Consider the following 115,343-nt stretch of genomic DNA (forward strand, 5'->3'; position numbering starts at 1 on the left):
TGAGCGCGGCGATCGGAACGATCGTCTGGAGCGGGAACCCGAGAAAGCCGAGCACCTCGGCCGCGGTCGCGTCGCCGTCGACGTACCAAATCGCCGTGTACCCGATGATGACGATTCCGACGAGCAGGCCGATCAGCGCCCAGAGCAGTTTCGAACGGCCGGCATCCTCGAACTCCTTGCGGGCGACGGTGGGAATGTGCGACGTCATTCGACCACCTCCGTTCCTGTGGCCTCAGCGGCCGCACTCGCACCAGCGGCTTCCGTTTCGCGCTCGCCCCCGCCGTTCGTCAGCGTCGTGAACAGCGACTCGAGGGAGACGTCTTCGATCCGCATATCCTGAATCGTCGCTCCGGCGTCGTCGAGCGCGGTCACGACGCTCGCCTTCGCCGCCGAATCGGTGACCGTGCACTCGAGGGTGCGTCCGGACGCGGTGACGTCGGCGATCCCGGCGATCGAGGCGACGGTGGAACGGCGTTCGGCGGCGGACTCGGCGAGCGTGAGTTCCATCGTCCCGCCGCCGCCGATCGACTCCCGGAGCCCCTCGATCGTGTCGACGGCGACGAGTTCGCCCTCGTTCAACACGCCGACGCGGTCACAGACGGCCTCGACGTGCTCGAGGATGTGACTCGAGAAGAAGACGGTCGTTCCCCGTTCGGCCTCCGCGCGAACGATCTCCTGCATCTCGCGGATACCGTGGGGGTCGAGCCCGGAGGAGGGCTCGTCCATGATGAGGAGGTCCGGATCGCCGACCAGCGCCATGCCGGTCGCGAGTCGCTGGCGCATCCCCTTCGAGTAATCGCCGGCCGGCCGGCTGGCGTCGTCGGCCGAGAGTCCGACGCGCTCGAGGATCCTGTCGGGGTCGTCGGCGGCGGCTTTGGTCTCGATCGCGAACTCGACGTGGCGACGGCCCGAGAGGCGCGGGTAGATGTCGAACCCCTCCGGTAGCATGCCGACGCGGGGACTGATCTCGTCGATCTCGTCCTGAGCGTCGTAGCCGAGAACCGTCGCCGATCCCGCGGTCGGCCGGGTGAAATCGAGCAACATGTTGATCGTCGTCGACTTGCCGGCACCGTTCGGGCCTAAAAACCCGAACACCTCCCCCTCCTCGATCGTGAGGTCGAGGGTATCGACGGCGGTAAGCTCACCGTACCGCTTCGTCAATCCCGCTGTGGTAATCGCAGCCATCACCTTGGCAATCACACAGGAAGACCATATAACCAAGTGACGTCCTCCCGGCGTGAGCGCGAGGCGGACGATTCCGGGGATCGATGGGTGCCGCCAAGTCACCGACTCTGGGTTCGGTTCTGACTCCGATCCGTGCCTCCCAAAGATGTTTGGACATATCGATATATCGAGCGGCGAAAAACACGGCGATGGCAGGGTCGCGATAGTGGACACCGCCATGCCCCTGCTGAGGCACTCACCCACCATCCGCCGTCCCCCGCTCCTGCTCGAGAACCGAGCACCGTCGTTGATCGAGACAGCCCCCGGATCGGCGTCCGAGCGCTGGTGAAGCGGCAGAATTGCCGTCGGACCGAAGGAGTGTTTTGTCTGGGACGCCTCCTAGCCGCCAATGAGTCAACAGAACCTCGAGCCGCTCGATGTGGGGGCGATCCGCGACGAGTTCCCGATTCTCGAGCGCGAGTTCGACGGCCAGCAGGTCGTCTACCTCGACAACGCGGCGACGACCCAGACCCCGGATCCGGTCGTCGACGCGATGAGCGACTACTACCGCGAGTCCAACGCGAACATCCACCGCGGAATTCACCACCTCAGCCAGGAGGCGTCGATCGCCTACGAGGAGGCTCACGACCGCGTCGCCGACTTTATCGGTGCCGACGGCCGCGAGGAGGTCGTTTTCACCAAGAACACGACCGAGAGCGAGAATCTGGTCGCCTACTCGTGGGGCCTCCACGAACTCGAACCCGGCGACGAGATCGTCCTCACGGAGATGGAACACCACGCCTCGCTGGTCACGTGGCAACAGATCGGCAAGCGAACGGGTGCCGACGTGAAGTACATCCGTATCGACGAGGACGGTCGCCTCGACATGGACCACGCCCGCGAACTCATCACCGACGACACCGAGATGGTCTCGGCGGTGCACGTCTCGAACACGCTGGGGACGGTCAACCCCGTTTCCGAACTGACCGACCTCGCGCACGAACACGATGCGCACTCCTTCATCGACGGCGCCCAGGCCGTTCCCAACCGGCCCGTCGACGTCGAAGCCATCGACGCCGACTTCTACGCATTTTCGGGGCACAAGATGGCCGGCCCCACCGGCATCGGCGTTCTGTACGGCAAGCGAGAGCTACTCGAGGAGATGCAGCCCTACCTCTACGGCGGCGGCATGATCCGGAAGGTCACCTTCGAGGAGTCGACGTGGGGCGACCTTCCCTGGAAGTTCGAACCGGGGACGCCGCCCATCGCCGAAGCCGTCGGCCTCGAGGCCGCCATCGACTGGCTCGAGGAGATCGGTATGGAGCGCATCCGGGCCCACGAGGAGGAGATCGCACGCTACGCCTACGAGCAACTCGCGGCCGAAGGCGACGTGGAGATCTACGGCCCCGAACCGGGACCCGACCGCGCCGGCCTCGTCAGCTTCAACATCGACGGCGTCCACGCCCACGATCTGGCCTCGATCATGAACGATCACACGGTCGCCGTTCGCGCCGGCGATCACTGTACCCAGCCGCTCCACGATAAGCTGGGCGTGGCGGCGTCGGCTCGAGCGTCCTTCTACGTGTACAACACGCGAGAGGAAGTCGACAAGCTGATCGCCGCCCTCGACGACGCGCGTCAGCTATTTAGCTGACGCGCGAGGGTCGTCTCGCCGAACGAACTATACCGTTATATCGCAGCGAGGGTGAGAGTTCACCGTGGACAAATCGGCTCTCGCTGACATCTATCACGGCACGAACGAGCGGGCGATCGCCATCCGGGGGCTGTTGTTCGCCATCGTACTGACACCCGTCTTACTACTACGAGAGGAGGTCTCGAACCGAATGAAACTGAGATTGTAATAGCCACATATATATTGAGCTGCTGGAGTGGATACGTGCATGCACCGCGCGTGGAGTATGCTGGTCGTGTCGATCGTGATCGTCGGAGCGTTCGCTCCGATCACCGCCGTCGGAGCCACGGCGGGGAACGGCGTCGTCTCCGCCGAACCGTCGAGTGAGGGTGACTGTCAGTACCCGGTAACCGAAACCGACGGCACCGGAACGGAGGTAACGCTCGAGGAAGCGCCCGAAACGGTCGTGACGCTCAATCCGAGCCTCGCCCAGACGATGTGGGAGATCGGTGCCGAGGAGCGGGTGACCGGTCTCACGAGCCACGCCGAGAACCTCGAGGGAGCGGAGAACCGGACGAGCGTCTCGACCGACGACGCGACGATCGATCCCGAGATCGTCGTCGATCTCGATGCCGATCTCGTCCTCGCGACGAGTTCGCAGTACGTCACCGAGGAGATGATCGAGACGCTGCGAGAGTCCGGACAGACCGTCTACTACTTCCCGGCGGCGGAGTCGATCGACGACGTTCGCGAGCGGACCCGTCTCCTCGGCTCGCTGGTCGACGAATGTGCGGGCGCTACCGAGACCGTCGACTGGATGGACGAGGAACTCGAGGTCGTCAGCGAGGCGATCGACGGCGAGGACCGGCCCGACGTCCTCTACACGTTCTTCGGGTTCACCGCCGGGGAGGGGACGTTTATCGACGAACTGATCGAGGCCGGCGGCGGCACGAACGTCGCGGCCGAGGCCGGAATCGACGGCTACCAGGAGCCCGACGCCGAAACCGTCGTCGACGCGAATCCCGAGTGGCTCGTCCTCAACACCAACTCGCCCGACGTGCCGGAGACGCCGGCCTACGAGGCGACGGCTGCGGTGCAGAACGATCGGACGCTGATCGTCGACATCAATCACCTGAACCGACCGGGGCCGCGGATCGTTCACGCGATCACGGCGTTCGCGGAAGCGTTCCACCCCGACGCCTACGCCGAGGCCACCGCCGAGGCCGGCGTCTCCGACGACTCCTCGCAGTCAGCGGACGGGTCGGAGAGGTCGGAGACGACGGACGAAGTGCCGGGGTTCGGGTTCGGCCTGACGACGGTCGCCGTTTCGCTCGTCGTCCTCTCGCTCGCGACGCTGAGCAGGATCCGGCACGGTCATGATCGTTCCTAAACGAGTATCCGTATGAACGTCATTTCCACCTCGCCGTCGTCAACGGAGATCCTGTACGCACTCGGCGTCGAACCGGTCGCAGTCTCTCACGCCTGTGATTACCCGCCCGAAGCCGCCGAGTTGCCCGCGATCGACGTTTCGAAGGTCGACGCCCGCGCCAGCGCCGACCGTCACGAACAGGTCCGCGCCGCGACCGCGAACGGCCACCTCTATCGGATGGACGCCGACCGGATCGGCGATCTCGAACCCGATCTCATCGTCACGCAGGGCGTCTGCGGCGTCTGTGCGGTCGACGACGTGCTCGTCGACGAGACGCTCGCCGACCTCGAGGTCGACCCGGACGTCCTCGCGCTCCGGGCGAATCGGCTCGAGGACGTCCTCAAGTGCGTCCGCGAGGTCGGCGAGGCGGTCGGGAAGGAAGACCGAGCGGCGACCCTGGTCGCGGCGCTCCGCGACCGGATCGCCGCCGTCGAGGAACGGGTTCCGGACGGCGACCGGCCGCGGACGGCCGTCCTCGAGTGGATGGACCCCGTTCGACCCGCCGGAAGCTGGGTCGCCGACGTCGTCACCGCCGCGGGTGGCGAGTACGGGCTCGGCGATCCGGGCGAGCGCTCCGAACCGATCGAGTGGGACGCGTTTCTCGAGTACGATCCCGAGGTGATCGTCGTCGCCCCCTGCGGGTTCGACGCCGAGCGAACCTGCGAGCAGTTCGACGAACTCGCCGGTCGTGCGGGATGGGACGACATCACCGCCGTCCGCGAGGACCGCGTGTTCGTTCTCGACGGCGGCGCGTACCTGACCCGGTGGACGCCGCGACTCGTCGACGCCGTCGAGCGACTCGCGACGCTGTGTCACCCGGAGACCGTCGGCACACCGGCGGACGATATCGTTCGCCCGTGAGGTGTTGCTTCGCCGGTCGCGGATCGCGCCGCGATCGATCCGATGCGACGACGGGCAGCCGCCGCTCAGCCGCTGACCGTGGATTTATTACTCGTTCCGGATCAGCAACGGACATGCTCGAGGCAGTTCGGACCCGCGCCCGCCCGTACTTCGAGGCAGCGTCGCCGGCCCACGACTGGCACCACGTCGAGCGGGTGGAAACGCTCGCGGAGACGCTGGTCGACCGCCACCCGAAATCGGCGTCGGTCGACGACCGCGTCGTGATCCTCGCCGTCCTCCTCCACGATATCGGCCGCCAGCGAGAAGATCGAGGCGAGATCGACGACCACGCGACCTGGGGAGCGGCGGAAGCGGGTCGAATTCTCGACGATGTCGGCGCGAATGCGGAGACGATCGAGCGCGTCCGGCACTGCGTTCGCGCCCACCGGTACTCGAACGCGATCGAACCCGAGACGCTCGAGGCGAAACTCGTCAGCGACGCGGACAACCTCGACGCCCTCGGCGCGGTCGGCATCGGTCGCGTCTTCGCCTACGGCGGCGAACTCGGCCAGCCGATTTACGATCCCGACGTTCCCGTCGTCGACGACGAGTCCGCGGCCGGGCAAGCCCAGTACAACCACCTCCACAAGAAGATCCTCGACCTCCCCGAGCGCATGTACACCGACGCCGGGAGGGTGCTGGCTGACGATCGAGTGGGGTTCGTTCGCGAGTACATAGAGCGGTTCGAGAGGGAGATTACGGGCGAGCAGTAGCGGCCGTGGAAATTCCGGACGCCCGCGCTCTCGAGCCCTCCGAGGATCGACGGGAAACACGGAGGATTTTTTGTCGATCGCGCGTACTAGCCTAGTACCGAGGTGAGAACGATATATGAGCGATCGCTCGACCGACCCAGACGAGATCCGTTTGACGCCCTGGTTGACGTTCTCGCCGCGGTGACCCGGTACGATCTCCTCCTCGGGATCGTTCCGATTGCGTTCGCGGTCGCGCTGGTCGCGGCGAGCGTCCCGAGCGTTTCGACGGGACAGGCGATGTTCGGTGCAGCGCTCGTCGGCGTGTTCGTCGTCGTCGATGCCTGCTACCGGAACCCGCCCGTCGATCGGGAGTCGCGATAGCGGTTCCGGCCAGCATCCGTTCGATGGACGCCGGTGATTCGCGAGCAGGTCCGCTCGCGATACCGGCGGACAATCACCCCCGGAACCCTTTTACAATTCTCCGGCCTATTCGATGGTACCAATGGGACTGGGTTCGGATATGTACAGACAGCAGATCCTCGACCACTACAAGAACCCCCGTAACTACGGGCAACTCGAGGATCCGACGTTCACACACGTCGGCGAGAACCCGATGTGTGGCGACGAGATTCGCATGGACGTCAGACTCGATGACGACGAAGAGACGATCGAACGGGTGGCCTTCTCCGGCGACGGCTGTGCGATCAGTCAGGCCTCCGCGAGCATGCTCTCGAAAGAACTTCAGGGAAAGACGGTCCCGGAACTGCTCGAGATGGACCGCGACGACGTCGTCGACATGCTGGGCGTCGACATTTCGCCGATGCGGATCAAGTGCGCGGTGCTGGCCGAGAAGGTCGCCCAGGACGGCGCGGAGATCTACCAGGGCGAACTCGATAAGGAGAAGACGACGACCGAGGACTGAGCTGATTTTCGACGGCCACCTACACGAGCGGACCGACGATTCCGAGTGCGATTCCCGCTGAGACGACGAACAGCACGTCGAACCGCCGGACACCCGAATCGCCGAACCGGAGTTCGCGGCTGCGATCGTCGTGCAGCGAGCGGGAGAACCCGCACGTCGCTGCCGGTGCTGTCGCGTCGCGATTCCGCCGCCTAACCGGCAGCCCGCGCGGGATTCACCGGGAGGTCGTCATCTCGGACTCGACCTCGTACAGCGGGTTCCGAACGATGCCGTGATCGACGGCGTGGGGCCGCTCGGGGCGGTCACCGTAGCCGATATCGACCATCCGGTTGCGGTTCAGGGTCAGCTTCGGGAACGTGGGATCGAGGAGGTCGAACAGTTCGAATCGCTCCTCGAGGTCGGGGAACCGCGCCTGATAGTCGTCGATCGCGGCCCGCACCTGCGTCCAGAACCGGTCCTCCGAGTAGCCGTGATGGCGAGCCAGCAGATCCGCGAGGTAGCGGTAGACGCCGACGAACAGGCCGTAGACGACGAACAGCCGCAGCTCGCTCGGCGGCACGGACAGGAGGACGTCCTCGAGGTCGTCGGGAAGGTCCTGCAGTTCCTCGATCGGGTACTCACAGACGTTGACGTCGTCGACGAAGTCCTTGACGGCGAGTCGGGACGGTCGGTTGTCCTCGAGGACGAGGATGGTGTTCTCCCCGTGGGGCGAGAAAGCCGTCCCGTACCGGTAGAGGTAGTGTAGCAGCGGCGGGAGCATCGTAGCGAACAGCTCGTCGAGCCACGCCGACAGCGTGAGCCCGGAGCGCTCGGCGAGCTTCGAGACCACCGGCTCGCCGTCTTCAACGTGCAGCAGCGACGAGAGCGTCATCGCGCGCTCGTCGTCGTCGATCAGCCCCGTCACGCTCTCGCGCCAGACGCAGCCGAACAGCTCGTTGAACTGGTACGGCGGGGCCTCGAGAGCGTCGAACGTCGGATGGTCGACGTTCACGCCGGCGATTTCGCCGGGGAGGACGACTCGGCACTCGTCGCGCAGGAACGGGTCCGAGTCCCGGACGTCCTTGACGTACTCCGTAACGAGCGGCGCGGCCTCGGTGCGCTCGCCGGGGAGCCCGCGCCAGACGAGCGTGTTGCTGATCATCATCGGGAGCTTCACGTTGTGTTTCCCGGGTTCGTCGGCGTTGACGAACGTCCGGATCGACTGCATGGGCAGGTACTCGTCCGGTCCCTGACCCAGCGGAACGATGTCGTCGCTCGCGAGTTGCTGTCCGAACAGCGGGACGATCGCGTGTTCCCACTGCCAGTCGTGGATCGGTACGAAGACGTAGTCGTCCGGCTCGAGCCCGCGGCCCGCGAGTTCGTCGCGGAACCGGTCGTAGTGCTCGCCGAGTTCCGAGCGCAGCAGCGGCTCGTACTCGAGACCGTCGACGCTCACGAAGGCGGCCGCCTCGCGCGAGACGGCACACCACGAGAGTCGAATCGACTCGGCGCGCTCGGGCGCGTACCGCCGGTAGTCGTCGTACCCCCAGCCGACGCGGCCCTTGTTGAACGTGAGCCACGGGTGGCCGGTCATCTCGCCCTCGATCTCGCCGTAGGACATGTCGAGCACCGATCGTTCGGCCCCGTCGGCGTCGATGTGGGCGTCCGCGAGCAGCGAGTTGGTGTACTCGCGCACGAGGTGGCCGGCCGTGAGCGAGTCCATCTCGATCGTCGGCTCGAGGTCGACGACGAACTGCAGCGGGTCGTCCGCCGGCTCGAAGCCGTCGCCGTCGCCCGCGTCGCGTTCGATCGAGTCGGCGCGAACGCCGACGCTGTCCCAGTAGCGCTCGACGGCGTCGAAGCGGTAGCGCGTTCCCTCGAGGTCGATCTCGTAGCGGCTCCAGTCGGTCGAGTCCGACGCCGGTTCCGCCTCGAGCGCCGACGATCGGTCCGATCCCTCGTCGACCGGATCGGGATCGATCAGCCCCTCGTAGGTGAACTCGCGCAGCATCTTCGCGAGCAGTTCCCGCCCGGCGTCGTTCCAGCGGGCTTCGGTCAGCGCGTCGTCCAGCGTCTCGATTCCGTCGAGTCCGTACTCCTGATCGTGATTCTGTCGTGTATTTTGCATGAATTACTCCGTTTCGAGTGGGTTCGATCGCACACCGTCGGTGCAAACCGGCGCGTGATCGGCGAACTGGTCGACGTCGAAATCCTGAAAGACGGTGTTCCGGTCGATTGGGTATACCTCGCCGCCGGCGAGCCGTGCGATGATCACCGAATTTCGGTAACAGCCCAGGCCGAGGTCCGGCGCGCCAACGCCGTGCGTGTGGACCTCGGCGTTCTGGACGAAGATTCGGCCCCCGGCAGCGCTGGTGCCGTCGGCGGCGTCGGGGTGATCCGCCCCGCTGTCGTCGCTCCCGAACTCGCCCTCGAGACGGTACGCCTCGCCGATACGGAACCGTCCCCGCTCGTCGAAGGCGATTCGGTCGGCGATCGGCTCGAGGAACGTCGGCGTCGGGCGATGGTAGCCCGTTCCGAAGATCACGGCGTCCGTCTCGAGGGCGAACGCCCGCTCCTGGTGGCGCTGCTCGCACTCGAGCCAGTAGCTGCCGTCGGCGCGCTCGACGTTCGCGACCTCGGTCGTCGCGAGCATGCCGAAGTCGGGCTCGCCATCGCCGATCGAGCGCTCGTAGAGGGTGTCGTAGATCCGCTCGCTGGTCTCGACGTCGATCCCCTTGTAGAGCAGATCCTGGTCGGTCAGCAGGTCGTCCTTTCGCGACTGGGGCAGGTCGTAAAAGTACCGCGCGTACTCGGGCGTGAAGTGCTGGAGTCCGAGCTTCGAGTACTCCATCGGGAAGAAGCCCTCCGAGCGGGTGAGCCAGTCGAGCCGGAAGTCGTGTGCGGACTGGCGCTCGAGCAGGTCGAGGACGACCTCGGCGGCGCTCTGGCCCGAACCGACGACGGTGATCGAGTCCGCCTCGAGCGCGGCGTCGCGACGCTCGAGGTAGCTCGCGGTGTGGAACACCCGCTCGTCCGCATCCTCGCCGCCGTCTCCGCCCACGGTGGGATCGGCGTACTCGCGGGCGAACTCCGGCACGGCGGGACGCGAACCGACGCCCATCACGAGGTCGTCGGCGCGGTAGCGGTACCGCCGACCCGTCTCGGGGTCGACGGCCTCGACGACGAACGCGCCGGTGTCCGCCGCGTCCGCGGTATTCGAATCGGCAACCGCCTCGACGTAGTCGACGCTCGTCACCTCCCGACCGAACTGTGTCGCGGAGACGCGCTCGGCGACCCAGCGCAGGTAGTCGTCGTACTCCTGACGAGGGATCTGGAACGTCTCGTAGAAGTAAAACTCGTAGATTCGGTCGCGCTCGCGGAGGTAGTTGAGGAAGCTGTAGCGACTGGTGGGATCGGCCATCGTCACCAGGTCCGCGAGGAAGGGAACCTCGAGCGTTGCCCCCTCGATCAACATCCCCTCGTGCCAGGCGAACTCGGGTTCGCGCTCCAAGAAGACCGCGTCGAGGTCGAGACCGTCGCCGTCGAGCAGCGCTGCCAGTCCGAGGTTGAACGGGCCGAGGCCGACGCCGAGGACGTCGTAGTGACCCCGGTCGACGACGTCCTCGGCGTCGTCGCCGTCGATGACGGCGGCCGCGGCGGCTGTAGCGTCGCTACCGTCCTCAGTCATCGTCGCTCACCTCGGCCGGCCGTGCGTCGGTCTGCTCATCGGCGTCGCCGCCTCCGCTCGCGGTCGGCGACCAGATCTCGGCTTCGAATCGCTCGCGCGGGCAGACGACGAGTCGAGCCGTCTTCTCCGCTTCCTCGAACTCGAACTCGTGGCGGAGGTCGCACCCGCACCGCTCGGCAACGGCGAACACCGCGTCGTTGCGGGCGTCGGGTTCCAGGACGACCCTGTCGGTCTCGGCGTGGCGGAACTGGAAGGCGACCATCGCTCGAAACAGCGCGGTCCCGTATCCCCGTCCGACGTACTCCTCGGGGCCGATCAGGAGGTGGACTCCCCTGTCGGCCGGCTCGACGTCGTAGTACGACGCCAGGTCGTCGTCCGCGGGCCGGTAGGCCTCCCAGTAGCTCATCGGCACGTGATCCAGGCAACCGACGTACGGTGTCAGGTGATCGTCGGCGAGCTTCTCCCGCATCGCCTCGCGGAACTCGGGCAGCGGCCGGTCGAGGTCCCAGTAGGGCTTGACGTGATCCGAGCCCAGCCACGCGTGCAGCCGGCCGAGGTCCCGCTCGAGCGAGACCGGCCGAAACCCGATGTGCCGGTCGATCGTCTCGTCGTAGTGCTCGAAGTCGTACTCGGAGCTGACCGTCGCGTGCGGACCGCGAGCGGGTTCCGGTGCCGTCATCGACTCACCTCCGACTGCGTCGCGTTTGGTGAATCGGACGAGTCGAGCGGATTGCCCGCGCCGACCGTCTCGACGAGCGGATTCGGGACGTCGGCGTAGACCGACTGCTCGTCGAGCGAGGGTGCCTCGAGTTCGTCCAGTCCGCGGAACCGGGTCAGGAGGTTCGCCTTGCACGGCACGGTCGCGGACTCGAGCAAGGGGTCCAGAATCGACGTCGTAGGTCGGTCGAACGCCCGGAGCGACTCGAGTTGCTCGCGGAGCGCGTCGAGCAGTCGGTTCTCGTCGACGAGCCCCGCGGTACCGAAGGCGTTGATCACGCCGAAGGCGTTGTTGAGGATGACATAGTAGCGGATCCGCTCGTCGGCGACAGCATCGGGACAGATCGTGCCCGCCCGCTCGCCGACGCCGGGGAGGAGCGGCTCGATCCGGTCGTAGGCACCTTCAGGGAGGTAGTAGCCCTGGTTATCGCGATAGCGGAACTCGGCGGGGTAGCCCGCCTCGTCCAGCGTCAGGACGCTGTTTTGCTGGTGGGCCTCGAGGCCGAGCCCTCGCTCGAGGTAGAGCCACAGCAGCGGTCGGACGGAGATCTCGAGGTAGCGGCGGAACCACTCCTCGCTGACGGCGGCGGTGTCGCGGTCCTCGCGCTCGGCGATCGACTCGACGACGCGTCCGAGGCGGGACTGCCCGTCGCCGATCGCGTCCTGACAGAGCCCGACGACGGGTGTCGCCTGCCGGGCGTCGTCGCCCCGGAACGGGTTCTCTCGAAGAACGACCTCGAAGCCCGACTCCGATCCGTCGAGACCCAGCGCGTTCGGATCGATCGTCAGGTACGCCGGATCCCGGATCACGTCGAACGCGGGGAATCGCTCGGCGAGTTCGTCGCCGAGGTCCGTCGCCAGCAGGTCCGAGATCGCGACGCCGCGCTCGAGTTCCGGGCGCTTGTTCGTGCGCAGCGAGTTGGTGATCTCGACCGCGAGCGACCCCTTGACCATGAATGGCGATTCGGGCGCGTACAGCGTTCGAACGGACGTCGTCGGGTGGAACTCCCGGCCCAGCGGGCCCAGCGACTCGAGTTTCCCCGCCGAGACGAGTTCCCGGACGGCGGATCGATCGAACAGTCGCTCGGCCTGCCACGGGTGGACCGGCAGGAGGACGTCGTCGTCAGCGAGACGATCCTCGAGGAACGAGTCGGCGACGGTCGGATCGTCGCGTAGCGCCTCGCGGACCCACTCCGCGGCGGATTCGTCACGAGCGGACCCGCTCGCGACGATGTCGGGATCGGCGCGGACGTAGTGCAGCGGGAACGAGCCCTCGAGTTCGGGCGCGTACGTCCCCGCGTCGCGTTCCATCCCCCGCCGGCTCTTCGGCGTCGGGTGCCGGAGGTGACCGAAGACGAGCGACTGCTCGGCCTCGCGGAAGGTGAACTCCGTCCCGTACAGGGCGGCCTCGTCATCCGCGCGAGCGCCGACGTATCGCTCGATATTTCGACACGAGCGGATGACGCGCTCGAGGAGGTCGTCCCGGGTCCCGTCGCCACCGCGCTCGAGTTCGAGTTCCTTCGTCGCGAGCGTCGCGAGCGTGGCGTAGTCCAGTTCGACCGGTTCGCCGTCGGCGCCGGTCCGGTAGTACGCCGGCAGATCGAACAGGTGACGGCCGGTGGGGGACCGATAGCGCACGGGGGCCAAGAGATCGACGTCCTGGTTCGGCAACGAACACCGCAGGACGAGTCCGCTCGCCGGCGCGCGCTCGAGGGGGACGTCCGCAGCCGCGACGAACTCGCCGGCTCCGGTCTCGTGGCAGTAGCAGTTCAGGAAGCTGTGCACCGTCGCGTCGCGTGCGAGTCGGCTCGCAGTCGCGCGACGCTCGTCCGTCGCCGTCGTCGGTGTGGGTGATTGTGGTGGAGTCATGCGGAAGTACTCAGTTCGCGTTCGAGCGTCTCGCCCCGGTCGACGACCGCCTCGAGGATTCCTCGAAGGTCCGCGATCGTCGTCCGCGGGTTCAACAGGGTGAACTTCAGGGCGGGAGTGCCGTCGACCGAAGTGCGCGCTAGCAGGGCCTCGCCGTCGGCCAACAGCTCGTCGCGGATCGCGCGGTTGATTCGGCCGGTGGCGTCGGCCGATCGATACCGAAAGACGACCGCGCTCAGTTCGGGGTCACAACACAGCTCGAGAGCGGGGTCGGCGCGTATCTCGTCGGCGGCCGCGTCAGCGAGGGCGCAGACGTACTCGACGCAGTCGGCCATCCCGGTCCGACCCAACGCGTTGAACGTCACGAACGGCTTCAGCGCGTCGAACCGGCGCGTCGTCCGGAGGGACTTCGAGACGAGGTTCGGGACCCCCGCCGCGTCGTCGCGTTCTGGATTGAGATAGGCCGCGTTGCGCTCGAGCAGCCGGTAGTGGTCGGCGTCGCGGAGCAAGAACGCCCCGCAGCTGATCGGCTGGTAGAACAGCTTGTGGAAGTCGACGGCGATCGAGTCGGCGCGGTCGATCCCCGCCAGCTTCGGGCGGAGGCGATCGCTGATCGCACACGCCCCGCCGTAGGCGGCGTCGACGTGAAGCCACAGGTCGCGGTCGGCGGCGCGATCCGCGAGCGGGGAAAGCGGGTCGATGCTACCGAAATCCGTCGTGCCGGCGGTAGCGACGATCGCGAACGGATGTCGGCCCTCGGCTTCGAGTCGGTCGAGGGTGTCGTCCAGCGCCCGGAGATTGATCCGGCGATCGCCGTCGGTCGCGACCGTGACGACCGCGTCTTCTCCGAGACCGAGATGGTGCGCGGCCTGCTCGGCCGTGAAGTGGGCGGCGTCCGAACAGATCAGCCGGAGATCCGCTCCTTGGGGTGGCAGTCCACCGGTCTGGACGGTCCGATCGAACCGCGTTTTGCAGTACCAATCGCGAGCGAGCAACAGTCCGAGGAGGTTCGACTCGGTGCCGCCACCGGTGAAGACGCCGTCCGCGCCCGTCGGATACCCGAACAGGTCGCAACAGGCGTCGACAACGCGCTCTTCCAGCACGGACGCCGCGGGAGCCTGATCGAACGAGTCCAGCGACTGGTTCGTCGCCGAGAGCAACACCTCCGCGGCCAGCGCCGGGATCGCCGGCGGACAGTGGAGGTGGGCGACGCAGCTGGGATCGTGAACCCGAACGGAATCCGCGAGCACCTCCTCGGCGACCGTCTCGAGGGTCTCCTCGAGGGAGGTTCCCTCGTCGGGGAAGACCGAGCAGGTATCGAGTCGCTCGCGAAGCGTTTCGTGGTCGGTTCCCGCGTACGGTTCTTCGGCCGTCGCAAACGACTCGACGAGGTGCTGGCGCGCCCGGTCGATCGCGTCCTCGTAGGCGGCGATCCCGTCGGCGTCGCCGAGGAAGGCGCTCGCCGCTGCGGGTGGCGTTAGCTCGTCGTCGCTCGAGCGGAACCGCCCCGTCAGTTCGTTGCCCGTCACGCCGGTGCCTCCGTGCGGCCGCGGGTGCGGTCGACGACCGCGCGCACGCTCTCGTGGACGATCTCGCCGATCTCGTCGATCCGCGACGCCGAAATCGACAGCGGCGGGAGGAATCGGACGACGCTCCCGTGTCGACCGCCGGTCTCGACGACGAGTCCGCGGTCGAACGCCGCCGACTGGACGGCCGACGCGAGGTCGCCGTCCGCGGGGGCGTGTCCGAGCGAGTCGGGTTCCCCGTCGGTATCGACGAGTTCCATCCCGAGTAGTAGCCCGCGGCCGCGGACGTCGCCGGCCGCCTCGAACGTCGCGGCCGTCTCCTCGAGGTGGCCTCGCAGGCGGTCGCCCATCTCGGCGGCGTGGTCCTCCAGGTGGTTCTCGAGGACGTACTCGATGGTCGCGGTGCCGGCGGCCATTCCGAGCTGATTGCCGCGGAACGTACCCGCGTGCGCGCCGGGTTCCCAGACGTCGAGAGAGTCGTCGTAAACGACGACCGATAACGGAAGACCGCCGCCGACGGCCTTCGAGAGCGTCATCACGTCCGGGACGACGTCGGCGTGCTCGACGGCGTACAGTTCGCCGGTGCGGCCGAGCCCGGTCTGAATCTCGTCGACGATCAACGGGATGTCGTGCTCGCGGGTCACGCGACGCATCTCCCGAAGCCACTCGGCGGGTGCTGGCACCGCGCCGCCCTCTCCCTGTACGGGCTCGACGATCATCCCTGCAGGATCGACGATACCACTATCGGGATTCGAGAGCGTCCGGTCGACGTACTCGGCGCTCGTCCTCCAGCAGTCCTCGCCGCCGAGTCCGAACGGGCAGCGGTAGGCGTGGGGGTACGGAAGGTGGTGGACGTCCGGCATGAGACCCGGAATCGGCTCTTTCGGCTCCGTATCGCCCATCAGGCCGAGCGCGCCGTGGGTCATCCCGTGGTAGCCGCCCTGGAACGCCAGCATCGATCGGTTGCCCGTGGCCGTCTTGACGAGTTTCAACGCGGCCTCGACGGCGTCCGTGCCGGCGGGACTGCAAAACTGCACCCGCGCGTTGTCGGCGAACTCGTCGGGAAGGCTCTCGAGCAACCGATCGACGAACCGCTCTTTGACCGGCGTCGTGAGATCGAGCGTGTGAACGGCCCGACCGCGCTCGAGTAGTTCCTCCATCCGTTCGACGACCGCGGGGTGGTTGTGCCCGAGCGCGAGCGTTCCCGCGCCCGCCAGACAGTCGACGTACTCGTTCCCGTCGACGTCCTCGAGGATCGCACCGTCGGCGCGTTCGATCGCGAGCGGCAGCGACCGCGGATAGGTCCGCGCGTTCGACTCTCGACGCCTCTGCTGGGCGAGAAGTTCGCCGGCCGACGAATCGTCGTCGGTCACGGCTTCTCACCGCCCCTCGAGAATTGATTAGTGAACTGATTTGTTAGTGTTTGTTCGTCCATCGTCGAGTTTTAGGCCAACCTAAACTAATAAAAGTGTGTCGGTTTTTAGGCTAACCTAAAACATATATCGGAGGACGTGAGATGGTAGAGATACGGAAGTAGACGGGCTAAGAAGCGGCGTACATCGCGAAGGCGGTGCATCCGGACGTCCTCGTAGATTCGCTCGTTCGGAACGACGTCGCGATCGATCGAAACGAGTTCGCGTCGACACTGGACGGATACTCACGCTCCGATCGCTTCCGTCACGAGGCGAGAGACGAAGGCAGCATCGGCGAGTCGAGCGAGAGACGAAGGCAGCATCGGCGAGTCGAGCGAGAGGGCGGTCGTTATCTCGCTCGAGAGAGCGCCACGAAAAGAGAGCGCTAACTGGGAGTTATTCCGGCTTCAGGCCCGCACCCTGGACGCGCATGACGCCCTCGCCGTCGGCGAGGTTCGGTGCGTCGACCAGCCGAACGATCCGCTTGTCGCCTTTGGACTTGCGGAGGTAGATACGGAACGTGGACTTGTGGCCAAGAATGTTCCCGCCGATGGGCTGAGTCGGGTCGCCGAAGTACGAGTCGGGGTTCGAAGCGACCTGATTCGTCACGATGACGGCGGCGTTGTAGAGATTGCCGACCTTGTCGAGATCGTGCAGGTGCTTGTTGAGCTTCTGCTGTCGATCCGCGAGCTGGCCACGGCCGACGTACTCCGCGCGGAAGTGAGCGGTCAGGGAGTCGACCGCCAGCAGGCGAACGGGGTACTCCGAATCCTCGTGTTCGCCGGCCAGTTCCTTCGCCTTCTCGGCCAGCAGCATCTGGTGGTTCGAGTTGAACGCCTTTGCGACGTGGATCTTATCGAGGATGTCGTCGACGAGTTCGGTGACCGCGTCCTCGTCGGCCGCCGAGCCCTCGATCTCGCGGTCCTCGAGCGTCGCGTCGATGACGTCGTCCGGCAGTCCGCGGACCATGTCGTCGATCCGCTCGGGCCGGAACGTATCCTCGCTGTCCACGAAGATGGCACAGCCGTGGAGGCCGCCGACCTCCTTTGGAAGCTGGACGTTAACGGCCATCTGGTGGGTGACCTGGGACTTCCCGGAGCCGAACTCGCCGTAGACTTCCGTGATCGACTGGGTTTCGATGCCGCCACCGAGCAGGTCGTCGACTTCGTCGATCTGCCAGCTCAGTTTGCCGATCTCGTTCCGGCGCTCGAGCACGGTCGAGCCGGTCTCGAAGCCGCCGATGTCGGCGGCGCTTCGGGCGGCGCGAACGATGTCCGCAGCCGTGGAATCGCCGACGTCGGCCGTGTTCGAGAGCTCCGAGGGAGCGGCGACGGCGAGGCTCTGGAAGGAGTCAAAGCCCGCGTCGTGAAGCTTGTCTGCGGTTGCCGGTCCAACACCAGGGAGGGTCTCGAGGTCTGCGTCTGCCATAGCTGTTGATGAAGCCCGCACCATAATAAACCCCCGTTAACAGGGAAGTGAAAGTGAAAGTGCAAGGCTGCGGAGGGGTGATCGAGATGATACCGGGAGGGTTATCCGTGATGCATCGCGCGGCGGAGCTTACACCGAATCGGACGAACCACCGGTCCGCAGAACGGGACGAATCAACAGTCCGCAGTTTCGAGAACGCAGCAGGTTACGAAACCCGGCGATTGAGAAGTCGAGACTGCGCCATCGCTCGAGCGAACACCGGCTTACGGCTTCGGGACGCCGTGTTCCCACTCGAGGCAGGTGAGTTGTTCGGCGTCGCTACCGACGTACAGGCTGGCTTCGCCGAGCGCGGGCGTGCCCGTGACCGCGCCCTCGAGTCCGAAGTACCAGCAGAGATCGCAGTCGTCCGTAACGTCGATGCCGTACAGCGAGCCGGTGGAGTCGCCGACGCAGACGATGTCGCCGGCGACGACGGGACTCGAGCAGACGTCGCCGTCGAGCGCGACGCCCTTCTTCGCGAACAGCCAGCCGCGGAGTTTGCGCCGGCCGAAGGTCGTGTCGGTGACGTGGAGGTAGCCGTCCGAAGCGCCGACGAACGTCGAGTCCAGGTCCGGACGGATGGTCGCGGACGACGTAAACGAGCCCTGGATCTGGTAGGTGAACCACGACTGCCCGCTGTCGGCGTGCAACGCGACGAGCGTGCCGCTGTCGTCGGCGACGTACACCCGCTCGCCGGCGACCGTCGGTCCGTCGACGACCGCGCCCTTCGTCGGCGCGTCCCAGAGTTCGTCGCCGGTTCCGGCCTCGAGCGCGAGCACCGTTCCGTCGGCCGTCCCGACATAGACGCGGTCCCCGTCGTACGCGCCGTCGCCGTCGTCGCGCTCCATCCGCGCGTCGCCGAGTGACAGCAGGTCCACCGCCTCGTCGTCCAGCTCTTGCCCCCAGTCGTGGCGCGCCCGGTCGCGTGCGCGGTCGACCGCCGGCGAGCCGGCGACCGGCGCGTCGGTTTCGTGGGTCCAGACGACCTCGCCGCTATCGGGCTCGAGCGCCGAGAGGCCCTCGGCGTGGCCGGCGTAGAGCAGCGCCGGAGCCGCGTCGTCGCTCGGCATCGACCCGTCGGCCGCGGCCAGTGCGAGCGCGGCCTCGAGCGAGCCCGGTAACTCGGCCGACCAGCGCTGCTCTCCGGTCGACGGGTCGAGCGCGTAGACGGTCCCGTCCTCCGTGCCGAGATACAGGGAGTCGCGGGTGACGACCGGCGCTATGTCGGTCGCCGCCGTCGTCTCGAACGTCCAGCGCCGGCGTCCGCTCTCGCGGTCGAACGCGTCACAGTTCCCGCGGCTCGTCCCGACGAAGACGGTATCGCGGTCGAGCACCGGCGAACCGCCAGGGCCGACGAGATCGACCGTCCAGGCCTCCTCGATCCGGGAGGGTCCCTCGAGGTCGCGTCGGACCCCCGTATGTCGGGGATCGCCTTTGAACTGATTCCAGTCGGTCACTACGTGGGGCTACCGAGCGAATCGGTATAACGAATGGGGAACGGAGCAGGTTTCGAGTCGATCGATGGAGGGGCGGCGAACCGGAGCGAAAAGCGACCGATCGCGGATCTCGGCGGCCTATAGTAGCCACCGAACGTCAATGAACATCCCATCGCACGATGGTAGCGCAGTTCAGAGCGGGCGAGGTGAACGAGAACCGCGGACTACGCGATGGGTGTGTAGATCGTTTCAGTTGTTCCGAGATCTCGACTTGGCGAGGACTCAGATCGGAAGCGGCGAGCCGACGGCTCGTTGGCGAAGAGAGGGGATCGGCAGGAAAAGGGGGGACAACTGGTGTATGGCGCAGTTGTAATGATGTGGCGGTGATTCCTGCCGTATGTCAAACTGTCGCGTTGGGGGCAGATATCTGTGACCCCAACATAGTTTGGTACCGGTCCGGCGGCGGAGTCAGCCGGTCGCTTCCGGCGGCTACTCCCAAGGATGGGTACCACGCTCGAGTCGCGCTCACGATCGGACCGGGGCAAAGGGGAAAATCAGCCACGACGGGTTTGGAGGACGTTTGGCGAGCCGGAGCGACTGGATCAGCCGGGCTACGTTGACCGCACTACTGCAGTCGAGACTATTGAGCCGACGACGGCACCAGCACCGGTCCCGAGACCGAGTTCGATCAGGAGTACTTCCGGAGAGGTCCACAGATCGGTCCAGATGATTGCGAACAAAAAGAATAGTGATAGGAACAAGTACACGCCGAATACTCGGTCCATCGCGCGTCGAATCGGAGCAACGATCTCACCGACCCCGAGAACGGGGCCGAAGAGGCCGCCGAGTCCGAGAATCAACGGAGAGAGCGACTCCGGACGGGTATCGGTTTCGAACGCGGCTACGCTCATTATTCCGGTGAGAGCTATTCCGGTGAGTAGTATCAGATACAGTTCTGATCGCTTGGGACGGGTTGTGTCTTCTGTCTCCATTTCCATCTCATGAAGACACGGTGGCATTTCTGTGAGGGACGATACTGTGAGATGACCATACACTCATTATGTACTATATAATTTATATCCCGACATATTCGTTTCTATATCCGACCTCTGTCCTCGATAAAAATATGGGCTGGTCGCGGATCACTCCCAGGGGTGCGTGCCGCCCTCGCTCGGCCACAGCGGGTACCAGTAGTCCTTCTCGCGCTCGATCTCGAGTTCGCCGTCCAGGCTCGCCTCGAGTTTAAACTCCGCGCTCGAGTCGCGCTCGCGACCGGGTCGAGGGACGAAGGGGTAGAACCGTCCGCGACGGAACGAGTAGATCCAGTAGGCGGGCTCCGTCACTTCGGCGGCTCCGCCGCCTCCGTCTCGATGCCGCTTCGCGGCATCGTCCCCCTCGTAAGCGAAGACGGCCGCCAGGAGTCGGGAGCCGTAGTCGTGCTCGATGAAGGTGTCCGCGGCGAAGTGCATGCTCGTGATGAGGTCCTCGGGGTCGTCGTCCTCGAGGACGACCCAGTGGTAGCCGTGGTCGTCGCTGGTGACCGAGAACTCGGTGCCGGTCTCCTCGCGACCGGCCTCGAGGATCGACTCGACCTCGTCGACGGCGTCGCGAAAGCTGCTCGAGTCCACGCCGGAGAAACAGAGCGCGCCGACGTCGAGCGAGTCGTAGCCGAGTTCGGTCTCCATCGTGATGTAGGCGGTACTCATGCCGAAGAGGTCGTCGGGGTCGGCGTCGCGTCTGGCGTCGGCCTCGGCGCGTAATCCGAGAACCGACCGGAGTCCGTCGAGCAGTCCCATGTCTCGTCTAACACGGACAATCCCTTAGAAGGATTCTGGTTGGTCGGCTGCGGAATTCGATCATACTGGATGACCCCTCTCGGCTTACACGAGTAATAGCCCGGTTCCGTCGGTCGGGAGCCCGCTCAGAAGCGGGTAGCGTCTATAACGCGGTCATCTCTCGCTCGAGGTCGCGAAGCTGTTCGACGCGACGCTCGGTCGGCGGGTGGGTGCTGAACAGTCGACCGACGATGCCGGACTTGATGGGGATGATGAAGAACGCGTTCATCTCGGCCTCCTCGCGCATGTCGTCTTTGGGAACCTTGTCCATCTCGCCCGAGATCTTCAGGAGCGCCGAGGCCAGCGCCGAGGGGTTCCCGGTGATCGCCGCCGCGCCGCGGTCGGCGGAGTACTCGCGATATCGGGAGAGCGCGCGGATGAGCAGGTAGCTGATGATCCAGACGAGCAGCGAGACGAGGATGGCGGCGATGATGCCGCCGCCACCACGACCGCCGCCGCGCCCGCGGCCGCCGCCGAAGAACGCGCCCCAGCGGACGATCATGAACGCGATCGTCGAGAGGAACGAGGCGATGGTCATGACCATCATATCCCGGTTCTTGACGTGGGCGAGTTCGTGTGCGAGGACGCCGTCGAGTTCGTCCTGATCGAGGGTTCGCATCAGTCCCGTCGTCACCGCGACGGCGGCGTTTTTCTGGTTGCGCCCGGTCGCGAACGCGTTCGGCACGTTCGAGTCGACGACAGCCACTTTCGGCTTCGGGAGGTCGGCCTGCTGGGAGAGCCGTTCGATCGAGCCGTGCAGTTGCGGGTACTCGTCGGCCGAGACTTGCTTCGCACCCATGCTCCGGAGCGTGAGCGTATCGCTGAAGTAGTACTGGACCAGCGAGAAGCCGCCGAACACGAGCACGAAGACGATCATGCTACCGCCCATGTAGAGGGAAATAGCTCCGGCGAAGACGATGTACAGCGCAAACAGCAGGAACATCGTCAGGAACATCCGAAACCGTAGACCCCAGTCCGCCTGCCAGTTCATATCCCGTGTCTAGGGGCTCCGACGAAATAAGTATCCTGACGAGTGTGTCTCCGTGCAACATTCGATCGCACCGAACACGTGCGGTATCTGACCGATCACCGAACCGGATCGTCGAACCCCTTCATTTCGCATGGAGACCCTGGTACATGACGACGTCTGACAGGTCGGAATTGACGAGGGTCTGACGCTTGTCTGACGGTTTCGTCGGCCGAGTCGAACCGATGGAGACGTCGATTCCGACGACCGGTCGTTGGCGATCAAGCGCCGTCTCGAGTCGGAGACGGCGGCGCGGTCGGCGCTCGAGCCGATCCGACGTCCGCCGAGACGACGACGGTGCGGGAACCCCTTCATTTCGTGTAGAGTTATCAGATAGTGAAAGCCGCCGAAACGAGGCGACCACGGATCGTCAGCACGACCAGTCAGGGAGATTGTTGTTGTTGATAGAACAGTTCAGACTACTGATGCGGCGGCGGAAACCGTCCTAACGAGTCGATAGTTAACGGAGTGAAAGACCCTCGTCTCGTCGTCATGGTCGAACACGACAGACGGCGCGTCCTGACGTACAGCGGTCTCGCACTGGTCGGCGGAGTGCTTCCGTCCGGAGTCGCAACTGCCGATACCGACGAGGCGTCCTCGTCGCTCGAGGAAGCGAGCGGGTGGTCGTCACTCGGTGGCGGGCCGGGAAACAACGCGGTCGTTCCGGCGGGCGGGCCGGCATCGCCGGTGACGGTCGCCTGGGAGTACGATCACGGCGGTCCGGTCGCCGTCGTCGACGACACCGTCTACCTGACCGGCGACGGCGCGGTCCACGCTCTCGACGCAGCGGACGGCACCCTCGAGTGGAAAACGGAACCCATCGGTGCAACCGGGACGCCCGCGGTGACGGCCGACCACGTTTACGTCGGCGGTGAGCGCCTGTCGCGGATCGATCGCACCGACGGAACGATCTGCTGTCAGGCCGACCTCGGCTACGACGAGGCGATTCCGTCGCCCGCCATCGCGAACGGCCTGGTGTTCGTCGTCGCCGACGGCGTTCTGTACGCCGTAGACGCCCAAGACAACGAGGAACGATGGCACTTCGAGCCCGAGGATCCGCTGTACGAGCAGCCGGTCGCCGTTGCCGACGGTGCCGTGTTCGCCGTCAGCGAGTCGCAGGCGTTCGCGCTCGAACTCGAGGACGGCACCGTACGCTGGAGCGACGACGAGCCGGTCGGCGACGATGAGTACAGTCATTTCACCCCGCCGAACTTTAGACAGGTAAGCTACCCCGTCGCGACCGAGAACGTCGTCGCCGTCGGGAACGTCGATTCGGAACCGGCAGCGGTGTGGCCGTCCGGATACGCGACGCTCTACGATACGGAAACCGGCGAGAAGGGCGTGAGCAGTGACCAAGGCCCGTACACGCCGGGACCGATCGCCGACGATCGATTCTACGCTCGAGATTCGCACGATCTCGAAGGGTACGGTCGAGACGGGGGAGAGCGCGAGTGGGAGACGGAGGTCAGCACGTATCACGTATCGTCGGCTGCCGTCGGTGACGGGACCGTGTACGCGGGCCTCACAATTTTGGGCACCGCTCCCGCGGGAGAGGCCCCCGAACCCGAAGTCGGCGTCTACGCGTTCGACGACGAAACCGGAGAGAGGGAGTGGGCCGTCGACACCGAGGGCGAGCCGGAACTCGCACTCGCAGACGGAACCCTCTACGCCAGCGCCGACACGCTGGTCGCCGTTCGATCTGAAGACGACGACGGCGGCGAGGAGCCCGAAGACGACGAATCGGGTGAAGACGACGATGGCGATGACACGACCGGCGAGGGAGACGAGCGCGACGACGATGCCGGAAACGAATCCGACGGGTCCGGCGATGACGACGCAGGACTCAACAGCAACGTCGAGTCGAACGACGACGAGAGCGAAGGGATGCCCGGATTTACCGCGGGCGCGGGTATCGTCGGGAGCGCAGCGACACTCGAGTGGCTTCGTCGACGAAACGACGACGAGGCGGAATAGTCGGCGTTTCGAGCCGGCACAACTCACGCCTACCCAGTTCCTTCTGGAGGCGATCCATAACGTGCGCGGCGGGGAGCGGGTCGGCGGAGCGCGTCGTTTAACACGATCAACACCCAAACGGGGCCAATGAGTGAATCGCGTGCGTTCTGTCCTCGCTGCGGGGATCCGGTTCCCGATCGGTCAGCGAGCGACGCGGACGAGGAGTCTGCCGTGGATCCGCTCCGCCCCGGTGCCGAGGTCGAACTCTGTGATTCGTGTTACTTCGAGAACTTCGACTTCGTGGACGCGCCGGATCGGATCGACGTTCGGGTCTGCGCCCAGTGTGGAGCCGTGTATCGTGGAAACCGGTGGGTCGACGTGGGCGCGGAAGATTACACCGATATCGCCATCGAGGAAGTGAGCGAAGCCCTCGCCGTCCACGTCGACGTCGAGGACGTCGCCTGGCAGATCGAACCCGAGCAGATCGATCCGAACTCGATCCGAATGCACAGCTACTTTACGGGTATCGTCCGCGGGACGCCGGTCGAAGAACAGGTGATGGTTCCGGTCAAGATGGCCCGCCAGACCTGTACCCGCTGCGGTCGGATCGCCGGCGACTACTACGCGAGCATCGTCCAGATCCGCGCCAAAGGGCGAACGCCGACGAGCGAGGAGATCGAGCGAGCGAAGGAGATCGCGAATACGATCGTCGCGGACATGGAGGCGACGGGCGACCGAAACGCGTTCGTCACGGAAACCTCCGAGACCGACGACGGCCTCAACATCAAGGTCTCGACCAACAAGATCGGCAAGAAGATCTCGAACAAGATGGTCGAGGAGTTCGGCGGCACCGTCAACGACGCCGAAACGCTCGTCACCGAGGACTCCGACGGCAACGAGGTCTACCGGGTGACATTCGCCGTTCGACTGCCGCCGTACACGCCCGGACACATCATCGACCTCGCGGACGACGACGGCGGGCCGGTCCTCGTCCGCAGCGCCCGCGGCAACCTGAAGGGGACTCGAGTGACGACCGGCGAGCACTACGAGGCGAGCTACGAGGAGGGGAATTCGCCCGACGCGCGCAAACTCGGCGACAGCGACGATGCCGTCGAAACCACGGTCGTCACCGTCGAGGACGAAAACGCCGTACAGGTGCTCGATCCCGAGACCTATCAGGCGACGACCGTTTCCCGGCCGGATTACTTCGATCCCGGGGCCGAGACGGTTCCCGTGCTAAAGAGCCGCGCCGGGTTGCACATCCTTCCCAACGAGAACGATGAGTGACGACGGAGACGCGGGCGAAACGCCGCCGGTCGACGAGATCCTCGAGCGGGCGGGAGCGAAGCCGAACGCGCCGCTCGCCGCCGTCGTCGAAAAGCCCCGCGCGGAGACTGCCATCGAATCGTTGCGCACCGAGGGCGTCTACGACGACTCGAGGCGCGTGCGCGAGGACGGGCCGAACAGGGTCGCGCTTCCCGTCACCGAGCCGCCGACGGACACGGGCGTTCTCGAGGTCGTCCGCCAGCTCGAGCCCGAACCGCGAAGTCCGGGTCTCGAGGACCTGCTGGCCGCCCGCGGGTGGAGCGACGCGGACCTCGAGTCCGTACCGGGTTCGTGGGCCGTGATCGGCTCCGTAATTTTGGTACCGGTTCCCGATGGTTGTCCCGACGAGACGGTACTGGGCGAGGCCTTGCTCGAGTTACACGGCGAGGCGGACAGCGTGCTCGCAGACGACGGAATCGCGAACGACGGCGATGCGGGAACCTACCGCGAGCCCCGAACTCGCCTGCTGGCGGGCGAGCGCGACACCGAGACGATTCACACCGAACACGGGACGCGGTACGGACTCGATCCGGCGAGAGTGATGTTCTCGCCGGGGAATCAGGCCGAGCGTGCGCGAATGGGGGACGTCGTTGCCGCCGACGAGCACGTCTTCGATATGTTCGCCGGAATCGGCTACTTCACCCTCCCGATGGCTCGCGCCGGCGCACGGGTGAGCGCAACCGAGATCAATCCCGCCGCCTTTCGGTACCTGCTCGAGAACGCCGTGTTGAACGACGTGGCAGACCGGGTCGACGCCTACATGACCGACTGCCGGGAACTTGCGAGCGAAACCGACGCCGATCGGGTCGTAATGGGGTACTACGGCAGTTCGGACGGGGGAGATGAGCCGGGAAGTTCGGCCGAATCGACCGGCGAAAGCGAATGCGGAACGCGAACGAACGAGGCACGCGCGTTTCTTCCGGACGCCCTCGAGGCGCTGGTCCCCGGCGGCGTCATCCACTATCACGAGGCGACGCCGGAGACGCGGCTCTGGGAGCGCCCGCTCGAGCGCCTCGAGACGGCGGTCGCCGACGCCGGACGGACGCACGAAGTACTCAAGCGACACCGCGTGAAGAGCCACAGTGCGGGCGTCGAACACGTCGTACTCGACGTCCGAGTCGCGTAGGAACGCCGTCGTACCGGTCGATTCGGTGGGGCGTCGAACATTTTGACCCCCCGAGAGCGATCGGCTGGCGACCGCCTCGTCGTACTCGAGTACGGTTTCGAACGGGAACGGATGGTATCAGAACCCGTGAAAGTAATTCTAAGATATGAATGCGTAATTAATCTTGTGGCTGGATTCTTCTTCGGACAACGGTAGTTTTTACTTATCTATTTTCTGCTCGGATTAACTCCGTGGCGCGGCACAGACAACCGCGGCGTCACCAACTAATACATGAGCAGACAACGATCGAAATCGACGCTCCTTCGGAGCATGGCGGTAGTATTCGCCCTTCTGATGGTTACATCACTCCCGGCGATGGCGGGAGTCGGTAATCTCGACGAGGCGACGACAGACGACGACCAACTCGACAGCGTTCAACTCGAGGATGGCCGAATCGACGAGGCGATCGAAGAGGCGGACGGAACCACGGAGATGGTGGTTCGATTCGAGAGCGCCGACGTCGCCGACTCCGCGAGTACGACGGACTCCGTCGGCGAGTTACAACAGCACGCACAGGCGACACAGACCGACGCGGTCCGGTGGGCCGTAGACACCGACGGCGTCGAGTTCGTCAACCAGTTCTGGATCGCGAACGCGGTCCTTCTCGAGGTCGATACCACGCAGGTGTCGCCCGAGGAAGTCCTCCGATACACCGGTGCCGAGTCGATCCACGCGAACTTCGACGTGGAAACGACGGACGAACGGAACGGCACCGACGCCGGTACGGACGAGAAGTCGGCGACCGAACCGTCGGTAGAGCCGACGAACGAAACCGTCACGTACGGGCTCGACATGATCAACGCGACCGAAGTCTGGGACCAACACGGAACCCAGGGTGAGGGCGCTGGTGTCGCGGTTCTCGATACGGGCGTCGATACCGATCACCCCGACCTGGAACTCGACGACGGAAACTGGCAGGAGTTCGACGACAGCGGCGAGCCGATCGACAGCGAGCCGAACGACGGGGACGGTCACGGGACGCACGTGAGCGGAACCGTCGTCGGACCGGACGAACCCAACGGCGACGTTCCCGCCTACGGCGTCGCTCCCGGTGCCGAACTCTATCACGGGAAGGTTCTCAGCGACGACGGCGGCGGATCGTTCGCGCAGGTCGTAGCCGGGATGGAGTGGGCCATCGCCGACACCGACGCCGACGTCGTCACGATGAGTCTCAGCGCTGGCGGCTACGAAAACGCGCTGATCGAGCCCTCCGAAAACGCTCGAGAGACCGGCGTCGTCCTGATCGCATCGATCGGAAACAGCGGTCAGGGAGTCAGCGGAGCGCCCGGAAACATCTACCCGAACTTCGCGAGCGGCGCCGTCGACGAAGACGCGCAGGTCGCGTCGTTCTCCAGTGGCGAACTGATCGAGACGGACAGCGCGTATCCGGACGCGCCGGAGTACTGGCCCGACGAGTACGTCGTGCCGAACGCGGCAGCGCCCGGCGTTGACGTGTTGAGTTCGGTCCCCGGCGGCGGCTACGACGGGACCTTTTCCGGGACCTCGATGTCCGCGCCGCACAAAGCCGGTGCCTTCGCGCTGATGGTCGCCGCCTCCGGCGGTGATGCCGACCGCGAACTGCTGTACGACGCGATGGAAGAAACCGCCTGGCAACCCGCTCACGCACCCAATGAGAGTCCGAACACCGAGTATGGACACGGGATCATCGACGTCGCCGCTGCGACCGATCTGGTCGCACTCGACAGCGGCGTCAACGGTACCGTCACCGACGACGACGGCGCCCCGATCGAGGGTGCAACCGTCGACCTCGACGACGGCAGGAGCGCCACGACCGACGCGGACGGGCAGTACAACCTGATCGCCGCCGAAGGCGAGTACACCGTGACCGCCGACGCGTTCGGCTACGAGAGTACGAGCGCCGACGTAACGATCGAAGCGGAGGAAGTTACCACCCAGGACTTCGAACTCGCCGACGGACTCGACGTCGAACTGATCGACGGACAGCCCGACGGCGTCGAAGGCGGTGACACGATCGACGTGACCGTCGACGCCGCGAACGTCGAGACGGTAACCGTCGACCTCGACGGTGAGTACGAAACCGACAACGCGACCCTGTTCGTCGACGGTGTGGAAGCCGAATTCGGCGAGCCCGTCGACCTCGACGGTCCGGTCTCCGACGAACTGACGATCACCGTCGAAACGACCGCCGACACCGACGGCGAGCTCTCGCTCGAGCACACCTTCACGGGACTTGACGACGAGGCCGTCCTCACCACCGGTCCGACGATGGTGTTCGAAGAGTACGTCCCCGTCGCCGTCGTCGACGACGACGCTACGCACGGTGACGACGTCGCTGCGACCCTCGAGGAGTCGCTGCCGACGATGTATGCACCGACCGTCGTCTCCGCCGAGGAGGCCGCGAGCGGCTACGACGCGATCGTCGTCCAGCACCTAAACGAGTCGAACGCCGAGACGTTCATCGACGCTACCGACGACGCGGCTACCGGCGTCGTCTACCTCGACCAGTGGGGAGCCGAGAGTAACGCCATCCCGGTTCACGCTAACGTGACCGGCGAGCCGAACGACACGTTCCAGGACGACTTCGTCACGCCGCCGCTCGGCTACGAACTGACGGCGACACACGAAATCTTCGACGGCGTCGGCGACGATGGCGACACCGTCGACCTCCACGAGGGGGCGTTCGGCGACCACACCTGGTTCGACGACACCGAGTTCGACGTGCTGGCCGAGACCGCCATAACCGGAACCGGAACGACGGTTGGCGACGGGTTCGCCGTCGACGAGCAGAGCGCCACGGTTCTGGCATCGAACCTGGGGTACACCACGTTCGTCGGCGACGGCGAATACACGGACGATGCCGATACGGTTCTGGCGAACTCCGTCGAATACCTCGTGACGGATCTCGGAACCGGTTTTCAGGTCGACATCGCGGAGACCAACGAACCGGTGATCGAAGGCGACGACCTGGTCGTCAACGCCACCGTGACCAACGTCGACGCCGAAAACGACACGCAAACCGTCTCCCTCACCGACTTCGAGGGCAACGAGGTCGACAGTACGGAATTCTCGCTCAACGGGAGCGAAACGGCGGAGGTCACGCTGACGTGGGAAACCGCCGTCGGGGACGCCGGAACGGCCCCCGTTACGGTCTCGAGCGACGACAGCGCCGCGTCCAGCAACGTGACGATCATCGAAGAGCCGGACGGCCTGCTGACGTTCGGATCCGGAGATCACATCGGAACTATCGGCGAAACGACGACCGTCGACATCAACACGTCCGCCGACGCCGTCGCGGGATACGGAATACAGGTTCACTTCGATCCCGACGTCGTGCAGGTCACCGAAATCGAGGGCGTCGACTTCGATGATCCCGTGACGAACGTCGATAACGACGAGGGGACGTTCACGATCGCACAGGCACAGGCCGGCGACGAACCGACCCCGACGTTCGCCGAGGTCGAGTTCGAATTCATCAACGAGAGCGACGGTGCGTCCGAACTGGTGTTCGACGAGGAGAACACCTCTCTCAACGACCAGGACGGCGAACTCGACATCCTGCCGGTCAACGGCACGATCTCGACGGCCTGGCCCGGTGACGTCAACGCCGACGGAGAGATCAACGCCTACGACGCGACGCTCACCCAGCAGTACCTCGCCAGCACCGAACCGACCGACACGTTCCACGAGTCGGTCGCCAACATGAACGGAAACGGACAGGTCGACGCCGGCGACGTCACGCTCATCCTGAGCGAGATCGTCGACACGCACGGCCCAACCGCACTCGAGGCGTAGGCAGCGAAGACACCACACCATCGCCGCGAGGCGATTTTTGTTCTGAACGGGTATCGAACTGGAACGAACTCACGCACCAAACCAACACGATGATAGATACGAACGCGACGAAGCGACTACTCGTCTGTACCATGGTGGTCGTCCTCGCGGCGACGACGATGGTAGCCGGCGCACACGCAACGACCGCCGATGAACGCTCACACGGCGAACTGACGACGACCGCCGCGGACGACAGGCTGACGCTCGAGATGACCGACTCGGGCGACGACACCGTGACGGTGACGGTGTCGTCGACCGTCGCTGACACCGCGGGCTTTCAGGCGAATCTGAGCTACGCACCGTCCGACGCGGACGTCGAGAGCGTCGAATTCGAAGAGCTGGGTGGCGTCAATCAGTACGCCCACGACTCCGACACCGGGCACGTGTTCTTGACCCAGTCGACCGTCGGATCGGAGAGCGTCGACGAACCGACGCTCGCGACGGTGACGTTTACCGTCGACGAGGAACTGACGGGACTCGAGTTCGTCGACGACGATTCGCTGGTGACCGACGGTGACGGCGACGTCATCGGCGAGACCGACGAGTCGTCGGAAAGCGGGTCATCGGAGAGCGGGTCGTCCCCGGGCGGTAGCGGAAGCGGTGGTCTCGACGACGAATCCGCCGGCGAAGCGAACGCGGCCGGCGCTGACGAGAACGATGGAGACGAAGCCGACGACGAGAACGATACCGACGGAAACGGTGACGACGAGACCGACACCGACGACGAAACCGGCAGTAGCGACGATAGTAACGGCGATGAAACCGGAACCGATGACGAAACCAACAGTAGTGACGACAGTAGCGACGACAACGAAGTCAACAGTAGTGACGACGACAGCGACGGGCTGCCGGGCTTCGGTGCAGCCATCACGGCCGTGGCGCTGCTCGCTGTACTGGGTACCTGCCTGAGAAGCCGTCGGGACTGACGGCGAATCGGTCGACGGTTCCCGTCTCGGTTCGATAGCGCACGCCGGCCGACGGGGTGGGCGTGACATTCATAACGTTAGGGAGAATCGAACCACGTATGGACAGGAATCAGTTCATCGCGCTCGGATTCGCGTTTCTCATGGTGACCTCGATGATCGCCTGGGGCGCACTCGCCGCGTTCTGAGAGCGTCGTTTCCTCGCTTCCGTCACTCGCCCGTATCCCAGACGTCGGCCAGCGGACTCGACGACGAAGACGACCGGTTCGAGCGTCGAGTGCGTGATCGAGTTCGTTCGTTTCCTCCCGACGATCCGTCCTCGTTCGAGCGTTCGGTATCGTCTCGAGACGCCGTCTCGCTCCCCGAAAGCGCTGCGCGCGGCTCGAAGGGGGGCAGGTCGGGCTGTTCCATCCGATCGACCTGCACCTCGAACCAGTCGGGCATGTCCGTCCGCGCGCGCTCGAAGAGATCCAGCAGGCTCGAGTCCGCGAGGTAGGTCGCCCCGTAGTCGTCGGGCGCTCGGACGACGCGGCCACAGCCCTGGATGATGGTGCGCAACGCGGTGCGGTAGTACCACGCCCACTGGCCCTCCTCGAGTCGGTGGGCGACGCGCGAGTCGCCCGTGTTGAGAAACGGCGCCTTACAGAGCACCTGCCAGCGACAGAGGTCGCCCTTGAGATCGAGCGCCTCCTCCATCTTGACCGAGAGGAAGACGTCGGCACCGGGGCTGGCCTTCCAGTCCTCGAGGGCGGCGTCGCGCCCGTCGCGGTCGTGCGTCCGGATCCGGTCGCCGACGCCGAAGTCGGCGAGCAGGTCGGCGAGTCGCTCCTGAATGTCGTAGGAGTGAGCGTGGACCAGCCCCTTCTCGTCGGGGTGGCGTTGCATGAGCCGAACGATCGTGCGGGCGATCTTCGGCGTCGTCTCGTCGCGCTCCTCGTAGGTCATCTTCCCCTGCGTGACGTCGTACAGCGGCCGGTTTTCGACCGGGAAGGTGTGTTCGACGTCGACCAGCGCGACGTCCGTCGGATCGAGGCCGACCTGTCGGCAAAAGGCCTCCTTGTTGAGGATCGTCGCCGACAGCAGCGCGAACTTGTTCCCGCGGTCCCAGACGGTGTGTTTGAGGTACTTCTCCGGGCTCATCGGCTTGATCGTCAGCGGCCCGCCTGCTGGATCGTCGTCATCGTCGCGGCGCTCTCGACGAGCGTTCGAGGGGGCGGACTGGTCGACCAGCCACGTCGTCGGACTCTGTGGATCGCGGTAGTCCGAGACGAACCAGTCGAGTTCGCCGATGAGCTCCTGCAGTCGGTCGCGCTCGCGCACCTCGCCGGGCGAGAGCGAGTCCTGGGCGAGCAGGTCGTCCTTCCGTCGCTCGCAGATCTGGGAGACGTTCTCCGCGTAGCGGACGGTGCGGTCGAGGCCGTCGATCTCGGGAACGCGAAGGTCGTCCCAGAACGGCACCGTCCGCGGCCCCAGTTGAATCGTCGCGTACATTTCCGCCCATTCCGCGAGGCCGTGGGCTTCGTCGACGACGACGACGTCGCGCGTGCGAAACACCTCGCTGCCCGCGGTCTGCATGAAGTAGGCGAGCGTCATCGCCGCGATTTCCCGGTTCGAGGCGATCGCTCGATCGGAGAAGTACGGACAGCGATGTTTCACGGAGCAGTCGTAGCCACGTTCGCGAACGCAGGGGGCCTGATTGACCGGCGTGTCGCGCTCGTTCGGCAGAATACAGGAGTAGTTCGACTTCCCGCGGATGACGTTCAGATCGGCCAGCAGGTCGTCGGCCGCGACGTCGTCTAGCTGGGAGACCTGCGGGGTCGTGTAGTACGCGCCGGTCGCGTCGCTGGGATCGGCCCCGTCAATTTCGCGAGCGCAGCCGGCAACGGCCCGGGCGAGCAGGGACTTGCCGCTGCCCGTCGGCGCGCGCACCAACACGACGTCGTTGCCGGCCGCGAACGCGTCTCGAATGTCGCGGAGGGCCTGCTCCTGGGTCCCGCGGTAGCTCGGCGCGGGAAACTCCTCGAAGATCCGCTCGGGATTCACCGTTCGACTCACGGACCGGACGCGTCCTAAAGGCTGCGAACCGTTGCTCGAGATGAGAGCTCGAGCACGAACCCGTCTGCCGAACGGAAAAGCGGAATTTGACCTACCCCAACAAATATAAACAGATCAACATATTTCTAGCAATGAAACGACGCACGCTCCTCGCCACGGTCGGTTCGGGGACGGTCGTGTCGGCCGGCTGTCTCGGCAACGATATCGAAACCGACGCCGACGATTCGGACACCCCGAGTCCGAGTTCAGCCTGTGACGCCGACGAGACGTACGAGACGTGTCATCACCTGATCATCCCGTACGCGTCGTTCCCCGACCCGCTCCAGTGTGAGGTCGATGCGGCGCTCGAGGCGAACGGCTACACCGCGACCGGTCGATTCCTGCTCGAGGACGCGATGGACGTCGAGCACGCCTACGTTCGCCGGGACGACGCGACGTACGAACCGAGCGTCTCCGAATCCGACGAGACCGACGAACGGACGCTCTCCCTGGTCGAACGAGGGCGACTCACTCGGCGACGCGTCCACGAACTGCGAGTCGAGAACGCGACCGACGAACGCCGGACCGTGGCGATCACCATCGTCCGCGAGGGCGACGACGAGACCGTGGTCGACGAAACGCTCGCGCTCGAGGCCGGCGACCGCGAGAAAATCGCCGTTTCCGACGTGTTGGGACGCTACGAGTGTTCGGTATCGGACGATCGCGTGCTCGAGGAGACCGTCGACTCGCGGCTGGGCGAGTACGTCCAGTTCGACGCGCTCGTCGTGGACGAGGAGTTCTCGCTGGTCGAATCGACGGCCGACGTGGCTCCCTGCCCGTGGGAGCGCTAACGCCGCTGTAGCCTCCGTCTACCGAGCGATTGGTCCCACTTCGGAACGGTAACCGCCCGATTACAAATACGAATCCGGACCTGGAATACGGATACGGAAGGGTCGCTCAGCGGTAGAGCACCGCGGTGCCATCTGGCCCGCGGCGGCATCGAGCCTCGTGGCGTTCAAATCCCACCCCTTCCGCTCGCGGCTGTTATGCCACAGCGGTTCGTGACTCACGCGGTATAGGTGTGGCTTCCGTGGGGACTGCGGTCGGACCGCGGTCGGTTTCTGATTCGGACCATCGCACCGCGCCCGCGAACGCCAGTTCTCAACCGATCGGAGGACTCCGGTCGTCTCTGTTGCAAGTTACGCCGCTCGAAGCTGTGAGGTCTCCTCGTCGACTCGCTCGAGCCGTGCGACGTCCTCGGCGGTCGGCTCGTCGGGGATCGCCTCGAGACAGGGATAACAGAGCAGGTGTTCGGTCCCGTCGGCGAGTTCCAGCGTCATCGCGGTCCCCTCGCCGCCGTCCCCGAACGTCCAGAGGTTCGCGATGCTGCCGGCGATCCTGACCGATCGGCCACAGCCGTCACAGGAGTCCCGTGCCATGGTGAAGGATGGGTACCGAGCGCTGAAAGTCGTTCCCCCGCGCCCGATCAGTTATCAGTCAGAGCATGGTAACGGTCGCGTATGGAGGTGAACTGTCGCGGCTGTGCGGGCTGTTGTCTGGACTGGCGACCGCTGCTCGAGAACGACGCGGACCGATCGACACACCGGCAACGGCGCGCCCCGTTCAACGACGAGTCCGAGACCGAGCGAACGCCGCTCGACGAGGACACCAGCTTCGTGGCGCTGACCCGCGACGAAGTTCGAGCGTTTCTCGAGGCGGGGATGGCCCCGGCACTGACGCCGCGATTCTGGCGCGCTCGAGACGCGGACGAGGGCGTCGAAATCGACGGCCACAGCGTCGCCGCCGTCGCGGGCCGGCCCGTCTTCTTCGTCGGCCTGCGAAAGCCGCCGAAGCCGGTCGCCCCGTTCGACCGCGAGGAGCCGGCGTGGCTCCCGACCTGCGTCTTCCTCGATCCTGCGACGCTGCAGTGTCGCATCCACGACGACGAACTGTTCCCCGGCGAGTGCGGCGCGTATCCGAAACACAACATCGCACTCGAACAGGAAACCGAGTGTGAACGCGTCGAGTCGAACTTCGGCGGCGAGCGCCTGCTCGAGGCCGGTATCGAGGACGACGCCGGTGATCTCGACGGGTTACTGCTCGGCTCGCAAGCGCTGGGTGCGAAACTCTTCGCTCACCCTCGGCCGGACGCGCTCGAGGGAATCGTCGAGCGAACCGCGGCCGGCGAGTTGACGGCCGCGGACCGCGCGGAGTGTCTCGCCGTCGCCGCGGCCTCGAGTCCCGGCACGCTCGCAACGTCCGACCACCACTACGAGCGGGGAAAGGAGCGAGCGCTCGAGACGGCGACTGACGGTCACGGGGCCGCCGCCGAGCGCGACGGATCGTGGGTCGGACCGGCGATCCGCGAGTGGTACCGCCGGAAACGGAACGCGGGCGAAACGGTGCCCTCGTCGGATACCGCAACTGCCGTCGAAGAGGCCCGTGGAGCGCCCGAAACGCCCGGCTGGGATGCCCTCGAGTGAGATTTTCGAAGGGAAGAGCACATCCGCTCCTCGGATGGGCCGTCGCCGACGGACTCGGGACGTCCGTCGCTTGCGTCGATGAACGAGCGAGAATCGTCAGTCCGATTTGATCTGCTCGAACTGATCTAACAGGTCCTCCGCCGACTCGCCGGAATCGTACTCGACTTTGCCGTGATAGATCGTCCGCTCGTCGTCAAAATCCGTGTCCACCTTCGACGCTTGCTGCTCGCGGCGCTCGTGTTCGTCTTCGTCATATGCACCCATTGACATGGTAGATATACTCATGTTAGCGTTTGTCGCACATCAATGTAACGGTTCATCACATCGGTTCGGGACGTAAAGCGTATGCACACCCCCGCCGTAGTGAGGGTGTGGCACGGCCGCTCCGCTTTCGTTATTCGCCCACATCCTGGAGCGAACAGAAAGTTCGACAGAAGATACTCCAACCGCTCCGATCGAATCTCGGAGCCCGCGCAGTCGCGCCGTGGTTCGATATCGGCGCGAACTGGGAGACACACCGCTTCGAGATGCAAAACGGCGACGTCGCGCTCTTTGTACGAAACGACGAGGAGGCCTACTGGATGGGCAACACCGAAACGCCCTCCTCGCTCTGGCGAACGGATAAGTTCGGCTGGCGCGAGGTCCCCTATCACGTCTCTCGGTGGACCCAGCGCGAACTACTCGCGACCTTACACGAGGAAGACCCGTGGCTCGCCGACTACCCCCACATCTCGTGGTACTTTCTCCCCGTGTTCATGTCCAAGGACGGCCGCGAGTCGACCAGAGCCTTCTTCCGCGAGCACGCCGCCGGCTTCCCCGACGCCGGACGACGCGAGGCGACCCGATTCTTCGAGGACTTCTTCGCGACTGGCGTGCTCGACGAGTACCGACACGTCATGTCGGGCAAACTCGGTACCAGCGATCACGTCGACCGCGTTCGCATGAGCGCCGCGATGGGCGAATTTATCGCCGCGAAAATTCTCAGCGACGCCGGCTACGACGTGGTACCCGAGATCGAGGTCACGACCGGTCACTCGCTGGATTTCCGCGCGAAAGACGAGGAAACCAACGTGCTCGTCGAGGTGACCCGCCCGCAACCCCCGGCGAACCGGGTCGCGTCGGGCCCCGTCGCCGCCGTCCGCGACACCGCCGAAACCAAGACCAACGGCCAACTGGCCGAACACGGCGGCGGTGCCGTCCTCTTCGTCGACTGCTCGAGCTTTCGCGACGACGCCTGGAACGCCGTCCGCGGCGAACAACCCGACGTCCGCCACCGACCCGCGGTGGTCTATCGTGCTCGCCCGAACGGCCGCGTCGAAGGCTACCGGAAGGGATCGGTGCCGCTCGAACTCGAGGCCGCGATCGACCTGCTGGACTGAAGAGACCGATCGCACGGCGCTCGACGAGGAAACGACGACTCTCAGCGCTCGAGGCGGTATTTCAACGCACACCTGACTCCGACGAGACTCGTTGCTGCAGCGGGGAGTCCCACGGATACCGTCTCCTCATCACCAGCGGTCGACTCGGTGTCGGTTCCGCCATCGGCGGCTGAATTGGTACCAGACTCGTTCACGTTTCTCAACGGTGCAGGACCGAACTCGAACGAGCATCGATGCCGAGAACACGTACACGACTGTGACTGCTAGGGTCCCGTGGGGACACACATATGTTGCATGGTATCAACAGACATTCTATGCGCGCAGCAGTGCTCGAGGAACACGGCGAACCGCTCTCGATCGAAGACGTCGACGCACCGGATCCCGACCCGAACGGGGCCGTAGTCGACGTCGAAGCCTGCGGCGTCTGCCGGAGCGACTGGCACGGCTGGCAGGGCGACTGGGAGTGGCTGGGAATCAAAACCCAGCCGGGACAGATCCTCGGCCACGAGCCCGCGGGGACGGTCGTCGCCGTCGGCGAGAACGTCGAGAACGTTTCAGAGGGCGATCACGTCGCCGTCCCGTTCAACCTCGGCGACGGAACCTGTCCGGAGTGTCGTCGCGGTCACTCGAACACGTGCGAGAACGTGATGCCCCTCGGATTCGTCGAACTCGTCCAGGGCGCGTTCGCCGAACAGGTCCACGTCCCGTTCGCCGACCACAACCTCGTGGAGTTGCCCGACGGCGTCTCGTCGGTCGACATGGCCGGATTGGGCTGTCGGTTTATGACCTCGTTTCACGCGCTGGCCCACCAGGCCGACGTCGGTGCGGGCGACTGGGTGTCGGTTCACGGCGTTGGCGGCGTCGGCCTCTCGGCGGTCCACATCGCCGACGCGCTCGGTGCGAACGTCATCGCGGTCGACCTCGCCGACGAGAAACTCGAGTCGGCCCGCGAACTCGGTGCCGTCGAGACGGTCAACGCCGAGGAGGCCGACAACGTCGCGGCCGAGGTCAAGGCGATCGCCGACGGCGGAGCCGACGTGTCGATGGACGCGCTCGGAATCGAGACGACCAGCCAGAACTCCGTCCAGAGCCTCGGGACGCGCGGCCAGCACCTACAGGTCGGACTCACGACCCAGGACGAACGGGGAATGGTCCACCTTCCCACGGACGCGATGGTCATGCAGGAGATCGAGTTCATCGGCTCGTTCGGCATGCCACCGACCCGCTACGACGAGATCTTCCGGATGGTCGCGACCGACAAACTGCGACCCGAAGCCGTCGTCTCGGAGACGATCGGTCTCGAGGACGTCAGCGACAAACTGGCGGCGATGACCGACTACGGGACGGAGGGCATTCCGGTCATCGACGAGTTCTAGAGCGGTCCTTTTTCTGCCCCGGGTTCGCTCGCGGGTGCCCCACCTGTGTCTCGAACCGAAGCAGTAACCTCATCCGTGTCGAGCGAAAGCGATCGTACCGAGCGCGGCGGGGCGCGCTCGGCCGTTTTCAGCGGCGTGTATTGGCGAGGCTCTCGCTCACACGGGTCGATCGAATCTCGTGAAAAACGTTCGTCTCTAGAACGAAACCGCGTCGGGCGTGTACGGACTCCCGACCGGGGCCGGGTCGCGGTCGCTGTAGCCGATGCGACCGATCGCCTTGTCGCTGACGGCACAGGAGAGCGCGAGACGGACGTCGTCCGGCGTCTCGAACGTTTCGGACTCGAGACGGGTGAGTACGTCGCCGACCGTTTCAGACCCGTTCGGGAGTTCGAGGGTCCGATCGCCGTAGTTGCTGATCAGTTCCTCGGTAGTCGCGGGGTAGTCGTGGTCATCGACGAACGCGCCGGAGCCTTTGTGCAGCATTACACGCTAACCTGTGTGAACGATAATTATAAACATTGTCCATATACGTTCTCTAGGCGGATGGTAGACCTAGTATTCCTAGAGGAGTCCTAGACAGGGCGGGAATCAGAAGACGACGCGGAGAAATATCTTTACGAGCGGTGGCCTTCCCCTCGAGTGAATGCCCTACGCCGACCTACACGTCCACACGACGCGTTCGGACGGGAGCCTCGAGTTAGACGCGGTACCGGATGCTGCCCGCCGCGCCGGCGTGGACGTCGTCGCGCTGACGGACCACGATCGGTTGCAGCCGTTCGACGAACCGCTGGTCGAACGGGACGGCGTGACGATCGTCAGCGGGATCGAACTCCGCGTCGAGACGCCGGGCGGCGAGCGCGTCGACCTGCTCGGCTACGGTGTCGAACCGACGGCGGAGTTGGAGGGACTGCTCGAGCGCCTCCAGGCCGATCGCGTCGAACGCGGGCGGACGATCGTCGACTGCGTCGAGAGCCGACTCGGGGTCGATCTCGACGTCACCGTCGAGGACGGCTTCGGCCGGCCACACGTCGCCCGCGCGATCGACGATCACCCCGACCTCGAGTACGACTACGAGGCCGCGTTCGACCGGCTCATCGGCTTCGAGGATCCCTGTTACGTGCCGCGGAACGTGCCCTCGTTCGAACGCGGACTGGCGGCACTCACCGCAACGTGTCGGCTCGTCTCGCTCGCCCACCCCCTTCGCTACCGCGATCCCGAGCAGGCGCTCGCGCTGACGGCGGAACCGGACCTCGAGGCCGTCGAGTTACAGTATCCCTACAACCGAGGCGACGAGGTCGATCGTAGCATCGTCGAACGAGCGATCAGCCGGAACGATCTCCTGTCAACCGGCGGAAGCGACGCCCACGGCACCGACCTCGGAATTGCCGGACTGTCGCGACCTGCGTACGAGCAGTTACGAATTGGCGAATTACCAGAGTAATAATGTGAATCCTAGCCGATAGCGGAGGGTTCAATGCATCGTGGGTCCAACGGACCTCTATGAACTGCCATTACTGCGACCACGAGGCCGCCTTCGCCGCCGAATCGGAAGGTCTCAAGGTCGGTCTCTGCGAGGAACACTTCCGCGAGCGGCTGCAAGAGCTCGCCGAAGCGGACGGCCTCGAGACGCTGAAAGAACAAGTCGACGTCGACCGCGCCGAGTAAGCCGCTCGAGCGTCCGCGTCGGCCCGAGACGGATACACGCCGAAGGTCAGGCCGTTCGTCCGGCGTCGACGTCGATTGCGTCAACCGGGCAGACGTCGACGCACAGCATACAATCGATACACTGGGCCTCTTTCGCGGGATCCGCTTTCTCCTCACTTTCCGGATGCCCCGGCGTATCGACCCACTCGAAGACGTCGACGGGACAGTCCTCGAGACAGGCCCCGTCGGCGATACAGAGATCGAAATCGACCGCGACGTGGGTTCCGTGGATGCCGAGTTCCTCCGGTTCGTCGACGGGACCCCAGACGGCGTGTCCGTTGTGTTCGTCGACCTGGTCACGATTCTCGGTGAACTGCGGATCTATGGCCATTGCTAACAGTCCTAAACGGGAGACGCGCACTTAAAAGTATATACTCGACACCCCTCGAGGTGTCGCCTTCGGGCGGATAGAAACGAACGTAATCGCGACCGATGATCACCCGCGGCTGGCCGGTGCTTCCCGTGTGTCTCCACCCTTGCAGAACGTACTGTCGGTCGCTACGAGCCCGGATTACTCCCCGAGGGCCCAGTCATCGCGTTTCTCGAGTCGGTCATCGAGCAGTTCACGCGTCCAGGCGGCGAATCCGTGATCGCGCCCGTACGTCCAGACGGCCACCTCCTGTACGACATCAGGGAGGTCGTTCTCCTTGACGGCGGCGGCGACGACCGCCCGCTGATCGACCATGAGTAGCTGCGCTGGGAACTCCGATTGGACGTTGTTAGTCGAGCGGAGATCCTCGGCGACCACGATATTCGCGTCCGGAACGACCTCCTCGAGCTCCGTTTTCGCCTCACGAGTGGGAACTTCGATGACCACCCTCACCCCGCGGTCGGCAGCCGACTGCAACGCCTCGCGAATCCGCTGATCGACGACATCCATCACGGGGACGAGATAGTGGACCGTGTCGATGGCTTCCTCGAGAAAGAGGACGATGCGGTCGGTGACGTGCTCGTACCGGTTGATCGACCACATCCCCTCGTCGTCTTTGGACTCCGGTTCCTCGAGCTGCTCGAGCGCGTTCTCGGCGGCGTCGATTCGCGCGGTGTGGTCCTCGCGGAGCCGCCGACAGGCCATCTCGACCGGGACCGACTTGTACTCGCGAGGGTCGGACTGCTGGACGGTAACCAGCCCCTTTCGCTCGAGTCGTTCGATGGTGTCGTACACTCGCGAGCGAGGAACGTCGGCGACCTGACTGACCTCCTTTGCGGTCCCCGTCGAAATCCGCGTGAGTGCGACGAAACACCGAGCTTCGTACTCGGTCAATCCCAGGGCCTCGAGACTCGTGACTGCTTCTTCGGCTGCGGACACAGTACGTCCAGTCGCCACATCGATTAAAAGTCAGGGCCTTCTGTGGCCAGTCTCGCCGTCCCATCGCTCCGAACCGGACGCGGCGTCGGGAGTCGAGACGAGGTTCGTCCGCGGGGACGGCATCGGCGCTATCGAACGGACGAATCGCGATCCATCGGGAACCAAACCGCCACGCTGGACGGAATCGGCGACCGGCGTCCGTCGACCGTCACGGTTAATAGCCGAGCGAGAGCGCCCAGTTGACGGCGAGTGCGACGAAGACCAGCGCGAGCAACGCGGCGAGGACGGCGAAGGACACTCCCCAGCCGAAGAGGTCGGCGAGGAGGCCGGTGACGACGGAGCCGAGCGCCCCGATGAAGCCGTAGACCGTCCTGATGAGGCCGAAACCCGCACCCCGCTCGGATTCTGAGAGCACGTCCATGAACCGCGGCAACAGCGCCGCGCCCCAGCCGAGACCCGTTCCGACGAGAACGACCGCGGCGAGGAGCGAAATCGTCCCCGGAGCGGTGACCAACAGACCGAATCCGGTCGCCGCGAGGACCATACAGCCCGCGGTCGCGAGATCGCGGCCGTACCGGTCGGAGGCCGCTCCGACGCCGACCTGCGTGACCGCCTGGACCACGAAGTAGCCCGCGAAGACCGTTCCGGCGAGTTCGGTCGACTGGCCGCGGTGCTCGACGAGGAACGTCGGCAGGAACGAGGCAGTCGCCTGCCAGACGAACGCGCCCGCGACTGCGAGACAGATGGGAAACGCGATCTGAGGCCTCGAGAGAAGCTCGAGAATGGGCTCGAGTTCGAACCGTTCCGCCATCCGCTGGTCGGGCCGGCGCGGCTCCGTCGGTCGGACGCGCCAGGCGAAGAGGACGAAGACCGGAATCGCCATCGCGGCACCGATGGCGACGGCGGGTCGCCAGCCGTACCGGACGCCGATCCACGCCGCGACCGGCGGCGCGAGCAGGCCGGCGGCGGGACCGCCGCTGTTGTGGACGCCGATCGCGGTACCGATCTCGTCGTAGGTCCGCGTCAGTAGCGTCGTCGCGACGCTGTAGTGGAGACCCGCCACGCCACCGAGCGCGATCGTTCCGATCACGAAGAGCGAAAACAGCGGCGCGAGCGCGAGAAACGCGCTGGCGATCGCGGTGCCCCCGATCGCGACGAGGATGATGGGGCGTTCTCCGAACCGATCGGCGAGGATGCCGCTCGGGAACTGGGCCGCGAAGTAGGCCATCCACAGTCCGGTGAGCGCGATGCCGATCACCGAGTTCGAGACGGCGAACTCCTCGATGATCAGCGGGACGACCGGACTAATCACCAGTCGACCGGCCATCGTGGCGAAGAAGGCGAGCGTACACAGCGCGAGAACGGTTTCTCGGTATCGCCACCGCATCAATCGAGTGAGAGAGCAGTCATTGCCAGTAGTACGGTCATTGTCGGTCGAACGCCGATAGTTCAGTCACCGCAACAGTCTACCGTGGCGGACCCGCGTTGATGAGGATACTGTTACCGGCAGTCGACGCCTCGAAGACGCCAGCCGTGACCGATCGCTCGCGGGGCCGTCGGCGGCGAGCGCATCGCTTTTGCGGCCGCCGCCGAATGATCGTCTATGGACCTCACTCATCGCCCCCGGCGGCTCCGGCAGGACCGGGTTCGCGGCCTCGTCAGCGAGACGAGCCTCGAGCCCTCGGACCTCATCGCACCGGTGTTCGTCGACGCGACGACCGACGAGCGAATCCCCATCGAGTCGATGCCCGGCCACGAGCGCGTCCCGGTCGACGAGAGCGTCGACCGCGTGCGGGAGGTGCTCGAGACGGGCGTCGAGGCGGTGATGATCTTTGGCATTCCGGAGTCGAAAGATCCCGAGGGAACCCGTGCCTGGGCCGAAGACGGGGTCGTCCAGGCCGCCACCCGGCGGATCACGGCGGAGACGGACGCCTACGTTATCACCGACGTCTGTCTCTGCGAGTACACCGACCACGGCCACTGCGGGCCGCTCGAGGAGGAACTCAGCGGCGACGACGAGCGCGGCACACCCTGCGATCACGACCGCGACGCCACGATGACGGTCGACAACGACGCGACCCTCGAGTCGCTCGATCGGATCGCCGTCTCCCACGCCGAGGCGGGCGCGGATATGATCGCACCGAGCGGAATGATGGACGGAATGGTCGCTGCCATCCGCGGCGCGCTGGATCGCGACGGCTACGAACACGTTCCCATCATGAGCTACGCCGCGAAGTACGAGAGCGCCTTCTACGGGCCGTTCCGGGACGCTGCCGACGGTGCACCGTCGTTCGGGGACCGGCGACACTACCAGATGGATCCCGCGAACGCGCGCGAGGCGCTGCGCGAGGTTCGTCTCGACGCCGAACAGGGTGCGGACGTGTTGATGATCAAACCCGCTCTGCCGTACCTCGATATCGTCGCCGAGATTCGCCGGGAGTTCGACCACCCCGTCGCCGCCTACAACGTCTCCGGCGAGTACGCCATGCTCCACGCCGCCGCCGAGAAGGGATGGCTGGAACTTGACGAAGTGGCACTCGAGTCGCTGGTGTCGATCAAACGTGCGGGTGCGGACCTGATTCTGACGTACTTCGCGGAGGAGGTCGCGAACCGGTTGTCTGCGGACCGATAGCGGCGCTCGCGTCGTCGGGATCGAGCATCTCGCGGAAGCCCCCTCCGGTGGCTGATGGCTGTTGATTAGGACCGAGGGCGGCCTCGAGAGCGAGCGGACGCGGTGGTCGGTAATAAAAGTGAGACCAGCGGGCCGACCCCAGGGAGGCGGATAAGCATTCGGACAAACGTCCAGGTCGGAGTTTTACCGACGAACGAGTGGCAACATCTGCCGCGCGCGAGCAATATCGCCCTGTTGAGCGCGCAGTAATGAGTCGATACCGCGGTATCCACGATCGGGCGGGTTTTTCCGAGTTTACAAAGAGAGAATATATAACCACGGCTCGAAAAATCCGTAAGATCGAATCGCCTTATATACATTAAATCACCTCTAGATTTGTTCGCTTGTGCCTATTACAGAGTGTTTTTCAGGCAATTGTCAACGCTAATCCTTATATGTAGCTAGTCCATCGAGATTAGACGTGATTCAGAAGACAATCATGCGATCGAACGACCTATACATGGACATACGTCTACAACGCACCGGTAGCGAAACGAGGGGAACGGAGGTGGCAGCCTGATGGAACCGACGCTGCTACAAACCGAGGTCGATCCGCAAGTCATCGCCGACGGAGTCAACCTCATGTGGGTGCTGGTCGCCACCTTCCTGATCTTCTTCATGCACGCCGGCTTCGCCATGCTCGAGGCCGGCCAGGTGCGCTCGAAGAACGTGGCGAATCAGTTGACGAAGAACCTGCTAACCTGGAGCGTCGGCGTCACCGTGTTCTTCCTGATCGGTGCTGCGATTTCCGGCGTCGTCGGCGGGGACGGGTTCTCGCTGACGGCGACGGCCGAGAACCCGAACGCCTGGGTCGACTGGCTGTTCGGTGCCGTCTTCGCGATGACGGCGGCGACCATCGTGTCGGGAGCCGTCGCCGGCCGCGCGAAACTTCGCGCGTACGTCGGCTACACCATCGTACTGGCCGCGGTCATCTACCCGGTCGTCGCCGGAATGGGCTGGGGGGCCGAAGGCCCGCTCACCGGTGCCGGCATGCTCGGAGACGCGCTCGATGGCGTCGGCTTCCACGACTTCGCGGGCGGGATGATCGTCCACGGGATGGGCGGCATCGCCGGCCTCACCGCAGCGTGGATCCTCGGCCCGCGGATGGACCGGTACAACGATGACGGCAGTGCGAACGTCATTCCCGGTCACTCGCTGACCTTCGCCGTGCTGGGGACGCTGATCCTCGCGTTCGGCTGGTACGGATTCAACGTGGGAACTGCTGCGACGGTGTTCACGGTGACTGAGAGCGGTGAACTCGCCCTCGGAGCGTACGAAACGGTCGGTCGCGTCGCAATGACGACGACGATCGCGATGGCCTGTGGGGCGATCGGTGCCGGCCTCGTGTCGTGGCTCAAGACCAGTAAGGTCGACACGCTCTACGTTGCGAACGGTCTGCTGGCCGGCCTCGTCGGAATTACGGCGATCCCGGACACCACCGCGTGGTGGGGTGCCATCGTCGTCGGTGGCATCGCCGGCGCTCAGTTGCCGATCGTCTTCGACTTTATCGAGAGTTATCTGAAGATCGACGACGTCTGCGCAGTCTTTCCCGTCCACGGATCCGCGGGCATCATCGGGACGCTCCTGTTCCCGTTCGTGGCAGCTCCGGGTGTCGTCGATAGCATCGGGACCGCCTTTGCGGCCCAAGTAGCCGGTGTCGCTATCATCACCGTTTGGACGGTCGCCACGACCGCGATCGTCTTCGGCGCGTTCAAGGCCATCGGCCAGGCCCGCGTCTCGCCCGAACACGAGCGCGACGGCCTCGACGTCTCCGAACACGGCGTCGATACCTACCCCGAGTTCGGACAGCCCGATGTCGCAACTGACGGCGGCAGCGGTGAGATCATTCGCACCGACGGCGGTAAGCGAGTCGATGACTCGCGATCCTCGTCGGACCTCCGAACCGACGGTGGCGAACCGAACGACGGCGAGATCAAGATGGTCACCGCGATCGTCCGCCCCGACCGCCTCGGCGCGATCAAGCAGTCCCTCGCCGAAGCCGGCGCGCCGTCGCTGACCGTCACCAACGTCTCCGGTCGCGGCTCCCAGCCCGCGAAGAAGGGGCAGTGGCGCGGCGAGGAGTACACGGTCGACCTCCACCAGAAGGTCAAAATCGAGTGCGTCGTCGCGGACATCCCGGCCCAGGAGGTCGTCGATGCCATCCGCGAGGGCGCAGAGACCGGCGAACCCGGCGACGGCAAGATTTTCGTCATGCCCGTCGAGGGCGCGACCCAGATCCGCACCGGCAAAACCGGTCGTGATGCCGTCTGAGCCGGAGACACGCGATCGACCGCCGCGGTCCGCCCGCCGACGGATCGCGACGTGAGGTGACTCGCACGATCCGCATTTCACGGTGCGGTTCCGACAATCGGCGCCCTCGTGACACCCGTCCGAGTCGGGCACCGCGTTGGCAGTGGTCATCTGACCCGCGGCCGACACCGGTGTAACCCGCCGTGGGCTCGATGGTGTCACGCTGTCCCGACTCCGTTCGGTTTCGTCGCGTTTCTCGTCGGTACGTTCTCTCGGTGGTCGGTCGGTCTCCCGCGCTCGGCGGGAGAAGGCTCGAGTCGAAGACGAACACGTTCGACGGTTCGGCCGACGGTTCGGAGACCGACCTCGGTACTACTTTCCCGTCCCGTTTCTAACGCTCGCGTATGACCGACGACAACTCACGCGACCTGTACGACCGAGCGCTGTCGGTGCTCCCCGGTGGAGTCAACTCGGCGGTTCGTGCGGCGATCGAGCCCTATCCGTTCTTCGTCCAGAAGGGCGACAGCGGGCACGTTATCGACGCGGACGGCAACCGCTACGTCGACTGGGTGATGGGGCTCGGCCCGCTCCTGCTCGGCCACAACTTGCCCGAACCCGTCCAGGCCGGAATCCAGCAGAAGGCGAGCGAGGGACCGATGTACGGCACGCCGACGGAGGTCGAAGTCGACCTCGCGGAGTTCGTCGTCAGACACGTGCCGAGCGTCGAGAAGATCCGCTTCGTCAATTCGGGCACCGAAGCCACGACCTCCGCCGTGCGACTCGCGCGCGGGTACACCGGCCGAAACAAGATCGTCGTCATGCAGGGCGGCTACCACGGCGCACAGGAGTCGACGCTGGTCGAGGGCGATGCCGACGATCCGAAACCGTCCTCGGCGGGAATTCCGCAGTCCTTCGCCGATCACACCCTCCCGGTGCCGTTCAACGACGAGGACGCGATCCGCGACGTGTTCGAGGAACACGGGGACGACATCGCGGCCGTTCTCACCGAGCCCATTCTGGGCAACTACGGCATCGTCTACCCCGAGGAGGGCTACCACGAGTTCCTCCGGGAGATCACCGACGACTACGGTTCCCTGTTGATCTTCGACGAAGTGATCACCGGGTTCCGCGTCGGCGGACTGGGCTGTGCCCAGAGCGAGTTCGGCGTCACGCCCGATCTGACCACGTTCGGTAAGATCATCGGTGGCGGCTTCCCCGTCGGCGCGATCGGCGGACGCGCCGAGATCATCGAGTGCTTCGCGCCTTCGGGCGACGTCTTTCAGGCGGGCACCTTCTCGGGCCACCCCGTCACGATGGCCGCCGGCCTCGAGACCCTGCAGTTCGCCGCCGAAAACGACGTCTACGACCACGTCAACGGGCTGGGCAAGCGGCTTCGTAGCGGGTTGACCGATATCCTCGCGGATCAGGCACCTAGCTACACGGTCACCGGCACCGACAGTATGTTCAAAGTGATCTTCACCCGCGACGGTCCCGGCCCGGATTCGCTCGAGGAACAGTGTCCGGACGGCTGTCGACAGAACCCGACCTGTCCGCGCTACGACTACTGTCCGAAAAACGCCGCGGATGTGAAAAACGCCGAAACCGACCGCTGGCGGCGCATCTTCTGGGGCGAGATGAAGGACGAAGGGATCTTCCTCTCGCAAAACCAGTTCGAGTGCCAGTTCGTCAGCTACGGCCACACCGACGCGGACGTCGAGGAGACGCTCGAGGCGTACAAAAACGCGCTCTGATCGGTGGGACAGGACCGTGTCCGAAACCAATACCGGTGACAACAGTTCGAGCAGTACACGTGTTCACCAACAGGCAACGTCTCCGCAGTAGGTGATGAGTCAGCAGATGCCGACGCACGTCGACGAAATCGACTGGACACGGGTTATCGAGCGGCTCTTGTACCTGTTCCCGCCGATAATTGGAGTCGGAATCGTCGGAGTGATCCAGGAAGTACAGCTCGGTATCCCCGGTCTACAGTACGGGTTACTCCTGTTCAGTAGCTTCGGATACAGCATTCTGACGCTGGGGCTACTGGTCTCGATCTTTTTCGATGCGCGGCGGATCCGTCGTCGACCGTGGGCAAGCGAGAACTGGGAGCCGAACCCGTGGCTCAACGCCCTCGCGACGCTCATCTCAGCGCCGGTCGCCGGGGTCTGGTATCTCATACGCCGTCACAAACGGTTCGGAACGCGGCCGGGCTGGTCCGGCTGGTGGCTCGTCGTGGCGGTTTCGCTCGGGACGACGCTGTTCGGGTTCGTCGCGGCGACGGTCGCGATCCTGTTTACGGTTCCGGGACTGTTCGGGGCTGCCGTCGCCCTCGCGGGAACGATCGCGTTCGGATCGTTTCCGATCGCGATCCATCAGGATGCCGCCTACGTCTGTACGTACGGCAACTCCTGGCGGCCGAACCCGGGACTCTACCTCGGAATCGCGTTCCTGAGCCTGATCGTCCCACCGGTACAGCCGCTCGTGGCAGGCTACTATCTCGCGCGGCGGCGAAAGGCGATCGGCGTGCGCTGAGGTTCCGAAGTCGATACGTCGCCACTCGACCGGGACGAGCGCTTGCGCCCGCATCGAGGGGGCGACTCGCTCACGATCCCTTTCCGACCGTCGCCGCCGGGAGTTCGACCGTGAACACGCTTCCGTCGGGCCCCGTCTCGGTGAGTTCGATCGTTCCGTCGTATCGGCTCACTAACTGGTGGACCAGATAGAGTCCCAGCCCGTGCGTACTGCCGTAGCTCTCGACTCGCTCTTCGATCGAGTCGAGTTCCGACGCTGGGATCCCGGATCCGTTGTCCGCGATTTCGACTCGCACGGTTTCCGGGCCGGGCTCGACCGTGACCGCAACACGGGGCCTCGCAGCGTCGTTGTGTTCGACCGCGTTCGAGAGGAGGTTCCTGAAGACGCGAGCGAGCAGTTCGTCGGCCTGCACGGAGACGTCCGCCGGAATCGACGTCTCCACGTCGATCGAATCCCACTTCTGTTCCAGTTTTCGGATTTCTTCGGTCACGATTCGGGAAACGTTCACCGGTTCGAGTTGCCACTCGCCCTCGACCGACTGTAGCAGGACTTGGACGTCGTCGATCACGGTCGACATCTCCTCGGATTCGTCGATCACGATCTCCGCCCACCGGCGATGCTGGTCGGTCGTCGCCGCTTCCTGGTGGAGGAGCGAGGCGTACCCGTTGATGATCGTCGCGGCGTTCAACACCTCGTGTCGAAGGATGCTGTTGAGATAATCCAGGAACTCTCGTTGCTCCTCGAGGTGTGTCGCCCGGAGCGAAGCTCGTTCTGCGGCCAGGGAGCGTTCGATGGTGCGAGCCTCGATACAGCCGATCAGCAAACCGATACCGGCACCGAGCGCGACGGCCCACCGGATCCACGCGACGACCATCGCGAACCGGTCGGTCGGAACCGCGGCGATGAGTGCGAGGTTGATGAGGAGGAAAACGACGAGCCCGCTGAACAACCATCCGACGACCCGCAGATAGCGCGGGGGCGAGAGCCGAGAGGAATCGAGCCAGTACCCCCCGTAGACGATTCCGACGAGGAAAGGGACGACAGTGACCACACCGATCAGGAACGCGCCGTCCGTGACGTACGGAGAGCCGGACGCGGTGAGCAGAAGTATCTCGCCGAGCATGACGAGTGTCACGGCCGCTCCGAATCCGATGACGTACTGTGGGATTCGGTCGGCGGTGATGAAATCGGTGTCTACGGACCAACGCATACACTGGTAATCAGTGTTGGTTTTGTTAGCAGTTCTGGCCCGTTCGACGCGGTTTGTGACATATAACTATTATTATAAGGCGGAAACCGACGAGAGTGGCGTTACTCGTCGTCGCTCACCGCGTCGACGGAGTCGGTTGCGTCGTCCTCGCTGAAGGTCCGCGATGGCGTGGTAGTCCCTCCTTCGGTGGTCACCGTCCGACGGAAGAGGAGTTTCGCGGCGACCTCTCACGCAACGTTTCGATAACCCGTAGACGGGCGTACGACGAACTCGCCGGATTAGATCGAGCGCCGCCGGTTCGTTACAGCGCCGTCGTCGCCGGATCGCTCCGGCGCTAGTCGAGACGATCCCGGCTAACGGGGTCCGACGGCGTGCCAGATCGCAGATAAAAAGTACGGCAGGCGGCTGCAGGCACCGCCGCTTCAACGAAACGCGTCCAACAGGGCCGTGTCGAAACACGACGGATCCGACGCGGGTCCAGTCGTCGCGCTGGTGGAGGCGTCCTCGAACCGCCACGAAGGCAAGAATCGGCGTTACTGGCCCGTATCGCTACCGGAATCGCGGCTGCCGGTCTGCGGATAGCGGCCGCCGTAACGACCGCCGACGAAGATCTTCACTCTCGAGTATGAATACGAGCATCGAAGTCGAGTACTGGGTGATCGATACCGACGGCGAACTCGCGTCACCGGGCGCGCTCGCCGATATCTCCGAACAGACCGAACGGGAGTTCGTCGAACCGCTGTTCGAGTTGAAAACACCGCCGTGCGAGACGATGACTGAACTCCGAACGACGTTCGTCGAGCAACTCGACACCGTCCTCTCGCGAGCGGCGGCCGCGGACAAGCGACTCGTTCCGCTGGGGACGCCGATCAACTGCGATTCGATCGACCGTCGCCCCGACGAACGCGGCCGCATACAGAAGGCGGTGATCGGCGAGCGCTTCGACTACGCCAAGTACTGCGCCGGGACCCACATCCACATCGAGAAGCGAAATGTTACCGATCAGCTCAACACGCTCATCGCCCTGGACGCCGCGCTCGGACTGGTCAACTCCTCGCCGTACTTTCACGGCGAACGAATCGCTAACAGCGCTCGCGCCCACTGTTATCGGAAGGAAAGTTACGATGAGTATCCCAAACACGGTCAGCTCTGGCACTACGTAGAGACCGTCGGCGAGTGGCGTCGCCGCCTCGAGGATCGCTACGACGAGTTCAAACGAGCCGCACTCGAGGAAGGGATCGACGAAAGCGCGGTCGAGGAACACTTCTCACCCGACGACGTGGTCTGGACGCCGGTCCGACTGCGCGATGCGATGCCGACGGTCGAGTGGCGCTCGCCCGATACGGCGCTGCCGAGCCAGGTGCTCCGGCTGACCGACGAACTCGAGACGGTGATGGAGCGCCTGCACCACACCAACGTCGAAATCGAGACCGACAGCGATCCCAGAAACACCGGGCACGTTTCGAGCGACGGGATCGTCCTCCCCGAGTTCGACGTCGCGTGCGACCTCGCCGAAGCGGCGATCTACGACGGTCTCGAGTCGACCGACGTCGCGCGCTATCTCGGTCGCATGGGCTTTTCCGTCGAGGAGTACCACCCGCTTTCGACGCGGATCGACGGTCGCCAGTACGTGACGACCAGCGATGCGCGAGACGTGCGTCTGGAGTATGCGAGCCGACTCGAGGAGGACGTCGACGAACTCGTCCAGTCGATGAACGCCGACAGCGAGCGGGGTCGTTAGATGATGCCGACGATGAACGCCAGTCCCATTCCGATCAGGACGAACGCCGTGATGGTCGGCAAGTAGGGCGTGACTTTCTCGATCCGCTGGCGGTGGTGTTCGTAGCCCGCGATCAACAGCATGGTCGGTGCGATGATCGCGACGATCACTGCGAGCGAGTAGACGAGCATCAACTCGAGGCAGAGTTCGGTTCCGGCACCGCTGCAGATCGCCAGGATCTGGATGGGCTCTTCGTGTGCGAAGCCGAGCAAGAGCGCCGTCGTTCCGAGGGCGACCAGCCCGCGCTCGGCGTGTTCCTCGCGTAGATGCTGGTGGCCGCCGCCCGGGAGCACCCCGCGGACGCGCTCGAGGATGCTGCGGTCGCCGTCGGCGTGGTGGCTGTCGATGTCGCGACCGTGATGGTCGTCTTCGTGATGACTATCGCCGTCGTGGGTGTGGTGATCGTGGGCGTCGTGGCCGTGAGCGTGGTGATTTCGGTGGGGGGTGTTCCTCGGTCCCGCCATCGGTGTGGTGGCCGTGCCCGTCCCCGCGGTCGTCCAGACCGCCGTGGCCGCCGTGGCGGTACTCCTGAACGCCGAGCAGGATCAACAGGGTGCCGGCGACGTAGCCGAGCCACGGATCCTCGGCGAAATCGGCGAACGTGCTGAACCAGAAGTACGCGAGAACGAGGACGACGCTGCTCACGAGATGGCCAACCCCGAGGATCAACGCCGCGAGGAAGCCGTACAGCCAGCGTCGGCGTCGGTTGAGCGCGTACGTCGCTGCGATCGGCCAACCGTGGTCCGGCAACACGCCGTGGACGAAGCCGATCGCGATGACGCCGAAGACAACACCGAGTTCCATACCGAAATCGCATCGTTGGCGGGGTTTACAGGTTGTTATGACCCCGTTCGGGGAATCGTAATACGGGTGCTAAGCATTACTAATATTTCGACAGGTGATAGTAAATGAAGCGATCGGAAGGAGACAGGTTGTGAAGTTAGTTACCGTTGTCGTACTCGTATTCTTCCTCGGGATCGTCGACACCTTCGGTTCGGGAACCAACCCACGCACCGAGCGAGAGTCCGTAAACGAGGTGTCCGGCGTGGAACAGCGCGAGTTCGTCGGTGTCCAGACGAATGTCGAGTACTTCTTTCAGCATGATCTGCGAGCCGAACGCGGAGAGGGCCATCCCGTAGATCGATCCCCAGACGATCCCGCGTTGTTCGGGTTCGATCGATCGTTCCGCATCCTGCAGCGCGAACAGCGCCCCGAAGATCGCACCCGCCTGAATTCCGTAAACGAAGTGTAAGAGAAGCCCGGCGACCGGATGGTCCTCCGGATCGCCGCCGGAGACGTACTGCGAGTAGAAGTTCGCCGACGGCGGCAGCGACCGCAGAATCGGCAGCCGGAACGCCGTCATGATGATCGTCGCAACGAATCCCGCCTGCAATCCGCGGATCGCCGCGTAGGCGGCGTGCTCCGCCCGTGACTGCTCGGCCATCGCTCTGGGGCCCTCTTTGGATTCGCTTGTCGACCGCAGCCGTCGTAATCGGTTGGATAGCGACATGGTGTTCTCGGACCGTGTTCTACCACGAACGGAGACTTAACAGTCCGGCGTGCAGTGGACGGGTCGCTCGAGGCGATTCGATCGATACGTGTGTATCGTCCGAACTGTACAGCTATCGTACTACTGCGCTCGCTCTCGGCGGCCGCCGTCCGCAGCCGCTGCCGTAGTGCGGACGACGGTCCGCAGCGGGAATATCGCGCCAATCCGGACGTTCGACAGAGTATTAGTGCCCCCTCGAGCAACACGACATATGAATTTCGGCGTCCTCAGTACGGCGGGTATCGCGCGGAAGGCGTTTCTCCCGGCCGTCGAAGCCACCGACCACACCGTGACCGCCGTCGCCTCCCGCGACCTCGAGTCGGCGCGGGCGCTCGCAAACGAGTTCGCGATCGACGGCCGCTACGAGGGGTACGCGGACCTGATCGAGCGCGCGGACGTCGACGCGCTGTACATCCCGCTTCCCAACGCTCTGCACGCCGAGTGGACGAAGCGGGCGGCCGACGCCGGCGTCGACGTGCTCTGTGAGAAACCGCTGGCGGTCGACGCCGACGAGGCGCGCGACGTCGTCGACTACTGCGCCGACCGCGATGTGACGCTCATGGAAGCGTTCATGTACCGGTACCATCCGCGAACCGAACGGGCCATCGAACTGGCCCGCGAGGAACTCGAGGACATCCGCTCCGTGACGAGCGCGTTCAAGTTCCCGCTGTTCGGTCGGCCGGACGACATCCGACTGTCCGAAGAACTCGTCGGCGGCAGCCTGATGGACGTCGGCTGTTATCCCGTCTCCCTCGTCCGGCAGTTCCTCGGCGAACCCGAACGGGCCTACGCGAACGCGGACGATTCGCGGGGATCGGGCGTCGATACGGAACTGGCGGGGATTCTGGAGTACGACAATGGGGCGTCCGCGCGCGTCGCCTCCGGCTTCGACACGCAGGAGATCCAGCGCTACCGCGTGGAGGCCCGAAACGGCTGGCTCGAGGTCGAAAACGCCTTCAACCCGCCGGCGGACGAGCCACTGACGCTCGAGTATCGAATCGACGGTCGACGCGGCGTCGAGACGTTCGACCCGGTCGATCAGTACCGACTCGAGGTCGAGGCGTTCGTCTCGAGCGTCGAGAGCGGGCGTCGGCCGCGGACGGACGGCGACGAAGCGATCGCGAATATGCGGGTTATCGACGCGATAGCCGAGAGCGCCGAGTCCGAGCAAGCGGTCGAGGTCGAGGGGTATAGTGGCCACTGAACGTCAAAGCACACCCGACCGCTCGACGTGTTGCCGCCAAGGTCGTGCTCCGGGCCAGCGGAAACAGCGTGTACGCCAAGCGAGCGTCGGGCGTCCCGACGGCGGCCCGTAAAGCGGTCGAGGCGACCTCGAGGACTCGAGCGGACGCCCACAGCGCCGGACTGGGGCCGCGAGTGAACGGACCGAAACCGGTGTCGCCGAGGTGCGCCGCGACGACAACGCGCTTTTGCCCGTTCGGTGCGAACGACGGGTCATGACTACGGTCGAGACGAAACTCGAGGCTGCCCGCGAGGACCTCGCGGGACGCGACGGAGTGCTCGTGGCCTTCTCCGGCGGGGTCGACTCGAGCGTCGTGGCCGCGCTCGCCCACGACGCCCTCGGGGCGGACGCGGTCGCTTGCACCGCAAAGAGCGAGACCTTACCCGAAGCCGAACTCGAGGAGGCGAGACGGGTCGCCGAGGAGATCGGAATTCGCCACGAAATCGTCTCCTTCTCCGAACTCGAGAGCGACGACTTCGTCGAGAACGACGACGATCGCTGCTATCACTGCCGGACGATGCGACTCGGCGAGATGCTCGAAACGGCCCGCGAGTTCGGGATCGAAACGGTCTGTGACGGCACCAACGCGGACGATCCGGGGGCGGGCCATCGCCCCGGCCTGCAGGCGGTCGACGAACTCGAGGTTCACTCGCCGCTGCTAGCCCACGACGTCTCGAAGGCGGAGGTCCGCGAGATCGCCGACTCCTACGGTCTCTCGGTGGCGGACAAACCGTCGATGGCGTGTCTGTCCTCGCGCATTCCGACGGGTCTCGAAGTCACCGAGGACCGACTGACCAGGGTCGAACGAGCCGAGGCGCTGCTCCGACAGTGGGGTTTCGAGCAGTTTCGCGTCCGCGATCACGACGGTCTCGCGCGTATCGAGGTCGCACCCGACGAACTCGAGCGGACGCTGCAACTCGAGTTCGTCGAGACGGTTCGAGCGGAACTCGCGGAACTGGGCTTCGATCACGTGACGCTGGACTTACACGGCTACCGGACCGGAAGCGTGAGCCCGGAGGGAACGACCGCTGACGAGGGCGAAAACGAGCAGGCGGACGCGATCGAACGCAAGACCGAGACCGCGAGCGACGACCCGCTCGTCGAGGACGTCTTCGCCGCCGAGTCACGGACCGACGACTGATCGGCCGACCGAGTCGAGAGGGAGCCATAGTTTACTGGAAACTTGTCAGGAGGTACCGCTCTCGAGTTCGATTTTAATCCGAACACGCGGTCGAAGTTCGATAGTGTCCGTATTGAGTGAATCTTAGACGACGTTTTTCCAAAATATAACCATATTTCCCGCAGAGAATCATCCATTGATGGAGTTTCTGAACTAACGTCCGGTAATATTGCTCTTTTCGATACGGACGTAGCGGTTGGGTTGGTACCATTGGATGATGGACGCCGACGTGCCGCCCGAGTGGAGTACGGAAGAGTGTCGGACCTACACCCCGGCTGACACCGACCGGGAAATGCAGTATCGGACGTATCGTCACGAATCAGGTGACTTGCGGTTGAAGGTCGCGCCGGCGTCGCTCGACGGCGAGGACCACCCCGGATATGCGCTGACTGCGACGACCTATCCCGGGCTCGACCTCTCCGAGACGCTCCGCGTCAGAACCGTGCTCACCTTCAAGCGCTGCGACCGAATCGCCGACCAGTTCATGGATCTCTTCTCGGCCAGCTACGACGGTCCCGGCTCGCTCGAGGACGCCCTCGAGTACGCCTATCAGCGGACTCGAGAGCATCGGTAACGACGGTCGTTCCCCTCTCGAGGAGCCGCTCGATCCAGTACGACGGTTCCGTTGGATCGCTACCGACCGAATTCGTCGGTCAGGGCCGACCGGGTTCCGTCACACCGATTCACACGTTCCCGTGCGAACGTTTCCCTATAACGATTGTTGCTTTTCGATTTCGAAACTATATTTGCGAGAATATAAATGTCGCGGATTCAAAGATCGGAGTATGACAGCGATAGAGCCGACCGACCCAACCGAACTCGAATCGACCGACCAGTCCGACGTTCCCGTCTACATGCCCGGAACCCCGACGCTCGGGTTTACGAATTTCCTCGAGCGACTCGCCGACGTCCTGCGCCGGTAATTCGTCGATCGCGGTCGACAAACGCCATCAGCGCCAGCACCGTCTAACGGGCGGCGAAACGGTCTCGGGCCGGATTAGTCGTCCGAGGGGGCGACGGATTCCTCGTTCGCCGCAGCCGCCGCGGATTCGCTCTCGGCGAAGGGGTACCACGACTGCTTGGCGTCGTCCATGTACGGCGCTTCGAAGTCCGTTTCCTCGGGTTCGCAGAACTCGACGAGCTGTTCGGTTCCGACCGCCTCGACCCACTGGCGGAACGTCTGCCCCTCCTCGCGGTGGGCCGCAAAGGCCTCGAGCAGGTTCCGAATCGCACCGGGGGCTTCGTCCGCGGGGACGCGCTGTTGGATCCACTCGACGAACGACGGGTTCTCGCCGACGCCGCCGCCGACGCCGATATCGAAGGCCTCGACCATCTCGCCGTCCTTCCGGGCGCGCATACCCTGTAAGCCGATGTCGGCGGTCATCGCCTGCCCGCAGTCGGCCGTACAGCCCGAGTAGTGCATCTTGATCTTGCCGACGTCGTCGGGCAGGTCGACGTTCTCGTTGAACCAGCGCAGCATCCGAGCCATCCGGCCTTTCGTCTCGGTGAGCGCGATCGAGCAGAACTCCGTTCCCGTACAGGCCATCGCACCGCGCTCGAACGGGCTGGGCTCTGGCGGATACGCGGAAAGGAGCGGTTCCGCGAGCAGGTCCTCGAGGTCGTCGTCGTGGACGTCGACGATGACCGGATTCTGACGGCGAGTAAGTCGAAGTTCTCCGGAGCCGTACTCGTCGGCCAGATCGGCGAGTCCGATCGCGTCTTCGGCGGGGAGGCGTCCGACCGGCACGCTCAGCCCGACGTAGTTGAGCCCGTCCTGTTTCTGGTCGTAGACGCCGACGTGATCGTGTTTGCCCTCGTCGGTGGGGCGGCCGGCGTTGTACGTGTATTCGTCGCGGAAGTCCTCGCCCGCAGTGTGCATTTCGAAGTCGACGTACTCCTCCTGCATCGTCTCGCGGATCTTCTCCATTCCCCAGTCGTCGGCGAAGAAGCGGGCTCGGTTCTTCGAACGGTTCGTTCGGCCGCCCTCGTCGTGGTAGAGTTGGACGAACGCGCGGCCGACCTCGTAGGCGTTCTCGGGACGGACGAAGATATCCAGCGGTGTGGCGGCGCGGGGCTGGCGACCGCCCATACCACCGCCGACGCGCACGTTGAAGCCCTTGACCGTCTCGCCGCCGATCTCTTTGCGAGCCGGCTCGAACCCAATATCGTTGAGCGAGTCCTGCGCGCAGCCGGACGTCGACCCGGTCACGCTGATGTTGAACTTTCGGGGCATGTTCGCGAGCGCGTCGTCGCCGCGAAGCTCCTCCTCGAAGCGCTCGAGCAGCGGCCCGGACTCGACGTACTCCTCGACTTTCCCGTGGAGCGCCGACCCCGAGATGTTTCGCATCGTATCGCCGCCCGACGAGCGCGAGTGGACGCCCTTCGACTCGAGTTTCTCCCAGATTTCGGGGACGTCCTCGAGTTTGAGCCAGTGGAGTTGGACGGATTGGCGAGTCGTGAGGTCGATCCAGCCGTTGCCGAACTCGGGGTTCTCGACGGGCCCCGTGGCGTACTCGCGAGCGACCTCGCCGATGACGCGCAATTGGCCCGGGTCGAGGATGCCGCTGGCGTTGGTCAGGCGCATCATGAAGTACGACTCCTGTCCGCTGCGCTGGTGGAACAGCCCCCAGAACTTGAACCGAGTGAACCAGGTGTCGCGTTCGTCCTCGGGAATCGCCTCGTAGCCGCCGTTCTCGGCGAACTCGAGGATGTGTTCGTGGACCTCGTCGCCGTAGCAGTCTTCCTTCTGGTCTTCTTTCTTGTGCACCATCAGGCGACCACCTCGACCGAACGATCGCAACCGAAGTTGTGGAATTCCTCTCCAAACATGACGTAATTCACGGTTCTACATCACGAGTCTAAATCACATAACACTAATCGTTGACAAATAGTTAATTTACGGGTGCGCTCGGCGGCAGACGTAGTATCTCCAATGGGATATGGTCAGTACTAGGACGTATGTCCGACGCGAGCCGCCGAACAATTGGGTGAATTCAAACGGTACAGAGTCGGAATCGCTGCGGGTTCGACCCGCCCGTCGATGAAGCGAGACGGGAAGCTACGGAGCGGGATTTCGTTACGCGCTCGAGCGGAAGCAACGGGTGAGATCAGTCGTCGGCGGGTACCGAGGATCCCGGTGTCGGCGTCGGCGTAGCGCGGTACAGCATACTCGAGAGCCCGAGCGCGACGATGCTGAGCACGAGGTAGACGACGAACCCGGTCGCGTAGCCCGACGCACCCTGGAAATCGACGAACAGTCCGAGAACGGGTGGCACGACGAAACCGCCGAACGCGCCGAGCCCGCCGATGAGTCCCGAGGCACCGCCGACGGTGTCGGGGACGTACCGCGGAACCAGTTGGAAGACGGCCGCGCTACCGACACCCATGCCGGCTCCGAGCAGGACGGTCGCAGCGAGTGCGAGCGAGAAGTTGCGGGCGACGATCAAGATCGCCGTCGCGATTGCGATCGTTCCGAAGCTCGCGATCGCGGTCGCTTCGCCGCCGAACCGATCGCTGATCGCGCCGCCGGCGCGAACGAGCGCCGACAACAGCGTGAACGACGCCGCAGTCAACGGACCGGCCGTCCGGGCGTCGAGGCCGTGTAACGAACTCCAGTAGGAGGGATACCAGACGGTCAGCGCGAGAAAGCCCCCGAACGACGTGAAAAACAGGGCGACGAGGATCCACGTCCGCGGGATACTCGCCGCCCGACGAACTGATCCCATCGTATCGCCGCTCGGGAACAGTTCCTGTCCGCGAGCCTCGGCATATCCTCGAGCTTCGCGCTCGTCGATCCCTCGTGTCACGTACTGGAAGTAGGGTGCGTCGACGGCGTAGCGGGCGTAGATACCCGTTCCGATCACGAGAAAGACGAACCACGCGAGGTACGCGTTCGTCAGGCCGACTCCGGCGAGGGCAACGGGAAAGATGAGCGTGAAAATTCCCGGCGAGCTGTTACCGAGCCCGCCAAAGAGCGCGAGCACGGTTCCCTGCTCGTCGGTCGAGTACCAGTACGACGTCTGGGCAGTTCCGACGGAGAACGTCGCGATGCCGCAACCGGAAAGCGAGCCGAACAGAAACACGACCGGGTAGTGGGCAATCGTCAAGTCGTCGGGGTAGGCCGTCACCAGGAGAACCAACAGGCCACCCATTCCGACGACCGACAGCCCCAGCAGGATCAGAAACGGCTTTTTTGCGCCCGCGTTCTCGACCCACGCGCCGAAAGGGATGCGAAGCAACGAGCCGGTTAGCTGCGGTGCAGCGACGAGTAGGCCGAGCAGCAGCCCCGAGAGCCCCATCGCACCTTCGAACTCGGAGGCCACGGGACCGAAGAGGACGACGCCGGCGAAGCCGACGAAGAAACCGAACTTTGCGGAGGCGACACCCTGACGCGGACTCCCCCGGACGGCGGGTGCCTCGCTCCCGACGGAACGCGACGCCGATCGTTCGCTCATCGTGAAAATCAGGCGCTCATTTCCGGGACAACCGCGACGTCTCGCTCGCGGGGCGCCTCGAGGCGCACCGCACACTGCTTGAAGTTGGGCTCCTTCGAGCGCGGGTCGACGGCCGGGACGGTGAGTTCGTTGACCGCGGGGTGGTGGATCGGCAGCCAGACGACGCCGTCGGGGATCGACTCGTCGGCGTCGACGCGAACGGTGATCGAGCCGCGTCGGGAGACGATCCGGGTGTACTGTTCGTCCGCCGCGTCGCCGTCGGCCGCGTCAGGTCGCTCCCGCTCTCTGAGTTCATCCGCGAGCGAGGCGGCCGTCGCGGGGCTGACGCGGGCCGTCGGCGGGGCCGACTCGCGGGTCCGGACGCCCGTGTTGTACGCGTCGGGACGACGGGCCGTCGTCAGCGTCAGCGGGAACTCCTCGTCGGCCACCTCGGGTAGCGGCCGCGTCTCGCCCGTCGAGAACTGCGCCCGACCGGACGGCGTCGGGAACGACCACGACTCCTCGCGGTCGTCCGCGACGGCCTCGCCGTCGACGTCGTCGTCCGCCGGTCCCTCGTAGTAGCGGTACCCCGCCGAGACGTCCGGCGCGGGCGCGGGCCACCGGACTGCGACCTCGGCCTCGAGTCGCTCGTAGCTGATCCCCGAGAGGTCCGCGGGGGTGCCGGCGGTCAGCGCCGCCAGTTCCTCGAACGTCGAGTTCGGCTCGAGCGGCGTCTCGAAGAGGTCGGGGACGAGTCGGTCGGCGACCGCGCCGATCAACTCGAGGTCAGTCTTGATACCCGACGGGAGGGCCGTCGCGGCTCGGACACGCGAGACGGTGCGTTCCATGTTGGTCGTCGTTCCCTCGGACTCGCCCCAGGTCGCCGCGGGGAGGACGACGTCGGCGAGCTCGACCGTCTCGCTGTCGAAGGCGTCCTGAACGACGAGGAAGGCGTCCTCGAGTTTCTCGCGGACGCGGTTGGCGTCGGGCATGCCGGCGACGGGGTTGGTCGCGACCGCGTAGACGGCCTCGACGTCGTCGCCGATGGCGTCGACGATGCCGACCGGGCCGGGGCCGGCGTCGTCGGGGAGTCGCGAGACGGGAACGTCCCACGTCTCGGCGACCGTCTCGCGGTGCTCGGGGTCGGTAAACGGCCGGTGACCGGGCCAGGACCCCTTCGACGAGCAGACGCGGGTCCCCATCGAGTTCGCCTGACCGGTCAGCGAGAACGGCCCCGAGCCGGGTCGCAGGTTCCCCGTAGCCAGACAGAGGTCGATCAGCGCGCCCGCGGCCGCCGTCCCGTTGACGCTCTGGTTGATTCCCATGCCCCAGTAACACAGGGTCGGATCCTCGAGCGCCGCGGCGATCCGATCGACGTCCTCGAGCGAGATGCCGGCGGCGGCGGCAGCCGCGGCCGCGTCGGGGAGTCGTGCGCACAGGTCGCCGAATCCGTCGGTCGCTTCGGTGACGAAGTCCTCGTCGACGCGATCGGTTTCGACGACTCGAGCGAGGATCGCGCGGGCGAGGTCGAGGTCGCCACCCGGCTCGAGGGGAACGTGGAGGTCGGCGATCTCGGCGGTCTCGCTCTCGATGGGATCGACGACGATCAGTTCGGAGTCGTCTTCGGCGGCGGACTGGTTGATCCACCGGAACATGACGGGGTGGGCGGCGGCCGGATTCGCCCCCCAGACGAGGTGGGTCTCGGCCTCGGGGATGTCGTCGTACGTCGGCGGTGGCGCGTCGCTCCCGAAGGCGTCGTAGTAGGCCGTGACGGCCGACGCCATACACAGCGTCGTGTTGGCGTCGTAGTACCGGGTGCCGAAGCCGCCGCGGGCGAGTTTGCCCAGCGCGTAGGCGGCCTCGTTCGTCTGCTGGCCGCTCCCGAGAACGGCGACGCCGTCGCTTCCGCTCTCGAGCGCCGCATCGAGGCCTTCGGCTGCCCGCTCCAGGGCCGTCTCCCAGGTCGTCGGAACCAGTTCGCCGTCCCGTCGGACGAGCGGGCGGGTCAGCCATTCGCCGCCGGGATCGACGGTCTCGCTGATTCCGCGCTGGCAGGCGAGGCCGTTGTTGACCGGGTGGGCGGCGTTGCCCCGGACGACGTCGAGGCCGTACCCCTGCTCGACGGCCCGCTGGACGTGGCCACAGCCGACCGCACACCGCATACACGTCGTCGGCACGAGCTCTGTCACGCGGCCCACCCCCGGAACGGGACGGAACGAGCGGTGGGTGGTTTACAATCGCACCTCACATCAAAAATTTGGCCCGAAACCATACACTCTTGCACAGAAACAGGGAACATATACAACTACTAAACGGTGATCGTTTACAAACTGTATTTTTTCTCCCGAAGAAGATGCGCTTTCGTCAATCTGCGGATGGATAGGGAGAATATAAGGCTGTGTAATCGCCGAACGACGGCGGTCGACCGGACGAGTGTCCACGAATGCGAGGGACCACCCGAGAGAGCGAGCTGTTGGTCACTCATCCCGCGTCTCTCGTCGACCGATACCGAGAGCGAGTACGGTCGGTCGCTTCTCGGTATCGCTGCAGGACGGAATCGATACGAGCTGTATCCGGTAACGGCGGCTACAGACGCAAGTCGACCATCCGGACGGTAAAATCAGCCACGGATACCGATCGGGTTACTCCCGCCCGACCCACTTCAGGATGAGCAACGTTCCCTCGAACAGCAGGATCATCGTGACCGCGACGAGGATGGGAGCCATCATCGTCGGGTCCATCGTGAACATGAACGAGAGCCCCGCGAAGGCGGCCCAGAAGTAGAGCCGCTTCTGTGCCAGCCACCGCCGGGTGGTCACGCCCATCATGATCGCGAGCATGATGAACAGCGGGATCTGGAAGACGATCGCGAGGAAACCGGTCAGCGTGATGATGAGGTTGAACGTGTCGCCGAGCGCGTACGCGATGTTCGCGCTTCCCTCGGCGTAGAACGTAAAGTACTGGAAGAGCACCGGCAAGACGAGTATGTACGAAAACAACATCCCGCCCGCGGCGAGGACGACGCTCATCGGCACCGCCGCGAGGTAGTACTTGCGCTCGTTGGGATAGAGCCCCGGTTTCATGAATCGGTAACACTGGTAGACGAACATCGGTAACGCCACCATGATTCCCAGCAACGCCGAGAGCTTGATCCGGGTCAGCCACAGCTCGAGCGGATGGTACACGTGCGGCGGCGGAACCTCCCCCTCCGCGTAGGGGAAGACGTTGAGCCAGATGTACTCGAGTGCGTCGGACGCGAACAACAGTCCGAGCGCGGTCCCGGCTGAGCCAAAGAGCAGGACGACCGCCAGCCGGAGGATCATCTCCTCGATGTGATCGGCAAGCGGCATCTCCTCGTCGTCCGGCGGCGTCGAGATGCCGCCGATATCGTCGTCGGGGTCGGGATAGGCGGATTCGCCGCCGGGTTCGTGGTGATCGCCGACGACACCCTCGCCATCGGTTTCGACCGGTGGCACGGCGTCGGGATCGTTCTCGCCGTCATCGGTCGGCAGCCGCTCCTCGGGCGTCCCCTGCGGCTCCTCGAGTTCGTCGACGGGGTCCTCGTCGGTCCCGCCGTCCAACGGCTCGTCCGACATCTATCGGAATATCAAAAGTCCACTGGTTATAGGCCTTTTTCTTACGAGCACGTGGCGAGAGCGACACGATCCAGAACGCGCCGATTTCTACGCTGCCACTCGAAAGGTTGATAACTGGATGTCAGTTAGCCACAGGCAGTAAATGAGTTCTGCAGTCGGTGAGGATACGGCCAAAGCGATCACCACTGGCCGAGAGACGATCGGCGCGATGCTCTCGAGTGCGCAGACGCATCTTCAGAAGGTGTTTATCGTCTTCGTCATCGGCTTCATCGGCTCCTTCTACGCGCTGCGGATCTGGATCTGGGACTTCCTCGAGGCGACGGCGAAAACCCAGATGGCTCAGTACGTCGCCGACCAGACCGATATCATCACCCGAACGCCGTTCGAGGTGATCCTCTTACAGGCCAAGATCGGAATGTTCGTCGGCGTCATCGTCGCGATCCCCGCCCTGTTGTACCTGTCGCGGGACGCGCTTCGAGAGCGGGGCTACGACAGCGTCGTGCCGATCTCGCGGGGCTACGTGGCCGGTCTCGTCGCGGGTTCGCTCCTCTTGTTTGCCGGTGGTGTCATCTACGCGTATGCGGTTTTCTTCCCCTACACGTTCGACTTTCTCGCAAACAACGCCGTCAGCGCCAGCGTCAAACCCAGTTTCGGTATTACGGAGTTCACCGAGTTCATCGCCCTGCTGACGCTCTCGTTCGGACTCGCCGCCCAACTGCCGCTGTTTATGGGCGTGCTCGCCTACACCGAAATCGTCTCCTACGAGACGTTCCGGGACAAGTGGCGTCACGCGATCGTCGGCGTGACGGTCTTCGGCGCGCTGTTCTCCCCGCCGGACCCCTTCACGCAGATCATGTGGGCGCTGCCGATGGTCGCGCTCTACATCTTCAGCCTCGGACTGGCGAAAGTCGTCACGAACATCCGGCGGCGCGGGGCCGCCGAAACGACGACGAGCGGTGCGGCACACTTCAAACGGATCGTCCTCCAGTTCGTCGGTGCCCTCGCGTTGGTCGCCGTCGCGACCGGCGCGTTCGTCAATCAGGGCGGCTTCGATTACCTCGAGGAATCGATCTACCCGCTCCTGCCGTCGGGCCTTCGACCCGGCCCGGGCGGACCCGGCGGACTCGAGTCGATCGCGATCGAACACGGCCTGCTCGGTGACGCCGCGGTCGGCCTGCTCGTGGCCGCCGGCGTCGGCTTTTTCATCCTGATCGGCTACACGATCAAAGTCCTCCAGTCCCCGGTCTATCCGCGCGAAGACGACATTCGGAACGCTGACGATCCCGACGAGGTCGATTTTGAGACCCTCACGGCCGAGGACGTCGAAGACGTTCCGACGCAGGTCTTCCTCGCGATGGACGAAGAGGAGGCGCTGGATTACTCCCGGCAGGCGATGTACGACGACAACCGGGAGAAAGCGCAGGCGATCCTCGACCGGTTCGATTCGCTGGAAGCGGAGCGAGACGGGGAAGGGAGCGGAGACGGCGCGTCGGCCGGGACGGGCGCTGGCGGCACGGCAGCCGCAGAAGCCGGTGACGACGAAGGAGGGATCTTCTCGAGTACCGCCGCCGGCATGCTCGATCCGTTCACCGAGGAGGAGACGACCGAGGACGACATCGGCGGCTACGCCTACGATCTCATGTTCATCTTCAACAGCCTCACCTCGAAGATGTTCCGCATCGTCGGCGTGTTCATGCTCGTCATGGGCGGATCGTTCTTCTGGCTCTACAGCGGCGGTCTCCGAACGGTCTACGCGCAGTTCCTCTCGGGCGTCCCGAACGACGTGTTAGTCGAGGTCGCCGAACAGAACGACGTGGCGGGCGATCCCGCCGCCATGCCGACGGACGAACTCATCAACCAGATGGATCTCGTGATCGCGCTTCATCCGGTCGAGGTGCTGATCTTCGAAGTGAAGGTGAGCGTGCTGGCGGCGATCGTCACCGTGTTGCCGATGGTGCTGTACTACGCCTGGCCCGCGATGAAAGAGCGCGGACTGGTCTACGGCGACCGGCGGACGTTCGTCGTCTGGGGCGGCGGACTGTTCGGCGGGTTCGCACTCGGCACCTACCTCGGGTTCTACTGGGTCGCACCGGCGATCATCTCGTACCTCGTCACCGACGCGATCACCAACGGGATGGTCGTCTCCTACCGGATCAGCAGCTTCTTCTGGCTGGTGATCTTCACGACCATCGGTATCGGCTTCCTCATGAACATCATCGTCACGATGGGCCTGTTCCACGTGGGCGGGATCATCAGCTACCGGACGATGCTCCGGCGCTGGCGGCCCGTCGTCGTGGGTATCTTTACCGTCGCTGCGATTGCCAGTCCGAAAGGCATTCTGACAATGCTCCTGTTCGCGATTCCGATCGCGTTGACCTACCTGCTCGGCCTCGCAGTGCTCTACGTCCTCACCGGCGGCGGTCGGCTCTTCGGCGGCGGTGGCGGGAGCACGGCCGACCCCGACTCCGGACCTACCGTCGAGTGAGCAGGCACCCGCACTCGAGAACGCCACAGACGACGCGCGGCCTTCTTGACACCCACGCGATCGATACGGACTGTTAAGAGACTCCCCTTCGAACGCTCACGCAGACTGATGCCCAAAATCAGCGTCGAAATTCCACAGGAACTCCTCGAGGATCTGGACGGACACGTCGGCGACGACGGCAAGTTCGTCAACCGAAGCGATGCGATTCGCGCCTCGGTTCGAAAGACGCTCGACATCTTGGACGAGATCGACGAGCGCCACGACCGACTCGAAACCGAGGAGTAGTTCGGTTATTACCAATAACATTATAGTGGTGCGGACGAGTCTCGTACCAAATGACATCTCCGGCTGCAGAACAACGGGACGGTATCGACTCCAGGGCGATCGAGTTTCCCGTCACGGCAGCTACGCAACGGGCGCTCCACGAGGCGATCGGCCACCTCTACGACGAACTTGCGGTCGCCAGAGAAGCGAACGAGGACGGGGCCGAACTACCCGACGAGTTGTTCGAACAGATCGAGCGGTTCTACACCGCGTCGGCGGACGAATCCGTCTCGAGCGTCGAACTCACGTACCGACTCGAGACGCGGGAGAGCCGAGAGTAGGGTCACTTACTCGGCCTCGAGCGCCTCGGCGAATCCGAAGTTCGGTTTGACGTCCTCGACGCGAACGTCGACGACGTCGCCCGCCGTCGTTTCCGGAACGAACAGCCGGTAGCCGTCGACGGACGCGATGCCGTCGCCTTCCGTGCCGACGTCGACGATCTCGACCTCGAGTTCGTCGCCCGGCCGTACCGGCGCGGTGAGCCGTCCCTTCCCGATGAGATAGATCTCGGAGGACTCGTCGCGGCTGGCCTTCGGCGACGTTGCGCGGACGTACTGGAACTCCTCGCCGATGTCGGCACGGAGGTCGTCGACGTCCGGCCCCTCGAACACCTTCACGATGAAATGTCCGCCGCTGTCGAGGAGTTCGAGGGCGGTCTCGAAGGCCTGCCGGGCGAGGTAGAGCGAGCGGGCCTGATCCAGCGAGTACTCGCCGGACATGTTGGGTGCCATGTCGGAGACGACGACGTCGACGCGGCCCCCCGCGGCGTCGATGACGCGCTCGCGCGTTTTCTCCTCGGTCATGTCGCCGCGAAGCGTCTCGACGCGGTCGTTCAGGGTCGAATCCTCGAGGTCCTTGATGCGCTGGAGGTCGACGCCGATCACGTTACCCGGCGGACCGACCCGTTCGGCGGCGACCTGTAGCCAGCCGCCCGGTGCGGCACCGAGGTCGACGACCGTGTTGCCGCCCGAGATGACGTTCTCGAGTTCGTCGAGCTGCTTGAGCTTGTAGGCCGCTCGGCTCCGGTATCCCTGCTGTTTCGCTTTGTTGTAGTATTGATCTTTTGCCATGGTTCGTTCCTCGCGTGGAGAGTCCCGTGCCGATCGACGGGCAGGGACTGTCGACAGAACCGATCCGGACGACGTCGGTCTCGAGTCGCGTCGCGGATCGATCGTGTTCGTACCACGGGTACGGACCAGAAGCGGAAAGGCCTGCTGAAAGCGATCCTCGGTGGGGCGAGTGCGGACGCGTCGGAACGGATGACTTTCGGAACAGCATCGAGTTCCGGACGGCGCTCGCCGAGTTCGAGTCGGGCGAGTCGGAGGAAACGTCCTCACGCAACCTCGAGCGCTGCCGCCAGATCGGACTCGATCGCATCGACCTTGCTCCGATCGTACAGCGCTGCTGCCGGGTGAAACGACGGGACGACGATCCGGTCTTCGTGCTCGAACGGTTGGCCGTGCACGTCCGTGATCGTCTCGTCGGTGTCGAGGATCTCGGCCGTCGCGAAGCTTCCCATCGGAACGAGAACGGACGGGGCGACGCGCTCGAGTTCGGCCTCGAGAACCGGCCACCAGGCGTCGATCTCGGCGACGTACGGATCGCGGTTCTCCGGCGGCCGCACCTTGACGAGATTGGTGATGTAGCAGTCCCGCCTATCGAAGCCGATCGACTCGAGTACGCGATCCAGTTGCTTGCCGGCCTGTCCGACGAACGGTTCGCCCTCAGCGACTTCCTGGCCGCCGGGAGCCTCGCCGACGAGCATTACGTCGGCGGACAGCGGACCGACACCGGGGACGAATCGCTCGCGATCGAACTGGTCGTCCGGAACGCCCTCGAGTACGGTAGCGAATTCGGTTTCGAACTCCCACTCGGTGGGTTCCTGATCGCTCATGGCGGTGGACTACGGCCGTCTCTGGAAACTTCCTTTTCCCTGCGTACGCGTTTCAATCGGGTCCCTTCGGGTGACGGCCTCGACCCGATCGACTCGTAGAAGGGACGATGCGTGCGAATCGACTGCCCTCGAGATGGTTACCGGCCGCGTCACAGACGGTATCGCGGCGCAACTCGAGTGAGAGAACGTGGCTCGGGACGGGGCACATTCAGGCCCTACCGTTAGGATCACGGGCGGAGGCGAACGAGATATGGGCGACATTCCAGACGTCGAGCTGGTAGAGACGGAAGACGACTACATCCACGTCCGGTTTCGCGATCCGGATCGATACGACGAGATTCGAACGCCCGACTGGGCCGAAAACCCGGCAGAGTCGGTTTCGAAGGGGAGCGAGGTGCGAACCGGGAAGGTCGAAGGCGAAGACGACTGGGAGGTGACCAGCGTCCTGATCAAAAAGAGCGTCGGCGAGGAGAAGGCCGAAGAACAGGCGCGCGAAATCGTCGAGAAGATCGAATCGTAGTAGGCGAGATCGACGGCGAACGCGAGACCGGATTCGGCTGGAGAAAGGCGACCTGTCCACAGTCGTGGTTGACGATTCGAGCCTCGTCTTCGTCCGAGAATCACACCGGGGACAGGGCGTCGAGTAGGTATCTGTCGTTCGTTACTGGAGGAAGACGGGGGGCAATACTGGCAGCGAGGTGTACGTATACGCGCCGGGTTACCTCGAGGATAGCGTCCGTTCGAGGTCGTCACAAACCACCTGCTTATCGTCTCGGGAACGCTACAATAGCGTATACGTATCGGGACGAATCATCATGACTCAGACACCGAATCCGGCACAGTCGATCGCGAGTTCGATCCTCGGCACCAAGTGGAAACCGCGACTGATCGTCGCGCTCGCGACCGAGGGCCGGCTCGGATTCGGAGACTGCAAACGCGAACTCGAGGGCATCTCGAGCAAGGTGCTTTCGGATAACCTCGACGATCTGCGCGAACGGGACGTCGTTTCGAGAGACGTGGTTCAGGAGCAACCGCGCCGCGTCGAGTACGAACTCACCACGGCCGGCCGGGAGCTGTACGCGATCCTCGAGACGATGGCCGAATGGGACGCCACCTACGTCACGGGCGATGGCGTTCCGACGGTGTTGCTCGCCGACGACGACCCGCGGCTCCTCGAACTCTACTCGCTGTGGCTCGTGGCGGACTACGACGTCGTGACGGCGACGAACGGACAGGAAGCCCTCGACCTGCTCGACGAGTCGGTCGATATCGCGATTCTCAACCGGACGCTACCGGGACTGAGCGGTGACGAGGTCGCAACGGCGGCGATCACCGTCAACCAGCAACCGGCGATCGCGATCCTCACGTCGACGCAGGTGTCGCCGACGGACGTCTCGCTGCCGGCCGATCGACTGCTGCGAAAGCCGATCACGAAAGGGGAGTTGCTCGATGCGATCGCGGACCTGAGCCGACTCGCCACCGACGCGCCGATCGCCCGCGAGGTTCGGGCGCGCCACCATCGGCTCGCGTTCGTCGAAACGCACCTCGGATCGGCCGTCAAAACGACGGCCCCGTACCGTCGCGCGACGGAGGAGCTGGAACGAGTCGAAGCCGAGCGAACGGCGGCGCTCGAGGCTCGCGAACCATGGCGTCGGCTGCTCGAGGCCGAGGCGAATTCGGAGGAGACGGACACCGAGTCGTCGTGACGTCGGTGGCCGCTGAATCCGGACCGAGGAGCTTTGGGACTCCGCGTGGTGAATATGGCCATGACAACGGGACAGCCTGACCCCTACACGGTGTTGCTCGTCGAAGACGACGACCTGCAGGCACGGCTGTACCAGATGATGTTGTCCCAAAACATCGGGAATCAAAGGAACGGAACGCACGGCGGACGGTCGAGCAAGTCGGTCCCGACCGTCGAGATCGCCGAGACGCTTGCAGACGCACAGGACGTACTCAGAGACGCGTCCACGTCGATCGACCTGGTCCTGCTCGATCTGAATCTGTCCGATTCCTCGGGCCTCGATACGCTGGATTCGGTCCTCGAGACGGTCGACAAGACGGCGGTCGTCGTCCTCACCGCGATGGACGACGCCATGATCGGACGGGAAGCGGTCGAACGGGGGGCACAGGATTACCTGTTGAAAGACCACGTAACACCGCGGCTGCTCGTACAGACGGTGACGTACGCCATCGAACGGCGAAAACGGGCCGCCGAACTCGAGCGCCAGCGCCGAGAGCTGGCGGTACTCCACTGGCTGGTCCGCCACGAAATCAGAGAGGACGCCGTCATCGTCCTTGGATGGGGCGCAGAGCTCTCGCCGTCGGATCCCGACGAGAAACGAACCATCTCGCGGATCGTCGACGCGGGCGAACACATCGTCGAACTCACCGAATCGGTGGGAGCGATGGTACAGACGCTCGACGAACGGCCACCGGAACTCACGGCGATCGATCTCGAGGGCGTGCTCGCGGAAGAGATCGAGCGACTCGAGACCCGGTACGACGACGTCGAGGTGTCCTTCGATCGAACCGGCGAAGCCGTCTCGGTCAAAGCCGATCGGTTTCTCAACGTCGTCGTCCGGAACGTGCTGACGAACGCAGTCGTCTACACGGAGGGCCGGGACGGCGAGGTGACGGTATCCGTGATCGACGAAGACGGCGATGAGCCGTCCGTCGGGTTTTCGGTATCGGACGACGGTTCCGGGGTTTCGCTCGCAGATCACCAGCGCATCACCGACCGCGAGTACACCCCTGAGGGAGCCAGAAGCGGGGTCGGACTGTATCTCGTCCAGACCTTCGTCGACCGATACGGCGGCCGGCTCGAAATCGAGGAGGAGTCGGGTCCGGAGGCCGGAACGACGGTCCGAGTATCGCTCGAGCCGGCGACGGCAGACGCGGAGTGATCGCCTCGAGAACGCCGCCAACCGTACGAGGGTCCACGCGGGTGGCGGTGGGGAGAGGACGGCGATCCATCGTCCCCGAAGCGTGTGGCTCTCCGGACGCTGGCACACGTTCAAGCGTCTCGGCGTTGTACCACCCGTATGGTGGCAGCGAGCGGGCGAGCGATTCGCGTGCTCTGTGTCGACGAGGATAGCGAGGCGCTCGAGCGAGCGGACGAGTCGCTGGTCGTCGATACGGAACGGGATCCAGCCGAGGCACTCGAGCGGGTTCACGACCGCCGGTACGATTGTGTCGTCTGTGAGTACGAGCTGCCGGAGATGACCGGTCTCGAACTCCTCAAATCGATACGTCGAGTCGACGACGAGTTGCCGGTGATCCTGTTTACCGGTGCTGGCTCGGAAGACATCGCAAGCGAGGCGATTTCGGCTGGCGTAACGGATTACGTCAGAAAAAAACAGGGGACGAGTCGATACGAACACCTCGCAGAACGGATCACGAACGCGGTCGCACAGTACCGAACTCGCGAGGACCTCGAGCGCAAGAGCGCGGCGATGGACGAGGCACCCATCGGGATCGTGATCTCTGATGCAACCCAACCGGACAACCCGCTCATCTACGCGAATCAGAAATTTCAGGAGCTGACCGGCTATCCGATCGACGAGATACGCGGTCGAAACTGTCGATTTCTACAAGGGGAGCGAACAGCACAGGAGCCAGTCGGCGAGATACGAGCGGCGATCGATTCCCGAGAACCCGTTACCGTCGGGTTGCGAAACTACCGCCGCAACGGAACGATGTTCTGGAACGAGGTGACGGTCGCGCCGATCACGACTAACGAGGAGACGTCTCCACACTTCGTCGGCTTCCAGAAGGACGTGACGCGACGGAAACTCGCCGAAGAACGCGTCAAGCGACAGAACGCGCGCCTCAGGGAGCTTACCAGCGTACTCTCACACGACATTCGGGGGCCGCTTACGGCCGCCACCGGCTATCTCGAGTTGGCTCGAGAGCACGACGACAGCGTGCCGTTTCTCGACGAGGTAACGGAGGCACACGAGCGGATGGCGACGCTGGTCGAAGACATGCTAGCGCTCGTTCGAGCGGGGAATCTCTCCGACGACCTCGACGACGTCTCGGTGGCGGCGGCGATCGATTCGGCCTGGGTTCCGCCGCCGGGTGTCGAGCCGGAACTCGACATTCGGATCGACGAGGACCGGCGGATTCGAGCCGACGAAATCCATCTGCTCCAGTTGTTCGAAAATCTCTTCGAGAACAGTCTCACGCACGGAACGACTCGAGACGCGGATGGTGTCTCCCGGGTCACGGTTACCGTCGAGTCGCTCGAGGACGGCTTCGCCGTCGAAGACGACGGTCCCGGCATTCCGTCGGAAGATCGCGATATCGTCTTCGAAGCGGGATACACGACCGACGAGAACGATATCGGGACCGGACTCGGATTGCGGATCGTCAAAGACATCGTCGACGCTCACGGCTGGAATATCGACGTCGTCGACGGAAGCGAGGGAGGAGCCCGCTTTGAGATCACCGACATCGCCGTCATCTGAAACGCGTCGGAACCCGCGGGTCGTTACTGCACGGTGACGCTTTTCGCCAGGTTTCGTGGTTTGTCGATCGGACGGTCGAGCGCGTTGGCGAGCCAGTAGGCGACGAGCTGGAGCTGGACGTTTGCGACGATCGGCATCACCGCCGGATGCGTTTCCGGGATTTCGAGGACGTAATCGGTGTGGTTGGCGACCGATTCCGGGTCGTCGGTCACCGCGACGACGGGTGCATCCCGCGCCTGTACCTCCTTGATGTTCCCGATCGTCGCCCCGGCCTGTTCGCGACTCGAGACGAGCGCGAAGACCGGCGTCGACTCGGTGACGAGCGCGAGCGGCCCGTGTTTTAACTCCCCGGCCGGAAAGCCCTCGGCGTGTTTGTACGTGATCTCTTTGAGCTTCAACGCCCCCTCGAGCGCGACGGGCGCGTTGTATCCGCGACCGATGAAGAAGTAGGCGTCCGCGTCGAGGAACTCCTCGGCGACGGCATCGGCCCTCGAGTCGTCCAGCACGGACTGGATGTGATCGGGAAGCCGTCGAAGCTCGCGCAGGTACTCGCGCGGCGGAAACGCGGCCGAAGAAGCGGAGTCGACCAGAGCGGTCGCGAGAAGCGACAGGGAGACCTGCTGGGAGGCGAACGACTTCGTCGCAGCCACGCTGATCTCCGGACCGGAGCGGATGTAGAGAACGTGATCACACTCCCGTGCCGCCGAGCTCTCGACGACGTTCGTCAGGGCGAGGGTCGTCGCTCCCGCCCGGTTTGCACTGCGGAGCGCAGCCATTGTGTCGGCGGTCTCGCCGCTCTGGGTGACGCCGACGACAAGCGTCGATTCGTCGACCGGGAGCCGAGCGGCGTCGTACTCGCTCGCGATGAACGTCTGCGTTGGAATGCCACGCCGCTGGAGCAATCGCTCACCGTACAGCCCCGCGTGGTAGGACGTTCCACAGGCGACGAACTGGACGGACGACGGCGTCTCGAGACCTTCGAGTTCGGGCAAGGTGACGGTCCCGCCGAGTTCCTCGATGCGACCGCGCAGGCAGTCGCGGATCGCGCGTGGCTGTTCGGCGATCTCCTTTCGCATGTAGTGATCGTAGCCGCTCTTGCCGGCGTCTTCGGGGTCCCAGGCGATCGTCTCGACCGACTTCTTGATGGGGGCTCCGGAGCCGTCGGAAACGGTGACCGACTCCGGCGAAAGCGCCGCGAACTCGCCGTCGTCGAGGTAGACCACTCGGTTCGTGAACTCGATGAACGCCGGCACATCGCTCGCGAGGTAGTTGCCGTCCGATCCGAGTCCGAGAACGAGCGGTGACTCGTGTCGCGCCGCGAAGACCGTCTCGCAGTCGGGGTAGACGGCCGCGATCGCGTAGCTCCCCTCGAGTCGCCCGATCGCCTCCCGAAACGCGGTTTCTCGGTCGGCACCGCCGGCTCGCTCCCGCTCGATGAGGTGTGGAACGACCTCGGTATCGGTGTCGCTCCGGAACGTGTGCCCGGCTTCCGACAGTTCCTCGCGGAGTTCCAGATAGTTCTCGATGATGCCGTTGTGGACGATGGCGACGGACTCCTCGGCGTTCGTATGCGGATGGGCGTTTGCGTCCGTGGGCGGGCCGTGCGTGCTCCAGCGCGTGTGTCCGATGCCGGTCGAACCGTCGAAGCCGTCGGCATTACCGGCGAGCGCGTCCTTGAGTTCCGACAGCTCTCCCCCGCGTTTTTCGATGGAAAGCGACGCGTTCGCCACCGCGACGCCGGCCGAGTCGTAGCCGCGGTACTCGAGGTTCCCGAGCCCGTGGAGCAAGACCTCGAGCGTGTCACTGTCGCCACCGCTACCGGCGTAGCCGATGATCCCGCACATTACGAATGCACCTCGGTATCGTCGTCGATCGTCCCGCGAACGGTCGCGCCGGCTTCGATCGTCACGGCGGCACCGACGATCGCTCCCGGAACGTAGGTCACGCCGCCGTTGTCGGTGACCCGATCGGCGAGCAACGCCCCGATCGGCGCGTCCTCGAAGAATCGGTCGCCGATGCGGGCGTCACCCGGCCCACCGGGAACCACCGTTCCGTGACCGAGATCGACGCCGACGCCGGTCACGCAATCGATCGCGGTCGCGTTGGCACCGATCCGGGTGTCCGCGTCGATCACGCTCCGCTCGACGACGGCGTTCGAACCGACCGTCGTATTCTCGCCGAGACAGGCGTGCGGGCCGACGACGGCACCGGGACCGATCTCGCAGTCTCGGTCGACGACGACCGGCGACCGAACGATCGCCGAATCGTGGACGATCGCCGACGCCGCGACCTCGTCGCCGATTACGCCGGCGTCGAACAACATGTCGGAGACGGCGAGCAGATCCCACGGATACATCGCGTCGATCCACCACCCCTCCGAGACGACGCCTCGAACAGTCTCGCCGTCCTCGAGAAGCGTCGTCATCGCGTCCACCAGCGAGTGTTCGCCCGGGGTCATGTCGAGGCGCTCGATCGTCTCGAGGAGGTTCGGATCGACGACGTACACGCCGGCGTTGAGCCTGTACGCGCGGTCGTCTTGGGGATTCTCGACGAGTTCGACGACGGACCCGTCGTCCTCGAGGATCACCCCGCCGTACTCGCCGATCTCTTGGCGGTTGACCAGCCCGATCGTCGCGGCGGCATCGGCTTCGTGCGTGGCGACGACATCCTTGATGATCCGCGAGTCGACGAACTGGTCGCCGTTGACGACGACCGTCGCACCGTCGATAACCGACGACGCGAGACGCAGCGCGTGGCCGGTTCCGAGCTGTCGTTCCTGCTCGACGTAGGTCAGTTCGATCTCCCGGTAGCTCGAGCCGAAGTACGACCGGATTCGGTCGCCGCGGTATCCGACGACGACGGCGATCGAGTCGATGTCCGCCGCGATCAACTGATCGAACACGTGCTCGAGAATCGGTCGCGTTCCGGCCGGTAGCATCGGTTTGGGCCGGTTTCGCGTCAGTGGACGCAGTCGGATCCCCTCGCCCGCTGCGAGGACGACCGCAGAGGAGACGCTCATAGGATCACGGCAGCGTGCCCGGTATTTGTTTGGGCGTCCTTACAGAACTCTCGACGGCCGGTACGCGCGTCTCGATCGGCACCCATACCTCGATTACCGCCCTCGTCGCGATCGTTTTATCGCTAAACGTGTCCTTTCGGAAAGAGGTGCAACGCGAGCGAGTAACGGCCGGTCGCGACCGATCCCCGTCTTGTGCCGTCTCGTACTTCGGTCTCGCGTTCGCGCGTAAAGGGTGGCTTTTTATGCCAACCGTTCGTACCTCGACGCATATGTTCAAGGCCATCGTGAGCGCAGAAACGCTCACCAGCGCGCTCGATTCGGTGAGCGTGCTGGTCGACGAGTGCAAGATCCACCTCGAGGAAGACGGTCTCGAAATTCGGGCCGTTGACCCCGCTAACGTCGGGATGGTCGACCTCTCGCTCGATGCGGCTGCGTTCGAATCCTACGAAGCCGACGGCGGGCTCATCGGTGTCGACCTTTCACGACTCGAGGACATCGCAGGCATGGCCGAATCCGGCCAACTCCTCCAGCTCGAACTCGACGAGGAGACCCGTAAACTCCACATCCAGATCGACGGGCTCGAGTACACGCTCGCGCTCATCGACCCCGACTCCATCCGTCAGGAGCCGGACATTCCGGATCTCGATCTGCCGGCGGAAGTCGTCCTCGAGGGCAAGGACGTCAACCGCTCGGTCAAGGCGGCCGATATGGTCTCCGACCACATCGCACTCGGCGTTGACGAAACTGACGAGTTCTTCTACGTCAACGCGGAGGGCGACACCGACGACGTCCACCTCGAACTCACCCAGGACGATCTGATCGATCTGCAGGCCGGCCCGGCACACTCGCTGTTCTCGCTGGACTACCTCAAGGACATGAACAAGGCCATCCCAGCCGACACCGAGGTCACGCTCGACCTCGGCGAGGAGTTCCCGGTGAAGATCTACTTCGGCTTCGGCGAGGGGCAAGGGCAGGTTACGTACATGCTCGCGCCGCGAATTCAAAGCGAGTAGCCGTCACTCGCGACGAACATCTATTTGTACAGCCGCGCTGAGCACCGCCGGCTAGCGGAGCCGCTGAACGTCGGTAGCGACGATACCGTCTCGAGCGAATGTCGGAGTCACGATCCGAGGCCCGCCGTAATTCACGGTTGGGAGCCGCTCTCAGCGCCCAGATCCCGCCGACGGTCCATCCGTATGGACGAACGCGTTATTTAATACACACATATAGGAAGGTGACAACCTACCAGTCGCTCCACAGTCGTATTGGTGTGCCCTCCACAGACGATCCCGAAGACGCGGACGGGCCGCGATACGTCACGACGTTCGATCCGGAATCCGGCGAGCGAGCGAGTGAAGCCGTCGTGGCGGCGGTCGCCGCGCTCGTCGACGCGAACGGAACGACTCTCGAGCCGCTCTACTCCGTCGTCGAACCGGAAGCCCTCGACTCCCTGGTCGAACACGCCCGACGAGTCGACGACGCCAGCACCCACCGGCTCCGATTTACCTACGAGGGGTTCGACGTCGCCGTCCGAAGCGACGGACAGATACGGATTCGAGATCCCTCCGACACGCCGAACCCGGACGCCGAGTAGCGAGTCAGCCCGGCGTCACTCGTGCTCGTCGAGAAACGCCAGCAGTTCCTCGTTTACGCGCTCTGCGTCCTCGATGAAAAAGCAGTGGGAGCCGCCCTCGAAGCGCTCGAGTCGGGCGTTCGGAATCGCTTCCTTGAGCAGCGTGCCGTTGGTGGCCGGGACGACCCGGTCGTCGGTCCCGTGAAGGATCAACGTCGGGACTCGGAGCCCATCGAGGCGATCGCTGACGTCGAAGTTCAGGGCGGCAGCGGCCTGGGCCTCGCGCGCCGGATCGAGGGCGTCTTGCTCGAGTCGCCACTCGAGGATTCGATCCATCAGGTGCGGATTCCGGTTCGTAAAGCGTTCGTTGAACGCCGGCCGCATCCGGTGGCGGAGTTTCTCCCGTTCGCTCGCGCCCTTCGGAACGTCGAAGATGAACTCCCGGGTCTCCTCGGGGATCGGCACGGCATCCGGGCCGCCGTGGCTCGTACAACAGAGCGTGAGCGTCTTCGCGCGGGTGTACTCGAGCGCGTAGCGCTGGGCGATCATCCCGCCCAGGCTCGCGCCGACGATGTGCGCCTCGCGGATGCCCGCGTCGTCGAGGACCGCCTCGAGGTCCGCCGCGAGCCCGCCGATCGAGTAGCCGGCGAATTTGAAGATCAGCGGCGCGCGAAGTTTGCGCGGCAAGCGCGGAATGAGCGGTGGCAGTCCGGTATCGGATTGGCCCGTCCCGCGGTTGTCCGGCGCGATAACGTCGAAGGTGTCGGCGACGGCCTCGCGTTGCCAGCGCCACATCCATCGACCGTAGCCCAGTCCCTGCACGAAGACGACCGGCGTTCCGTCGCCCTCGCTCTCGTCGTACTCGTAGTGTATCGACACGCCGTCTCGTAGCACCCGTGACATACTCGGTGTGATGTGTCGGACCGTCTTGAAATCGACCCTCGTCGGCCGACCCGCGACGGACTCGCTGCCGACGAGCTGATCCAGTACGAGGGTGCCGCCGGTCGGGAGCGAACGAACAACCAGCGGCTTTAACCCGGCGCGGTAATATCGAATTACCGATGCAGCGACTGCACGCTCGATACCCGTTTCTCGAGGCGGCCCGCGACGCCGTGGCGACGGAGGCCGTCGATCTGGCCACCGTCGTCGAGCAAGACCGGGCGGTCGTCGACCGCGCCCGCGAGCGCGTCGTGGCGGCGCTCGAGGACGGCGAGATCGGCGAACCGCGCCGCGAAGCCCGCATCGAGTTGCTCTCTTACCCCGTCGCGCGCGTGCTGGTCTCGATGGTCGACGAGCGGATCCTCGTGCGCAAGTACGCCCGCGCCGAGGCCGCGACCGCGTACGACCGATTTACCGCCGATTTCGAGGAAACGACCGAACTCAAGAGCGTCGAATCGACGGGGGTGGACCTCGAGACGCTGCTCGCGGAGTTCGACCTGCAGACGGCCGTTCGAGAGACCGCCGACGGCTACCGGATCGACGTCGGCACCTATCTGCCGCTCGCAGAGGACTTGTGGGCGGACGAGTGGCATCTCGTCAATCGGGCGCTGGCCGACGGCGAGGTCCCGATCACGGACGCCGAACTGCTCACCCTGCTCCAAGAAGCCATCCGAAGTCACATCGAGACGGGACTCCCCTTCGACGTTCCCGACGTTATCGCGACCGGACTCGAGGACGAGGTCGCTGAGATTCGGGAGGTGCTGGCGGACCTCGAGTTGACCCGCGAGATCGATACGGTCGTTCCCGACCTGTTCCCGCCGTGTATGAAGGCCCTGTTGGATCAGATTCAGAAGGGCGAGCACCTGCCCCACCACTCCCGGTTCGCGATCACCGCGTTTCTGGCGAGTATCGGGATGGACACCGACGAGATCGTCGACCTCTATCGGGTGAACTCCTCGTTCGGCGAGGAGATGACCAGGTACCAGACCGACCACATCCGCGGCGATTCCTCCCCGACGGAGTACTCGGCACCCTCGTGTGCGACGATGCAGTCCTACGGCGACTGCGTGAACAAAGACGACCTCTGTGAGCGCATTCCCCACCCGATGGCCTACTATGAGGAGCGAATCGACGACGCCGACGACGAAGAGATCGAGGACTGGCGAGACGACGGGACCGACGGCGAGTCGGCAAACGGCGATTAATCGAGTGTGAGACCGCCGAAAAGCGGCTCGCCTCCTCGAGTGGACTTGCTCTCGTCACCGTCGATCCATCAAGTCGCTGCAATTCGTCACTAGAGAAAGAAGCGTCCGACCGCCACTCGGTCCGTTCGAAAACGGACGCCGACGCTCACTCAGACCGCACTTTTTGCGTCCGCATCGTCGTCCGGTTCGAGTTCGTCTTCGGGTTCGTTCATCAGGAACGCGAGGACGAGCCCGACGGTGGTCAACAGGAGAATAAAGCCGATGATAGCGATGACGAGCATCTCGCCGCCTTCTGGCGACAGCGTCCCGTTGTCGGTTCCGTACTGGGATCCGATTCCGAACATGGCGCTGAGCATCAAGAGAACGGAGGCGACGGCCACGGCGATTTCGATGATTTGGTCGCGGTCGAGCATTACCGGACCGGTTTCTTCGGACCGGTCAAAAGCGCTTCGAAGGGGCGACCGACGAACTCGCAGCAGGAGGACGCGACTGGAGACGCCGATCGGGGCAACGGGTTCGATTTTCACCCGAATTGACGGGGTGGCTTCCCCCAGCCCCTCATAAAGCACGTGCCGGCGATCGCAGGCGAGCCCGTTATTTCGTTCGAGCACCTACCGTATTCGAATAGCCAACCGACCAGCGACACGTCGATCAGCCCCGGTGCTGATCCACTCCCGACGCACCCATGAACACAACAGCGTCACCGAAGACACCACTGCCAGTACCGCCCAACAACCGCTTAGCGGGGCGTTCGCGCCGCGCCCGCACCGAACCGATGTCGGTGTTGCCCCTCGGCGACGGCCTCTACGAGGTCGAGTCGGCCAGCGGGCACACCTATCTCGTCGATCTCGAGGGCGGACGGTGTACCTGCCCGGACCACGTCTTCCGCGAGGCTCGGTGCAAGCACATCCGCCGGATCGCGATCGAAATCACCGAGGGACGAACGCCGCCGCCGGGCGAGATCGCCGTCTCCTGCGAGGAGTGTGGCGAGACGATCTTCGTCGACGAAGACGACAACGAGCCCTTCTACTGCGGAGCGCACACGATCTGGCCGGGCGATACCGTTATCGACCGCGAAACGGGCGACCGACTCACCGTCGTCGACGTCTCCGACCTGCGGGCCGACGCCGTCGAGATCGGCGCGGCCGACACCACCGTCGCCGAGTACGCGACGAACGAGCGCTACGATCCCGACGTGCCCGTCGTCGGCGCGGTCTACCCCCACGCCACCGTCGCCACGAACGGCGTCGTCCCCAAGTCGCTGCGGGTCTACGTCTTCCCGCGAACGCGACTCGAGAAAGCGACACGACCTCAGTCCACGCGGTAGTCGAGTCCGAAAGCGCGCGACAACGGACCTCGAGTTGACTCGTACCCTTTTTATTGTTGTTCGTCAACAACTATCATAGCATGTCCTCGAGCATCGACTACGGCCGATTCGACGAGGGACGGGCGGTGAACTACTGGGAACTCGATCGGACGCTCGAGCGGGAGGTTCGGCGGATCTACACCGCCGACGAGTTCGAGTGGGCCGAATCACGACTCTCAGCGTTCGGCGAGTGCGTCGGCCACACCATCGCGGACAACGCCGACTACGTCGACGATCACGGGCCGGAACTCGAGCCCTACGACAAACACGGCGAGATCCAGAATCTGGTTCGGTACCCGGCCGAACAACTCGAGAACGAGCGATTGGCCTACGAGATGGGGATCGTCGCCGATTCCTTCGAGGCCCCGCCCGGCCGCGACGAGCCGATGCCGCTCTCGCACACCCTCGCGATGCAGTACCTGCTGTGTTACGCCGACGCCGGCTTCGACTGTCCGGTCGCGATGACCGCGGGCGCGGCGCTCGTCCTCGAGAAGTTCGACGACGGCACCCTCGGCGAGTACTACGACGCCCTGACGAGTCGGGAGTACGAGGGGCTGATCGAGGGTGCGATGTTTCTCACCGAAAAACAGGGCGGCAGCGACGTCGGCGCGAACGAGACGCGAGCCGAGTGGAACGAGCGAACCGGGTGTTGGCGACTGTACGGCGAGAAGTGGTTCTGTTCGAATATCGACGCCGAGGGCACCCTCGCGCTCGCTCGGACCGAGGACGCGCCCGAGGGAACGGACGGACTCTCGATGTTCCTCGTCCCCCATGCGGACCTCGAGGACGGTCCCGTCACGAAAGGCGACCTGCTCGAGGACGGGGCGCTCGAACCCGACGCGGTGAACGACCAGCTGTACCGGCGGCTGAAGGACAAACTCGGTACCATCGCCGTTCCCACCGGCGAGGTCGAGTTCACCGGCGCGAACGCGCACCTCGTCGGCGAGGAAGAACGCGGGTTCAGGCAGATGACCGAAATGCTCAACCTCGAGCGACTCTCGAACGCCGCGGCCTCCTGTGGAATTATGGGCCGAGTGCTGCTCGAGAGCAAGATCTACGCCGCGAACCGCGAGGCCTTCGGCGAGACGATCGATCAGTACCCGTTGATGCGTGCGGACCTGGTCGATATGGCAGTCGATCACGAGGCCGCGACGGCGTTTACCTTCGAAGCGGCGCGGCTGTTTGCCGAGCGCGAGCGGGCGGAACGTCGCTCCGCGGGAACGGCGAGCGCGGCTGACGACGACGCCTACCGCCTGATGCGGCTCCTGATCCCGATCGCCAAGGCCCGAACGGCGCGGATGGCCGTCGACACCGCCTCCTACGGCATGGAGATCCACGGCGGCAACGGCTACGTGAACGACTTCGTCACCAACCGCATGCTCCGGGACGCGCAGGTGCTCCCGATCTGGGAGGGGACGGAAAACGTCCTCTCGCTGGACGTCCTCCGAGCGCTCGAGCGGGAGGACGCCCACGAGCCGTTGCTCGAGACCATCGAGGAACGCCTCGAGACGGTGTCGCATCCGGCGCTCGAGGACGCCGCCGAGACGGTCGCGTCGGAGTACCGCGACCTCGCGGGTGCGCTCGCGACGCTGGCCGCCGAAGACGGCGAGTACGCACAGCTGTCGGCCAAGCGCCTCGCCCACTACGTCTTCGACGTCTTCACCGCGGCGCTGTTGCTCGCGCAAGCGCAGGCGGAACTCGAGGACGGCGCCGGCCGACTGGCCCTCGTCGCCCGGCGGTTCGTCTCGAACGAACTCGAAACCGACGACGCGCGGGGGATCACGAGCGGCGACCGGTTCGCGCTCGAGGCGTTCGAGTCGATCGTCGAGTACGCGCCGGCAGACCCCGAGACGCTCGCGGAGACGGTTTCGGCGGACGACTAGCGGCCGCTAACGGAGCCGACGGAAGTCGGCCGTCCCGTAGGGACGTGATGTCGGCGACCCGATCGGTCGAATCGGCCACCGAATGATGGTTACAGACCGGGCGAATCGGCCATCGGGTGATGAATGTAGACCGGCCGAACGAGTATCGACCGCCTCCCGAGTCGGATTCGAGCCCCGTTACTCGAGCAGTTCCGCGGCTTCTTCGACCTCCATGACGCCCTTCTCGACGGCGTTAAGCACGCGGAGGATATCCTCGTCCGGGCCGTCGGTGCCGCCGGTGGCGGCCTCCTCGAGCGTGACCTTCTCGCTCTTGCCGACGAACTCGGCGAAATCGGTGCCCTCCGCGATGGCGACCTCTTTTTTGACTCGGTAGTTGCCGCCGTCGGTGACGTAGAGGTCGCCGGGGTGGAAGAAGTACCAGTCCTCGCGGTCGAACCGGACGCCGATTCGGGGTTTCGCGCCGAAGTTCTGGGCGAAGTAGATCAGCGCTTCGACTTCCTCGCCGGTGAGATAGATGGGATCGCCGGCGCTCGATTTGGCTTCGATGGCGTAGAACTGTTCGCTGTCACCCGCGAGAACGTCCGGGAGTTCGCGTTCCGTCGCGGAACCGCTTGCGGGTGCACGCATCACCGCGAAGCCGGCGTCGTCGAGTGCGTTGACGAGTTCGCGTTCGCGGCGGTCACCCTTCGCCTGAGACATACACCCCTCTCACCGGCGATTGCTAATAAAAGAACGGACAGCGCGGCGGAGTTGGCACCCGATTACAGCGGAACGCTCGCGACGAGGTCGACCAGCAACGAGGTGGTCGGCTCCGTTCCCTCGAGATCGTACTCGAGGGCGATGTAGAGCAGGCCGAACTGGAAGGCGTTGAAGGTGGCGTGGGACGCGATCGGGACGAGGAGGTTGTCGCTTTTCGCGTAGAGGTAGCCGAAGATGAGCGAGCCGCCGAACACGACCACGATCGGGACGGCGGTCGCGAGCAGCGAGTCCGAGAGGACGGCGTAGGACAGGAAATGAACGAGCGCGAAGATCGCGCTGGCGATGACGATAGCCTGGGAGCGACTGAACGCCTCGTAGAGGCGCTTTTGGACGATGTTACGGAAGAGGAACTCCTCCGCCGGCGCGTTGAAGAAGAAGACGATGCCGATCATGACCAGGACCATCGTCGGATCGTCGTTGATGTACGTCATCACATCGTTTTCCGCGGAGGGCAGCGAGAGCAGACTGACGGCGATGCTCACGAGGACGTAGAACGCGAGGATTCCGACTATGCCCGCGATGACGTACATCCAGCCCCGTTTCGACGGGATCCGGAGATCGACGTACGACCAGCCGCGGTCGGTAACGGCGAGGTAGATGGCACCGGCCAGCGCTATGCCGACGAAGTTCAGGGTCAGCAACGCCGTCCGGGCGGTTATCGACGCATCAGCCGGCGAGGTGATCAACGCAGGATCGAGGAGAAACGCCGGAAGCGTCGTGAAGTTGGGGGCGACGAGGACGCCAAAGATCGTCAGTCCAATGGCGACGAGCGCCGACCGGAGCGGGCCGGACTCGCGCTCGCGTTGCCGGGTGGGTGTCTCCATAACAGGGTCTACGGGGACCGGGTCCTTGGGCGTTCCTTTCTGGAGCGGAACGTCGCGCCCGGATCAGTCGTCGACCGCCGAAGTCATCCCGTTCTCGAACAGCTGTTTCAGCAGTTGTTGCTGGCCGATTCGGAGGTGGCGGTTGACCGTCGGCTGGGTCACGTCGAGCATCTCGGCGACCTCCTCGCCGGTGCTCTCGCGTGGCCACTCGAAGAAGCCGGCCAGATACGCCGTCCGGAGCACCTCGAGTTGTCGGTCGGTCAGGTCTTCGAACAGCGATGTGACCAGTTCCTGTCTGGTGTGCATCGCCCGCTGGACGTGGCGACGGGACTGCAGTTCGACGCCGGCGTAGTGGTCGCCGAGCATCCCGACGAACTCGCGGACGTCGGTTGTCGTCGGGACGTCGACGGTAATCTCGGTTCGCTCGCCGTCGGCAGCGATCGAGCGCGGACTGCCGCCGTGGCGAACCAGCCGGGAGGCGACGACGTCGCCCGCGATGGTCGCCTCGAAGAGACAGCCGTGATCAGACTCGGTAACGAGTCGAGAGTCCGTGACGGAGACGAGGTCATCGAGGACGCGACGCACGTCGGCCGACGGCGCGCCGGTGGTCTCGAAGAACAGGACCGTCTCCGGCCCGGAGTGGGTCCCAAGCCCTTCGTAGGTGACGTGAGCGCCGGTCGCAGTCGCGATCCGCGAGAGGATCTCGTCGTCCGTCTCGAGTCGAAGCGTGAGTTCGACGAGCGTCTCGGCGTGTAACGCTTCCTGCGTTTTCGTCGTGTTGATCGCGTTCGCGATTCCCTCGCCGAGTTCCGAAAACACGGTTCGCTCGAGGTCGCTAAAGGCGTCGGGTTCGTCGGCGTACACCGAGAGGACGCCGTACCGATACTCCTCGAACGAGATCGGGACGGAGACGACCGATTGATAGCCCGCGTCGAGCGCGTTCGTCCGCCACGGCTCGCGTTGGAGCCCTTCGACGGTGTTTTCGACGACCGTCGGCGTCTCGGTGCGCGCAGTACGCACGGACGGCTCCGGCGCGTCGGCCTCGAGATCGAACGAGTCGGTATCGAGATACTCCGGATCGGTGCCCGCCCAGGCGCGGGGCTCGAGCGTCGTTCCGCTCGGGTCGATATCGCCGATCCAGGCGAAGGCGACGGTGTCGGCTTCGACCAACCGTTCGGGGACCGTTCGTTCGATCTCGGCGCGGCTTTCGGCACCGATCAGCGACGTGTCGATCCCCCTGATGATCTCGGTGATCTGGACCTGCCGCCGGAGTCGGCGGTTCTGGGCTTCCAGTTCCGCATCGCGCTCCCGCAGGCTCGCCTCGCTCTCGAGTCGGTCGAGCGCGGCCTCGGTCGTTGCGACGAGTGTCTCGACCAACTGTCGCGTCTCGTCGTCGATCGTTGCCGGCGGGGCGACCAGAACGAACACGCCGTGGTCACCGACCGGGACCAGCAACCCGCCGGGAGCGCCGCCGCCGAACAACGGGGACTGCGCACCGATCTCGGCGTCGTCGACGACCGTCTGGGTTCCCGTCACGTAGGTGTTCCAGAGGACCGAATCGGCGTTCCCGACCGCGACCGACGGCGCGCCGCCGGAGTGATCGGCGAAATCGCTCGTCGAAGCCGCCGGTTCGAACTGGTTCGTTTCGGCATCGAGAAGGTAGAGGCTCGCGCTGACCGAGTCGAGTAAGTCCGCAGCCGTCTCGACGACGCGGTCGGCGACCGACGATTCCGTCTCGGCGTTGAGCAGTCCGCGGGCGGTTTCGTGGAGCGACTCGAGCGCCAGTTCCCGCCGCTTCTGGTCGGAGATATCCTGCACCGAGCCGCGGTACTTGACGAGGGTGTCGTCGTCGTAGATCGGTTCGCCGATCACCCGCACCCACCTGGTGTCGCCCGCGGCAGGTTGCAGGCGAGCCTCGAGTTCGTACCCCGTCCCGGTCGCCATCGCGGCCTCGATCCCGCTGCGTACGGCCGGTCGGTCGTCCGGATGGTAACGCTCGAGCGTCGTCTCGAGGGTGGGAGTGACGTCGCGAGGCAGGTCGTACAGGCGGTACAGTTCCTCGGACCAGGTCTCCGTCGGCGGCTCGTCGCGGACGTCCAGTTCCCAGCCGCCGATCTTCGCCATGCGCTGGACGCGCTCTAGCAGGTCCGTCGTTCGCTCGAGATCGCGTTCGCGGTTCTTTCGGTCGGTGATGTCCCGAATGACCCCCGCGGTGCCGGTGAACTCGCCGTCGTCCGTCGGTAACAGCGCCATGTGATTTTCCGTCTCGATCACGTCGCCGTCCGCGGTCTCGAGAGCCATCTCGAACGTTTGAGACGGTTCGTCGGCCCGCAACAGCTCTCGAATCAGGTTCCGGGCCGTCTCGAGTTCGTCCCGGCGCATCATCGTTGCGACGTTTTCACCGATTAGATCCTCCGGATCGAAGCCCGCGATCGAGTGGGTGGCGTCGTTCAGGAAGCGGAAGTTCCCCTCCTCGTCGAGGGTGTACACCAGTTCGTCGAGCGCCTGAACGATCGTCTCGTAGCGCTCGAGTTCGCGTTCGCGCTCCTTGCGATCCGTAATGTCCTGAACCGACCCGTGGATTTTGACGATTTCGTCGGCCGGCTTCGCCCGACCGGTTTCGGGACCGACGTCGAGATGCTCCGCTCGAACCGACTCGCCGATCGTTCGTACCCAGCGCTGCTCGCCGTCGTTCGAAACGATTCGTACCTCGAGATCGTAGGGCTCGCCCGACTCGATGGCGCGCTCGAGTGCCCGCTCGATCTTCGGGCGATCCGCGGGGTGGTAGAACTCGAGTGCGTCCGCCAATTCCACGTCGTCACCGGAGGAGACGCCGTGGATCTGGGCGACTTCGTCGGTCCAGTGCAACTCGAACGGCTCGGTCCGCACGTCGAGTTCCCAGGCCCCGATGTTGGCCAGTCGCTGGGACTGCTCGAGCAGTCGCGTGGTTCGCTCGAACCGTCGCTCGCTTTCGACCTGTTCGGTAACGTCGGTAATCACGCCCTCCAGGCCCTCGATCGAGTCGTCCTCGGCGAAGACGCCGCGACCGCGTTCGCTGAGCCACCGGCGCTCGCCGTCAGCCGTTTCAATCGGAAACGTCACCCGAAACGGCTCCCGCGCCGCCACGGCTTGTTGGACCGTCTCCCACAGCTCGTCGTCGCCCTCGAGGACGACATCGTCGAACCAGCTCACGTCGCCGTTTTCCAGCGTTTCGGGCTCGTACCCGGTGAGTTCGCGACACCCCTCACTGACGAAATCGAACGGCCAGTCCGGCTCGTTTCGACACCGATACACCATTCCGGGAACGTTGCTCATCAGCGTCGAGAGCTGGCGTTCGCGCTCTTTCCGTTCGGAGATATCGCGACCGATGCCCGTCACGACGGCGTTCCCGTCGGGGTCCTCGAGCCTGGACGCGACGAACTCGTAGGGGATCGATTCCCCGTCCTTGGTGACGACGGTTGCGTTGACCTTCGCGAGTCCGTCCGTCAGCGCGTCGTCGATGGCACCTTCGATCAGCGCTCGATCGTCTTCGACGAAGAATTCGACGGCGTTCATCGACCCGATCTCGCCGTCCGAGTAGTTACTCACCGCGGGAAGCGTCTCGTTCCAGCGCTGCACGTCGCCGTGCTCGTCGATCACGTAGAAGACGTCGTCGACGGCATCGAGCAGGTCGTTAGTAAACGACGTCTGCGTCCGGAGTCGGCGTTCCCGTTCGCGCAACTGCCGTTCCGCCTCCTTGCGCTCGGTGATATCCTCGAACGCGGCCATGACGCCGACGACGTCACTCTCGGCGTTTCGAAACGGCGCTTTCGAGAGACTCACGTCGACCCGCGAACCGTCCTTGGTCAGTCGCTCCGTTTCGACGCCGGTGATCGGCTCGCTCGACTCAAGCCGGTGAAGAAGCGGCTCGGCCTCGTCGTCCCGGTCCGGCGGAACGATCGGCAGCGGTTCGCCGCGGATTTCGTCGGCGCTCCAGCCGAAGATACGCTCGGCTGCCGGGTTCCACTGTTCGACGGTTTCCTCGAGGTCGACGGCAACGAGCGCGGCTGGCGACGCCTCGATGATCGCGCGGAACCGTTCGTTCGTCGCCCGTAGCTCCCGCTCGCGGTCGGTGAACTGGCGCTCCCGTTCCTGAACCGTCTTCGCCAGCTCCTCGACCGCCTCGGACAGGCGCCCGATGTCGTCGTCTCGATCGAGTTCGAAGTCCACGTCCGCGTTCCGGATCCGATCCGCTCGCTCCGACTCGCTTTCGTCCGCGTCTCGAGCGTCGGAAACGGCGGCGACGAACGCCTCGAGGTCGGTCGTCAGTTGCTCGATAGCGGCTTCCTGACCGGTGCCGCCGTGTGCGGCGAGACCGAGCAAAACCGGCACGAACACCGTCGATCCCGGCGTCGCGCCGCCGAGATCCGACGCTCCCGTCAGGACGGAGACGATTCCGAACACGATCGCAACCGCTCCGAGAACGACCAGCAGTGTCCGCCGGGTAGTAACACGCTCGAGTGATCCCCCGCGAAACGACGGGATGTTCATAGGGTGGATACGCAATGGTTACTAATGAGAGGTGCGGCTTATAAATCTCTCACTTTTACATAATGTAAGGATAATAGTACCGAATATAAATCGTTGATCGGTACTAAGCGGGCTTCAGCGGGACGGCGTCGATCGAATCCGAGTGATCGGTATCGCCAGCGACGATTCGCGGGCGGCGATCGAACAGTCACTGACTGGCTCCCAACGGGATATTTTCCCGATTCGGTGGCGCGATTTCGATCGTCATTCAATACATGTAGCGTCCCAGGCCCAACGGGCGTACGTGTATAATGAACAGTAGAATACCCGTCGTCCGACTTGTATCAACTAACATGCCTGGGACGATGCTTGACTATCACAACGATTCGATTAGCCTCTCCGTCATCGAAGCGCTCGCCGACGCGACCGACACAGATCCCATCGACCTCGAGCCGCTGTATCACGTCGTCGATCCCGAGGCACTCGATCAACTCTTTCAGGGGAATACGACCGCAAACGCGCGGATTCAGTTCGCTTACGGCGAGCATTCGGTCGAGGTCCGGAACGACGGAACGATTCTGATCGATGACACGGTCCATGAGCGACCGTAGGTGGGACGGACCGGAGACGCGCCGATGACCAGCACTTCGATGGAGACGCACTGCCGAGAGCCGTCGCCGGTCGCCGATCGGATTACCGCCCTCGTCGTCGTCGATGACGAGCAGTACAGAGAACGGATCGAAGCGACCGTCGGCGACGACGACGGGCTTTCGATCCGGACGCGGCCGTCGGTTACGGATCCGCTGACGTGTCTCGACGATATCGACTGCCTCGTCAGCGAATACCCCGCGGCGACCGGAAACGGGGACGATCTCCTCGAGCGGGTCAGAGAGCGGGTGCCCGACCTCCCGGTCGTCTTCCTCATGGATGACCGCGAAGGGACGGCCGGAATCGTCGACACGGTCCAGAATACCCGGTGGACCGACTACGTGAGCCAACGCGCCGCGTCCGTCGCGGCCGAACGGCTCGGCCACCGGATCCGGACGCTCGTCCACCACCGCCGCCTCGACGCCCTGTCGCGGCGGTCGCTGGCCAGCATCGAACTCGCCCAGGATGCGATCGCCATCGTCGATCCCGACGGCGAATTCGGGTTCGCAAACCGCTCGTACGCGATGCAGTTCGGCTACGACCGCGACGCGCTCTTCGGAGCGCCGTGGCAAGCACTGTTCGCCGACGACAGCGTCGAGCGCCTCGAGAAGACCGCCATTCCGACCGTCGCGGACGGGTGGCGCTGGACCGGTACCTGTACCGGCCGCCGGAAATCGGGATCGACGTTTCCCGTCAGGATTCGCCTCGGCGGCCTCGAGGACGGCAGCCTGGTGTTCGTAGTGGATCAGTCGGCCGTCGGAGACGAAACCGGCGAGACGAGATAGAGGCTCGAAGAGCGCCGTTTTCGCGTTCGAATCAGGCGGTACTCCGGGAGCGATCGGCCGAGCACGTAACCAGCGCGCGCCACCGCAAGAAAACGGGAGCGAGTACGAGACTTCGTAGCCGCTATCCTTCGAGACGGGTCGGCTGAAATCGCTTACGTCCCGTGGTCCCAGCTACCCATGTAATCGCGCTGGGTGTCCGTCAGCGAGTCGAAGTCGACGTCCTCGGCCTCGAGTTTGATCTCGGCGATCTCTGTGTCGAGTTCGTCGGGGACGTCGTGGACGCCCGCGTCGTACTCGTCCCCGTTCTCGAGCATCTCGCGCACACAGACGGCCTGCACGCCGAAGCTCTGGTCCATCACTTCGACGGGGTGGCCGAGCGAGATGGGGGCGGCGAGGTTGACGAGGCGGCCCTCGGCGATGACGTTCAGCCGTCGGCCGTCGGCCATCTCGTAGGCTTCGATGCCGTCGCGAGCCTCGTAGCGGTCGACCGCGAGGTCGTCGAGCGCGTCGAGATCGATCTCGATGTCGAAGTGGCCCGCGTTGGCCAGCAGGACGCCGTCTTGCATCTCCTCGAAGTGCTCCTCGACGATGACGTCCCGGTTGCCGGTCGTCGTGAGGAAGACGTCGCCGACCTCGGCGGCCTCGGCCATCGGCATGACCTCATAGCCCTCCATGTGGGCCTCGAGGGCGCGCCGGGGCTCGACTTCGGTCACGATGACGTTCGCGTTCTGGCCCGATGCCTTCCGGGCGACGCCCTTGCCGCAGTAGCCGAAGCCGGCGATGACGACGTCCTTGCCGGCCCACGAGAGGTTCGTGGTCATGGCGATGGAGGCCAGCGAGGACTCGCCGGTGCCGTGGACGTTGTCGAAGAGGCGCTTCATCGGCGTGTCGTTGACCGCGAAGACGGGGTAGTCGAGTGCCCCGTCCGCGTCCATCGCGCGCAGGCGGTGAACGCCGGTGGTCGTCTCCTCGGCTCCGCCGACGATGCCGTCGATGAGTTCGGGGTAGTCCTCGTGGATCGCCGCGACGAGGTCCATCCCGTCGTCGACGGTGACAGTCGGTTCGTGGGCGATGACGGCCTCGATGGCGTCGTAGTACGCCTCGTCGTCGACGCCGCGTTTGGCGTAGCTGGTGATGTTCTCGTGGGCGTCGAGTGCGGCCGAGACGTCGTCGTGGGTCGAAAGCGGGTTGCAGCCCGTCACCGCGACCTCAGCGCCGCCCTCGGCGAGCGTCTCGACGAGGATCGCCGTCTTCGCTTCGACGTGCATCGCCATCCCGATGCGCTCGCCCTCGAACGGTTGATCCGCGACGAACTCCTCGCGGACGTGCTCGAGAATCGGCATGTGCTGGGTGGCCCAGTCCATCTTCCGACGCCCCTCCTCCCGTGCGGACTCGAGGTCCTGAAATTCCATTTCAGGGTTCGTCGAGCTCTGCTCGGCGGCTTCCGACAGTTGGTCGCTGATCGGCGGATACGCAGAGTCGGTCATACGATAACGGAGTGGGACGCGCGTCAAAACGCTACCGAACCGGATCCGACGGGAGCCGCGGCTCGAGGTCGATCGGTCGCGGGTTGCAGTACCGATAGCCAAAGTGATTCCGAACGGTACCCGTCCGTCTCGTTTCGATCGGTGGCGCTCGACTCGATGCGAGCGCCGCGATCGCTTCGGACGCCGGCGACGGGATCGTGCCTCTGACAACGCGGGAATCGAACCGTCGAGCGGCGTCCGTCGGTCAGTTCTCAGGGAGACGAGCCGGCGTGGGACGGCGGGCCGCCGCCGTTACCCTTCTCGTCCGACGGGTCCTGATCGTCTTTCTCGTCGGTATCCTCGTCCGGCGGTCCGGCGTGGCTCGGCGGGCCAGCGTGATCCGGCGCGTTACCCGGGTTGGTCTCGACGACGAAGGAAGCGATTTGGAGCCCCAGCGGCTCGTCGTCGGTCACGTCGTTGGTCTTGAACTCGTCGAGGAGTTGCCCGAAACTCTTCGGGTCAGCGTCCTCGACCCGCTCGAGGGTCGCCGTCGTCTCGACCGGCTCGTCGTCGACGGTCGCCTCGAACACGACGTCGACGCTCTCGTCGGTCGTCGGCGCGTCGAACGTCGCCGTGCCGTTCGCGTCCGTCGTCTCGCCGGCCGAGTAGGAGACGTTCCCGTCGACAGCTTCAGCCGTGACGGTCGTGTTCGTGACGGCCTCGCCACCGGCGGTAAGGCTCACGGTGACGGTGTTCCCGTCCTGCGTGACGGAGATCGAGGGATCGTCGACGTCGTCACCATCATCGGTTTCGTTCTCGTCGTCGGTTTCGTTGCCATCAGTGGCTTCGTTATCGTCGGGGCCTTCGATATCCTCGTCGTCGGCGATCGATGCGTCTACGGTCGCGGCCACCGCACCCGGCAACGCGAACAGCGACAGCAACACGGCGGCAGCCACGGCCGCCGCGAACAGTTCTCTGTTATTCATCCGCTCGAGACATTCGGAGATCCGTAAATAAATCCGGCCGGCAGTTCTGGGCGTTTCCGGTTCGACGAAACCGGCGGATAAACGTTTTAAGCGTTTATAATACGGTGTAAGCGTTCATATTTTCGTTCGCCCTCGCAAGCAACTTACGTCTCGGCGCGATCGACCAGCGCCTCGGCGGCCTCGCTCGCCCGCGATCGAACCGCGTCTTCGTCGAGCGTCAGCACGTCCCGATCGCGCATCAGCACTCGCCCGTCGCAGACGGTGTGGCGGACGTCCGCCGCCGCGACGGCGTAGGCGAGGTGGCTCACGAGGTCGTGACGCGGCGTCAGGTGGGGCTTCTCGAGGTCGATCACTGCGATGTCGGCGGGTGCACCCTCCTCGAGGCGGCCGGTATCCAGACCGATGGCCTCGGCGCTGCCCCGGGTCATCATCTCGACCACCGACTCGGCGGCCACCGCGCTCGCGTCGCCGGTCTCGAGTTTGCCGATCATGGCGGCGTCGCGGGCCTCGTCGAGCATCGAGAGGTCGTTGTTCGAGGCCGCGCCGTCGGTGCCGATGCCCACGGTGACTCCCGCGTCGAGCATCCGCTGAACGGGAGCCATCCCGCTGGCGAGTTTCATGTTCGACGCCGGGCAGTGGATCACGCTCGTGCCTGCCTCCGCGAGCAGGGCGATCTCGCTCTCGTCGAGGTGGACGCCGTGGGCAATGAAGTCGTCGGGCTCGAGCAGTCCCTTCTCGGCGGCGTAGGCCATCGGGCGGACGCCGTGTTCCTCGACGATCGGTGCGACCTCGTTTGTGGTCTCGTTCGCGTGATAGTGAATCGGCACGTCGAGACCGCGGGCCTGCGGGACGAACTCCTCCAAGTACTCCCCGCCGACGGTCGTCAGCGAATGGGGCATGAACGCCGTCGAGATGCGGCCGTCGGCGCGACCGTCGAGTTCCTCGGCCACGTCGAGACCCTCTCGAGCGTCGGCCCGGGCCTCCTCGTCGCTCGACGCAATGGAGATGACGCCGTGGCCGAGGCGTGCGCGGAGGCCGGCCTCCTCGACCGCGTCGGCGATTCGGGGCACCATGAAGTACATATCCGCAAACGAGGTCGTGCCGGATTTGATCATCTCGAGCAGGCCGAGTTTCGCCCCACGGTGGACGTCCTCCGGCGTCAGTTCGGCTTCCGTCGGGAAGATGTCTTCCCGAAGCCACGCGTCGAGCGCCTTGTCGTCGGCGTAGCCCCGAAGCAACGTCATCGCGACGTGACAGTGTCCGTTGACGAAGCCCGGCGTGACGAGCGAATCCGTCGCCTCGAGCGTCTCGTCAGCGTCGCCCGCGAGTTCGGTTCCGATCTCGAGGATCTCGCCGCCGTCCTGATCGACCAGTACGTCCGCGCGGGTCACCGTGATGTCGGGCAACAGCACCTGCCCGCCGGTGATCGCCAGTGTCGTCATGGATCGGCGTTTCTCCTGCGAGGGCCTTATACTGTCGAATGGAATCGATCGCCGGCCACGCTTCTCGAGGCGGCCGTCGGCCGACGGGTATCGGTCCGAACCAGCTATAGGCTCTCCGAACGGTTTCTCTCGCAACCGGCCCTCGAGCGAGAGGACGGAGCCGGAGAACGGGTCGTCCAGTACGACGGGAGCGAGTACGTCGCCGAACTCAACGCACCGCCGGAATTGCACTGACCCGGCTCGTGTCGGTGTCGCGTCCGATTACCGCCGGAGCCACTCGAGCGGCCGTAGTACCACCGGCCGGTAGTCCTCGTGGGGATCGTACGTTGCGAAAGAGAGGCTGTTGGCCATCACGCTCACGCTCGAGGCGGCCATCGCCAGCCCCGCGAGCGCGGGATTCAGGAGGCCGAGCGAGGCGATGGGGATCAATGTTGTGTTGTAGGCGAAGGCCCAGAAGAGGTTCTGGCGAACCTTCGAGATGGTCGCCTCGGAGATGCGGACGGCCTTGAGCACGTCCGCCGGATCGTCGCGCATCAGGGTCACGTCGGCGCTCTCGATGGCGATGTCGGTGCCGGAGCCGATGGCGACCCCGACCTGTGCGGTCGTCAGTGCGGGCGCGTCGTTGACGCCGTCGCCGACCATCATCACCCGCGAACCGTTGGTTCGCCCACCGCCGTCCTGAAGCGCCTCGATGTGGTCGGCCTTGTCCTCCGGCAACACCGCCGCGCGAACGTTGTCGGGATCGATCCCGACCTGTTCGGCGACCGCTCGAGCGGTGCGCTCGTTGTCGCCGGTGAGCATCACGACCTCGATGCCGCGCCGGTGGAGCGCCGCAACGGTCTCTTTGGCGCTCTCGCGGACTTCGTCGGCCACCGCGAGCACGCCGAGGAGTTCACCATCGACCGCAACCGGCATCGCCGTCTTCCCTTCGCGCTCGAGTCGCGTCAGGGGTTCCTCGGCGGGTTCGGTGTCGATACCCGCGTCCTCGAGCAGTTTTCGGCGACCGATCAGGACGCTCCCGCGGTCGGTCTCGGCGCGGATACCGTGACCCGGAACGTTCTCGAACTCGCTGACCTCGCCGACCTCGATACTGCGTTCCTCGGCTCCCTCGACGATCGCCCGCGCGATCGGGTGCTCGGAGCCGGATTCGGCCGTCGCGGCCGCCCCGAGGACGAACGACTCGAGGTCCTCCTCGCGTTCCTGCGGGTCGACGAGCGCGCCGCCGTCCGATGTCGCGTCGGCTCCGCCGTCGGTAGCCGCCCGGTCACCGACGAGTTCCACGTCCGTCAGGGTCATCTCGCCGTGGGTCAGCGTTCCCGTCTTGTCGAAGACGACCGTGTCGATGTCGCGGACCTGCTCGAGGACGTCGCCGCCCTTGAACAGCACGCCGTTGGTCGCCGAGAGCGTCGAGCCGACCATCGTCGCGGCCGGCGTCGCCAGCCCCAGCGCGCAGGGGCAGGCGATCAGCAGGGCCGAGGCGAGGACGATGACGGAGAACTCGAGGAGCGGGACGCCAGCGCCGCCGACGGCGGCCACTTCGGGGCCGCCCTCGACGAGGCCCCACAGCGGCAGCCAGTTCGCGACCGCGGCCAGTCGGTCGGGGAAGACGTACCAGAGCGTCGCCCAGATGACGGCGTTGCCGATCACCGCGGGGACGAAGTAGGCGCTCACCCTGTCGACCAGCCGCTGGATCTCGGGCTGGCGCGACTGGGCCTCCTTGACCCGGTCGACGATCTGCTGGATCGCCGTCTCGGAGCCGACTTGCGTCGCTTCCACGAGCAGGACGCCGTTCTCGTTGATCGTCGAGCCGACGACGTCGTCGCCCTCACCTTTCTCGACCGGCACCGATTCGCCCGTCAACATGGACTCGTCGACGGCACTCTGGCCGTCGACGACTACGCCGTCCGTCGGAATCCGCTCGCCCGGTCGGACCTTCATCACGTCGCCGACCGCGACGTCCTCGAGCGGGAGCCGCGTCTCCTCGCCGTCTTCGACGACCGTCGCCTCGTCCGCCTCCATCTCGAGCAGTTCGCGCAACGCGTTGCCGGCCCGGGCTTTCGACCGGATCTCGAGCCAGTTGCCGAGCGTGATGAACCAGAGGATGAAGGCGACGGCCTCGAAGTAGAGACCGGCACCGGCGATCAGTCCGAAGAGGACCGCCGCGCTGTAGACGTAGCCCGCCGAAGAACCCATCGCCACGAGCGTGTCCATGTTCGCCCGGCGATTGTGCGAGAACGCGCGATAGGCACCGGCGAGGAACTCCCGGCCCAGCGTCGCCATGAGTACCGTCGCGAGGGCGAACTCGAGCCAGCCGATCCCGATACCGGCGACGGCGTCCGGAACCGACACGAGCCCGAGCATCGCGAGCATGATCGGGACGAACGGCAGCGTCAGGATGCCGCCGCCGATCACCAGTCGGCGCTGGCGGCGAAGCGCCTTCTCGACGGCGCGCTCGCGCTGGCTCGAGCCCCGAGTATCCGCGGTCTCGCCGCGGACGGGGTCGTAACCGGCCCCCTCGATGGCCGCGTGGATCTCGCCGAGCGAGACATCGTTCGGGTTGTACCGGATCCGGGCCTCGTCCGAAGCGAAGTTCACGTCCGCGCCGATCACGCCCGGGAGGTCCGTGACCGCGTCTTCGACGGTTTCGGAACAGGTCGAACACGACATCCCCATCACCGTGATCGTCTCCGTCTCCGAGGCGGCCTCGTAGCCCGCGTCCTCGATCGCGTCGTAAATGTCGGCCAGCGAGCGTTCGTCGGGATCGTACGCGACCGTCCCCTCGTCGGTCGCGTAGTTCGCACTCGCCGACTCGACGCCCTCGAGGCCCGCTACCGCGTCCTCGACGGTCCCCGAGCAGGTCGAACAGGACATGCCGGTGATCTCGAGGTGGGCTCGTCTCGTGTTCATGTGTGGATGTAGGGGAGACACGTTCAAGCGGGTTGTGCCTTGGAAAGTGCGAATGTATCCGGCTGTGATTTTCGAAAGTAAAGTAGGTTCGATACCGTCCGACTGAGCAAGGTGTGAAAACTACGGTGTTCCGTCGCGAACTAGTCGCCGATGGCTGAGCGAGGTGAGCGGCGCTAATGACCGATTCGTACCGCGAGCATGACGATCCGTCCCACGCGAGGTCGGAGATCGACGCTCGAGACGGGAAACCGACCGACAGCTACTGTTCCTGCTGTCGGGTCTGTAACGGGTATCGCGCCGCCCCGGGTGCCGACGAGACGCCGGACGGGCGACGCGTCGAGCGCGCGGACCACGAAGCCGGCGAACGTGATCGTGGCGAGCACGATGCTTCCGGCCCCAAGAACGGCGGTGAGTCCGACGACGGCGACCGCGGCGAACACGTCGACCACACGGACCACGAGGAACTGTTCAGGAAGCGCTTTTTGGTCTGCCTCGTGCTCTCCCTGCCGGTGCTGTACTACAGCCCGATGCTTCAGGAGTGGTTCGGCTTCACCGCCGCGACGTTCCCGGGAAGCGAGTTCGTCGCGCCCGCCCTCGGCGTGGCCGTCTTCGCCTACGGCGGGGTTCCGTTCCTCCGGATGGGTGCCGTCGAGGCCAGGAACCGCGAGCCGGGAATGATGCTCCTCATCTCGCTCGCGATCACCGTCGCCTTCGGCTACAGCGTCGTCGCGGCCGTCTTCCCCATCGGCGAGCCGTTCTTCTGGGAGCTCGTGACCCTGATCGTCATCTTCCTGCTGGGCCACTGGATAGAGATGCGCAGCGTCAGGCGCGCGTCGGGCGCGCTCGACGAACTCGCGGAACTGCTGCCCGATACCGCCGAGCGGATCACAGCGGACGGGGAGACGACGGAAGTCTCCGTCGACGACCTCGAGGAGGGCGACCTCGTCCTCGTCAGACCCGGCTCGAACGTCCCCGCCGACGGCGTCGTCGAGGAGGGCGAATCGAACGTCAACGAGTCCATGGTGACCGGCGAGTCGAAGCCGGTCGGGAAGGAGCCGGGCGACGAGGTCATCGGCGGGACGACCAACCGGGATGGCAGTCTTCGCGTTCGCATCTCCGCGACCGGTGAGGAGACGACGCTGTCGGGTATCGTACGCCTCGTCGAGGAGGCCCAGGAGAGCCGCTCGAGGACGCAGGTGCTGGCCGACCGGGCCGCGGGCTGGCTGTTTTATGCGGCCATTAGCGTCGCGGCCGTGACCGCCGTCGCCTGGTCGATCGCCATCGGATTCGGACTCCCGGTCGTCGAGCGCGTCGTCACGGTACTCGTCATCGCCTGTCCGCACGCACTCGGGCTGGCGGTCCCGCTCGTGGTCGCGATCAACACCTCGATGGCGGCCCGGAACGGCATGCTCGTCCGCGACCGGATCGCCATGGAGCGAGCGCGCAACCTGGACACCGTCGTCTTCGACAAGACCGGGACGCTCACGGCGGGCGAGCAGGGCATCGTCGAGATCGCGACCGTCGAGGGCCGGGACGAGGACGACGTCCTGCGGCTCGCGGCCGCCGTGGAGGGAGATTCGGAGCACATGATCGCCCAGGCCGTCCGCGACGAAGCCGCGAATCGCGGGCTGTCCGTCCCCGACGTCCGCGGGTTCGAGGCGCTCGAGGGGCGGGGCGTCCGCGCGACGGTCGAACGCGACACCGCCCCGGCCGTAACGCCCGGCGGCGGAGACGGTGCCGACGAGACGGGCGACGCGGGCGGTCGAGACGGCCGAACCGCCTCCGTCGGCGGCCCCAACCTACTCCGGTACCTCGAGATCGAGCCCGATTCCGAACTCGAGCGCTTCGCCGACGAAGCCGGCGCTCGGGGCGAGGGCGTCGTCTACGTCTTGCACGACGAGGTCGTGGTCGGTGCAGTCGCGCTCGCGGACGTGGTCCGCGAGGAGAGTTTCGAGGCGATCGACGCGCTCCACGGGATGGGCGTCGAGGTCGCGATGTTGACCGGCGACGACGCGGACGTCGCGCACAGCGTCGCCGACGAACTCGGCATCGACACCGTCTTCGCCGAGGTGTTGCCCGAAGACAAGGACGAGAAGATCCTCGAGTTACAGGAGCGGGGCCACCTCGTCGCGATGGTCGGCGACGGCGTCAACGACGCCCCCGCACTGACTCGAGCCGACGTCGGCGTCGCCATCGGCTCCGGCACGGACGTCGCCGTCGAGTCGGCCGACGTGGTCCTCGTCGAGAACGATCCGCGCGACGTCGCCAGACTCGTCCGCCTGAGCGCGAAGAGCTACCGGAAGATGCAGGAGAATATCGTCTGGGCCGCGGGCTACAACGTGTTCGCCCTTCCGCTGGCGGCCGGCATCCTCGCCCCGATCGGGATTCTTCTCTCGCCGGCCGTCGGCGCGGTGCTCATGTCCGCGAGCACGGTGATCGTGGCGATCAACGCGCAGTTGCTCCGCCGGGCGGATCTGTCGGTGTGAGCGGTGTCCGTCGGTGCCTGCGTCAGCTCCCACTCGTCCCGCGCTCACGGCTCATCCGTGTCCTCGGGGACGAGCGTGAACTCGAGCGTCCGAAAATCGCTATCGAAAGCGAAGACGTGATCGACGTTCCGTTCACCGGCGAGGACGCTCGTCGCGTGGTCTACGAACGATATCTCCTGATCGTCGTACGCTTCGAACTGGCGGGCAGCCGCCTCGTCGGCAGAGCAAACGGTGAAGCTCTCGGACTCGCGGATAGCGCGAAGCGTCCGGGCGGCGGTACCGTGGCCGATCTTGTAGAGCAGTAAGGTCGCGAGTTCAGAGAGAACGAACCGAGACGTATAGATCGGTCGATACGCCAGATCACCGCGGCGAATCCCTTCGAAAACCCGTTTCGCGGTGTCGTGATGCCGGTCGTCTGCGTCGGCCCGAGCGTAGAACGCGCCGGTATCGACGAACAGCGGTATCGCACCTGCGCCAGTCATGCGTCACCGTACAGAACCTCGTCGACGCGCTCCGAAACGTCGCTCTCCCCGGATCGGCCCGGTTCCAGTTCCCAGAACGGATCGTTCGGGTCGACGTCTCCATCAGTCGCCGTCGGATCCGTGCGCCACCACACGACTCGTCCGGCGGTTTTCCGACTCGCGACGCGTCCGTCCTCCTCGAGAGCCCGGAGTTTCCGGCGTGCGGTCTCCCGGGAACAGTCGAGCGACTCGGCGATATCGCCCGACGTGACGACCGGACCCTCCACCGCGTCGAAAACGTCGAGAACGTCGGCCAGCGTGGTCGTATCGGTGAATCGGCCGGAATCCCCGCGGTTTCGCGACATGTACTGTCATTGTACGGGCACTCCTATGAGCCTGTTGGTGTACGCCATACGGGGTACGCCGTATGGTATACGATCCGGCGGGAGGGCGGGGGACCTCCGGATGAAAAGACAATTCCCCACCGACGCCGAACTGTTGGCAAATGCGAATCGCCGTTCCCAACAAGGGCCGCCTGCACGAGCCGACGATCGACCTCCTGGAGCGGGCGGGGCTCCACCTCGAGAACGGTGCCGACCGAAAGCTCTACGCCGACACCGTCGATCCCGATATCTCCGTCCTCTTCGCCCGCGCGGCGGACATCCCGGAGTACGTCGCCGACGGCGCGGCCGACCTCGGGATCACGGGACTCGATCAGGTCCACGAGGCCCGCGTCGACAACGTTTCCGAGCTGCTGGACCTCGAGTTCGGGCGCTGTCGACTCGTCCTCGCGGCCCCCGAAGACGGGGACCTCGAGACCGTCGAGGACATGGCCGGCAAGACCGTCGCGACCGAGTTCCCGAACATCACCGCGGACTTCTTCGCGGACACCGGCGTCGAGCCCGATATCGTCGAGGTGACGGGCGCGACGGAGCTGACGCCCCACGTCGAGATGGCCGACGCCATCGTCGACATCACGAGCACCGGGACGACGCTCAAGATGAACCGGCTGGCCGTCATCGACGACGTGCTCTCGAGTTCCGTCCGACTGTTCGGGCGCGAAGACGTCGTCGACGAGCCGAAAGTCGAGGAGGTCCGGACCGCCCTCACCTCGGTCAAGCAGGCAGAGGGCAAGCGCTATCTGATGATGAACGTCCCGAAGGCGAAACTCGACGACGTCCGGGACGTCATCCCCGGCCTCGGCGGACCGACGGTGATGGATATCGCCGAGAAGAGCGACGAGGCTCCGGGAGCGTCTCGAAGCGGTGACGGAAAGGTGGCCGTCCACGTCGTCGTCGACGAGAGCGACGTCTTCGAGACGATCACCGAGGTCAAGAAGGCGGGCGCGAGCGATATCCTGGTCACCGAGATCGAGCGACTGGTCGAGTAGGCACGGGCCGTCGCGAACGACCGTCGTATTCTACCGGTTGCTACGGCCGGGGCTCAATCGGGCAGGGGTACTACGAGCGCGACTCCAACCGAGCCGTGATCGGGCGCTCGAGGCCGTCGAATTCGAGCATCGACTCGAATACGGAGAGGGTCGCCCCGGGAGAGACCAGCCCCCGAATTCGGTCGTAGGAGAGGATGTGATGATCCTCGAGCAGCGGGAGGTGGGTTCGACACAGCGAGACGTGGACGCGCTGGCGCAGTTCGAGGAGCGGCGTCACCGACGTCGCGTCGTGTTCGTCGTCGGCGATCCGTGCGACCAGCGTGCGCATCTCGAGCGGGCCGTCCTCGACGAGCAGACAGCGGAGCACCTCGCGTCGACGATCGTTGGCCAGTATCCGACGAACCGCCGCCTGCGAGAAGGGGCCGTCGAGTTGCTCGCGACTGCTAGGAGTACGCCGGTCCAGGGCGGTCGTCAGCCGGTCTGTGTTGATCGTCATCGATAGCTGACTCTCAAATCCAGGAGGGGATAAACGAGGCCGGTCGTTCCGATAGCAATCGTCAATTCAGCCCGCTCTAGACCGTTCAATCGTCGTTGAACGATCGGTAATCCGTGAATACCGCCGGAGACCGTCCGTAATCGAACTCGGTGACTGGCCTTCGTGATCGACTCGGCCGCTTCAGCGAGCGATATCGTGGACAGGGGTCTCTGGACGTTACTGTCGGAGACGTAACGAACGCGAACGGCGAGAACGAACTGAACCGTGGGTCTAATACCCTGATAATGACTGCGGTCACGACCGCCGCGGCGGGTATCGACGCCGCTGCGGACGTCGTCACTCGAGGAGCGGTCGAAAACGGAACGGAAACGGCGGTCGCGTTACTCGAGCAGGCCGAGGTCCTCGAGACGGGAGACGATCTTGTCGACGGCGTGTTCGGCGTCGACCGGTTTCTTCCCGCCGGTAATAACCAATTTCCCGGAGCCAAAGAGCAGGGCGACGACTTCGGGTTCGTCGAGTCGGTAGACCAGTCCCGGGAACTGCTCGGGTTCGTACTCGATGTTCTCGAGGCCGAGTCCGATCGCGATCGCGTTCAGATTGAGGTTGCGGCCGAGGTCGGCCGAGGTAACGATGTTCTGGACGACGATTTCCGGATCCTCGTTGACCTGGATCTGGAGTTCACGGAGCTTATCGAAGACGATTCGAAGGCTCTCGTGGACGTCGTCGGTGCTTTTCGCGCCGGTACAGACGATCTTCCCCGAGCGGAAGATGAGTGCGGCGGATTTGGGGTTCTGGGTACGGTAGACGAGACCGGGGAACTGTTCGGGGTCGTAATCGGCCCCCTCGAGGTCCATGGCAACGCTCTGGAGATCGAGTTCCTGTCCGATGCCGGTCGACGCCACCACGTTTTCGATGTTGATGGTGTCCTTGGGATCCGTCATTAGTCGCTTAAAAAGACGTATTTAAGGTTTATAAAGCTTAGTACCGCCACCTGATATATCCGGTATATACGACGGGCGCTGACGGAGAAGATCCAGCGGATTCAGGATTGTTAGCGGCTCACAGTCGATATCAGCGGACGGTTCAACGGCGGTGGCGTACCCGAAAAGCGGTAGGCTCATGGCCGGTCCCCGGTGACGCATAGCCGTGTACCTGCTCGAGCTCGGCGGCGAGGACGACGCGTTCGCAGCCCGCGAAGCAGCCAGCGCTGCGGCCGACGTCCGGCGAATCGCTCCCGGACTCGCCACCGCGAACGCCATCGTCCCCGAGCGCGTTCGCGGACTGACCTACACGCACCGCGCGAGCGAGTTGCTCGGCCGCACCGACGCCGACCTCGCGAGCGCCGGTGCGTTGCTCGAGACCGCCCCCATCGATCGCAAGGGAAGCGTCGCCGTGCGGGCGACCGATATCCACGGCTCGAGTGGCGTCAGCACCGAGCAAGCCGAGCGTGAACTCGGCCAAATCCTGGTCGATCGGGGGTTCACGGTCGATCTCGAGGAGCCGGACCACCTGCTCCGGGCGGCGTTTTCGGCGGGACCGCTCGAGACCGGCGGCCTCACGGCCGACGCGGAGACGGGCGATCTGTTCGAGACCGTCGGAACGGACCCACGGAGCGAGCACGCGTCGGTCTGCGCACTCGGCTGGCTCGCAGCCGAGAGCGTCCGTGACTTCGGCGCTCGAGCGCCGACGGACAAACCCTTCTTCCAGCCCGGAAGCATGGATCCGCTGCTCGCTCGGGCCGTCGCGAACGTCGCCGGCGCTTGCCCCGGGGCGACGGTTCTCGATCCCATGTGTGGCACTGGCGGCGTCCTCGTCGAGGCCGGCCTCGTCGGCGCGGACGTGATCGGTACCGACGCACAGGCCAAGATGGTCGGCGGCGCTCGGAAGAATCTAGCGCACTTCCTCGAGACGGGCGACCCCTCGCCCGTCGGCGTCCCTCGCGGCGCGTGGCACGTCGGCCGCGGCGATGCGACACGGCTGCCGATCGCGGACGACGCCGTGGACGGCGTGGTCTTCGACGCCCCGTACGGCCGCCAGTCGAAGATCGAAACGCACCGACTCGAGGATCTCGTCTCGGGGGCACTCGCCGAAGCCCGGCGGGTTGCGCCGCGAGCCGTGATGGTCGCGGATCGATCGTGGGCGAGCGAGGCGCGGGATGCGGGGTGGGAACTCGAGGCCGCGTTCGAACGCCGCGTGCACCGGTCGCTGACGCGGTACGTGCTGGTACTCGAGCGTTAGGCCGACCGCTCGATGAGCGCCTGGACTTCCCGAGCGACGTTCGGCGGGACGACGAGCCGACGCGGTCCCGCGACGTACTGGCCGTCCGGCTGGGCGTACTCGAGTGTCAGAATCGTCGCGTCGCCGAACCGGCGCGTCGAGACGCCCTCGATGACATCGAGGTCGATCACCTGATCGGGATCGTAGAGGAAGAGCGTCCGTTTCTCGCGGTCGAGCGTGCCGACGGATCGCAGGAACGACGCGAGGACGAGCGCGACGAGCGCGAGCGGGAGCAACAGCGCGGCCGTCCCGGTGAACGGTCCGGCACCGAGACCGCCCAGTAACTCCCGCTGGGAGACGACTCGACCGATCGCCATCAGCGTCCCGATGACGGTTACCATCGCGAGCGTCCCGAGGGCGGCGTCCATCGCGCGCTCGAGGCCCGTCCCCGACGGCGCGGTGACGGGCAGCCGTCGGGCGAGTCGCTCGAGTCGTCGTTCGGTGTTGCTGGTAGCGGCAAACGCGAGGATCGTCACGGCGAGCGCGGCGAACAGAGCGATAATGACCGATCCGCCGCCGGCCTGGCTGGCGAGATCGTACAGTCGCCAGAAGACGATGATACCGATTGCGGCGAAGAACGTGCCGACGCCGAGCGACCACAGGAGGCGAACGGTTCGTGACGTCGAGGCGTCGCGTCGCCACTGGATCGTCTCTGAATCGGGCGAATCCACGGTCGCATCCTCGTCCATAGATGAACTCGCCACCGGTCGTGTAAAGCCTGTTCGATGTCGAACAAGGCACACGCGAGCGGACCAAAGTCAGGTGAAGATGTTCGGGGCCGCCTGCCCGGTCGAAACGTACCTCGGTATCAGAACAGCGCGAAATCGATCGCAACGAATCCGGCGTAGGAGATGATGATCGAACCGGCGAGCGAAGCGACCCACGCGAGGACGGTGTACCCCATCTTGCTGGCGCTGACGCCGCCGCCGGATCCGGCCGCGGCGTACCCGCTGCCGATGATCGCGCTGACGATGATCTCGTTGAACGAAACCGGAATGCCGTACAGCACGGCGGTCTGGGCGATCATGAACGAGGGGATCAACGCGGCGATGGACCGGCGCGGTCCGAGCGAGGAGTAGTCCTGGGAAATCGCCTTGATCATCCGCGGCGCACCGGTCCACGACCCGAGCAGGAGGCCGAAGCCCCCGCCCACGAGCAGGGCGATCAGAGGGAGTCCGACGTCGCCCGACAGCGGAATGAGCGGTCCGACCGCCAGTCCGACCTGGCTTCCGCCCGCGGAGAACGCGACCAGTCCCCCGAGGATCAACAGGAAGTGACGTTCGCCGCGTTCGGTTCCCGCGTTGAGATCGATCGCGATCCCCCCCGCCCAGAGCGCCGCGATAACGGTCGTCGCGGCGACGACACCGACGAACGACGGGCCGGGAACCCAGCCGCTCGAGGCCTGGGCGATCGACGCCCCGCCGGTACTCCCCGAACCCAGGATCGCGAACTCGAGGTTAGCGACGATCACGCCGACGAGCGCCGCGAGCCCGATGATGAGATACTCCTCCGCGAACGGTTCGCTGCGCAGGATTCGGGCGATCCCGTAGGCGAAGCCGCCGCCGGCGAACGGCGTGAGAATCCAGAGCGTGGCGATCTCGATGTACTTCGGCCACGCGGGAACGCCGCCCATCGCGAGGCCGACGCCGATCACGGCTCCGGTGACGGTGAACGCCGTCGCTATCGGATACCCCGCGAAGACGCCGATGGCGACCAGCCCGGCCGCGATTATGAGCGCGACCGTCGCCGCCATCGGCGACAGCGTCACGCCGCCGATCAGATCGGCACCGACCGCCTCGGAGACGTTCGCCCCCTGCAAGACCGCGCCGGCGAATCCGAGGATTCCGACGAGAAATCCGGCTCTCATCACCGAAATCGCGTTCGCACCGACCGCCGGGGCGAACGGCGTCGATCCGCTCGAGCCGGCACCGATCGCCCAGGCCATGAAGAGACTGGCGAGTGCGGCCACCAGAAACGTCGCGATCGTTACGAACTCAACCATCTATCCCGGCTTACCAGCTAGCCCTACAAGTGTGTGCCGACTGCGACGGCGGCTCGGAGACCGTCGTCGTGCTGTAAGAGCGTGATCGGCCATCAGTTCGTCGTCGACCTCGAGTTGTCGTCGGGCTCCGGCGGCGGTTCCGCGCCTTCGATCGCTTCGGCCGCGTCGGTATCTTTCTCGATCTCGACGTGCCAACGGTCGATCTCGTCTTCGAACTCGGCGAGTCGGTCGGAGACGGCGTCTTTGAGCCCGTCGTCGTTGACGTTGACTTCGAAGACGAACCGCTCGCCGTTGCCGCCGTTGCGCGTCGACTGCTGGATGTTCGCGCTGACGAGTTCGTTGTCGAAGTAGTACGGTGCAAGCTGGGTCATCACGTTCTGGTAGACCGTGTCCTCGACCCGTCGGACCGCCTTGCGCCCGGCGGAGTCCGCCGCCCGCGCGACGTAGTCGATCGACTCCTTCCAGTTGTCCACCGCGGCTTCGGCGTCGTCCTCCTCGAGTTGTTCGTAGGACTCCGAGAGCTTCTCGCCGGCGGTTTTGATGTCCTCGTCCGGCTCCTTGCCGGCCTTTTCGCCCTTCCCCTCCTCGATGCTGGCCTGATCGGCCGTTTTCTCGCTGACGTCGGACTCGAGGGTCTCGTGGGCTTTCGGTCGCCACTCCTCCCATTCGTCGAACGCGCGAGTGAAGCGCGCGCCGTAGTCCTCGTCAGGGTCGTGGACGCCAGCGTCTCGGAGCGCGCGTGTGATGCGCTCGCCGTGTTCGACGATGTCGCCCCAGTCACCGCGGACCTTGAATCCCGAGATACTCTCTTCCATTCGGTTGCCCCGGTCGTAGGAGATGGACGGCTATAAACTTCGTTGCTGCGCAAAAATGGCCGCATCGGAACGACGTCCGTTCGCTCACTCGGTCCGGAATATCAGTATTTCCCGTCGGTCGCTCGGTCGAACGGGTCGGCCCCGGTTCCGCGTCCCGATTCGGTCCTTCGAGCGACTCGACGCTAGCACCCGATCCGACCGACTCGAAGTCCCGAGGCAGCCCGTCGCTCAAGGCGGGACGGACGAATCGACACCGGAACGATCGGTCGGTCTCGCGACCCGTACTACTCGGACCGGTAGCCGCGCCGGACCGATAGCATGAACTATCCGGCGACAGCCCGTACAGGTATGCCGATCGAAGACCGGGATAACGCCCACCTCATCACACACGCACTGGCGAAGGACACGCTCTCGCGGATTCGTGACGTCGAAACCGAGCAGGTCAGCTTCCGCAAGGGGCTCGTGAAACTCGGCCGCATCTGTGGCTACGAGATCATCGACGGCCGGATGGAGACCGAGTACGTCGAGATCGAAACGCCCCTCGAGCCGACGATGGGCGAGCGCGTCCGCGGGCTCGACGACGTCGTGATCATCAACGTCCTGCGCGCGGCGACGCCGTTCGTGGAGGGATTACTGAAGGCGTTCCCGCGTGCGCGCCAGGGAGTCATCAGCGCGAGCCGCGACGAGGAGGCCGGCCGCAGCGAGGACGGCTCGTTTCCGATCACCGTCGACTACGTGAAACTACCCGAGATCACCGAGGAAGATACCGTGATCGTCGCGGATCCGATGCTCGCGACGGGGAGTACGATGTGTACCGTGCTCGATTACGTCATCGAGAGTTCGCCGGATCCGGAGAACCTGATCGTGCTCTCCGCGGTGTCAGCGCCGGACGGACTGCTCCGGGTCGGCGAGGAGTGCCCCGAAGCGGACCTGCTGACGGTCTCTATCGACGACCGACTCGACGACAACGGGTTCATCGTTCCGGGGCTGGGCGACGCCGGCGACCGCGCGTTCCGGACGACCTGACGGCTCGCCCGATCGACTCGGTTCGAGTCAGCGCCTTTTTGCTGATCGACGGCTAGCCACGGCTATGGACTACAGCGTCGTCGATCCCGACAAACTCGAGGCGGTCGAAGAACGCCCCTGCGATCTCCGCCGGCTGAGCGAGCCCGCCGGCGTAGAACGCGTCGCGCTCAACCGGTTTCGCGCGGAGCCGGGCGAGCAGCTGCCGCTGGCCTACCACTACCACGAACAACAGGAGGAGGCGTTCGTCGTACTCTCGGGGACGCTTCGCGTCGAGACGCCCGAGGGCGAGTTCGACGTGCCGGAGGGGTCACTGTTCGCCGCCCGGCCCGAAGCACCCCACAGAGCGTACAATCCGGCGGACGCCGAGGACGTCGTCGAAGTCATCGCGATCGGCGCGCCGCCGGTCAGCGGCGACGCCGTCCAGTACGACCCCGCGGACGAGGAGTAGACGGACGCGTCGCCGGTTCGATTTCCGCTCGAGAACGACCGCCGATTCGGACCGCGGCCTGCTACCGGTCGCCGTTACAGGTGTCGATTCCGAACAACGCGTTCATCGGACAGCGCTGGACGAGCGCGGTCGCGAAGAGATCGCTCCCGGCGACGAACGCGAGCGTCCCGACCGTTCGGTCCTGATTCCGGTAGCCGAAGACCAACAGCGCGATGGCGAGGACGACCCGAAGCGCGCGGTCGAACCCGCCGACGTTCTTGTCCATACTGAGTCGAGGGACGGGACGACCGTAGTAGTGTCCCGTTCGACCGCCGGAACCCCCTCGTTTCCAGTCGAACCGACGACAGACACCGTCTCCGCGGGGGTTATCGCCTGGCGTTCCAGACGAAACGGTCATCGCGGTGGCGGTTCCCCGGTCGATACGTGCGGTTCGCAGTTACTCCTCGGGCGCACTCGAGAGGTCGGCATCCCGTTCCCGCTCGAGCGCGGGCGGCGCGTCGCGATGGTCGGAGTAGCCGTCGAACCAGCGGACGGTGCGCTCGAGTCGGTCGACGACGTGGGCCGGTTCGCCCGAGCGGGAGAGCTCGTGGCCCTCGCGGGGGTAGCGAACGAGACGGGTGTCGACGCCGTGTTTCTTCAGCCCGAGGTAGAACAGTTCGGCGGTGTTCGCTGGCGTGCGGTAGTCCCGGTCCGAGTGCATCACGAGCGTCGGGGTGTCGACGGCGGGAACGTGAGCGGTGGGCGAGCGCTCCCAGAGGAAGTCGGATTCCTCCCACGGCGTCGTCCCGAAATCCCCTTCGACCAGTTTGAACGCGTCCGTCGAGCCGTAGAACCCGGTGAGATCGTAGACGCCGCGCTGGGAGACGGCCGCCCGGAAGCGGTCGGTGTTTCCGACCGCCCACGCGGTCATAAAGCCGCCGAAGCTCCCGCCGGTGACGAAGACCTCGTCGGGGTCGATGAAGTCGCGCTCGCAAACCGTCTCGAGGCCGGCGATGACGTCTGTCAGGGTGATTTCGCCCCAGTCGCGCTCGATCGCCATCGCGTGTTCTTCGCCGTAGCCGGTCGATCCGCGCGGGTTACACCAGAAGACGGCGTAGCCCCGCGCCGCGAGCGTTTGAAACTCGTGCCACATCGTCCCCGCCGTCGTCCAGTGGGCGTGTGGTCCGCCGTGGATCTCGACGATCAGCGGGTACGTTTCGTCGGCCGACACGTCGGCGTCGAACTCGGGCGGGGTGAGGAGCCACCCCTGAATCCGGCGCTCGCGCTCGTCTCCGGGTTCACCGTCGCCGCCGGCGTCCCCACCGGTCTCGAACCACACCTCCTCGGGCTGTCGCACCGGTCGATCCGTGAGATACTCGTCGTTGACGCGCGTCAGCCGGTGGGTTTCGTTGCCGCCGCGAGTGGTGACGAAGACGTCCCCCGGGTGGTCCCACTCGCTCTGGACGAACGCGACGGCGTTCTCGCCGACGGAAAAGTCCTCGATAGTCGCCCCGTCCCCGTAGACTCTCGTGGGCTCCGCGCTTCCGTCGCCCGGAACCGACCAGCAGACCCTCGAGCCCTCGTCCGGCGTGGTGAAGTAGAGCGCCTCGCCGTCGGGTGCCCACTCGAAGTGACAGCGGTGGCCGACGGTGCGATCGAGGGGCTCCGTCGGCGTCACCTCGTCGCCGGTTGCGCGGTCGTGAACCCGAATCTCGGTCTGGCGCATCGACGCCTTCTCCTCGGGCGCGTACTCGAATGCGACGCGGCCGTCTTCGGTCGCGTCCATGCTGCCGAGCCAGCCCGTCGTCCGCGCGAACGCTTCGGCGGCGTCCGGCCCGGCGGTCGCCCCGCGCTCGAGGTCGTGTTCGTAGATGTCGTACGCGAGCGAATCGTCGGGTTCCGGGCCGGCTTTGGCGGCGTAGTAGACCGTCTCGTCGTCGCCCCACGTGGGTGCGACGTAATCGGCGTCCCCGTCGGTGAGTCGGGTGAGCGCACCGCCCGCCGATTCGCCCCCCTCGAGCGACCCCGAGAGCGCGTCGTCGACCTCGAGAACGTAGACGTGGCTCCGCTTGCCGTCGAAATACTCGGTTCCCGCGCGGTAGATCATGCGGTCGATCACCCGCGGATCCGGCTCCTCGCGCTCGTAGTCGGGGTCGACCGCGCGGTCTCGTCCTTCCTCGCGGTCGCCCGCCGTGACCCGCTGCGTAAAGCACAGTCGGGAGCCGTCCGGACTCCACTCGAGGTCGTCGATACCGCCGATAACCGTCGTCACCCGTCGCGCTTCGCCGCCGTCGGTGGGCACGATCCACAGTTGTTGTCGGTCGGACTCGCCGCGGGTGCTGGCGAACGCGAGTCGGTCGCCGTCGGGACTCCAGCGGGGCTGGCTGTCGACGCCCTCGCTCGCGGTGAACGGCGTCGCCGCGTCGCCGCCGACGGGGACGACGTAAATCGTCGCCGCGTACGAGTCGTCATCGTCCGGCGTTCGCCGAACGAAGGCGACGCGTTCGTCGCCCGGCGAGAGCTGTGGGTCGTCGACGTGACACAGATCGTGATAGTCGGCGGCGGAAATCGGTTGCATGCATCCCGTCACCCTGTGACTACGATTATATGTTTCGGTGCAGAGAAGTTCCGATAGCGTTCCGGATAAATGAAAATCGATTATCGAATAGAGCGGTTAATAGTACATATAGTGACTGTTTTCCCGGCGTAATTTACAATCGAAAATGTATAAATAGCCCCGGTCCGAGCTATAAAGGTATGCAGTACAATATTAACAGACGGCGGTTCGTTGCGGCCGCCGGTGGGGTCGGTGTCGCTGCGCTCGCCGGTTGTTCCGGCGGCGAAAGTGGAGACGGTCTCTCGTGGCACGCGGGCGGGACTGACGGGACGTACTACCCGCTTTCGGGCGAGTTCAAGACGATCATCGAAGACAATACGGACTACTCCGTACAGGTCCAATCGACCGGTGCGAGCGTCGCGAACGTCAGCAGTCTCGACGGCGGAGACGCCGAGTTCGCGCTGATCCAGAACGACATCGCGTACTTCGCGTACAACGGAACCGGTATCGACGACCTCGAGGGCAACGAGATGGAGAGCATTCGCGGCGTCGCGACGCTGTACCCCGAGACGATTCACGTCATCACGCAGGCCGACTCGGGAATCGAGAGCCTCGAGGATCTGGCAGGGACCTCGATCAACACCGGTGCCCCCGGGAGCGGAACGCAGGTCAACGCCCTGCAGATCTTAGAGACCGCCGGTATCGAGGAGGGCGACTTCGACGAGCAAAACGCCGACTTCGGGACGGCGGCTGACCAGGTGCAAGACGGCGACGTGGAGGCGGCATTCACCGTCGGCGGCTGGCCGGTCGGCTCCATCGAGGGCCTCGCGACCAATCAGGATATCAACCTGGTCGAGATCGGAGGCGATCTCCGCGACGAAATCCTCGACGGTGCCGAGTGGTTCGCCGAGGATACCGTTCCCGGTGGAACCTACAACGGCGTCGACGAGGACGTCGAGACCGTCTCGGTTCAGGCGATGATCGCCACGCACGACGGCGTCGACGAAGAGGTCGTCGAGGAAGTGACGACCGCGATCTTCGATAACACCGGCGATATCAATACCAAGGCGGACTTTATCGACGTCGATTCGGCCCAGGAGGGGATGCCGATCGACCTGCACGCGGGCGCCCAGGCGTACTTCGAATAACGCCCGGTGACGATTCCCACACTTAGGTTACCGGCTATGAAACGATCGACCAGACGGTACGGTATCGTCGTGCTCCTCGTGGCTTTCGTCGCGACTGGAGCGCTCGTCGCGTCGGGAGCGAACGACCGCACGCTGGTCGTCACCGACGCCGACACGGGGGACCGGCTGCTCGAGGTCCCCGTCGACGAGGGCGACGAGGTGACGCTTTCGTACACGCACAGCGTCGAGAAGACTCCCGTTCAGGATATCTACGCCGTCGACGGAGCCGAACTTCGCGCGGATCGAATGGTGTTTCACTCCCACGGCGCGGGGCTGCCCTCGGACGAACCGATCGAGCGGACCGACGACGGTTTCGTCGTCGAGGGCGACGGCTCGTACGAGGAGCTCGTCGTCTCGCCCAGCCCGATCGCCGGACACGAACTCGTCGTCGACGGCGAGCGGTACGACCTGGTCGCACAGTCGGAGGGCTCCGTCGTCCTGTCCATCGACGGCACCGTCGGTGACCGCCTGACGGCCCTCCTCGAGAGTGAGTCGTCCGTCGACGATCAACACGGAAGCGACGCGCAGTCAGCGACCCTATTGCTATGAGCATAGATACGAACGACACCGACGCAGTTTCGAACGAAGAGAAAGACAAGGTACTCGAGGAAGTCGAGCGACGCCGAACGCTTCAGGGCCCCGCGGTCGTTCTCGTCTCCCTGATCGGCATCACGTTTTCGGCGTTCCAGCTGTGGATCGCCGCCCGCGGCCGCCAGATCGGCGCGACGCTACCTATGCTCGGCGAGTTCGAGATCGTCTCGCTACAACAGCTTCAGGTCAACGCGATTCACGTCACGTTCGCGCTGATACTCGCGTTCCTGTTGTTCCCGGGCAGCGAAGGCGACGGATTCGTCGCGAGGCGACTGAGTCGGATCCCGTCGGCCGTTCGCGACCGCTTCGGCACCGATCACACCCTCTCGAGGGCGACGACGCGGCTCGCAGACGGCGTCCGCTGGGCGGCCGTCGACCCCTCGCGGGATCGAATCACGCCAGTCGATGGCCTGCTGATCGTCCTGTCGCTCTGGCCCGCGTACTACATCACCACCGAGTTCGACGAGGAGATTCAGTCGATCCCGATCACCGGCCTCGAGAACGCGCGGGCGGTCCACGAGGTGTATCCGTGGCTCGAACCGGTCGCGTCGCCGCTCGTGTCGCTCGGAATTCCGCTCGATTTCTCCCTCGCGTACTTCCTCGGCGCACTCGGCATCCTGCTGGTGCTCGAGGCGACCAGACGGACGCTCGGCGTCGTCCTCATGGGGCTGGTCGCGTCGTTCATCGTCTACGCTCGGTGGGGCTACCTCATCCCGAGGAACTCGGTCGTCGGAGCGTTGTCGATTCAGCCCACCTCCTGGGACAGCATCGTCGAAAACCTCTGGTACACGGTCGAGGCGGGGGTGTTCAGCACGCCCGTCAGCGTCAGCGTGCGGTACATATACATCTTCATCCTCTTCGGCGCGTTTCTCGAGATGAGCGGTGCCGGCAAGTGGTTCATCGACCTCGCGTACGCGCTCACCGGGACCCGGAAGGGCGGACCCGCCAAAGCGAGCACCGTCTCGAGCGGCTTCATGGGGATGCTCTCGGGGTCGTCGATCGCCAACACGGTGACGACCGGGGCGTTCACGATCCCGCTGATGAAGCGTTCGGGCTACTCCCCCTCGTTCTCCGGGGCCGTCGAGGCGTCGGCCTCCTCGGGCGGCCAGATCCTTCCGCCGGTGATGGGTGCGGCCGCCTTCCTGATCATGGAGTTCACGGGAACGCCGTACCCGGACGTGATCGTGGCGGCCACCCTGCCCGCCATCGCGTTCTTCTTCGGCATGTGGGTGATGGTCCACTTCGAGGCGGTGGAAGGCGGGATCGGCGGCCTCCCGCGCTCGGAACTTCCCGACGTATCCACGGCCCTCCGCACCGGCTGGTTCTATCTGGTGCCGCTCGTCCTGCTGGTCTACTTCCTGGTCGTCGCTCGCTTCTCGGTCAACCGCTCGGGCTGGTACACGATCGTCGTCATCGTCGCACTGATCGCGGTCGTGGCCGCGTACAACGAGCGAACGCGCCTCCCGTTGCTGGGATCGATCGCCGCGCTCTACCTCGCCCAGGTCGCGGCCTTCGCGACGTACGGTACCGGTCTTGGCGACGCGATTCGAGGAGCGGCCGGCCTCGAGTCGACGACCGCGGCCTACTCGCTCGGCGGCGCGGCGACCGCGGCGGCGTCGGATCTCGGCCTGATCGCGATCCTCGTCGGCCTCGCGTTCGTCCTCGTCCAGCCGCGGGGAGACTCGCCGCTGCTCGAACTCGACGAGGCGGTCGACGACTCCGCGAGCAAAACGGCGACGATTATCGGTCGACCCGCGCTCGCTCGAAACACCGGCTACCGGTTCGGCACGTTCGTCCTGAAATCGATGGACTCCGGTGCGAAGACCGCGACGACGGTCGTCGTCGCCGTCGCCGCCGCGGGCGTCGTTCCGGGCGTCATCAGCGTCACCGGACTCGGGCCGAACCTCGCGGCGCTCATTAACACCGTTAGCGGGAACTCCGTGTTGCTCCTGCTCGGCCTGACGGGCGTCGCGTCGATCATCTTCGGGATGGGGATGCCCACCACCGCGATGTACATCATCCTGATCGCGATGCTCGGCGGCCCGATCGAGGACATCGGCGTCTGGGTGGTCGCCGCACACCTCTTCGTCCTCTACTTCGGCCTGATGGCGGACGTCACGCCGCCCGTCGCCGTCGCCGCCTTCGCCGGTGCGGGGGTCGCGAAGGCCGACGAGATCAAGACCGCGACCACCGCGTTCCTCCTCTCGCTGAACAAGATCCTCGTCCCCTTCGCCTTCATCTTCTCGCCGGGCATCGTGCTCGCGCGGGAAGTCGACGGCGAGTGGGGCCTCATCGGCTGGAGCGACGTGGCGGACGTCGGCTTCTTCCTGCCCGAGGTAGTCGTCCCCGTCGTCGGAATGTTCGTCGGAGTCTACGCACTCGGTGTCACGATCATCGGCCACCAGTACTCGGCGGTCGGCTCCGGTCGGCGCGCGCTGTACGCCGTCGCCTCGATCCTGCTGATGGTCCCAGAGATACCCCTGCTCGTCTGCGAGAACGCACTCGCGTTGGTCGGGATGTCCGTCGGCCTGACCGGCTTC

Annotated in this window: 97 protein-coding genes, 1 tRNA gene and 1 pseudogene (2 of these 99 cut by a window edge); 50 read left to right on the forward strand and 49 right to left on the reverse strand. The window is 65.1% G+C overall.

Going from position 1 to position 115,343, the window contains the following annotated elements:
* Nucleotides 1-208 carry the 5' portion of an ABC transporter permease gene (locus DWB23_RS16880; protein WP_121743950.1) on the reverse strand. The gene continues 668 nt to the left of window position 1, outside the view, so 208 of the gene's 876 nt are visible here — the first part of the coding sequence; the start codon lies at nucleotides 206-208; the stop codon falls past the left edge of the window.
* Nucleotides 205-1,185, reverse strand: coding sequence for an ABC transporter ATP-binding protein (locus tag DWB23_RS16885; protein WP_121743951.1), 981 nt, complete (start codon nucleotides 1,183-1,185; stop codon nucleotides 205-207). Before DWB23_RS16885 ends, DWB23_RS16880 begins: the two co-directional genes overlap by 4 nt.
* Before the next feature lie 388 nt (nucleotides 1,186-1,573).
* On the opposite strand from DWB23_RS16885, the gene DWB23_RS16895 reads away from it, so the two are divergent.
* From DWB23_RS16895 to sufU, 7 genes are all read left to right on the forward strand, one after another.
* Nucleotides 1,574-2,818, forward strand: coding sequence for an aminotransferase class V-fold PLP-dependent enzyme (locus DWB23_RS16895; protein ID WP_121743953.1), 1,245 nt, complete (start codon nucleotides 1,574-1,576; stop codon nucleotides 2,816-2,818).
* 64 nt (nucleotides 2,819-2,882) lie between these two features.
* Nucleotides 2,883-3,026 carry a hypothetical protein gene (locus DWB23_RS23120; protein WP_162989855.1) on the forward strand — a complete coding sequence of 48 codons (144 nt, stop codon included), beginning with the start codon at nucleotides 2,883-2,885 and terminating at the stop codon, nucleotides 3,024-3,026.
* 39 nt (nucleotides 3,027-3,065) lie between these two features.
* Nucleotides 3,066-4,187 carry a PGF-CTERM-anchored ABC transporter substrate-binding protein gene (locus tag DWB23_RS16900; RefSeq protein ID WP_238717492.1) on the forward strand — a complete coding sequence of 374 codons (1,122 nt, stop codon included), beginning with the start codon at nucleotides 3,066-3,068 and terminating at the stop codon, nucleotides 4,185-4,187.
* 12 nt (nucleotides 4,188-4,199) lie between these two features.
* On the forward strand, nucleotides 4,200-5,087 hold the full coding sequence (locus DWB23_RS16905) for an ABC transporter substrate-binding protein (protein ID WP_162989856.1): 888 nt from the start codon (nucleotides 4,200-4,202) through the stop codon (nucleotides 5,085-5,087).
* 113 nt (nucleotides 5,088-5,200) lie between these two features.
* On the forward strand, nucleotides 5,201-5,839 hold the full coding sequence (locus DWB23_RS16910; protein ID WP_121743956.1) for an HD domain-containing protein: 639 nt from the start codon (nucleotides 5,201-5,203) through the stop codon (nucleotides 5,837-5,839).
* A gap of 111 nt (nucleotides 5,840-5,950) precedes the next feature.
* On the forward strand, nucleotides 5,951-6,199 hold the full coding sequence (locus DWB23_RS16915; RefSeq protein WP_121744317.1) for a hypothetical protein: 249 nt from the start codon (nucleotides 5,951-5,953) through the stop codon (nucleotides 6,197-6,199).
* Between the two features lie 121 nt (nucleotides 6,200-6,320).
* Complete coding sequence (gene sufU, locus DWB23_RS16920) at nucleotides 6,321-6,740, forward strand: Fe-S cluster assembly sulfur transfer protein SufU (protein ID WP_121743957.1); 420 nt, start codon at nucleotides 6,321-6,323, stop codon at nucleotides 6,738-6,740.
* Nucleotides 6,741-6,954: 214 nt separating this feature from the next.
* On the opposite strand, the gene DWB23_RS16925 is transcribed toward sufU, so the two are convergent.
* From DWB23_RS16925 to htpX, 11 genes are all read right to left on the reverse strand, one after another.
* Nucleotides 6,955-8,847, reverse strand: coding sequence for an IucA/IucC family protein (locus DWB23_RS16925; RefSeq protein ID WP_121743958.1), 1,893 nt, complete (start codon nucleotides 8,845-8,847; stop codon nucleotides 6,955-6,957).
* Between the two features lie 3 nt (nucleotides 8,848-8,850).
* A complete protein-coding gene (locus tag DWB23_RS16930; protein WP_121743959.1) occupies nucleotides 8,851-10,407 on the reverse strand; it encodes a lysine N(6)-hydroxylase/L-ornithine N(5)-oxygenase family protein in 1,557 nt (518 codons plus the stop codon).
* The gene (locus DWB23_RS16935; RefSeq protein WP_121743960.1) at nucleotides 10,400-11,086 is read right to left on the reverse strand and encodes a GNAT family N-acetyltransferase; all 687 of its coding nucleotides are present in this window, start codon (nucleotides 11,084-11,086) and stop codon (nucleotides 10,400-10,402) included. The genes DWB23_RS16930 and DWB23_RS16935 overlap by 8 nt, the downstream gene beginning before the upstream one ends.
* Nucleotides 11,083-12,993, reverse strand: coding sequence for an IucA/IucC family protein (locus DWB23_RS16940; RefSeq protein WP_121743961.1), 1,911 nt, complete (start codon nucleotides 12,991-12,993; stop codon nucleotides 11,083-11,085). The genes DWB23_RS16935 and DWB23_RS16940 overlap by 4 nt, the downstream gene beginning before the upstream one ends.
* Nucleotides 12,990-14,522 (reverse strand): pyridoxal phosphate-dependent decarboxylase family protein, encoded by a 1,533-nt coding sequence (locus DWB23_RS16945; RefSeq protein WP_121743962.1) that lies wholly within the window; start codon nucleotides 14,520-14,522, stop codon nucleotides 12,990-12,992. The genes DWB23_RS16940 and DWB23_RS16945 overlap by 4 nt, the downstream gene beginning before the upstream one ends.
* A complete protein-coding gene (locus DWB23_RS16950) occupies nucleotides 14,519-15,892 on the reverse strand; it encodes a diaminobutyrate--2-oxoglutarate transaminase (protein WP_121743963.1) in 1,374 nt (457 codons plus the stop codon). The genes DWB23_RS16945 and DWB23_RS16950 overlap by 4 nt, the downstream gene beginning before the upstream one ends.
* A 435-nt stretch (nucleotides 15,893-16,327) precedes the next feature.
* Nucleotides 16,328-17,359: a DNA repair and recombination protein RadA gene (gene radA, locus DWB23_RS16960; protein WP_121743965.1), complete on the reverse strand. Its 1,032-nt coding sequence runs from the start codon at nucleotides 17,357-17,359 to the stop codon at nucleotides 16,328-16,330.
* A gap of 263 nt (nucleotides 17,360-17,622) precedes the next feature.
* A complete protein-coding gene (locus tag DWB23_RS16965) occupies nucleotides 17,623-18,855 on the reverse strand; it encodes an outer membrane protein assembly factor BamB family protein (protein WP_121743966.1) in 1,233 nt (410 codons plus the stop codon).
* 590 nt (nucleotides 18,856-19,445) lie between these two features.
* On the reverse strand, nucleotides 19,446-19,826 hold the full coding sequence (locus DWB23_RS16970) for a hypothetical protein (protein WP_162989857.1): 381 nt from the start codon (nucleotides 19,824-19,826) through the stop codon (nucleotides 19,446-19,448).
* A gap of 150 nt (nucleotides 19,827-19,976) precedes the next feature.
* A complete protein-coding gene (gene pspAB / locus DWB23_RS16975; protein ID WP_121743968.1) occupies nucleotides 19,977-20,630 on the reverse strand; it encodes a PspA-associated protein PspAB in 654 nt (217 codons plus the stop codon).
* A 142-nt stretch (nucleotides 20,631-20,772) separates the two neighbouring features.
* Nucleotides 20,773-21,660, reverse strand: a complete 888-nt coding sequence (gene htpX / locus DWB23_RS16980) for a zinc metalloprotease HtpX (RefSeq protein ID WP_121743969.1) — start codon at nucleotides 21,658-21,660, stop codon at nucleotides 20,773-20,775.
* Between the two features lie 528 nt (nucleotides 21,661-22,188).
* On the opposite strand from htpX, the gene DWB23_RS16985 reads away from it, so the two are divergent.
* From DWB23_RS16985 to DWB23_RS17005, 5 genes are all read left to right on the forward strand, one after another.
* On the forward strand, nucleotides 22,189-23,670 hold the full coding sequence (locus tag DWB23_RS16985) for an outer membrane protein assembly factor BamB family protein (RefSeq protein WP_121743970.1): 1,482 nt from the start codon (nucleotides 22,189-22,191) through the stop codon (nucleotides 23,668-23,670).
* A 126-nt stretch (nucleotides 23,671-23,796) separates the two neighbouring features.
* A complete protein-coding gene (locus DWB23_RS16990) occupies nucleotides 23,797-24,936 on the forward strand; it encodes a 60S ribosomal export protein NMD3 (protein ID WP_121743971.1) in 1,140 nt (379 codons plus the stop codon).
* Nucleotides 24,929-26,101, forward strand: a complete 1,173-nt coding sequence (locus tag DWB23_RS16995) for a class I SAM-dependent methyltransferase (protein WP_121743972.1) — start codon at nucleotides 24,929-24,931, stop codon at nucleotides 26,099-26,101. Before DWB23_RS16990 ends, DWB23_RS16995 begins: the two co-directional genes overlap by 8 nt.
* A 333-nt stretch (nucleotides 26,102-26,434) precedes the next feature.
* On the forward strand, nucleotides 26,435-29,914 hold the full coding sequence (locus tag DWB23_RS17000; RefSeq protein ID WP_238717493.1) for a S8 family serine peptidase: 3,480 nt from the start codon (nucleotides 26,435-26,437) through the stop codon (nucleotides 29,912-29,914).
* 89 nt (nucleotides 29,915-30,003) lie between these two features.
* Nucleotides 30,004-30,879: a cohesin domain-containing protein gene (locus tag DWB23_RS17005; RefSeq protein WP_121743974.1), complete on the forward strand. Its 876-nt coding sequence runs from the start codon at nucleotides 30,004-30,006 to the stop codon at nucleotides 30,877-30,879.
* Nucleotides 30,880-31,086: 207 nt separating this feature from the next.
* On the opposite strand, the gene DWB23_RS17010 is transcribed toward DWB23_RS17005, so the two are convergent.
* Entirely contained in the window at nucleotides 31,087-32,919 is a 1,833-nt protein-coding gene (locus DWB23_RS17010; RefSeq protein WP_121744318.1) for a helicase C-terminal domain-containing protein, read from the reverse strand.
* Between the two features lie 143 nt (nucleotides 32,920-33,062).
* Here DWB23_RS17010 and DWB23_RS17015 point away from each other — a divergent pair, with 143 nt between their 5' ends.
* Together DWB23_RS17015 and DWB23_RS17020 are read left to right on the forward strand one after the other, a co-directional pair.
* Nucleotides 33,063-33,761: a hypothetical protein gene (locus tag DWB23_RS17015; protein ID WP_121743975.1), complete on the forward strand. Its 699-nt coding sequence runs from the start codon at nucleotides 33,063-33,065 to the stop codon at nucleotides 33,759-33,761.
* A 95-nt stretch (nucleotides 33,762-33,856) separates the two neighbouring features.
* A tRNA-Gly gene (locus DWB23_RS17020) sits at nucleotides 33,857-33,944 on the forward strand.
* 165 nt (nucleotides 33,945-34,109) lie between these two features.
* Here DWB23_RS17020 and DWB23_RS17025 read toward each other — a convergent pair.
* Complete coding sequence (locus DWB23_RS17025; protein WP_121743976.1) at nucleotides 34,110-34,349, reverse strand: DUF7561 family protein; 240 nt, start codon at nucleotides 34,347-34,349, stop codon at nucleotides 34,110-34,112.
* An 81-nt stretch (nucleotides 34,350-34,430) separates the two neighbouring features.
* Here DWB23_RS17025 and DWB23_RS17030 point away from each other — a divergent pair, with 81 nt between their 5' ends.
* Nucleotides 34,431-35,393, forward strand: coding sequence for a YkgJ family cysteine cluster protein (locus tag DWB23_RS17030; RefSeq protein WP_121743977.1), 963 nt, complete (start codon nucleotides 34,431-34,433; stop codon nucleotides 35,391-35,393).
* 96 nt (nucleotides 35,394-35,489) lie between these two features.
* Here DWB23_RS17030 and DWB23_RS23125 read toward each other — a convergent pair whose 3' ends face one another.
* Nucleotides 35,490-35,663: a DUF5786 family protein gene (locus tag DWB23_RS23125; protein WP_170972451.1), complete on the reverse strand. Its 174-nt coding sequence runs from the start codon at nucleotides 35,661-35,663 to the stop codon at nucleotides 35,490-35,492.
* A 101-nt stretch (nucleotides 35,664-35,764) separates the two neighbouring features.
* Here DWB23_RS23125 and DWB23_RS17035 point away from each other — a divergent pair, with 101 nt between their 5' ends.
* Together DWB23_RS17035 and DWB23_RS17040 are read left to right on the forward strand one after the other, a co-directional pair.
* On the forward strand, nucleotides 35,765-36,772 hold the full coding sequence (locus tag DWB23_RS17035; protein ID WP_121743978.1) for a DUF5784 family protein: 1,008 nt from the start codon (nucleotides 35,765-35,767) through the stop codon (nucleotides 36,770-36,772).
* A gap of 314 nt (nucleotides 36,773-37,086) precedes the next feature.
* Nucleotides 37,087-38,148, forward strand: a complete 1,062-nt coding sequence (locus DWB23_RS17040) for a zinc-dependent alcohol dehydrogenase family protein (RefSeq protein ID WP_121743979.1) — start codon at nucleotides 37,087-37,089, stop codon at nucleotides 38,146-38,148.
* A 195-nt stretch (nucleotides 38,149-38,343) separates the two neighbouring features.
* On the opposite strand, the gene DWB23_RS17045 is transcribed toward DWB23_RS17040, so the two are convergent.
* Entirely contained in the window at nucleotides 38,344-38,631 is a 288-nt protein-coding gene (locus DWB23_RS17045) for a DUF2795 domain-containing protein (RefSeq protein ID WP_121743980.1), read from the reverse strand.
* Between the two features lie 160 nt (nucleotides 38,632-38,791).
* On the opposite strand from DWB23_RS17045, the gene DWB23_RS17050 reads away from it, so the two are divergent.
* Both DWB23_RS17050 and DWB23_RS23130 read left to right on the forward strand, forming a co-directional pair.
* Nucleotides 38,792-39,589, forward strand: coding sequence for a PHP domain-containing protein (locus DWB23_RS17050; protein ID WP_121743981.1), 798 nt, complete (start codon nucleotides 38,792-38,794; stop codon nucleotides 39,587-39,589).
* Between the two features lie 59 nt (nucleotides 39,590-39,648).
* Nucleotides 39,649-39,813 (forward strand): DUF6757 family protein, encoded by a 165-nt coding sequence (locus DWB23_RS23130; RefSeq protein WP_162989858.1) that lies wholly within the window; start codon nucleotides 39,649-39,651, stop codon nucleotides 39,811-39,813.
* 46 nt (nucleotides 39,814-39,859) lie between these two features.
* Here the strand turns inward: DWB23_RS23130 and DWB23_RS17055 are convergent, their stop codons facing one another.
* From DWB23_RS17055 to DWB23_RS17065, 3 genes are all read right to left on the reverse strand, one after another.
* Nucleotides 39,860-40,183, reverse strand: a complete 324-nt coding sequence (locus tag DWB23_RS17055) for a 4Fe-4S dicluster domain-containing protein (protein WP_121743982.1) — start codon at nucleotides 40,181-40,183, stop codon at nucleotides 39,860-39,862.
* 180 nt (nucleotides 40,184-40,363) lie between these two features.
* Nucleotides 40,364-41,161 carry a TrmB family transcriptional regulator gene (locus tag DWB23_RS17060; protein WP_121743983.1) on the reverse strand — a complete coding sequence of 266 codons (798 nt, stop codon included), beginning with the start codon at nucleotides 41,159-41,161 and terminating at the stop codon, nucleotides 40,364-40,366.
* A gap of 214 nt (nucleotides 41,162-41,375) precedes the next feature.
* Complete coding sequence (locus DWB23_RS17065) at nucleotides 41,376-42,548, reverse strand: MFS transporter (protein WP_121743984.1); 1,173 nt, start codon at nucleotides 42,546-42,548, stop codon at nucleotides 41,376-41,378.
* Between the two features lie 216 nt (nucleotides 42,549-42,764).
* On the opposite strand from DWB23_RS17065, the gene hemB reads away from it, so the two are divergent.
* From hemB to DWB23_RS17090, 4 genes are all read left to right on the forward strand, one after another.
* Entirely contained in the window at nucleotides 42,765-43,793 is a 1,029-nt protein-coding gene (gene hemB, locus DWB23_RS17070; RefSeq protein ID WP_121743985.1) for a porphobilinogen synthase, read from the forward strand.
* A gap of 558 nt (nucleotides 43,794-44,351) precedes the next feature.
* Nucleotides 44,352-46,103: an ammonium transporter gene (locus tag DWB23_RS17075; RefSeq protein ID WP_121743986.1), complete on the forward strand. Its 1,752-nt coding sequence runs from the start codon at nucleotides 44,352-44,354 to the stop codon at nucleotides 46,101-46,103.
* Between the two features lie 383 nt (nucleotides 46,104-46,486).
* Entirely contained in the window at nucleotides 46,487-47,833 is a 1,347-nt protein-coding gene (gene hemL / locus DWB23_RS17085) for a glutamate-1-semialdehyde 2,1-aminomutase (RefSeq protein WP_121743988.1), read from the forward strand.
* 106 nt (nucleotides 47,834-47,939) lie between these two features.
* On the forward strand, nucleotides 47,940-48,614 hold the full coding sequence (locus DWB23_RS17090) for a hypothetical protein (protein WP_121744319.1): 675 nt from the start codon (nucleotides 47,940-47,942) through the stop codon (nucleotides 48,612-48,614).
* A gap of 70 nt (nucleotides 48,615-48,684) precedes the next feature.
* Here the strand turns inward: DWB23_RS17090 and DWB23_RS17095 are convergent, their stop codons facing one another.
* A complete protein-coding gene (locus DWB23_RS17095) occupies nucleotides 48,685-49,824 on the reverse strand; it encodes a sensor histidine kinase (RefSeq protein ID WP_121743989.1) in 1,140 nt (379 codons plus the stop codon).
* Nucleotides 49,825-50,449: 625 nt separating this feature from the next.
* Between DWB23_RS17095 and DWB23_RS17105 the strand changes: the two genes are divergently transcribed.
* Complete coding sequence (locus DWB23_RS17105) at nucleotides 50,450-51,565, forward strand: glutamate-cysteine ligase family protein (protein WP_121743991.1); 1,116 nt, start codon at nucleotides 50,450-50,452, stop codon at nucleotides 51,563-51,565.
* Here DWB23_RS17105 and DWB23_RS17110 read toward each other — a convergent pair.
* Both DWB23_RS17110 and DWB23_RS17115 read right to left on the reverse strand, forming a co-directional pair.
* A pseudogene (locus DWB23_RS17110) lies at nucleotides 51,562-52,408 on the reverse strand (ABC transporter permease). The gene DWB23_RS17105 and the pseudogene DWB23_RS17110 sit on opposite strands and share 4 nt — an antisense overlap.
* A gap of 136 nt (nucleotides 52,409-52,544) precedes the next feature.
* Nucleotides 52,545-53,114, reverse strand: coding sequence for a DUF6789 family protein (locus DWB23_RS17115; protein WP_121743992.1), 570 nt, complete (start codon nucleotides 53,112-53,114; stop codon nucleotides 52,545-52,547).
* A gap of 250 nt (nucleotides 53,115-53,364) precedes the next feature.
* On the opposite strand from DWB23_RS17115, the gene DWB23_RS17120 reads away from it, so the two are divergent.
* The 4 genes from DWB23_RS17120 (at nucleotide 53,365) to DWB23_RS23135 (ending at nucleotide 56,499) form a co-directional block, all read left to right on the forward strand.
* Nucleotides 53,365-54,357, forward strand: coding sequence for a Gfo/Idh/MocA family protein (locus tag DWB23_RS17120; RefSeq protein WP_121743993.1), 993 nt, complete (start codon nucleotides 53,365-53,367; stop codon nucleotides 54,355-54,357).
* Between the two features lie 253 nt (nucleotides 54,358-54,610).
* Nucleotides 54,611-55,537 carry an ATP-dependent sacrificial sulfur transferase LarE gene (gene larE, locus DWB23_RS17125; protein WP_121744320.1) on the forward strand — a complete coding sequence of 309 codons (927 nt, stop codon included), beginning with the start codon at nucleotides 54,611-54,613 and terminating at the stop codon, nucleotides 55,535-55,537.
* 256 nt (nucleotides 55,538-55,793) lie between these two features.
* Complete coding sequence (locus tag DWB23_RS17130; RefSeq protein ID WP_121743994.1) at nucleotides 55,794-56,150, forward strand: hypothetical protein; 357 nt, start codon at nucleotides 55,794-55,796, stop codon at nucleotides 56,148-56,150.
* Nucleotides 56,151-56,361: 211 nt separating this feature from the next.
* The gene (locus tag DWB23_RS23135) at nucleotides 56,362-56,499 is read left to right on the forward strand and encodes a hypothetical protein (RefSeq protein ID WP_162989859.1); all 138 of its coding nucleotides are present in this window, start codon (nucleotides 56,362-56,364) and stop codon (nucleotides 56,497-56,499) included.
* A 74-nt stretch (nucleotides 56,500-56,573) separates the two neighbouring features.
* Here the strand turns inward: DWB23_RS23135 and DWB23_RS17135 are convergent, their stop codons facing one another.
* The 4 genes from DWB23_RS17135 to tatC all read right to left on the reverse strand — a co-directional run bounded on the left by DWB23_RS17135 (nucleotide 56,574) and on the right by tatC (nucleotide 63,605).
* A complete protein-coding gene (locus DWB23_RS17135; RefSeq protein ID WP_121743995.1) occupies nucleotides 56,574-58,346 on the reverse strand; it encodes a nitrite/sulfite reductase in 1,773 nt (590 codons plus the stop codon).
* Nucleotides 58,347-58,683: 337 nt separating this feature from the next.
* The gene (locus DWB23_RS17140; protein WP_121743996.1) at nucleotides 58,684-60,030 is read right to left on the reverse strand and encodes an MFS transporter; all 1,347 of its coding nucleotides are present in this window, start codon (nucleotides 60,028-60,030) and stop codon (nucleotides 58,684-58,686) included.
* An 8-nt stretch (nucleotides 60,031-60,038) separates the two neighbouring features.
* Complete coding sequence (nasA, locus tag DWB23_RS17145; protein ID WP_121744321.1) at nucleotides 60,039-62,198, reverse strand: assimilatory nitrate reductase NasA; 2,160 nt, start codon at nucleotides 62,196-62,198, stop codon at nucleotides 60,039-60,041.
* A 453-nt stretch (nucleotides 62,199-62,651) separates the two neighbouring features.
* Nucleotides 62,652-63,605, reverse strand: coding sequence for a twin-arginine translocase subunit TatC (tatC, locus tag DWB23_RS17150; RefSeq protein ID WP_121743997.1), 954 nt, complete (start codon nucleotides 63,603-63,605; stop codon nucleotides 62,652-62,654).
* A gap of 142 nt (nucleotides 63,606-63,747) precedes the next feature.
* On the opposite strand from tatC, the gene DWB23_RS17155 reads away from it, so the two are divergent.
* The 3 genes from DWB23_RS17155 (at nucleotide 63,748) to DWB23_RS17165 (ending at nucleotide 66,695) form a co-directional block, all read left to right on the forward strand.
* On the forward strand, nucleotides 63,748-66,090 hold the full coding sequence (locus DWB23_RS17155; RefSeq protein ID WP_121743998.1) for a twin-arginine translocase subunit TatC: 2,343 nt from the start codon (nucleotides 63,748-63,750) through the stop codon (nucleotides 66,088-66,090).
* Nucleotides 66,091-66,198: 108 nt separating this feature from the next.
* Nucleotides 66,199-66,375 carry a ribbon-helix-helix domain-containing protein gene (locus DWB23_RS17160; protein ID WP_121743999.1) on the forward strand — a complete coding sequence of 59 codons (177 nt, stop codon included), beginning with the start codon at nucleotides 66,199-66,201 and terminating at the stop codon, nucleotides 66,373-66,375.
* 50 nt (nucleotides 66,376-66,425) lie between these two features.
* Nucleotides 66,426-66,695 (forward strand): hypothetical protein, encoded by a 270-nt coding sequence (locus DWB23_RS17165; protein WP_121744000.1) that lies wholly within the window; start codon nucleotides 66,426-66,428, stop codon nucleotides 66,693-66,695.
* A 6-nt stretch (nucleotides 66,696-66,701) separates the two neighbouring features.
* Here the strand turns inward: DWB23_RS17165 and DWB23_RS17170 are convergent, their stop codons facing one another.
* Together DWB23_RS17170 and DWB23_RS17175 are read right to left on the reverse strand one after the other, a co-directional pair.
* Nucleotides 66,702-67,484 carry an SAM-dependent methyltransferase gene (locus DWB23_RS17170; protein ID WP_121744001.1) on the reverse strand — a complete coding sequence of 261 codons (783 nt, stop codon included), beginning with the start codon at nucleotides 67,482-67,484 and terminating at the stop codon, nucleotides 66,702-66,704.
* Between the two features lie 263 nt (nucleotides 67,485-67,747).
* Nucleotides 67,748-68,308, reverse strand: coding sequence for a uracil-DNA glycosylase (locus DWB23_RS17175; RefSeq protein ID WP_121744002.1), 561 nt, complete (start codon nucleotides 68,306-68,308; stop codon nucleotides 67,748-67,750).
* 250 nt (nucleotides 68,309-68,558) lie between these two features.
* Here DWB23_RS17175 and DWB23_RS17180 point away from each other — a divergent pair, with 250 nt between their 5' ends.
* The 4 genes from DWB23_RS17180 (at nucleotide 68,559) to DWB23_RS17195 (ending at nucleotide 72,777) form a co-directional block, all read left to right on the forward strand.
* Nucleotides 68,559-68,828 carry a hypothetical protein gene (locus tag DWB23_RS17180; protein ID WP_121744003.1) on the forward strand — a complete coding sequence of 90 codons (270 nt, stop codon included), beginning with the start codon at nucleotides 68,559-68,561 and terminating at the stop codon, nucleotides 68,826-68,828.
* Nucleotides 68,829-69,123: 295 nt separating this feature from the next.
* The gene (locus DWB23_RS17185) at nucleotides 69,124-70,014 is read left to right on the forward strand and encodes a winged helix-turn-helix transcriptional regulator (protein WP_121744004.1); all 891 of its coding nucleotides are present in this window, start codon (nucleotides 69,124-69,126) and stop codon (nucleotides 70,012-70,014) included.
* Nucleotides 70,015-70,074: 60 nt separating this feature from the next.
* Nucleotides 70,075-71,214, forward strand: a complete 1,140-nt coding sequence (locus DWB23_RS17190; RefSeq protein ID WP_162989860.1) for an ATP-binding response regulator — start codon at nucleotides 70,075-70,077, stop codon at nucleotides 71,212-71,214.
* A gap of 138 nt (nucleotides 71,215-71,352) precedes the next feature.
* Entirely contained in the window at nucleotides 71,353-72,777 is a 1,425-nt protein-coding gene (locus DWB23_RS17195) for a PAS domain-containing protein (protein WP_121744006.1), read from the forward strand.
* 23 nt (nucleotides 72,778-72,800) lie between these two features.
* Here the strand turns inward: DWB23_RS17195 and glmS are convergent, their stop codons facing one another.
* Nucleotides 72,801-74,621, reverse strand: a complete 1,821-nt coding sequence (gene glmS / locus DWB23_RS17200; protein WP_121744007.1) for a glutamine--fructose-6-phosphate transaminase (isomerizing) — start codon at nucleotides 74,619-74,621, stop codon at nucleotides 72,801-72,803.
* Nucleotides 74,621-75,796: a sugar phosphate nucleotidyltransferase gene (locus DWB23_RS17205; RefSeq protein WP_121744008.1), complete on the reverse strand. Its 1,176-nt coding sequence runs from the start codon at nucleotides 75,794-75,796 to the stop codon at nucleotides 74,621-74,623. The genes glmS and DWB23_RS17205 overlap by 1 nt, the downstream gene beginning before the upstream one ends.
* A gap of 269 nt (nucleotides 75,797-76,065) precedes the next feature.
* On the opposite strand from DWB23_RS17205, the gene DWB23_RS17210 reads away from it, so the two are divergent.
* Both DWB23_RS17210 and DWB23_RS17215 read left to right on the forward strand, forming a co-directional pair.
* Nucleotides 76,066-76,809 (forward strand): DNA polymerase sliding clamp, encoded by a 744-nt coding sequence (locus DWB23_RS17210; protein WP_121744322.1) that lies wholly within the window; start codon nucleotides 76,066-76,068, stop codon nucleotides 76,807-76,809.
* 257 nt (nucleotides 76,810-77,066) lie between these two features.
* A complete protein-coding gene (locus tag DWB23_RS17215) occupies nucleotides 77,067-77,390 on the forward strand; it encodes a HalOD1 output domain-containing protein (protein ID WP_121744009.1) in 324 nt (107 codons plus the stop codon).
* Between the two features lie 15 nt (nucleotides 77,391-77,405).
* Here DWB23_RS17215 and DWB23_RS17220 read toward each other — a convergent pair whose 3' ends face one another.
* Complete coding sequence (locus DWB23_RS17220) at nucleotides 77,406-78,272, reverse strand: alpha/beta fold hydrolase (protein ID WP_121744010.1); 867 nt, start codon at nucleotides 78,270-78,272, stop codon at nucleotides 77,406-77,408.
* A gap of 158 nt (nucleotides 78,273-78,430) precedes the next feature.
* Here DWB23_RS17220 and priL point away from each other — a divergent pair, with 158 nt between their 5' ends.
* Nucleotides 78,431-79,513, forward strand: coding sequence for a DNA primase regulatory subunit PriL (gene priL, locus DWB23_RS17225; RefSeq protein ID WP_121744011.1), 1,083 nt, complete (start codon nucleotides 78,431-78,433; stop codon nucleotides 79,511-79,513).
* Between the two features lie 149 nt (nucleotides 79,514-79,662).
* Here the strand turns inward: priL and DWB23_RS17230 are convergent, their stop codons facing one another.
* Entirely contained in the window at nucleotides 79,663-79,926 is a 264-nt protein-coding gene (locus DWB23_RS17230) for a DUF7472 family protein (RefSeq protein WP_121744012.1), read from the reverse strand.
* A 272-nt stretch (nucleotides 79,927-80,198) separates the two neighbouring features.
* Here DWB23_RS17230 and DWB23_RS17235 point away from each other — a divergent pair, with 272 nt between their 5' ends.
* Nucleotides 80,199-80,840 (forward strand): SWIM zinc finger family protein, encoded by a 642-nt coding sequence (locus DWB23_RS17235; protein ID WP_121744013.1) that lies wholly within the window; start codon nucleotides 80,199-80,201, stop codon nucleotides 80,838-80,840.
* Between the two features lie 80 nt (nucleotides 80,841-80,920).
* A complete protein-coding gene (locus DWB23_RS17240) occupies nucleotides 80,921-82,762 on the forward strand; it encodes an acyl-CoA dehydrogenase family protein (RefSeq protein WP_121744014.1) in 1,842 nt (613 codons plus the stop codon).
* Nucleotides 82,763-82,939: 177 nt separating this feature from the next.
* Here DWB23_RS17240 and hjc read toward each other — a convergent pair whose 3' ends face one another.
* The 3 genes from hjc to DWB23_RS17255 all read right to left on the reverse strand — a co-directional run bounded on the left by hjc (nucleotide 82,940) and on the right by DWB23_RS17255 (nucleotide 88,890).
* Nucleotides 82,940-83,461 (reverse strand): Holliday junction resolvase Hjc, encoded by a 522-nt coding sequence (hjc, locus tag DWB23_RS17245; protein WP_121744015.1) that lies wholly within the window; start codon nucleotides 83,459-83,461, stop codon nucleotides 82,940-82,942.
* A 62-nt stretch (nucleotides 83,462-83,523) separates the two neighbouring features.
* Nucleotides 83,524-84,345 (reverse strand): CPBP family intramembrane glutamic endopeptidase, encoded by an 822-nt coding sequence (locus DWB23_RS17250; RefSeq protein ID WP_121744016.1) that lies wholly within the window; start codon nucleotides 84,343-84,345, stop codon nucleotides 83,524-83,526.
* A gap of 63 nt (nucleotides 84,346-84,408) precedes the next feature.
* Complete coding sequence (locus DWB23_RS17255; RefSeq protein WP_394341756.1) at nucleotides 84,409-88,890, reverse strand: PAS domain S-box protein; 4,482 nt, start codon at nucleotides 88,888-88,890, stop codon at nucleotides 84,409-84,411.
* Nucleotides 88,891-89,207: 317 nt separating this feature from the next.
* Between DWB23_RS17255 and DWB23_RS17260 the strand changes: the two genes are divergently transcribed.
* Nucleotides 89,208-89,465, forward strand: coding sequence for a HalOD1 output domain-containing protein (locus DWB23_RS17260; protein WP_121744018.1), 258 nt, complete (start codon nucleotides 89,208-89,210; stop codon nucleotides 89,463-89,465).
* 24 nt (nucleotides 89,466-89,489) lie between these two features.
* Nucleotides 89,490-90,287, forward strand: a complete 798-nt coding sequence (locus tag DWB23_RS17265) for a PAS domain S-box protein (RefSeq protein ID WP_121744323.1) — start codon at nucleotides 89,490-89,492, stop codon at nucleotides 90,285-90,287.
* 152 nt (nucleotides 90,288-90,439) lie between these two features.
* Here DWB23_RS17265 and DWB23_RS17270 read toward each other — a convergent pair whose 3' ends face one another.
* The 4 genes from DWB23_RS17270 to DWB23_RS17285 form a co-directional block, all read right to left on the reverse strand.
* On the reverse strand, nucleotides 90,440-91,774 hold the full coding sequence (locus DWB23_RS17270; RefSeq protein WP_121744019.1) for an adenosylhomocysteinase: 1,335 nt from the start codon (nucleotides 91,772-91,774) through the stop codon (nucleotides 90,440-90,442).
* A 251-nt stretch (nucleotides 91,775-92,025) separates the two neighbouring features.
* Nucleotides 92,026-92,739 (reverse strand): hypothetical protein, encoded by a 714-nt coding sequence (locus DWB23_RS17275; protein ID WP_121744020.1) that lies wholly within the window; start codon nucleotides 92,737-92,739, stop codon nucleotides 92,026-92,028.
* A gap of 143 nt (nucleotides 92,740-92,882) precedes the next feature.
* Entirely contained in the window at nucleotides 92,883-94,181 is a 1,299-nt protein-coding gene (locus DWB23_RS17280) for an amidohydrolase (RefSeq protein ID WP_121744324.1), read from the reverse strand.
* Between the two features lie 261 nt (nucleotides 94,182-94,442).
* A complete protein-coding gene (locus DWB23_RS17285; RefSeq protein ID WP_121744021.1) occupies nucleotides 94,443-97,088 on the reverse strand; it encodes a heavy metal translocating P-type ATPase in 2,646 nt (881 codons plus the stop codon).
* A 176-nt stretch (nucleotides 97,089-97,264) separates the two neighbouring features.
* Between DWB23_RS17285 and DWB23_RS17290 the strand changes: the two genes are divergently transcribed.
* Nucleotides 97,265-99,574 carry a heavy metal translocating P-type ATPase gene (locus DWB23_RS17290; RefSeq protein ID WP_121744022.1) on the forward strand — a complete coding sequence of 770 codons (2,310 nt, stop codon included), beginning with the start codon at nucleotides 97,265-97,267 and terminating at the stop codon, nucleotides 99,572-99,574.
* Nucleotides 99,575-99,618: 44 nt separating this feature from the next.
* Here the strand turns inward: DWB23_RS17290 and DWB23_RS17295 are convergent, their stop codons facing one another.
* Nucleotides 99,619-100,056, reverse strand: a complete 438-nt coding sequence (locus DWB23_RS17295; RefSeq protein ID WP_121744023.1) for a type II toxin-antitoxin system VapC family toxin — start codon at nucleotides 100,054-100,056, stop codon at nucleotides 99,619-99,621.
* Nucleotides 100,053-100,400 (reverse strand): HTH domain-containing protein, encoded by a 348-nt coding sequence (locus tag DWB23_RS17300; protein WP_121744024.1) that lies wholly within the window; start codon nucleotides 100,398-100,400, stop codon nucleotides 100,053-100,055. The genes DWB23_RS17295 and DWB23_RS17300 overlap by 4 nt, the downstream gene beginning before the upstream one ends.
* A gap of 140 nt (nucleotides 100,401-100,540) precedes the next feature.
* Between DWB23_RS17300 and hisG the strand changes: the two genes are divergently transcribed.
* A complete protein-coding gene (gene hisG, locus DWB23_RS17305; protein WP_121744025.1) occupies nucleotides 100,541-101,425 on the forward strand; it encodes an ATP phosphoribosyltransferase in 885 nt (294 codons plus the stop codon).
* Between the two features lie 70 nt (nucleotides 101,426-101,495).
* Here the strand turns inward: hisG and DWB23_RS17310 are convergent, their stop codons facing one another.
* Together DWB23_RS17310 and DWB23_RS17315 are read right to left on the reverse strand one after the other, a co-directional pair.
* On the reverse strand, nucleotides 101,496-101,921 hold the full coding sequence (locus DWB23_RS17310; protein ID WP_121744026.1) for a DUF7344 domain-containing protein: 426 nt from the start codon (nucleotides 101,919-101,921) through the stop codon (nucleotides 101,496-101,498).
* 380 nt (nucleotides 101,922-102,301) lie between these two features.
* Nucleotides 102,302-102,862: a TATA-box-binding protein gene (locus DWB23_RS17315; protein ID WP_007109921.1), complete on the reverse strand. Its 561-nt coding sequence runs from the start codon at nucleotides 102,860-102,862 to the stop codon at nucleotides 102,302-102,304.
* Nucleotides 102,863-103,067: 205 nt separating this feature from the next.
* On the opposite strand from DWB23_RS17315, the gene DWB23_RS17320 reads away from it, so the two are divergent.
* Nucleotides 103,068-104,159: a TIGR01177 family methyltransferase gene (locus tag DWB23_RS17320; protein WP_121744027.1), complete on the forward strand. Its 1,092-nt coding sequence runs from the start codon at nucleotides 103,068-103,070 to the stop codon at nucleotides 104,157-104,159.
* Here DWB23_RS17320 and DWB23_RS17325 read toward each other — a convergent pair.
* The 3 genes from DWB23_RS17325 to DWB23_RS17335 all read right to left on the reverse strand — a co-directional run bounded on the left by DWB23_RS17325 (nucleotide 104,156) and on the right by DWB23_RS17335 (nucleotide 107,015).
* Nucleotides 104,156-104,887: a hypothetical protein gene (locus tag DWB23_RS17325; protein WP_121744028.1), complete on the reverse strand. Its 732-nt coding sequence runs from the start codon at nucleotides 104,885-104,887 to the stop codon at nucleotides 104,156-104,158. The genes DWB23_RS17320 and DWB23_RS17325 overlap by 4 nt on opposite strands.
* A gap of 119 nt (nucleotides 104,888-105,006) precedes the next feature.
* Nucleotides 105,007-106,200 (reverse strand): inorganic phosphate transporter, encoded by a 1,194-nt coding sequence (locus DWB23_RS17330; RefSeq protein ID WP_121744029.1) that lies wholly within the window; start codon nucleotides 106,198-106,200, stop codon nucleotides 105,007-105,009.
* Between the two features lie 92 nt (nucleotides 106,201-106,292).
* Nucleotides 106,293-107,015 (reverse strand): DUF5828 family protein, encoded by a 723-nt coding sequence (locus tag DWB23_RS17335; protein WP_121744030.1) that lies wholly within the window; start codon nucleotides 107,013-107,015, stop codon nucleotides 106,293-106,295.
* A gap of 348 nt (nucleotides 107,016-107,363) precedes the next feature.
* On the opposite strand from DWB23_RS17335, the gene upp reads away from it, so the two are divergent.
* Both upp and DWB23_RS17350 read left to right on the forward strand, forming a co-directional pair.
* Nucleotides 107,364-108,041: a uracil phosphoribosyltransferase gene (gene upp / locus DWB23_RS17345; RefSeq protein ID WP_121744032.1), complete on the forward strand. Its 678-nt coding sequence runs from the start codon at nucleotides 107,364-107,366 to the stop codon at nucleotides 108,039-108,041.
* A gap of 64 nt (nucleotides 108,042-108,105) precedes the next feature.
* Complete coding sequence (locus tag DWB23_RS17350) at nucleotides 108,106-108,489, forward strand: cupin domain-containing protein (RefSeq protein ID WP_121744033.1); 384 nt, start codon at nucleotides 108,106-108,108, stop codon at nucleotides 108,487-108,489.
* Between the two features lie 61 nt (nucleotides 108,490-108,550).
* On the opposite strand, the gene DWB23_RS17355 is transcribed toward DWB23_RS17350, so the two are convergent.
* On the reverse strand, nucleotides 108,551-108,754 hold the full coding sequence (locus tag DWB23_RS17355; RefSeq protein WP_121744325.1) for a YgaP family membrane protein: 204 nt from the start codon (nucleotides 108,752-108,754) through the stop codon (nucleotides 108,551-108,553).
* Nucleotides 108,755-108,925: 171 nt separating this feature from the next.
* Entirely contained in the window at nucleotides 108,926-111,046 is a 2,121-nt protein-coding gene (locus DWB23_RS17360) for a S9 family peptidase (RefSeq protein WP_121744034.1), read from the reverse strand.
* Between the two features lie 179 nt (nucleotides 111,047-111,225).
* On the opposite strand from DWB23_RS17360, the gene DWB23_RS17365 reads away from it, so the two are divergent.
* The 3 genes in view from DWB23_RS17365 to DWB23_RS17375 are tightly spaced (at most 36 nt apart) and all read left to right on the forward strand, a layout consistent with a single transcriptional unit that may run on beyond the window.
* Nucleotides 111,226-112,173 carry a TAXI family TRAP transporter solute-binding subunit gene (locus DWB23_RS17365; protein ID WP_121744035.1) on the forward strand — a complete coding sequence of 316 codons (948 nt, stop codon included), beginning with the start codon at nucleotides 111,226-111,228 and terminating at the stop codon, nucleotides 112,171-112,173.
* Between the two features lie 36 nt (nucleotides 112,174-112,209).
* Nucleotides 112,210-112,761, forward strand: coding sequence for a DUF1850 domain-containing protein (locus tag DWB23_RS17370; protein ID WP_121744036.1), 552 nt, complete (start codon nucleotides 112,210-112,212; stop codon nucleotides 112,759-112,761).
* Nucleotides 112,758-115,343: the 5' portion of a TRAP transporter permease gene (locus DWB23_RS17375; RefSeq protein WP_121744037.1), read on the forward strand. It continues 123 nt past the right edge of the window; 2,586 of the gene's 2,709 nt are visible here — the first part of the coding sequence; it begins with the start codon at nucleotides 112,758-112,760; its stop codon lies off the right edge, out of view. The genes DWB23_RS17370 and DWB23_RS17375 overlap by 4 nt, the downstream gene beginning before the upstream one ends.

The sequence above is a fragment of the Natronorubrum halophilum genome (genome assembly GCF_003670115.1).
GTDB classification, from domain to species: Archaea; Halobacteriota; Halobacteria; order Halobacteriales; family Natrialbaceae; genus Natronorubrum; species Natronorubrum halophilum.

Excerpts from the sequence above, each read along its gene's own strand:
- DWB23_RS16885 (WP_121743951.1), bottom strand. The coding sequence starts at position 1,185 with ATGGCTGCGATTACCACAGCGGGATTGACGAAGCGGTACGGTGAGCTT.
- DWB23_RS16895 (WP_121743953.1), top strand. The coding sequence starts at position 1,574 with ATGAGTCAACAGAACCTCGAGCCGCTCGATGTGGGGGCGATCCGCGAC.
- DWB23_RS16900 (WP_238717492.1), top strand. The coding sequence starts at position 3,066 with ATGCACCGCGCGTGGAGTATGCTGGTCGTGTCGATCGTGATCGTCGGA.
- DWB23_RS16905 (WP_162989856.1), top strand. The coding sequence starts at position 4,200 with ATGAACGTCATTTCCACCTCGCCGTCGTCAACGGAGATCCTGTACGCA.
- DWB23_RS16910 (WP_121743956.1), top strand. The coding sequence starts at position 5,201 with ATGCTCGAGGCAGTTCGGACCCGCGCCCGCCCGTACTTCGAGGCAGCG.
- sufU (WP_121743957.1), top strand. The coding sequence starts at position 6,321 with ATGGGACTGGGTTCGGATATGTACAGACAGCAGATCCTCGACCACTAC.
- DWB23_RS16925 (WP_121743958.1), bottom strand. The coding sequence starts at position 8,847 with ATGCAAAATACACGACAGAATCACGATCAGGAGTACGGACTCGACGGA.
- DWB23_RS16930 (WP_121743959.1), bottom strand. The coding sequence starts at position 10,407 with ATGACTGAGGACGGTAGCGACGCTACAGCCGCCGCGGCCGCCGTCATC.
- DWB23_RS16935 (WP_121743960.1), bottom strand. The coding sequence starts at position 11,086 with ATGACGGCACCGGAACCCGCTCGCGGTCCGCACGCGACGGTCAGCTCC.
- DWB23_RS16940 (WP_121743961.1), bottom strand. The coding sequence starts at position 12,993 with ATGACTCCACCACAATCACCCACACCGACGACGGCGACGGACGAGCGT.
- radA (WP_121743965.1), bottom strand. The coding sequence starts at position 17,359 with ATGGCAGACGCAGACCTCGAGACCCTCCCTGGTGTTGGACCGGCAACC.
- DWB23_RS16970 (WP_162989857.1), bottom strand. The coding sequence starts at position 19,826 with ATGGAGACAGAAGACACAACCCGTCCCAAGCGATCAGAACTGTATCTG.
- pspAB (WP_121743968.1), bottom strand. The coding sequence starts at position 20,630 with ATGGGACTGCTCGACGGACTCCGGTCGGTTCTCGGATTACGCGCCGAG.
- htpX (WP_121743969.1), bottom strand. The coding sequence starts at position 21,660 with ATGAACTGGCAGGCGGACTGGGGTCTACGGTTTCGGATGTTCCTGACG.
- DWB23_RS16985 (WP_121743970.1), top strand. The coding sequence starts at position 22,189 with ATGGTCGAACACGACAGACGGCGCGTCCTGACGTACAGCGGTCTCGCA.
- DWB23_RS16990 (WP_121743971.1), top strand. The coding sequence starts at position 23,797 with ATGAGTGAATCGCGTGCGTTCTGTCCTCGCTGCGGGGATCCGGTTCCC.
- DWB23_RS16995 (WP_121743972.1), top strand. The coding sequence starts at position 24,929 with ATGAGTGACGACGGAGACGCGGGCGAAACGCCGCCGGTCGACGAGATC.
- DWB23_RS17000 (WP_238717493.1), top strand. The coding sequence starts at position 26,435 with ATGGTTACATCACTCCCGGCGATGGCGGGAGTCGGTAATCTCGACGAG.
- DWB23_RS17005 (WP_121743974.1), top strand. The coding sequence starts at position 30,004 with ATGATAGATACGAACGCGACGAAGCGACTACTCGTCTGTACCATGGTG.
- DWB23_RS17015 (WP_121743975.1), top strand. The coding sequence starts at position 33,063 with ATGAAACGACGCACGCTCCTCGCCACGGTCGGTTCGGGGACGGTCGTG.
- DWB23_RS17025 (WP_121743976.1), bottom strand. The coding sequence starts at position 34,349 with ATGGCACGGGACTCCTGTGACGGCTGTGGCCGATCGGTCAGGATCGCC.
- DWB23_RS17030 (WP_121743977.1), top strand. The coding sequence starts at position 34,431 with ATGGAGGTGAACTGTCGCGGCTGTGCGGGCTGTTGTCTGGACTGGCGA.
- DWB23_RS23125 (WP_170972451.1), bottom strand. The coding sequence starts at position 35,663 with ATGTCAATGGGTGCATATGACGAAGACGAACACGAGCGCCGCGAGCAG.
- DWB23_RS17040 (WP_121743979.1), top strand. The coding sequence starts at position 37,087 with ATGCGCGCAGCAGTGCTCGAGGAACACGGCGAACCGCTCTCGATCGAA.
- DWB23_RS17045 (WP_121743980.1), bottom strand. The coding sequence starts at position 38,631 with ATGCTGCACAAAGGCTCCGGCGCGTTCGTCGATGACCACGACTACCCC.
- DWB23_RS17050 (WP_121743981.1), top strand. The coding sequence starts at position 38,792 with ATGCCCTACGCCGACCTACACGTCCACACGACGCGTTCGGACGGGAGC.
- DWB23_RS23130 (WP_162989858.1), top strand. The coding sequence starts at position 39,649 with ATGAACTGCCATTACTGCGACCACGAGGCCGCCTTCGCCGCCGAATCG.
- DWB23_RS17055 (WP_121743982.1), bottom strand. The coding sequence starts at position 40,183 with ATGGCCATAGATCCGCAGTTCACCGAGAATCGTGACCAGGTCGACGAA.
- DWB23_RS17065 (WP_121743984.1), bottom strand. The coding sequence starts at position 42,548 with ATGCGGTGGCGATACCGAGAAACCGTTCTCGCGCTGTGTACGCTCGCC.
- hemB (WP_121743985.1), top strand. The coding sequence starts at position 42,765 with ATGGACCTCACTCATCGCCCCCGGCGGCTCCGGCAGGACCGGGTTCGC.
- DWB23_RS17075 (WP_121743986.1), top strand. The coding sequence starts at position 44,352 with ATGGAACCGACGCTGCTACAAACCGAGGTCGATCCGCAAGTCATCGCC.
- hemL (WP_121743988.1), top strand. The coding sequence starts at position 46,487 with ATGACCGACGACAACTCACGCGACCTGTACGACCGAGCGCTGTCGGTG.
- DWB23_RS17090 (WP_121744319.1), top strand. The coding sequence starts at position 47,940 with ATGCCGACGCACGTCGACGAAATCGACTGGACACGGGTTATCGAGCGG.
- DWB23_RS17095 (WP_121743989.1), bottom strand. The coding sequence starts at position 49,824 with ATGCGTTGGTCCGTAGACACCGATTTCATCACCGCCGACCGAATCCCA.
- DWB23_RS17105 (WP_121743991.1), top strand. The coding sequence starts at position 50,450 with ATGAATACGAGCATCGAAGTCGAGTACTGGGTGATCGATACCGACGGC.
- DWB23_RS17115 (WP_121743992.1), bottom strand. The coding sequence starts at position 53,114 with ATGTCGCTATCCAACCGATTACGACGGCTGCGGTCGACAAGCGAATCC.
- DWB23_RS17120 (WP_121743993.1), top strand. The coding sequence starts at position 53,365 with ATGAATTTCGGCGTCCTCAGTACGGCGGGTATCGCGCGGAAGGCGTTT.
- larE (WP_121744320.1), top strand. The coding sequence starts at position 54,611 with ATGACTACGGTCGAGACGAAACTCGAGGCTGCCCGCGAGGACCTCGCG.
- DWB23_RS17130 (WP_121743994.1), top strand. The coding sequence starts at position 55,794 with ATGGACGCCGACGTGCCGCCCGAGTGGAGTACGGAAGAGTGTCGGACC.
- DWB23_RS23135 (WP_162989859.1), top strand. The coding sequence starts at position 56,362 with ATGACAGCGATAGAGCCGACCGACCCAACCGAACTCGAATCGACCGAC.
- DWB23_RS17135 (WP_121743995.1), bottom strand. The coding sequence starts at position 58,346 with ATGGTGCACAAGAAAGAAGACCAGAAGGAAGACTGCTACGGCGACGAG.
- DWB23_RS17140 (WP_121743996.1), bottom strand. The coding sequence starts at position 60,030 with ATGAGCGAACGATCGGCGTCGCGTTCCGTCGGGAGCGAGGCACCCGCC.
- tatC (WP_121743997.1), bottom strand. The coding sequence starts at position 63,605 with ATGTCGGACGAGCCGTTGGACGGCGGGACCGACGAGGACCCCGTCGAC.
- DWB23_RS17155 (WP_121743998.1), top strand. The coding sequence starts at position 63,748 with ATGAGTTCTGCAGTCGGTGAGGATACGGCCAAAGCGATCACCACTGGC.
- DWB23_RS17160 (WP_121743999.1), top strand. The coding sequence starts at position 66,199 with ATGCCCAAAATCAGCGTCGAAATTCCACAGGAACTCCTCGAGGATCTG.
- DWB23_RS17165 (WP_121744000.1), top strand. The coding sequence starts at position 66,426 with ATGACATCTCCGGCTGCAGAACAACGGGACGGTATCGACTCCAGGGCG.
- DWB23_RS17170 (WP_121744001.1), bottom strand. The coding sequence starts at position 67,484 with ATGGCAAAAGATCAATACTACAACAAAGCGAAACAGCAGGGATACCGG.
- DWB23_RS17175 (WP_121744002.1), bottom strand. The coding sequence starts at position 68,308 with ATGAGCGATCAGGAACCCACCGAGTGGGAGTTCGAAACCGAATTCGCT.
- DWB23_RS17180 (WP_121744003.1), top strand. The coding sequence starts at position 68,559 with ATGGGCGACATTCCAGACGTCGAGCTGGTAGAGACGGAAGACGACTAC.
- DWB23_RS17185 (WP_121744004.1), top strand. The coding sequence starts at position 69,124 with ATGACTCAGACACCGAATCCGGCACAGTCGATCGCGAGTTCGATCCTC.
- DWB23_RS17190 (WP_162989860.1), top strand. The coding sequence starts at position 70,075 with ATGACAACGGGACAGCCTGACCCCTACACGGTGTTGCTCGTCGAAGAC.
- DWB23_RS17195 (WP_121744006.1), top strand. The coding sequence starts at position 71,353 with ATGGTGGCAGCGAGCGGGCGAGCGATTCGCGTGCTCTGTGTCGACGAG.
- glmS (WP_121744007.1), bottom strand. The coding sequence starts at position 74,621 with ATGTGCGGGATCATCGGCTACGCCGGTAGCGGTGGCGACAGTGACACG.
- DWB23_RS17205 (WP_121744008.1), bottom strand. The coding sequence starts at position 75,796 with ATGAGCGTCTCCTCTGCGGTCGTCCTCGCAGCGGGCGAGGGGATCCGA.
- DWB23_RS17210 (WP_121744322.1), top strand. The coding sequence starts at position 76,066 with ATGTTCAAGGCCATCGTGAGCGCAGAAACGCTCACCAGCGCGCTCGAT.
- DWB23_RS17220 (WP_121744010.1), bottom strand. The coding sequence starts at position 78,272 with ATGTCACGGGTGCTACGAGACGGCGTGTCGATACACTACGAGTACGAC.
- priL (WP_121744011.1), top strand. The coding sequence starts at position 78,431 with ATGCAGCGACTGCACGCTCGATACCCGTTTCTCGAGGCGGCCCGCGAC.
- DWB23_RS17230 (WP_121744012.1), bottom strand. The coding sequence starts at position 79,926 with ATGCTCGACCGCGACCAAATCATCGAAATCGCCGTGGCCGTCGCCTCC.
- DWB23_RS17235 (WP_121744013.1), top strand. The coding sequence starts at position 80,199 with ATGAACACAACAGCGTCACCGAAGACACCACTGCCAGTACCGCCCAAC.
- DWB23_RS17240 (WP_121744014.1), top strand. The coding sequence starts at position 80,921 with ATGTCCTCGAGCATCGACTACGGCCGATTCGACGAGGGACGGGCGGTG.
- hjc (WP_121744015.1), bottom strand. The coding sequence starts at position 83,461 with ATGTCTCAGGCGAAGGGTGACCGCCGCGAACGCGAACTCGTCAACGCA.
- DWB23_RS17250 (WP_121744016.1), bottom strand. The coding sequence starts at position 84,345 with ATGGAGACACCCACCCGGCAACGCGAGCGCGAGTCCGGCCCGCTCCGG.
- DWB23_RS17260 (WP_121744018.1), top strand. The coding sequence starts at position 89,208 with ATGCCTGGGACGATGCTTGACTATCACAACGATTCGATTAGCCTCTCC.
- DWB23_RS17265 (WP_121744323.1), top strand. The coding sequence starts at position 89,490 with ATGACCAGCACTTCGATGGAGACGCACTGCCGAGAGCCGTCGCCGGTC.
- DWB23_RS17270 (WP_121744019.1), bottom strand. The coding sequence starts at position 91,774 with ATGACCGACTCTGCGTATCCGCCGATCAGCGACCAACTGTCGGAAGCC.
- DWB23_RS17275 (WP_121744020.1), bottom strand. The coding sequence starts at position 92,739 with ATGAATAACAGAGAACTGTTCGCGGCGGCCGTGGCTGCCGCCGTGTTG.
- DWB23_RS17280 (WP_121744324.1), bottom strand. The coding sequence starts at position 94,181 with ATGACGACACTGGCGATCACCGGCGGGCAGGTGCTGTTGCCCGACATC.
- DWB23_RS17285 (WP_121744021.1), bottom strand. The coding sequence starts at position 97,088 with ATGAACACGAGACGAGCCCACCTCGAGATCACCGGCATGTCCTGTTCG.
- DWB23_RS17290 (WP_121744022.1), top strand. The coding sequence starts at position 97,265 with ATGACCGATTCGTACCGCGAGCATGACGATCCGTCCCACGCGAGGTCG.
- DWB23_RS17295 (WP_121744023.1), bottom strand. The coding sequence starts at position 100,056 with ATGACTGGCGCAGGTGCGATACCGCTGTTCGTCGATACCGGCGCGTTC.
- DWB23_RS17300 (WP_121744024.1), bottom strand. The coding sequence starts at position 100,400 with ATGTCGCGAAACCGCGGGGATTCCGGCCGATTCACCGATACGACCACG.
- hisG (WP_121744025.1), top strand. The coding sequence starts at position 100,541 with ATGCGAATCGCCGTTCCCAACAAGGGCCGCCTGCACGAGCCGACGATC.
- DWB23_RS17310 (WP_121744026.1), bottom strand. The coding sequence starts at position 101,921 with ATGACGATCAACACAGACCGGCTGACGACCGCCCTGGACCGGCGTACT.
- DWB23_RS17315 (WP_007109921.1), bottom strand. The coding sequence starts at position 102,862 with ATGACGGATCCCAAGGACACCATCAACATCGAAAACGTGGTGGCGTCG.
- DWB23_RS17325 (WP_121744028.1), bottom strand. The coding sequence starts at position 104,887 with ATGGACGAGGATGCGACCGTGGATTCGCCCGATTCAGAGACGATCCAG.
- DWB23_RS17330 (WP_121744029.1), bottom strand. The coding sequence starts at position 106,200 with ATGGTTGAGTTCGTAACGATCGCGACGTTTCTGGTGGCCGCACTCGCC.
- DWB23_RS17335 (WP_121744030.1), bottom strand. The coding sequence starts at position 107,015 with ATGGAAGAGAGTATCTCGGGATTCAAGGTCCGCGGTGACTGGGGCGAC.
- upp (WP_121744032.1), top strand. The coding sequence starts at position 107,364 with ATGCCGATCGAAGACCGGGATAACGCCCACCTCATCACACACGCACTG.
- DWB23_RS17350 (WP_121744033.1), top strand. The coding sequence starts at position 108,106 with ATGGACTACAGCGTCGTCGATCCCGACAAACTCGAGGCGGTCGAAGAA.
- DWB23_RS17355 (WP_121744325.1), bottom strand. The coding sequence starts at position 108,754 with ATGGACAAGAACGTCGGCGGGTTCGACCGCGCGCTTCGGGTCGTCCTC.
- DWB23_RS17360 (WP_121744034.1), bottom strand. The coding sequence starts at position 111,046 with ATGCAACCGATTTCCGCCGCCGACTATCACGATCTGTGTCACGTCGAC.
- DWB23_RS17365 (WP_121744035.1), top strand. The coding sequence starts at position 111,226 with ATGCAGTACAATATTAACAGACGGCGGTTCGTTGCGGCCGCCGGTGGG.
- DWB23_RS17370 (WP_121744036.1), top strand. The coding sequence starts at position 112,210 with ATGAAACGATCGACCAGACGGTACGGTATCGTCGTGCTCCTCGTGGCT.